This is a genomic window from Dickeya oryzae, assembly GCF_009372235.1.
Lineage (GTDB): Bacteria > Pseudomonadota > Gammaproteobacteria > Enterobacterales > Enterobacteriaceae > Dickeya > Dickeya oryzae.
This window is the reverse complement of the sequence record NZ_SULL01000013.1, coordinates 115344-230686: the sequence shown is the minus strand read 5'-3', so window position 1 is coordinate 230686 and position 115343 is coordinate 115344. Positions and strand designations below refer to the sequence as shown.

Below are 115343 nucleotides of genomic sequence, written 5' to 3'. Positions count from 1 at the left end.
ATAATGCGAATACAGCTGCCTTCAGGCCAGTCTGCGTCAAATGGCGCGCCAGCAAATGCTTTACCTGCTACGGGTAACGGCTGACCGGTGAGCTCATGACACCGCACGGCGTAGCCGTCCATCGCCGAATTGTCGAATGGCGGCACATTGATAGGCGAGGTCACCGCGGTGGCGGTAATACGACCGGCAGCCTGATAGATAGAAACGGTTTCTGTGGTGGTAAGTGCGGAAACTTGCGTCAGCATGGCATGCCGCGCCTGTTCCAGAGAGAGTAAACCCGAAGTATCCATGGCAGCTCCACACACCCGTTCGTTGCATGGCACAGCAGGCAAAACAGGCATGACATTGATGTATCGATAGCGTGCCATTATGGCAGAAATCGCCGGGGGGGAGAATGACGTGTATCAGAAGGGAAAGGGATAAAAAACGCGGCCGAGGCCGCGTCTGAAACCGTGATCGCCCTGCAATCCGGGCAATCGGCATGCACAATCAGAACGAGGTGCGTTTGTAGGTGCGGTACTGCGGATGCCAGAAGTTATGAGCAATCGCTTTGACCAGCGCCTCTTCAGTTGTCACTTCCGCCACACCCTGCAACTGGGCGGCTTTAGCCACTTCCAGCGCGATGTGTTTGGATACTTCCTGAATGGTGTCAACATCTGGCAGCAGTGCACCTTCACCCTGATTCGCCAACGGAGAGCAGTCAGCCAGCGCACGGCTGGAGGCCATCAGCATGCCATCAGTGATACGTTTCGCGCCACTGGCCAACACACCCAGACCAATGCCTGGGAAAATGTACGAGTTATTGCACTGTGCGATCGGGTAAACCTTGTCTTTGTGCTGTACCGGGGAGAACGGGCTACCGGTCGCGACCAGTGCGGCACCGTCGGTCCAACGGATGATATCTTCCGGACGCGCTTCCACACGGGATGTCGGGTTGGACAGCGGCATCACGATCGGGCGAGCGCAATTACGGTGCATTTCACGGATGATTTCTTCCGTGAACAAGCCCGGCTGACCTGATACACCGATCAGGATGGTCGGCTTGGCGTTACGCATCACATCCATCAACGAGATGGCGTCACGGGTGACATCCCACTGAGCCAGTTTGCCGCTTTTCTGCACCAGCTTGCTCTGGAAGTCGAGCAGGTTAGGCAGTTTGTCGGTCAACAAGCCAAAACGGTCTACCATGAATACGCGGGCGCGGGCTTCTTCGTCGCTCAGCCCTTCAGACTTCATCTGTGCGATGATCTGCTCGGCGATACCGCAACCAGCGGAACCTGCACCCAAAAACGCCACGGTCTGATCGCGCAACTGGCTGCCTGCTGCACGGCTGGCGGCGATCAGGCTGCCCAGTGCCACGGCGGCGGTGCCCTGAATGTCGTCGTTGAAGCTACAGATTTCATCACGGTAGCGGTTCAGCAACGGCATGGCGTTGTTCTGTGCGAAGTCTTCGAACTGCAGCAGGACGTTCGGCCAGCGGCGTTTCACAGCCTGAATGAATTCGTTCACGAACTCATAGTATTCGTCACCGGTAATACGCGGGTGACGCCAGCCCATGTACAGCGGGTCGTTGAGCAGTTGCGGGTTGTTGGTCCCAACATCCAGTACCACCGGCAGAGTATACGCCGGGCTGATGCCGCCGCACGCGGTGTACAAAGACAATTTACCGATCGGAATCCCCATACCGCCGATACCCTGGTCACCCAGACCCAGAATACGTTCACCGTCCGTCACCACGATGACTTTTACGTTCTGTTTGGTGGCGTTTTGCAGCATATCGTCGATATGCTCACGGTTAGGGTAGGAGATGAACAGACCACGAGCACGACGATAAATGTCGGAGAAGTGTTCACAAGCAGCACCAACCGTCGGCGTGTAAATGATCGGCATCATTTCGCTCAGGTGGTTTTCCAGCAGGCGGTAGAACAGGGTTTCGTTCGTGTCCTGGATATTACGCAGGTACACGTGTTTTTCCATATCGTTCTTGAATTCCTGATACTGCCGCCAGGCGCGTTCTGCTTGTTCTTCAATGGTTTCTACTGCTTCAGGCAGCAGACCGTGCAGGTTGAAATGATCGCGTTCTTCTTCGGTAAAGGCGCTGCCTTTGTTCAGAAGGGGGAACTCGAGCAGGAGGGGACCAGCATAAGGGATGTAGAGCGGACGTTTACTTTCGTATTCCAATTCCATGACTTTTTCGACTCTTTGGTAGCTGAAATCGGTTCGGAGAACCAGCGGGAAGCGATCGATACCGGCGATCTTAAAGTACCCAGCAAATATGTACAGGGATTGTTAATTAAAATAATTACAGATGACTTGCATATAAAAATTATGTGGGGGAAGTCACATAGTGGCGGCTTTTAGCGACAATGAAGGCCGCAGAAGGGGGGGATGCCGTCATCTCATCAATAAGATGACGGCGTGATGCTTCAATCGGCCAGTGCGTGGTGCAGTGCGGTGTACCCCAACGAGGCCAGCAACGGTTGGGCCAGGCTCCACTGACTGAGTGCGGCATGGCTTGACTCCACCAGAACCGCCCGCTGAATATCGCTAAATGCCTCGCCAGCCAGATTGACAAGATTCAGGGCCGCCTGCAAAGGAGGCAGGCTGGGGTTGAACGCAGCGTTTTCCGCATAACGTCCGGTGTAGCGATGGCCTTGCCGCGTCTCCAGCGCGATGCCGCTAAACGCCTTACTGTACGGTGCGTGGCTGCGGTTGGCGGCAGTCAGTGCTAACTGGCACAGCGCGTCGTCCGTTACCAGTGTTAATCCATTATCGATGGCATCCATCAACAGGGTGTTGATCGCTAAATCACGCGGGCCAAAGGCATCCGGCAGGTAATGGCTGAGCGCCGCCGCTTCCCGTCCCGGCAGACAAATACGCAAGTCAGGTGCACTGTTCAGTTCATTCATGAACTGGCGGCAGTGACCACAGGGCGTGTAATTGACGGTTACCGCGCGCAACGCAGGCTCATCGCGCAACCAGGCGTGGCTAATCGCGCTTTGTTCGGCATGGACAGTCTGCTGTAACGGCAGGCCGTCAAATTCCATATTAGCGCCCCAGTAGAATGCGCCGCTGACTCCTTGTGCGATAGCGCCAACGTGAAAATCAGAAACCGGCGTCAGTGCACAGGCGGCGGCCAGCGGCAGCAAGGCAAAGGCCAGTTCATCGGCGTCGAGCTGACAGTGGGCGCAAATCTGTCGAACGTCGTCGGCGGTTAGCATGGCGGCGAAATCGTCACGCGCCAGTATGGGAGCCAACGCGGTTTGTAGCGTCGCAGGCAGTTGCGTGAAGGCGTCATGAAAGCGTGCTTGCATGGTGGTTTCCCTTTCCCGGTTTACAAGGCGTACTGACCCAAGTGTGGACAGTGATACAGCTAATATTTGTGATTATTATCACTTTTAGAATGAAATGAATGAAAAAGAAATCACAAATGCGAGATATCTCGCAGGTTTTAGACGCAAACCCGGTTGGTATTGAGAAAGTGACTATGAACCACCGTCTGGTTGTGCGGCTTCATTTCCCTGCTGAATGAACGTGTCTATTTTTTGTGCGAGTCGTTTTGCCTGCTCAACTACCTCCGTTGCGCTCAATCCGTATTGATGGCTGAGTGTTTTCCAGTCATAAGATCTGGATTTTCTGCCGTCAGGAAAGTGTTGATAGAGCCAGTCGGTGAATGCGGAATGTGAAGAGGAGAAGGCTTCACTCAGGTAAGCCTCAGCGTAAAACGCCCGCAAGCCGAAGCGTGGATGGCGGCTGTTTTCGCTTTTTTCTCTGTAAATGTTCACGTAGAGAGGCCAGTATGTTTCCGCGCTGATCTCCAGCATAGTGTCGGTCACAAAATTAAACCAGGTGCGGCTGATTTGCAGATTATTGTTGTGCGAGCCGTCATCACCCTGCAAATCCGGCAGGGCTTTTTTCATGTTAACCAGCACACCGGCAATGCCTCGGGATTGGAACAGCTTGTCGCAAAGTGGGCGGTGCTGTTGCAGGAACAGCAGCATTTCGGCGTCGATGCCGGTAAATGTGCTGGCACGCCATTTGACCGGCGAGTGATTTCTTTGCTGATAAAAGTATTCCACCAGCGGTGCATAACGGATTGCCAGCGTGGCAGAAAGCTCGGAGATTCGTTGCTCGGCTGGGCTTTGCCAATCGGCTTGTTTCTGGCAGTACGACAACAGCAACTGCACCGCTGCATGATGATTTTCGGATTGCAGGCGGGCGCGATGCGCTGCTTTACCCAACCACTGGTAGTTCATAAATGCCCAGTGATTGGCCTGGCTGACAAAATCGTTATCGGCTGATTGATTAAACCATTTGTCGATGGTGACGAACAGGAAGAGATAGCTGTTGAAACAGGCGTTACGCGCCAGCGCTTTTTTCACTGCGGCGTGATAATCGTCAAGCTGGGTGACGTCGGGGGTTGAACCCGCTTTATTCTCTATCGTGACGATAAATTTGTTTTGCGGGTCGATCAAAAACAGGTCAAGGCGTCGGCGGCTTTCGTTACCGTCAAAAATGCTGAATTCCCGGCAGACAAACAGCGAACCAAAGCTGGTTTGATGAATTAAACCGGGGGTCCAGATATGGAAAAATTTTTTATTGTCGTATTTATGTTTGGTACTGCTGTAATAGGCGGCGGTCAGAAAATCTTTAATTATCGCGTCGCGCTGACCATGGCCTTCATTCGGATTCAGGCACCAGGCCAACATATGGGAGTGCTGATTTTCCGTTAGCGTAATCACATCAAGGATGTCATCCGATGTTTTGAGCAGCTCTTGTAACTCGATGAAATGTTTGTCTTCAAGAAAGGTATAAAATGTCTTTTCGTCCATGTGACCGTCTGAATGTTTTCTTACTCTGTAGTGGGAAGCAGGCCGACTGGCGTTTCGAGGTGCTGACCTGCCATGGGTTGGTTTTAGCGTGACCGGCAGCGTTAGTCCATCAGGCGGATGATCACCGGAAATAGGAATGGCGCGACCAACGAGGTAATGATGCCACAGATAACGAGCGCCAGCGAGCTGAAGGCACCTTCCTGAAAATCGACTTCCGCGCAACGAGCTGTACCCAGTGCGTGTGACGCGGTTCCCATCGCCAGCCCCCGGGCGGATTTGGCGCGAATATTCAGCCGATTAAGCAACGTGTGGCCCATCACCGCGCCGACAATACCAACAAGAATCACACACAGGGCGCTGATGGCTGGAATGCCGCCGATAGCGCTGGCAACGGCCATAGCGATTGGCGTGGTGACCGACTTTGGCAGCACGGAGGCAGCGATTTCCCGCGAGGCACCGAGCCACAAGGCAATCACGGTGCCAGAAATAATGGCGGTGACACTGCCGATAAAACAAACACTGATGATGGATTTCCAGCGCGCACGGATTTGGTGTAGCTGTTCATACAACGGGAAGGCCAGCGCCACCACCGCAGGTTGCAGCAGACTGTTGAGGATGGCGCTACCGCTAAAATAATGATTGTAAGGGATATCCAAAACCAGCAGCAGCGGGATGATCACCAGCATTGAGACCAGCAACGGGTTCAGTAACGGCATTTTCAACGTTAACGCCACTTTGCGGGCACCAAAGAAAACCACCAGTGTTAGCGGTAGTGACCACCACAGATAATTCAGCATTATTTCTCTTCCTTCGTGTCGGCGGTGTTGTGGTCTGGCGGTATCCGGTCACGGTGCATCATCTGGGTGGTGTAACCCACAACGGTCATGACTACAAATGTGCTGACCAGACAGGAGACGACGATGGGGCCGAACTGGTCGCGCACAACGTCATAATAGTTCATCACTCCCACCCCGATAGGCACGAACAGTAGTGCCATGTAGCGGATCAGCAACTGGCAACCCGGTTTGACCCAGCGCGACGGCAGAATTTGCGATGCCAGCAAGGCAAACAGCACCAACATGCCGAGAATGCTGCCGGGAATGGTAATCGGAAGTAACGCAGATATCGCATTGCCAATAAACAGACACAGATAAATCAATGCGAAAGCGCGTAAATACTGCCAGCACAGTGTGATGGTATTGCGCATAGGGGAAAATCCTGGAGAACCGTTAAGGTGATGATAACGCTAATGTCGGCAGTGTGCTACGAATCACAAAAATGAGGAGGGGAGTTTCACCTCTGTTGTACGGTTTTTCATGAATTGCCGCTGATTGAATGGACGATAAGGGTAGTCTGGGTAGGCGGAGGGGAGAACGTCGCCCCATAACACCGGGGCGACGTTTATGCCATTACGCCATTACGTCGGTTACGTTCGCTCTATCACAATTGTTTCTATTACAATTGTTTCTATCACATTGGTTCCATCATATTGCTTCCATGCCATTGGCCAAATGGCATGGATTACATGATATTGAACCGTGACGCAGGCTTAGTGGGGCAGGCCATAACCGAATGGGAACAGCGGTTTTGCGCTGTCATAAGGGAGATCGGGCTGCTGGTTGCGCACCGCTGACATAGAAGACGGCAGCTCAAACGGCAATTTTGCCGTATAAACCGCGCCTGACATCAGCCGGTTGAGCAATACACTATCGCTAACGCCAAAGTTGGCGACCAGTGCGCGGGTTTTATCCACCACATTGGTCAGAATGGCAGGCCGCTCCATATAGACGGTGACCAGCGTCGGCACCCTGGCGCTGGCACGCACGATAGCCTGATAGTCCGGGTTGTCGTTGCGAAATGCCAGCGACCCTTCATGATGGCGGCTGCCAAAGAAAAAGTTCTTGTGTGGCTGTTCGTATGGTGTGTGGGTGCGGATCAGCGCCACGTCTGCCTGCTCTGGCGTATTCACGACGATAAAACCAGCCTCCTGCGCGGCATTTGCCGCAATGCCATGCAGCCAGACCCGGCTGCCTTTACGCAGCGGTAACAGATTGTTGTTTTGCAACAAGACCAGCGAGCGAGCCTGGGTATCGTCTGCCAGTTGTTGCCAGTCTGCCTTGCCGACGATGTCGTTAGCTTGTGTGGCATTAACGTAGGGACGCTCGAATAATCCGGTCTGGAATTTCTGTTTCAGAATGCGGTTGACGGAGGTATCAAGGCGAGCCTCGCTCAGTTTGCCGTCCTGCACCGCTTGCACCAGCAGCGCTGAGTCGGTGACGCCGCCGAACTGATCGATTCCAGCATTCACGGCTTTGACGAAGCGTTCGGCGGGTGTCAGTTTCTCCACACCCCACGGCATACCTCGCGGCACCGGTTTTTCACCCGGCTTCACGCCGGTGAGGCAATCGCCTTTGCAGTCGTTGGTGATAAGCCAGTCACTGAGGATGACGCCGTCAAAACCATACTGGCCGCGCAGCAGGTCAGTAAGCAGGAAACGGTTGAACCCGGCACCGACCTGTTCGATGGGTTTGCCGTGCCAACTGGCGTTTCGCAAAATGGAGTAAGTCGGCATGATGCCCGCCGCATGGGCTTCAAACGCGCCGGTAAACGGGTCGATGTGCCATTGCAGGTTGTTTTGCCGGAATTGCGCGTATTTGCCGTAAACATTGTGGCTGTCCCAGCCGTCTTTTGCCGCACCATACCCGACCCAGTGTTTTACTATCGAGATGACGCTTTGTGCGTTAAGGCCATTTTTACCGTTCTGCATACCGGTGACATAACCGCGCACCATTTTTTTCGTCAGGTCGGGGTCTTCGCCAAAGGTGCCATCAATACGCGGCCAGCGTGGTTCGGTGGCGAGGTCTGCCTGCGGTGATAACGCTTCGGTGATGCCGACGGCGCGGTATTCCTGGCGCACAATATCAGCAAAGCGCCTGACCAGTTCTTCGTCGCCAATCGCCGCCAGTCCAAGCGTCTCCGGCCATTTACTGAATTTACCGACCGATACACTGACACCAACCAGCGACTGGAACGAACTGCGCGGGTCGGTGCTGATAGTGATAGGGATCCCCAGACGGGTGGCTTCCGCCAGTTGCTGTAATTTATTGTTTTCTTCGGCCATCTGTGCCGGGTTATCGCCAGAAAGCCGGGTAATAAAGCTGTTGACGTAGCGATCGGCAATCATGGTTTTTGCCGCATTGAGGTCATATTGCGTACCGGCACCGGTGACGCTGCCTGTCGTTGGCGCGGATCCGTGCATCATCACCCCGGCTTTTTCTGCCAGCGTCATGCGTGAGACCAGGTCCGCCGCCCGCTCTGCCGCAGGTAAACGCCAGTCTTCATACGGGTTGAGTTTTCCGTCGCGGTTCAGGTCCTTAAATGTCAGCCCGTTGACTTTGATCAACGGTGCGCCACGGGTATCGAGCACAGCCTGTTGTACTGCGCTTGCCAGAGGGGAAAACAGTAAGGGTAGCGCGATGAGAAGCGCCTTTTGTCGTATCGCACTTTTTTCCATGTGTAGATTTCTCGTTATTTGAGGTGGTACAGCGGTCGCGGACAACAACACCGCTTCACAGCGCATGTGGGAGGGTGCACGCCGTTGTCCTGCCAGAGAGGTCGTTCACATTAGCAATTCACATCAATAGTCCACATCAACACTAGTGCAGCCTTCAGGTGGCCTTCAAGTCAGCGGGGTAAAATTCTGGATAGAGTTCAAAGAAATAGTTCAAAGAAATAGTGGTGAACTGCGTGCTGCCACCGGTGCGGGTGGTAGCCGTCATTGTGCTGTGCGTAATAGTGCGTAATAAAGGTGGTGAATGAATCTGGTCAGGCTTAGTGGATAAATGCGGTGATGCTCAGCAGACTCATCGTCAACTGGTTATGCAATAGCATTGCCAGCAGAATCAGGCTGGTTGACCCCATTTGGGTTAACACCGCACGGTGCAGTTGGGAGGTGTGCAGCAACCAGCCAGGTTCACCGGGGCCAGTGGTGTCCAGTGCGGTCGTGGCCGGGTCACGCCATTTCTTTTCTGCGATAGAGTCGATGACGAAAAACGCCACGCTCAGGACAAACCACAATTGGAATAAGCGGTGCCAGTCATCCAGCCACAGCATGACAGCCCCGCTTATCATCAGCAGCCAACCTGCCACGTTGTAAAATCTGTCGGTAATGGTTAATCCACTGAGCAGTAGTTGCTTTTCGGGGTTATGCTGGCAGGATTGCAACCGCCATGAAAGCCAGGGGGCAAACAGTAACGGGCCTGTGGCAGCTACTGCAGCCAGCGCATGCAGCAATTTCATCAGGTTATATTCCAGCATGGGTCATTTCCTTTTTTATCGTGAATCGAGTTTTATCGTAAATCCTAGTGTGCTTACGGTAACGCAGTACGACCAAGCCGGGAATGCTCGATAAAGTCATAGTATCGAATGAAAGTGACAATTCACGTGAATAGGGCGATGACCGTCGCCGGGGAACCAGTGGACGTGGTTTGTAGACTCAGGCCGTGGGAGCGTTTTGTGTGTTGAGGTGTCGGCGTGCGTGGCTGGGGCTATTGCCGGTCATGCGGCGAAACCAGTGCCCAAAGGAGTCGCTGGATGAAAACCCTAGCTGGATGGCCAGCTCATCATTGGATTTATTGTCTGCCAGTCCGCGCCAGGCTTCGGATAATAACAGGCGATTATGCCATTCGGTAAAACGTAGCCCGGTATGACGCACAAACAGTCTGGCCAGCGTACGTTCCGTCGCCCCCACCAGTTTTCCCCAGTCAGCGAGGCTGCGGCGTAATGCCGGTGTGGCGATGAGACAATCGGTGATTTTTTTCAGGCGGTGATCGCCGGGTAAGGGCAGGGAGAGGTTGCTGGAGGGCATTTCCTCGATTTCTTCGAAGAGCAGTTGCAGGATGCGATCGCGACGTTCATCGCTCAGTGTGGTCTGTGCAAAGGCCAGACGTTCGCACAAGCCGACGATAAACGTGGACGCATCCAACAGTTTTATCTCACTCGACGAGCAGTGGCACAGCGAGGGGGCAACGTACAGCACGGTTAAATCAACCCGATGTAAGGCATGCCCCCAGTGCACGACATTCGGCGGGATCCATACCGCCATGCCCGGTTTAATCAGCCAGTTTCGAAATGCCGTATGACCGTACAGTATTCCTTGTCGCACCAGTACAAACTGTCCCTGAGTGTGCTGGTGCGGTACATTTTCAGATACGGAAACTGAATCAAGAATACGCTCGGTAAAAAAAGCGTCATGCTGGTGGATCACGTCGTCCATTATGCATCCGTCAGTGTTGCCCGTTACTGTCAGGATTTTTGATAGTAATTGGGGATAAGGAAACAAAAAATTACGCCTACCAGCATACTTCCCCCCAATAATGCGAAACAAGTCTGATATGTATTTCCTGTCTGAATATGCTGTTGCAGCGTCGCCAACAGGTTGACGCCAACGGCTGCGCCAATATTGCGTAAAAACTGGATGGTTGAGGTCCAGGCACCCAGACGCTCTGGCGGTGCGCTGTTTTGAGCCAGTACCAGCGTGGTGGTGGCGGTGAATCCCATCCCCAGACCAATCATGACCAGTGCCAACGCGATAACCAACGTGTTATTAAGCGTCAGCGCAGCATTCATTACCATACAGCCGATAGCCAGTAACGCCATTCCGGCACCCGCCATGGTTCGATATCCCCGTTTGGCGAGCAGGTTGCCGCATACGGCAGAGCCGACGACCCAGCCTAACGCGGCCAGCATAATCAGCAGCCCGCCCGATAACAGCGTACCGCCAGACTGACTGAGTGCCAGAGGCAGCAAGGTGACGGAGGCATAGAGACCCGCGCTGGAGAGCATGACCAGTACAATGACCGAGAACAGCGCGCCGCGGCGGAAAAATTCGACGGGAATCGGGCTGCTGAGCGGTTGTTTTTGCAGGCGCAAGGCCAGAAGTGCAGCGCTAATCAGCACCAGCGCGACAGGGGCAAACCAGGGCATCATCAGGCGCGATGAACTGGTCATCAGCCACATCAGCACGCTGGCCAGCACGATGAGCGCCAACTGTGCGGTCATATCGAGGCGAACCGTGTTTTGTCGCTTGCCCACCGTCGGCGTAAACACCAGCAACAGCAACGCACCCAGCCCGACGGGCAGGTTGAACCAGAAGATAGACCGCCATCCGAACCAATGGGTTAATACGCTACCGCACAGTGGGCCAATGATAGCGGCAAGCCCCCAGACAGCACTGAGCATGCCTTGCATTTTGCCTCGCTGGCTGGCGTCAAACAGACTGGCGAGTAACGCGTAGGTCAATACAATCAGGCCGCCAGCGCTACACCCCTGCAAGACGCGTGCGGCAATCAGCCAGCCCATCGTCGGGCTGACGGCAGCCAGAACCGAGGCGGCCAGAAAGATGATCAGGCTGGTTTTCAGCGTGATGGAAACACCGAGGCGGTCAGCGCAGGCACCAGCCAGCGGAGCAATCAATGCCACGGGCAGTAAGAAGCCGGACATGATCCAGGGCCAGAGTTCGGCGTGGCCCAACTCATCACGCATGGCTGGCAGTGCGGTGCTGACAATGGTGCTATCCACCGCGGCAAGAAACAGGGTGGCGACAATCGCCACCACACCTAAACGTGTTTTAGGTTGCGGCATTGCTGCCGCATTCAGAGCGTGTTCTTTCATGCGAAAGGACCCCAGCTATGTATATGAGAAGATTTGGAGAAATTAACGACCAGCGCCTGTGTCTGTTCGGTCATGGGGTTATTCATGAGTAATCCATGGTGGTATTCTGATTTATCTATAATTCCAATATGCTCTGAGATAAATATCGAAAATGTATTTTTGCTTCGCTAGCGACTCCATCAGCAGGATAAATAATATCAGGCTGTATATCAGCACTGCCAATAGCTCTACTTTTTTGCTTCAAATAGAACATGCTGATCCTTTGCTTGGAATTCCATATATGATAGGAATACTAGCAACGTTGATGCTTATGGAGAATGACCATTCAGGACAGAATGTCGAATAAAACGGACATTAATAGGAGCCAATTTTTTTAATAATGTTGGCCCCTGAAAATGAATTCAGGATTTTTTTAAGAAAATAAAAAGGTAAATATTTTACCAGCACGCTGATAATTATTCCGGAGGGGGATTGCCTGGCATTTAAATATCCAGGCAGGCAAGCAGAAAGTATGAATCAGTGGAAAAACGAAGGATGGGCACCACTCACGGCATCCGCGATAGCGTGAGTTAATTGTGCTAATGCCTGCGGTTCAATGATAAATGGTGGCATCAGATAAATCAGTTTGCCAAAGGGGCGAATCCATACTCCCCGTTCGACAAAGAACCGTTGCAGGTTCGCCATATTGACCGGCTGGTGGGTTTCCACCACGCCGATAGCACCCAACACCCGCACATCGGCAACCGCGGGTGCGTCCCTAAGTGGCAGCAACGCCTGACGCAGTTGCTCTTCGATGGCCGTCACCTGCGCCTGCCAGCGATTTTCTGCCAGCAGTGTCAGGCTGGCGTGGGCCACGGCGCACGCCAGTGGGTTTCCCATAAATGTCGGGCCGTGCATGAAGCATCCGGCCTCGCCATTGCTGATGGTCTCGGCGACCGCACGGGTAGTCAGTGTGGCGGACAGTGTCATGTAGCCACCGGTTAGCGCCTTGCCAAGACACAGTATATCCGGCGTGACGTCGGCGTGTTCGCAGGCAAACAGACGCCCGGTGCGGCCAAATCCGGTGGCGATTTCATCGGCGATCAACAAGATGCCGTGTTGATCGCATAACTGACGGACTTGTCGCAGGTACTCGGGATGATAAAAGCGCATACCGCCCGCACCCTGCACGATAGGCTCCAGAATGACGGCGGCGATTTCACGCTGATGCTGTTGCAGCAAGGCGCTGAACGCCGAGATATCTTCCTGTTGCCACGGCTGGTCAAACCCGCCGCGCGGCGCATCGGCAAACAGATGCGGTGGCAGATATCCCTGATAAAGACTGTGCATCGAGTTGTCCGGGTCGCACACCGACATCGCGCCGAAGGTATCGCCATGATAGCCGTGGCGCAGCGTCAGAAAACGCTGACGACGTTCCCCGCGTGCCTGCCAGTATTGCAACGCCATCTTCATCGCCACTTCTACTGCCACCGATCCAGAGTCGGCCAAAAACACACACTCGAGTGCCGCCGGGGTGATCGCTACTAACTGGCGACACAGCGCCACCGCCGCCGGATGGGTGATGCCGCCAAACATGACATGTGACATCTGTGCCAGTTGCGCTTGCAACGCCTGATTCAAGCGTGGGTGATTGTAGCCATGAATCGCCGCCCACCAGGACGACATGCCATCCACCAACTGGCGGCCATCAGCCAGTTGCAACCGGTAGCCGCTGGCAGCGGTGACCGGATAACAGGGCAGTGGGGACGTCATAGAAGTGTAAGGGTGCCAGATATGGCGCAGGTCGAAGTCCAGGTCATCCTGATTCATACTGTTGTCAACTAATCTGATCTCAATTTGGTTGACAGTATACCCACATAAATTACACTGGCGAGACTTTTTTACCCGGAGCAATGACGATGACCGAACGCGTAAACTGGACACTGGAACAGGCGCAAGCCCTGTTTGATAAGCCGTTTCTGGAACTGATGTTTGAGGCACAGCAGGTGCATCGCCAGCACTTTGATTCCCGTCAGGTGCAGGTCAGCACACTGTTATCCATCAAAACCGGCGCGTGTCCGGAAGATTGCAAATATTGTCCGCAAAGCGCCCGTTACCGCACCGGCATTGAAACCGAAAGGCTCATGCAGGTTGAGCAGGTACTGGAGTCCGCCCGTCAGGCAAAAGCTGCAGGCTCGACCCGATTCTGTATGGGCGCGGCGTGGAAAAATCCTCACGAGCGCGATATGCCGTATCTGGAATCGATGGTGCGCGGTGTGAAAGAGATGGGTATGGAAACCTGCATGACGCTGGGTACGCTGCATGGCGATCAGGCACAGCGACTGGCGGCGGCCGGGCTGGATTTCTATAACCACAACCTGGATACCTCGCCGGAGTTTTACGGCAACATCATTACCACCCGTACCTATCAGGAGCGGCTCGATACGCTGGATAAAGTCCGTGGTGCAGGTATCAAAGTCTGCTCCGGCGGGATTGTCGGGCTGGGGGAAACGGTGCGTGACCGTGCTGGCCTGTTGGTGCAACTGGCCAATCTGCCGACGCCGCCGGAGAGTGTCCCCATCAACATGCTGGTGAAAGTGAAGGGCACGCCGCTGGCGGAAAACGACGATGTGGACCCATTCGATTTTATCCGCACTATTGCGGTGGCACGCATCATGATGCCGACGTCTTATGTGCGGCTATCCGCCGGTCGTGAACAGATGAGCGAACAGACACAGGCGATGTGTTTTATGGCGGGTGCCAATTCCATTTTTTATGGTTGCAAGCTGCTGACGACGCCAAACCCGAAAGAAGATAAGGACCTGTTGCTGTTTCGCAAACTGGGGCTTAACCCGCAGCAAACCCAAACCGAATATGGCGACAACCAGCAACAGCAGCATCTGACCGAGCAATTGCTGCATACCGATACTGAGCAATATTACAACGCGGCGGTATAAATGAGCTGGCAGCAACGGATCGATCAGGCGCTGGCACAGCGGCAGGCGCAAGACGCCTACCGGGTGCGTCTGGCTAATGACGGTGGCAGCGGTCGCTGGCTGGTGCGCGAGCAACAACGTTATCTCAATTTTTCCTGTAATGATTATCTGGGGTTGAGCCAGCACCCGGCGATTGTGCGCGCCTGGCAGCAAGGGGCGCAGCAGTTCGGTGTGGGCAGTGGCGGCTCTGGTCACGTAACCGGTTATACCACCGCACACCAACAACTGGAGCAACAGTTGGCAGACTGGCTGGGATATGACCGGGCAGTGCTGATGATCTCCGGTTTTGCCGCGAATCAGGCGGTGATAGCTGCGCTGATGGCAGAGGGCGACCGTATTCTGGCGGATCGGCTCAGCCATGCCTCGCTACTGGAAGCCGCCAGCCTGTCACCCGCGACGCTACGCCGCTTTCACCATAACCAGCCGGAATCGTTGCAATCATTGTTGGAAAAACCGGCATTGCTGGAAAAACCGGTAGGTGGTCAGACGCTGGTGGTCACCGAAGGGGTATTCAGCATGGATGGTGATACGGCACCGTTGGCGGCATTGCACCAGTGTTGTCGCGAGCAGAGCGCCTGGCTGATGGTGGATGATGCCCACGGTATCGGCACGCTGGGGGAGCACGGTCGCGGCTGTTGCGCGCAACAAGGGGTGAAACCTGAATTGCTGATCGTCACCTTCGGCAAGGCCTTTGGTGTCAGCGGTGCGGCGGTGTTGTGTAGCCAGTCGATTGCGGAATACTTGCTACAGTTTGCCCGCCATCTGATATACAGCACCGCCATGCCACCGGCGCAAGCCTGTGCGCTGTCAGCGGCGCTGACGACTATTCGTGGCGATGATGGCGATGCCCGGCGTGATGCGCTGGCGCAGAATGTTCAGCGTTTTCGCAAGGGGGCTGCAGGCCTGCCGTTTCGCCTGTTGGCATCAGAAAGCGCCATTCAGCCGCTGATTGTCGGTGATAACGCCTGGTCGCTGGCGCTGTCGCAGCAATTGCGCTCGGCGGGGCTGTGGGTCAACGCCATACGGCCGCCCACCGTGCCACCGGGTACGGCACGCTTGCGCATTACCCTGACAGCCAGTCATCAGCCTGACGATATCGACAGACTGCTGGAGGTGTTGCATGACGCAGGTTGACGGGGTGTTGAACGCATCGCCCCCCCATAAACAGGCGATCGCCCGTGCTTTCGGCCGGGCGGCTTCGCAGTATGACCGCTTTGCCGCACTACAGCGTGAAAGCGGCGAACACCTGATGACTCTGGTTGGTGAACATCACGGCGGTGAACTGCTGGATGCCGGTTGTGGTACCGGCTATTTCAGTGCGCGCTGGCAGGCGTGCGGAAAACGGGTGACGGCGCTGGACCTGTCCGTGGATATGCTGACGATGGCGCGTCAGCGTCAGGCCGCGACACACTACCTGCAGGGGGATATCGAGCACTTGCCGCTGGCGGATGGCAGCGTGGATATCAGTTTTAGCAATATGGCGATGCAATGGTGTGATGACTTTGCCGCCGGTCTGGCCGAGCTTTATCGGGTCACCCGGCCTGGCGGGGTGATTGCCTTTTGTACGCTGGCGCAGGGGACGCTGGCCGAGCTGGATGACGCCTGGCAGCAACTGGATGGCTCCCGGCGTATTAATCGATTCTTGTCGCTGGAAGCCATTGTTTCAACCTGTCGTCGTTACCATGCGGATATCTCGCTGGCCCCCGCGACATGCTATTTTCCCGATGTACTGGCGCTGATGCGCTCCGTCAAAGGTGTGGGGGCGACCTGGTTGCGGGAAGGGCGGGAGCCGCGCGGCCTGAACCGTCAGAAACTGATGGCGCTGGCTACGCATTATAGCCGTCACCCACAAGGCTATCCGCTGACCTATCAACGCATTTTTGGAGTGATTTACCGTGACTGAGCGCTGGTTTGTAACCGGAACCGATACCGAAGTGGGGAAAACCGTTGCCAGTGTGGCGCTGTTGCAGGCTGCCCGTCGTGCCGGATACCGTACCGCAGGTTATAAGCCCGTGGCGTCCGGGTGTGAGCTAACCCCACACGGCATCCGCAATAGCGATGCATTGCAGCTACAGACTAACAGCACACTGGCGCTGCCATACGACGCGGTGAATCCGCTGGCCTTTATGGAACCGACATCGCCCCATATCGTCAGTGCAGAGGAAAATCGACCGATTGACTTTTCTACCCTCAGTGACGGTCTGCGCCAGCTTGAGCGTCAGGCAAACTGGGTCCTGGTTGAAGGGGCGGGCGGCTGGTTTACGCCGCTTTCCACACAGCAAACCTTTGCTGACTGGGTACAGGAAGAGGCGTTAGCGGTGATTTTGGTCGTCGGCGTCAAGCTGGGGTGCATCAATCACGCCATGCTCACCGCGCAGGCCGTGCAGCACGCGGGTGTCAGGCTGGCGGGATGGATTGCCAATGTCGTGCAGCCGCCAGGGCGTTATCACCGCGCCTATTTGCAGACGTTACAAGATAACCTTCCGGCGCCGTTGTTAGGGGAAATCCCGTATTTATCCAAGCCGTTTCAGCAGGATATCGGTGATTACTTAAACATCACTTTACTAACAGGTTAACGAAGTTGGGTGAATGTTGCGTAGGTGGTGGTTTTATCCCTGTTCCTAATTGAAATTGATAGAAAAAACCATCTTGAAAACTGCTGATCGAGCCACTGGGTCAGCAGTTTTTCTTTTTGCTAAGTCTGTGTCATTTAGCACTTTTTTTTATAATAAGCGGCACGTCAAACACGGAAATTTTGTTTAAAAGTCGTTTGCCGGTCTCTAACGGGCCAAGGTAACGAAAGACGCCAATACAGGAGGCGCGGGCGCTTGTGGGAGTTATCCACTATTTCTGTGGATAACTGTGTGTATTAGGGTTAGAAAAAACGCGCCAGCCAAGAGCTGGCGCGGGTTACACCGGGTTTGGTGCTAAACTCCGCTTTTTTGTGAAGTTCTTTTAAATCAATAAATTAATTAAAATCAAGTCACTTTTATGTCAGTGCGTCATCCCTGAATAAATTACCGACACTGGTCGTAGCAGATAATTTGAGAAACAGCATTTCTGGGGATAAATGCGTGATTTTTTGCTGGATAGCAACATCACTCTGTGCTAGTCAACGAGGGCACGTGCTGGTGTGTGGTCAATGGTTAAGAATTACTTGATGCTGTTTTTATATCCAGTAATATGAGGCTGGCAAATCTGGCTGGGGGTTTTCATACTAGACGTATCCCTTTCCTGTCGATGAGGCGGGTCATGCCGACTCGCGTCTGATGCGTGATTCCAACCGTTTTTTATCCGGGTGTCTTGTTCATGAGTAAAGCGTTCAAACTGCATTCTGCCTTTAAGCCCGCAGGCGACCAACCTGAAGCGATACGTCGTCTGAAAGAGGGGCTGGAAGACGGGCTGGCGCATCAGACATTATTGGGGGTAACAGGCTCCGGCAAGACGTTTACCATCGCTAACGTGATTGCGGATCTCAACCGGCCTACCATGGTGCTGGCACCGAATAAAACCCTGGCCGCGCAGTTGTATGGCGAAATGAAGGAGTTTTTTCCGGACAACGCGGTGGAGTATTTCGTGTCTTACTACGATTACTACCAGCCTGAAGCCTATGTGCCAAGCTCCGATACCTTTATCGAGAAGGATGCTTCGGTTAACGAACACATCGAGCAGATGCGCTTGTCTGCGACCAAGGCCCTGCTGGAGCGGCGTGACGTGGTAGTGGTGGCGTCGGTATCCGCCATTTACGGTCTGGGCGACCCGGACCTCTACCTGAAGATGATGCTGCACCTGACGCAAGGCATGCTGATTGATCAGCGCGCTATTTTGCGTCGGCTGGCGGAGTTGCAATATTCCCGCAACGATCAGGCCTTTAGCCGTGGCACCTTCCGGGTTCGCGGCGAGGTCATCGATATTTTCCCGGCGGAATCCGATGAGATAGCGCTGCGGGTCGAGTTGTTTGACGAAGAAGTGGAGCGGCTGTCGCTGTTTGACCCGCTCACCGGCCACATCGTGCAAACCGTACCGCGTTACACCATTTACCCGAAAACCCACTATGTGACGCCACGCGAACGCATTTTGCAGGCGATGGAAGAGATCAAAGTCGAACTGGCGGAACGCCGTCAGGTGTTGCTGGCTAACAATAAACTGCTGGAAGAGCAGCGGCTGGCGCAGCGCACCACCTTCGATCTGGAAATGATGAATGAGCTGGGGTATTGCTCCGGCATTGAAAACTACTCCCGCTTTCTGTCCGGACGCGGCCCCGGCGAACCGCCGCCAACCTTGTTTGATTACCTGCCCGCCGATGGGCTGCTGGTGATTGACGAATCCCATGTGACTATCCCGCAACTGGGGGGGATGTATCGTGGTGACCGGGCACGTAAAGAAACGCTGGTGGAATACGGGTTTCGCTTACCCTCGGCGTTGGATAACCGGCCGATGAAGTTTGAGGAATTCGAAGCGCTGGCACCTCAGACCATTTATGTTTCGGCGACGCCAGGTAATTACGAACTGGAAAAATCTGGCGGCGAGATAATCGATCAGGTAGTGCGGCCGACCGGCCTGCTGGACCCGGTGCTGGAAGTGCGCCCGGTTACGACGCAGGTGGACGATTTGCTGTCGGAAATCCGCAAACGTTCGGCCATTAACGAGCGTGTGCTGGTCACCACCCTGACCAAACGCATGGCGGAGGACCTGACCGAGTATCTGGAAGAGCACGGCGAGCGGGTACGTTACCTGCACTCGGATATCGATACCGTGGAGCGGGTAGAAATCATCCGTGATTTGCGACTGGGCGAGTTCGACGTATTGGTGGGTATCAACCTGCTGCGTGAAGGGCTGGATATGCCAGAAGTGTCGCTGGTGGCGATTCTGGACGCCGACAAAGAAGGCTTCCTGCGCTCGGAGCGGTCGCTGATTCAGACCATTGGCCGTGCGGCGCGTAACCTTAACGGCAAGGCGATTTTGTATGCCGACAGGATTACGCCGTCGATGGAGCGCGCCATCAATGAAACCCAACGCCGCCGTGAGAAACAGCAGGCCTACAACGAGCAGCATGGCATTGTGCCGCAGGGGCTGAACAAGAAGATTGGCGACATTTTGCAGATTGGTCAGCCTGTCAACGGCAAGGGCAAAGGCCGCGGCAAGAAAGCGGCGGAACCGGCGGCACGGTATCAGCAACTGTCGCCGAAAGCGTTGGATCAGAAAATCCGTGAGCTGGAAAGCCAGATGCTGACCCATGCACAGAATCTGGAATTCGAAGAGGCCGCCCGTCTGCGCGACGAAATCCACGCGCTGCGCGAGCAGTTTATTGCGGCATCCTGACTGCGTTGGTGCTGTTGGCATACTTTTGCCAGCGGCGTGACGCGATACCTCCGAATACAAGAGTGATGGTGTGATGAAAAATACGATCCCCGATGTGCCGCTTTCTGGTGTCGATGTGCTGTTCGTGGCAGGTTTTGGGCCGATAACGGTGTCGGTGCCGACCAGCCAGACGTTCTATCAGACCCTGTTGAATCTGCCGATAAAACCGATGGAAGGTAATGACGCCTACCTGACCTGCGATACGTTGGACGGTGTGAAGCACTTTGCATTATGGCCGCTGGCGCAGGCGAGCCAGTCCTGCTTCGGCACTGACAGCTGGCCGTCAACCTACCCGATTCCGCAAGGCTGGATGGAACTGGAAGTGGTGGATATCGGGGCGGCGACCGAGGCAATCAAACAACAGGGTTACCCATTGCTGGTGGATAACCGACTGGAACCCTGGGGTCAGACGGTAACCCGTTTCCTCAGCCCTGAGGGGCTATTAGTGGGGGTTACCCATACGCCGTGGCTGAGGGCGTGACCTTAAGCCGGACACAGCCCCAGCGCTTGCACGGCCTGCTCTAACGCGGCTTGCAGCAATTGGCGATCATGGTGGTGGGGCACATCTTGTGCCCCCAGCGGCTGTCGGATAATCAGGCGGTCGTTCACGCCATGAGTATCGGTTTGGGGAGCGACAACAACGGCATCGATGATGCGCCGGTTGATCTTGCTTTCGATGAGTTGCAGCTTTCGGACCAGTGTCAGACGGGTGGCTATCTGGCTTTGTTCAGTCCCCAGATTACCGATATAGACCACCGGCGCACGCGCGTCGTGCAGCGACTGAGCCAGATCGGTCAGCAGTAAAGGCGGCATCAGGCTGGTGAGGAAACTGCCTGGCCCTATCAGGATCAGGTCTGCTTCGGCTATCGCCGTCAACGCCTCTTGTGTGGCCGGTGCACTTGGATAGAGCATCAGGTCTTGCGGCAGTGCGGCGAGTTGATCGACCGCCACTTCGCCATACACCGGGTTGCCTTGCGTATCAATCGCCATCAGGTCGACGGGCTGCTCTGACATCGGGATCAAAAGCGCGTCGACGTTAAGCAGATTGCGTATCAGGTTGATGGCTTCCAGTGGACGCACACTGAGGTGGTCCATCGCTTTGAGCATCAAATTACCCAGGTTGTGGCCGGACAACTCGCCGTTGCCGTTGAAGCGGTATTCAAACATGGCGGAGGCGACACTGGGCGTGGTGATCAGCTGGTTAAGACAGTTACGGGTGTCGCCCCAGGCAATGCCGCCTTCCGAGCGGCGAATGCGCCCGGTAGAGCCGCCATTGTCGGTGGTGGTGACAATGCCTGTCAGCCGCGAGCCGAGAAAGGAGAGCGATGACATCACGCGCCCCAGTCCATGGCCGCCACCCAGTGCGACCACGCTACCCAGCTCCGCCAACGTGCGATTACCCATACCTGCCCTTATATTCCGGTTATCTACCCTAAAAAGTAGCGGTTATATACCACATCTTTGGTGAAAGCTGCATAAGTGCCAACTGAAAATTTCAGCGCCAGGTATCGATGGGGTTAATGATGTTCACCCGAGGGGCAGTAAACAGCACCGTGACGTCGGGAAGGCCTGGTGGTGAACAGGCTGGCTGGACATCAGACAGGCAACGATGCCGAGGGGACAACGACCGATATCAAGGGAGAGGGAATATATTCTTCCCAAATTTAATTTGTAATAAATTATTCTGTTATATTTCTATCAATATTTATCATTTATTTGTTTTTAAAGGTGTTTAAAAATCATCATTTGATTTTATTGCTGATTAATAATGAAATTATTAAATGATGTTCAAGCTGTTATAGTCTAAATAACGCAGACTGTTTATACCCATTCACTCCTGCCCATTTTAAGATCAGTGCCGGTGGTATCTCGCCTCGGCGCGATATTTCCCGCGCGTTATGTCATCGGCGCACGTCGGCGCTGTTTCCTGATTCTGGCCTGCGTGCCAGCCGACAAGTAAAACGATAGCAGGGCTGATAACAGTCCAGGGGTAAGGCATGTTTGGACTCGATGCATTTCATCTGGCAAGGATACAGTTTGCGTTCACGGTATCCTTCCATATCATTTTTCCCGCCATCACTATTGGGCTGGCCAGTTTTCTGGCTGTGCTGGAAGGGTTGTGGCTGAAAACCAGAAACCGCGACTACTGTGATCTCTACCATTTCTGGTCGAAAATCTTTGCCGTTAACTTTGGTATGGGTGTGGTGTCCGGTCTGGTGATGGCCTACCAGTTTGGTACCAACTGGAGCGGTTTTTCGCAGTTTGCTGGCAGTATTACCGGCCCACTGTTGACCTACGAGGTGCTGACCGCATTCTTTTTGGAAGCCGGTTTTCTCGGTGTCATGTTGTTTGGCTGGCAGCGGGTCGGGCCGGGGTTGCACTTTTTCGCGACCTGCATGGTGGCACTCGGTACGATCATGTCCACGTTCTGGATCCTCGCCTCCAACAGTTGGATGCAGACCCCGCAGGGGCACGAAATTCATAACGGTGTGGTGGTGCCGGTAGACTGGCTGGCGGTTATCTTCAATCCCTCTTTCCCGTACCGACTGATGCATATGGCGACGGCGGCATTTCTTGCCAGCGCCTTTTTTGTCGGCGCGTCTGCCGCCTGGCATTTGCTGCGGCGCAACGATACCCCGGCCATTCGCAAAATGTTGTCGATGGCACTCTGGATGGCGTTGATTGTCGCTCCCATTCAGGCGTTGCTGGGCGATATGCATGGTCTGAACACGCTGAAATACCAGCCCGCTAAAATTGCCGCGATTGAAGGCCACTGGGATAACCCACCCGGCGAACCGACGCCGCTGATTTTGGTGGGCTGGCCGGATATGGAACGTGAAACCACCCGCTATGCGCTGGAAATTCCTTATCTGGGTAGCCTGATCCTGACCCACAGTCTGGATAAACAGGTCCCGGCATTGAAGAGCTTCCCTAAAGACGAACGACCCAACTCGCCGGTGGTGTTTTGGTCGTTTCGCATCATGGTCGGTTTGGGAATGCTGATGATCCTGCTCGGGGCTCTGGGGTTGTGGCTGCGCTGGCGTCAGCGTTTGTATCAGTCGCGGCCATTTTTGTGGTTCACCCTGCTGATGGGGCCGTCGGGGTTGGTCGCCATTCTGGCCGGTTGGTTCACTACCGAAGTCGGCCGCCAACCGTGGGTGGTTTACGGTTTGCAACGCACCCGTGAGGCGGTATCGGCACACGGTGACCTGCAGATGAGTGTGAGTTTGCTGCTATTTATTGCGGTGTACCTGTCGGTATTTGGCGTGGGGTATGCCTATCTGGTGCGCTTGATTAAAAAAGGACCGCAACCGGGAGAGGGCGCGCCCAACGGTGAACCGGGACTGGCGCAGACACCCGCGCGACCGTTATCAGCGGCGCAGGATTTGTTGGGAGAGGGGAAATAACATGGGTATTGAGCTTTCTGTTGTCTGGTTCGCCATCATTATTTTCGCCACCCTGATGTATATCGTGATGGACGGTTTTGATCTGGGCATCGGCATTTTATTTCTGACTCACCGGAACCCAGCCGACCGGGATGTGATGGTGAATACCGTCGCACCGGTGTGGGATGGCAACGAAACCTGGCTGGTGCTCGGCGGGGCCGGGTTGTTTGGTGCCTTTCCACTGGCTTACGCGGTGATCGTCGATGCGCTGACCATCCCGCTGACGTTGATGCTAGTGGGGCTGATTTTTCGTGGTGTGGCCTTCGAGTTTCGCTTCAAAGCGACGCCGTCACACCGTCCGTTTTGGGACCGTGCCTTCCTGTGGGGATCGGTGGTGGCGACCTTTTTTCAGGGGGTGACCGTCGGGGCGGTGCTTAATGGGTTTGAGGTGACCGATCGCCATTTCTCCGGCCCGGTATTCGGCTGGCTGACACCGTTTTCGCTGTTTTGCGGCGTTGGGCTGGTGGTGGCGTATGCGCTGCTGGGCTGTACCTGGCTTATCATGAAAACCGGACAGTCGCTGCATAGCCGTATGTCGGCATTGGCACCGTCACTGGTGGCGTTGTTGCTGGTGGTTATTGGCGTCATCAGCGTGTGGACGCCGCTGGCTCACCCCGCCATTGCGAAGCGCTGGTTCTCGCTGCCCAATCTGTTTTGGTTCCTGCCGGTTCCGATTCTGGTGGTGCTGTGTGCGGCAGGTATTGTGCGTGGCGTTCGCCGCCAGGCACATTACGCGCCTTTCCTGTTGACGCTGGGGCTTATCTTCCTGGGCTTTACCGGACTGGGTATCAGCCTGTGGCCGATGATCATTCCACCGCGATTGACCCTGTGGGACGCGGCTGCGCCACCGCAGAGCCAGGGATTTATGCTATTCGGCGCATTGCTGATCATCCCGGTTATTCTGGGGTACACCTTCTGGAGTTACTACGTGTTCCGGGGAAAGGTACGGCCTGAGGAGGGATACCACTGATGGTGGGGACAAACGCGCCATCGCTATGGCGGCGGCTGTTATGGATGGTCATCTTATGGGGAGCCAGTGTGCTCGCACTCGGTGTGGTCGCAACGGTATTTCGCCTGCTGATGACGGCAGCCGGGCTGAAAACCCACTAACCATGAGTCACATCGCTTAATTGGCATCAATTGGTATTGGCCTCGGCATGAGCACAAACCGCCCGCGGTAGCATCGCGGGCGGTTTGTGTTAACTGTACAACCTGTCGCCATTGGGAAGCGGTTTACTCCGATGGGAGTAGAGGATATCGGTCATACCATGATACAGGTCAGAAAAATTGATCGGGTTTCCGCTATGCTGAGCATGAAAATAGTGAATGAAATCCGCTATATACAAGATTATATACCGCATTTTCAGTGACGGATGACTTGATTTGGCGATAGACTTCATGAAGTAATCACGGTTATCCGACATCGGTGTTCGATGCCGGGAAATCAAACTCCTAGCCTTGGAACCTACGTTCGAGAGTCAGCGCGAATAGGGTTTCCTGGCCGTGACCTGAGGGTCACCAGGGTGCAGGGTAGAAATGCCCGCATCTCCCGTATTTGGAAAGGTGTTTATGGTGAGTCAACTGACCGATGCGTTTGCGCGCAAGTTTTACTATTTGCGTCTGTCGATAACGGATGTCTGTAATTTCCGCTGCACTTATTGTCTGCCGGACGGCTATCAGCCCAATGGCGCGACCCCTCATCGTTTTTTGTCGTTGAATGAAATCCGCCGTGTTGGGCGGGCGTTTGCTGAATTGGGCACGGAAAAGGTGCGCCTGACCGGCGGCGAACCCTCTTTACGACGGGATTTTGTCGACATTATCGCTGCGATTCGTGAAAACCCGGCTATCCGTACGCTGGCGGTGACCACTAACGGCTACCGGCTGGCGCGGGATGTCGCGAGCTGGCGTGATGCCGGATTGACGGCGCTCAATGTCAGTGTCGACAGTCTGGATGCCAGGGCGTTTCACGCCATTACCGGGCAGGACAAATTCCGTCAGGTGATGGATGGCATCGATGCCGCTTTCGCTAACGGATTCCAGCGGGTGAAAGTCAACACCGTACTGATGCGTGATGTTAACGACAACAGCCTGCACACCTTTCTGGAATGGATCCGCACCCGGCCTATCCAACTGCGCTTTATCGAACTGATGGAAACCGGCGAAGGGCGGGAGATGTTCCGCCGCCATCATGTTTCCGGGCAGGTGATTCGCGAGCGTCTGTTACAGCAAGGCTGGCAACAGCAGGTTCGTTCGCGCAGTGACGGCCCGGCGCAGGTGTTTTCACACCCGGATTATCAGGGTGAGGTGGGGCTAATCATGCCGTATGAAAAAGACTTTTGTCAGAGCTGCAATCGCCTGCGGGTTTCAGCTATCGGTAATTTGCATCTGTGCCTGTTTGGTGAGCAAGGCATTCCACTGCGCGATTTGCTGATGGATGACGAGCAACTGGACGCGCTGAAATTGCGTATTTCCGGCGGCCTTGGCAGCAAACGAGAGTCGCATTTTCTGCATGACGGCGACAGCGGCATTACCCCGAATCTTTCCTTTATTGGCGGCTAAGCAGCCGCGCAATACGGTATCACGCATACCGTTACGGAGTGTTTATGAGCAAGGTCAGCAGTGAATTTGTTCCTCTGCGTGTGGCAGTGATGACGATATCCTCCCGCCGTACGGCCGACGACGACACGTCTGGCGATTATCTGCGCGAAGCATTGCAGCACGATGGGCATCATCTGGCGGGCAGCGCGATTGTCAGTGAAAACCTCTACCACATCCGTGCACAGGTGTCTGCCTGGATAGCCCGCGAGGATGTGCAGGTGATTCTGATTAACGGTGGTACCGGCTTTACCGCGGGCGATCTCGCACCGGAAGCTATCCGGGTGTTGTTTGATCGCGAAATCGAAGGATTTGGCGAACTGTTCCGCATGGTGTCCTATGAAGAGATAGGCACCGCCACTATCCAGTCGCGCGCCATTGCCGGTATGGCTAACCAGACGGCGATTTTTGCGATGCCGGGGTCGACCAAAGCCTGTCGTACCGCCTGGGAGCGGATTATTTGCGAGCAACTGGATGCGCGCCAGAAACCCTGTAACCTCTATCCTCACCTGAAAAAGTAAGCTGTTATGTCACAACTGACCCACATTAATGCCGCCGGTGAAGCGGCGATGGTGGATGTTTCCGACAAGGCAGAGACCGTGCGTGAAGCGCGTGCCGAAGCCTTTGTGGAAATGGCACCGCATACCCTGTCGATGATTATCGACGGCAAGCATCATAAAGGCGATGTGTTCGCCACCGCCCGTATCGCTGGCATTCAGGCTGCCAAGCGCACTTGGGAGTTAATCCCGCTGTGCCACCCGCTATTGCTCAGTAAAGTGGCCGTTGAATTGGAAGCGCAACCGGAACATAACCGGGTGCGCATCGAATCCCTGTGTCGGTTAACCGGCAAGACCGGGGTGGAAATGGAAGCATTGACTGCCGCCTCGGTCGCGGCGTTGACCATTTATGACATGTGCAAAGCGGTGCAGAAAGACATGGTGATAGGGCCGGTACGGCTGTTGGCGAAAAGCGGGGGTAAATCCGGTGACTTTAAGGCGGAGGCATCATGATTACGGTGTTATTTTTCGCGCAGGTGCGCGAGCTCACCGGTATTGACCGGTTATCCCTGCCTGCCGAGTATCAGGATGTGGCATCGCTGCGTCAGGCGCTGTGTGAACGGGGCGACCGCTGGGCGCTGGCGCTGGAAGACGGCAAACTGCTGGCGGCGGTTAACCAGTCGCTGGTGGCGATGACGCATCCGCTGACCGATGGCGACGAAGTGGCGTTTTTCCCGCCGGTGACCGGAGGCTGACATGGATACGCGTATTCGGGTAGGGCAGGAACCGTTCAGCGTAGGCGACGAGTACAGCTGGCTGGCAGCCAGCGATACGGACGGCGCCGTCGTCACGTTCACCGGCAAAGTGCGTAACCACAATCTGGGGGATAACGTCAGTGCGTTAACCCTGGAGCATTATCCGGGGATGACGGAAAAAGCGCTGGCGGAGATTATCGAGGCAGCACGTGAGCGCTGGCCGATTCAACGTGTCAGCCTGATCCACCGTGTCGGGGCGCTTTTTCCCGGCGACGAAATCGTGTTTGTTGGCGTTAGCGGAGCCCACCGCCAGGCCGCGTTTGATGCGGCGCAATTCATCATGGATTACCTCAAAACGCGTGCACCGTTCTGGAAGCGGGAAGCCACGCAGGATGGTGACCGTTGGGTCGATGCCCGTGATAGCGATCGACAGGCGGCAGAACGCTGGTTCTAAGCGGTGACGGCGGTGGATTGATTGCCGCCGCTACACCATTGCTGGCGATATGATTTCACTACTGGAATAAAAACGATAAAAAGCAGCCGCTTATAAAAGTTGCATCGCTATAGCGTTCGAATAATAATTAATAAGAATCATTTTTATTTCTATTTTTATGCAACGATAATGAGCCGCGGTGATTTTTTGCCGGATTCGCTTTTATTGTCATACAGTTAATTGCCATACAGTGAAAAAGGATAATGGTATGAAACGGCGTATAGCTTCCCTGTTCCCCGCCACATTGCTGGCGTCTTCCCTGATGATGGGGCTGTCCTTCGGCGCACAGGCGGAGGATGCAGGTATTGTGATTTATAACGCACAGCATGAAAACCTGGTGAAGTCCTGGGTGGACGGCTTCACTCAGGATACCGGTATTAAAGTGACGCTGCGTAACGGCGGCGATAGCGAGTTGGGTAACCAACTGGTTCAGGAAGGCAGTGCGTCACCGGCTGACGTATTTTTGACGGAAAACTCGCCATCGATGGTGCTGGTGGATAACGCCAACCTGCTCGCACCGCTGGATGCCGACACACTGGCGCAGGTTGCGCCGCAGTACCGTCCGTCCCACGGGCGCTGGATTGGTATCGCGGCCCGTTCGACGGTATTTGTTTACAACCCGGAAAAACTGACCGAAGCACAATTACCGAAATCATTGATGGATCTGGCGAAACCAGAATGGAAAGGGCGCTGGGCGGCGTCTCCGTCGGGTGCAGACTTTCAGGCGATTGTCAGCGCGATGCTGGAGCTGAAAGGCGAGAAAGCAACGCTGGACTGGTTGAAGGCGATGAAAACCAATTTCACGGCGTATAAAGGCAACAGCACAGTAATGAAAGCGGTGAACGCCGGTCAGGTCGACAGCGGTGTTATCTATCATTACTACCCGTTTGTCGACGGCGCGAAAACCGGTGAAAACAGTAAGAATATCCGGTTGTACTACTTCAAGCATCAGGATCCGGGCGCGTTCGTCAGCATCTCTGGCGGCGGTGTGCTGGCATCGAGCAAGCATAAAGAACAGGCTCAGGCATTCATGAAGTGGATCACCGGTAAGAAAGGCCAGGAAGTGCTGCGCACCAATACCGCGTTTGAATACGCCGTGGGCGTCAATGCGGCTTCCAACCCGAAACTGGTTCCGCTGAAAGACTTGCAGGCTCCCTCCGTGGATGCGGCCAAACTCAACGGCAAGAAAGTGGTTGAGCTGATGACCGAAGCCGGTCTGCTGTAATACGTCAGTATAGGGCGGGAGTCCAATAAGACCGATGGCCGATGTGGAATGGAAAGTCGCTGGTGTGGGGATGCCACAACCAGCGCGTTCGGGGGCGAAGCCGTACCGGATAGCGGGCGGCAGTATGGCGCTGATGGCTGTACTGCTGTCACTGCTGGCGTTATTGCCGCTGGGTTTCGTCGTGGGGGTGACCCTGACGACGGGCTGGGAAACGGTAAAGGCGCTGGTGTTCCGGCCCCGGGTTGGGGAACTGCTGCTCAATACCGTGTTGCTGGTGGCGGTCACGTTGCCGCTCTGCACGCTGTTCGGGGTGGCGCTAGCCTGGTTGACCGAACGTACCACCTTGCCGGGGCGCCGGGTGTGGTCGCTGTTACTGACCGCACCACTGGCGGTGCCCGCCTTCGTCCAGAGTTATGCCTGGATCAGTCTGCTGCCCGGCATGAATGGCCTGGCAGCTGGTGTATTCCTGTCGGTGCTCGCCTATTTCCCATTTATTTACCTGCCGGCGGCAGCGGTGCTGCGTCGGCTTGATCCCAGCCTGGAAGATGTGGCGACCTCATTGGGTGCCAGACCCTGGCGCATTTTTTTTCGTGTGGTGCTGCCGCAACTGCGGCTGGCGATATGGGGCGGCTCGCTGCTGATTGCGTTACATCTGTTGGCGGAATACGGCCTGTACGCCATGATCCGCTTTGATACCTTCACCACCGCAATATTCGAGCAGTTCCAGTCGACGTTTAACGGCCTGGCGGCGAACATGCTGGCGGGCGTGCTGGTGCTGTGTTGTCTGGGGCTGTTATCGCTGGAAGCCATGACGCGTGGGCGTGCGCGCTATGCTCGCGTGGGTTCCGGTAGCGCCCGCAGTCAGACCCCGTGGCGGCTGTCGTCCCCGGCGGCGTTGATGTACGGATTATTGCCGCTGGCGTTAACCACGCTGGCGCTGGGTGTCCCGTTGATGACGCTGGCCCGCTGGCTGTGGCTTGGCGGCATCGAGGTATGGCGTAATGACGAACTGTGGCCCGCGCTGCGTCAGACAGTGTGGCTGGGCATCAGCGGTGCTGTGCTGGTTACGCTGTGCGCATTCCCGATGGCCTGGTTGTCGGTACGTTATCCCTCACGACTGTATCGCCTGCTGGAAGGGTGTAATTACGTGACCAGCGCGTTGCCGGGCATTGTCGTCGCTCTGGCGCTGGTGACGGTCACCATCCATACGTTGCGGCCACTGTATCAGACCGAGTTTACCCTGCTGCTGGCCTATGTGTTGATGTTCATGCCACGGGCGTTGATCAACCTGCGCGCGGGTATTGCGCAAGCGCCGGTTGAGTTGGAAAACGTGGCACGTAGTCTGGGGTGCTCACCGGGACGGGCATTGTGGCGCATCACGCTCAGGCTGGCGGCACCGGGTGCGGCGGCTGGGGCGGCATTGGTGTTTCTGGCGGTGACCAACGAATTGACCGCCACGTTGCTACTGGCACCCAACGGCACCCGGACGCTGGCGACCGGTTTCTGGGCGTTGACCAGCGAAATTGATTATATGGCGGCGGCACCTTATGCGCTGATCATGGTGGTGCTGTCGCTCCCGCTGACCTGGTTACTTTATTCCCAATCGAAACGCACGGCAGGCTTATGAATACGCTCGAACTTTATGGCATCGGTAAATCGTTTAACGCTGTTACGGTGCTGGACGGCATCGATTTGCAGGTCGCGCCGGGCAGCCGTACCGCCATTGTCGGCCCTTCGGGTTCCGGTAAAACGACGTTGCTGCGTATCATCGCTGGTTTTGAAGCGCCGGATAAAGGCACCGTGCGTTTGCAAACACGCGTTGTGGCCGATGCGCATCAGTGGGTGCCTGCGCACCTGCGTGGTATCGGTTTTGTGCCGCAGGATGGTGCGTTGTTTCCGCATTTTACCGTGGCGCAGAATATTAGTTTCGGGCTTGAGGGCAGTAAACAGGACAAACAGCGGCGTATTGATGAGCTGATGGAGATGGTGTCGCTGGACTCCCGGCTGGCGGCGTTGTGGCCGCATGAACTGTCCGGCGGTCAACAACAACGGGTCGCGTTAGCGCGCGCCTTGTCGCAACGCCCGGCGTTGATGCTACTGGATGAGCCGTTTTCCGCGCTGGATACCGGCCTGCGTGCTGCTACCCGTCAGGCGGTGTCGGCGCTGTTAGCGCAGGCGGGTGTGGCGTCCATTCTGGTCACCCATGATCAGGCCGAAGCGTTGTCGTTTGCCGATCAGGTCGCGGTAATGCGCCAGGGACGCTTAGTACAGGTTGGGTCGCCGCAGTCACTGTACCTGCGGCCGGCGGATGAGGGTATCGCCGCGTTTCTGGGCGATACGCTGGTGTTGCCTGCACAGCTTACTGGGGGGCGTGCCGCCTGTGCGCTGGGGGATGTCGCGGTGGATGATAATCAATCTGCCGGGGTGGCGCGTATCATGTTGCGCCCGGAGCAGATTCAGGTCACGCTGGCCGAACCTCACGTGACGCCACAGGCGGTGGTGACCGGTATTGAGTTTGCCGGATTTGTCTCTACGCTACGTCTGCGCATGACGCAAGGTGAGCAGGTGATTGAGCTGAAAAGCGTGAGTCGGGAAGAGATTGTGGTGGGTTGTGGCGTCAATCTGACAGTGGCAGGGCGGGCGCATCGGCTTGACTAACCCGGTAGGCGGGAAACGGTTGTATGGGGCGGGGAGGTTGGTTGAGTGATACCTGTCGGGCCATGTCCCGCTTTGCAGGAATTACGATCCTTGTTGAGAAAGTGTTACCCGTTGTGCGCGTGGTTTTGTGTTAAGCTGAAAGTCAGGTGGGCGTAAGCCTGTTGTGTTTCACTTCTCATGCAAAGGTTGCATCATGGATCGATTTCCACGTTCTAACGGTTCCATCGTTCAACAAGCCAGCACGGGTCTGCAAACCTATATGGCGCAGGTCTATGGCTGGATGACCTGTGGTTTGCTGCTGACGGCGTTTGTCTCCTGGTATGCCGCCAATACCCCGGCGGTGTTGCAGCTGGTGTTTTCCAGCAAAATTACCTTTTATGGACTGGTGATCGCCCAACTTGGGCTGGTGTTTGTGCTGTCCGGCATGGTGCATCGCCTGAGTGGTAGTGTGGCGACCACGTTGTTCATGCTTTACTCTGCGCTGACAGGCCTGACGCTATCCAGTATTTTCATCGTGTATTCCGGTGAGTCTATCGCCAGTACGTTTGTGATAACAGCCGGGATGTTCGGTGCCATGAGTCTGTACGGGTATGTCACCAAGCGTGACCTGACTGGTCTGGGCAGCATGCTGTTTATGGCGCTGATTGGTATCCTGCTGGCGACCCTGGTGAATTTCTGGTTGAAGAGTGAAGGGCTGCAACTTGCCATCACTTACATCGGTGTACTGGTGTTTGTCGGCCTGACGGCGTATGACACACAGAAGCTGAAAAACATCGGTGAAGAGCTGTCAGTTGATGACAAGGATAACTTCCGTAAGTACTCGATCATGGGTGCGCTGACGTTGTATCTGGATTTCATCAACCTGTTCCTGATGCTGCTACGTTTGTTCGGTAGCCGGCGTTGAGGTTGTTAACAAACAACCGGATTGTTTTGTGAACGGTGAAGTTTGTCTGGTCAGTGAATGATTTCGTGCGGGATAAACGGAGTGGTTTCTTTGTCACTTCACCGCACGCACGACAATGAGAGGCTCAAGCGCTGCCTCTCCTTGACCACTGGCTGGTGGGCTAAACTATGAACCCTGACGGGTTCACCCTTGCGGGCCAGCGCAAGCGCTGTTCCATTTTGCGTTGCAAAATGGTGTGCCGCTACGCGGTTCCTTCGGCATTCGACTTCGCTGTTCGGACCGCCCGTGACGCGCTCCATACGCGGCACGGGCTTGCGCGGCTTCCCTGCCGCGCATCCGGCGAAGTCGCCCGCCTCAGCACAGTTTTTACGCCAGAAAAACCCTTGTCTGATATACAACTCTTGTCTGATATTTAAAAGGTATCAGTAGTCCAACGGGGCAAATTGCTCTGTTAGCGTTTTTCATTTCTTTTCACTGTCATCCGCCGATGTGTGCCCCACCTGCGTTAACTGTGGGCTATGCGCCGGTAACCAGCCGACCATCGATGGGAAGCGTTTCAAAAAATGGAACACCACCACGTTTTTCAGCACCTGCCAGGACGAGCGTGCCGGTAGTTGTGCCGGGTCAACCTGCACGCAGTCGTCCTGTATCAACTGGTGCAGATTATCGCGTAATTGCTGGTTGAACCCCCGATCGTTGATGAACAGATTCGCCTCCAGATTGAGCGCCAGACTGAGCGGGTCCAGATTGCTGGAGCCGATGGTTGCCCAATACTCGTCTTGCAACGCCACTTTGCTGTGCAATGGCTGGCGGCGGTATTCGTAAATATCTACTCCGGCTTTCACCAGCCAGGGGTAGAGCAAGCGCGCGCCGAACAGCACGATAGGCATGTCCGGTTGCCCCTGAATAATCAACCGTACCCGCACACGCCGCCGTGCGGCTTTGCGCATCGCCCGCAGTAACCGATAACCGGGGAAGAAGTAGGCATTGGCAATCACCACTTCGCGTTTGGCACGCCGCAGCATCAGCAAATACTGTCGTTCGACATCGCGGCGATGCAGGCCATTGTCGCGCCAGACGAACAGCGCTTGTGCGTTACCGGGATGTGGGTTACGCACCGGGCGGCGAAAACGTCGCCGCCACCAGAGATGTGGTTCTTCATCGTGGACCAGTGCCGCCAGCATAAAACGGTAGATGTCATCCACCACCGGGCCTCGTACTTTCACTGCGTAGTCTTGTTTAGCTTCCGGGCCGTAATCACTCAGGTGGTCGGCGGAATAATTGATGCCGCCTATCCAGGCAGTGTGTCCGTCGACCACCACCAGCTTGCGGTGCAGCCGTCGGAACAAATTGGTACGCATCAGGCCAAACAGGCGAGGGCGCGGGTCGTAAAAATGAAAACGCACCCCGGCTTCGATCATTGGTGCCAGAAAACCGGGTGACAGGTCGTGCGAGCCGTAGCCGTCAGCGGTGGCGTCAACACTGACACCGCGCCGCGCTGCGGCAATCAAGACCTCCCGTAATGCGTAGCCTACTTTGTCTTCAAACCAGATAAAGGTCTCCAGTACGACCCGATTGCGGGCCTGGCGGATAGCCTCAAACACGCTGGGGTAGTATTCGTCGCCATTTACCAGCAATTCAATGTGATTACCGTCGCGCCATTCGGTTCTCACAAATGGATCTCCACCGCCAGCGGCGCATGGTCGGATAAATGCGCCCAGGGTTTGGACGGCAGTAGCTTGGGTACACTGGTTTTGGCGTTACGCACGTAGATACGGTCAAGCCGCAGCAGTGGGAAACGTGCCGGGAAGGTGCGGGGCGGTTTGCCAAAATGTTGGCTGAATACCTCCTCCAGCCCGGCGCGGCGCTTAAGTATGGCGCTGGCTTTCATCTGCCAGTCATTGAAGTCCCCGGCAACAATCAACGGCGCGTCAGCGGGCAGGGTAGCGAGCAGGTCACACAGCAGCGAGAGTTGTTGTCGCCGGTGCGAGGCGGTCAGCCCCAGGTGAACGCAGACGACGTGGATATGCACATCCCGGTTGGGTACTTTCAGTACGCAATGCAGAATACCGCGCTTGGCCTTTTCTGATAGCGATACGTCCAGATTGCGGTAGCTAAAAATCGGGAAATGCGACAACACGGCGTTACCGTGATCGCCTTCCGGGTAGACAGCGTTGCGGCCATAGGCGTAATCGTTCCACATGGTTTCTGCCAGAAATTCGTAGTGTGGGGTATCCGGCCAATGCTCCACTTGTAGCGGATGGGTAGAGTGACGGCCTAACACCTCTTGCAAGCACACGATATCGGCGGACACCGAACGTACGGCATCACGCAGTTCAGGCAAAATAAAGCGGCGATTGAGTGCGCTGAACCCTTTATGGGTATTGATAGTGAGGACAGTGAAAGAAATCCCCAATGGCGATGGCGAAACGGTACCCATGGCTTCTCCTCGTTCCCAAGTAGCTGAAAATCAGTGTAGTCAGGATTTGGCAAGACGTCGCTGACACCGAAGGCAAACGATTCGCTCACCGCTATCCTATCTTGTGCCTGAAGAGTGCGTAAGCCGCGCTGCCCGTGGTCGCGGTAATGGTCAGTAACGGCCATAGACCATGCCAGATGATGCTCATACTGGCGTTTTTCAGATAGATCTGTTTGGTGATATCAGTGAAATGGCGCACCGGGTTAACCCAGGTAAGTTGTTGCAACCACATCGGCATGTTCTCAACCGGAGAAACATAGCCGGAGAGCAGGATAGCTGGCATCACGAAAACAAATACGCCAATGAAGGCCTGCTGTTGGGTCGAGCAGAGCGCGGAAATTAATAACCCAAACCCTACCAGTGATAACCCATAGACCAGCATGCTGAGGTAGAACAGCAATAGTGAGCCGGAAAACGGAATGCGATAAGCCAGGATACCGGCTGCCAGCACGATACTGGCCTGTACGGTGGCGACAATCAGCGCTGGCACGGCTTTACCGACGAAAATTTGCCCGGTAGAGAGCGGTGACACCAGCAACTGCTCCAGCGTTCCTTGTTCCCGCTCACGAGCCACCGACAGCGCGGTGACGATCAGAACACCAATCGTGGTAATCAGCGCCACCAGCGACGGCACCACAAACCACTTGTAGTCCAGATTCGGGTTATACCAGTGGCGGATCACCAGGTTACTTTGGTGCGTCAGCGTCGAAGAGGTGATTCGCTCCTGCTGATAGTCCTGTACGATTTGTTGAATATAGCGGGCAGCAATTTGAGCACTGTTGGAGTGGCGTCCGTCAAGCAACAGTTGGAGGCTGGTCGGTGAATTGTTTGCCAGTTGGCGGGAGAAATCAGCGGGAAAGCGCACCAGCAGCAGTGCACGCTGGTCATCAAGCGTGGGGGCGATTGCCTGTGGGCTGTGCAACAGGATGACCCGCGAAAATGCACTGGCGCTGGCGAAACGCTGGGTCAGTTCGACGGATGCCGCGCCGTTATCTTCGCTGTAAATGGCGATGGTGGCGTCGGTGACGTCCAGCGTAGCGGCGAACGGGAATAACAGCACCTGCAACAGTACCGGTAATACCAGGATGGCGCGAGTTTGTGGCTCGCGCAGCAATGACTGAAGCTCTTTGCGGATCAGCGTCCACAGGCGATGCAACATACGCTTTTTCCCTCTGTGCCGCTCAGGGCGTTACTGTCCATGGTCGTGCTTCGGATCTAATCGAGCCGCCGTCGGGTTTTCCAGGCGGTCAGGCCAATGAAAAACACCGCTGATGTCATCAAAAACAACAGATTCATCATCAACACGCTGCCGATGTTCCCGGCTAAAAACAGGGTTTGCAGTGTGCTGACGAAATAGCGTGCGGGGATCAGGTACGATACCGCCTGTACCAACACCGGCATGCTGTGAATTTCAAAGATAAACCCGGACAGCATCACCGCAGGCAGAAATGCCGCATTCAGCGCTACCATCGCGGCGTTGAATTGGTTACGGGTCAGGGTGGAAATCAGCAACCCCATACCTAGCGTGCTGGCGAGAAACAGACTGCTCATGCCAAACAGTAGCCACAGCGAACCACGATACGGTACGCCGAGTACAAATACCGCCACCACCACGCACAGCACCATGGCAATCATGCCCAGCACGTAGTAGGGGAGTAATTTGGTGAGCAGCAATTCGGCGCGGGTGACCTGGGTTGATAATAATGCCTCCATGGTGCCCCGTTCCCACTCGCGGGCGATCACCAGTGAGGTCAGAATCGCGCCGATCACCGTCATGATGATGGTGATGGCACCGGGAATGATGAAATGGCGGCTGATGGCGGCGGCGTTGAACCAATAGCGTGTCTGTATGTCAATCAGCGGTTGGTAATGGCTGCCGTTGTCTTGTGCGTATTGCTGCTGCCAAAGTTGCCATACCCCTTGAGCATAGCCCTGTACGAACTGCGCCGTATTTGGCTCGCTGCCATCGGTGATCACCTGAAGCGGTGCTGAGTCTTGTGGGCGCGCCAGGCGGGTAGCGAAGTCTTCGGGGATCACGACTAAGCCGCGAATTTGCCCGGCTTGCATCTTCTCTATCAGCGCCGGGCGGTTGTCGCTCAGGGTGACGGACAAAAAGGGTGAACCAGTAAAGGCGCGGGCCAGACTATTGGCTTCGGCGCTGTGCTGCTCCATCAACACGCCGACGTTCAAACGGCTGGAGTCGAGGTTGATGCCATAACCGAAAATAAACAGCAGCAACAGTGGAATGACGAAGGCAATCAGTGCGCTGCTGGGGTCGCGCAGGATCTGGCGGGTTTCCTTCAGACACAGCGCGCGCAGCCGTCGCCAGGAAAAACGTTGATCGTTAAGGCGTTTTTTATCCCGGTGCTGGTTGTTAAGGTCTTGCGGCATGCGTCACCTCCCGGTCGTAAGCCTGTACCAGCGTGATAAACGCCTGTTCCATGGTCGGCTCCGGTGTGTCGTCGCAGGCCGCCTGCCGCTTGAGGTCGTCCGGCGTGCCGCTGGCAATCAGCCGTCCCCGGTATACCAACCCGATACGGTCGCAGTATTCGGCTTCATCCATAAAATGGGTAGTGACCATGACGGTCACGCCTTTGTCCACCATGCCGTTGATATGCTGCCAGAACTCCCGTCGGGTGAATGGGTCGACGCCGGAGGTGGGTTCGTCAAGAAACAGGATATCCGGTTCGTGCATTAACGCGCAGGCCAGTGCCAGCCGCTGGCGAAAGCCCAGCGGCAGCGAATCCGGTGTTTGCTGGAAAATGGGATGGAAATTGAACGCCTGCGCCATGCTGTTCACCTTTTCCTGCTGACGCTGGCCGCTCAGGCCGTAGACGCCGGAGAAAAAGCGCAGGTTCTGTTCTACCGTCAGGTTGCCGTAGAGCGAAAATTTTTGCGCCATATAACCGAGGTGCTGACGCGCTCGCCCGGAGCCGGTTTTGAGGTCCATACCCAGCACCAGCGCCTGACCCTCGGTGGGGGTTAGCAGGCCGCACATCATACGAAAGGTGGTGGATTTACCGGCACCGTTTGGCCCCAGCAAACCGAAGATTTCACCACGACGAACCTGAAAACTCACCTGGTCGGTGGCGGCAAAATCACCGAATTTTTTTGTCAGGTTGCGTGCTTCGATCACCGTTTCCCGTCGATGGGTATCCAGTTGCGGCAAAATCGCCGCCAGTGACGAGGTGGCGCTGGGGCCGCCCCCCAGCAGGTCAATAAACGCATCCTCGAAACGTGGCGCGGTATTTTGCACCCGATCCGGTGGCAGGTTGAGGGCATGCAGTAAGGCGTCGCGGTCTGCCTGCGGTTTTAGAATCAACCGCACGTAGCGCCCTTGAATAACCCCGTCGCTCACCTGTGGCTGGCGCAGCGCCTGTTGTAGCAGGCGGCGGTGATTACTGTCCGGCTGGTCGAGCAGAATGCAGCGGCCCGCCATCTGTTGCGTCAGGTCGGCGGGCGCGCCCCGGTAGAGCAGTTCGCCGTCGTTGAGTAGCAGTACATCGCGGCACTGTTCCGCCTCATCCAGATAAGAGGTGCTCCACAGAATCAGCATGCCATCATCTGCCAGCTCGTGCACCATGCGCCACAGCTCACGCCGGGAGATGGGGTCGACACCGACGCCAGGTTCATCCAGCAACAATACGTTGGGTTGCCCCAGCAGCGTACAGGCCAACCCGAGCTTTTGCTTCATACCACCAGAGAGTTTGCCTGCCAGCCGGGTGGTAAAACGGGTGAGATCGGTAAACTGCAACAGCCGCTCAAACGTGGCACGCCGGGTATCACCGGTAATGCCCCGCAGGTCGGCGTAGAGCGTCAGGTTTTCCATCACCGTGAGGTCTTCGTACAGGCCAAATTTCTGCGGCATGTAGCCCAGTCGGGCGTGTAGCTGGCGGTCATTGGCTATCGGGTCGAGCCCCATCACCCGAATGGTGCCAGCGCTGGGGGTGAGCAACCCGGCTAGCATGCGCAATAGCGTGGTTTTGCCCGCCCCGTCTGGCCCCACCAGCCCGGTGACTGCCCCGGCACGAATATCCGCACTCAGTTGCGCCAGTGCTGGTTTTTCCCGGCCAGCAAAGCGTTTTTCCAGCGCATCAAGGTGGATAAGCGGTACATCACTGGTCATGTGAGGCCTTATCCTGTTCCAGCGTGAGTGTGACCGGCATTCCCTGACGCAAACCGTCGTCTGCGTCGTCCACAATGATACGCAGCCGGTACACCAGGTCGGTGCGAAGCGCCGTGGTTTCCACACTCTTGGGCGTAAATTCAGCACTGGGTGAGACGAAGCCGATACGGCCATGATAAGGGCGTCCCGGACGGCTATCGGTGTCAATCAGTACCTTTGTCCCCGGTGCGGCACGCCCTAACTGCGGTTCACTGACGTAAGCGCGAATCCACACCGGATGGGTTAGCGACAGGGTAAAGACGGTGCTGCCCGCATTCAGCATACTGCCGACTTCAGCCGCACGGGTGAGGATCACACCGGGGGAGGGCGCATACAGATGGGTGTCCTGCACATTGAGTTGCGCCTGCGCTTCGACGGCTTGTGCTTGCGCCAGCGCAGCCTCGGCGGCAGCGATTTCTTGCGGCCGGTTACCGCGTTGATACTGGCTGAGTTTTTCCCGTGCGGCCTGCAATGTTGCCTGAGCCTGATTACGTGTCGAGCGGGCATCTTCCAGTGCGTTGGCGGCGAGGGTGTGTTGCTTCCACAATCCCTGCTGTCGTTGGTAGAAACTGTTGGCGTAGTCGTAGGCGGCTTGCGCCTGCTCCACCTGAGAGCGTACCTGCGCAATTTCTTCGCTGCGGTAGCCTGCCTGTAATAGCGCCAGTTGTGCTTGTGCGTTGGCGACGCTGGCTTTCGCCTGTTGCTGCGCGTTTTGCAACGGCGCGCTGTCCAGCCGGGCTAGCTGTTGGCCGGGCTGAACGACATCGCCCTCATCTACATAGAGTGCCGCCAGACGTCCACTTACCCTGAAACCCAGATTAACACTGCGGATATCCACATTGCCGTACAGTGTCAACGGCGTATTTTGCTGATGACGGTGCTGCACCAGACCGTAACCGACAGCTGCGATAATCACGACCGCCAGTGCCAGCCACAGCCCTGTTTTCTTATTCATAGCGCTCCCGACGTGCTCTTGCGTCCTGGTTGTGCCCATCGAGCGCGGGATGGCCTCTCCCACTGGACGATGGCATCACTGTAAGAATAATCGCTCATTCAACAGTTTGCCGCATGCTGACTGCTGACGGGGCGGTTTCACCCCCTCTTCACAGGCGCTGCGGTGGAGGAATGGGCTTTATAATCAGTAACTAATTGATATCCATAAAGAGCAAAACTATTTTGCGCACAATGCAGAGGATAAAATGTGATCGACAGATAAAAATTCCTCAAACAAGCGATTTCCTGTTACAATCGCAGGCAGTCATGCACCGTAGTTTGTGCCCATTCATCTGGACTCGGCGTTGTGCGGCATACAAGCCGACGCGACGCGGAACCCATCTGTCATCACCCTAAAAACTGCACCGGTAGATACCGGGTAGGGTGACTCTGGAGTTGTTCTCGTTATGTCTTTTCAATCCCTCGGTCTGAGTGCCGATATTTTGCGCGCTGTGGAAGAGCAGGGCTACCGTGAGCCGACGCCGGTTCAGAGTCAGGCGATTCCGGTTGTGCTGGAAGGGCGCGATCTGATGGCTAGCGCCCAGACCGGTACCGGCAAAACCGCCGGTTTCACCCTGCCACTGCTGCAACTGCTGAACGAACGCCCGGTACTGGCGAAAGGTCGTCGCCCGGTGCGAGCGTTGATCCTGACGCCAACCCGTGAGCTGGCGGCACAGATCGGCGAAAACGTTCAGGCGTACAGCAAATATCTGCGCTTGCGCTCGCTGGTGGTATTCGGCGGCGTCAGCATTAATCCGCAGATGATGAAGCTGCGTGGCGGCGTCGATATTCTGATTGCCACCCCGGGGCGTCTGTTGGATTTGGAGCACCAGAACGCGGTTGACCTGTCGCAGGTAGAGATTCTGGTACTGGATGAAGCCGACCGTATGCTGGATATGGGCTTTATCCATGATATTCGCCGGGTGCTGGCGAAATTACCACCAAAACGGCAGAATCTGCTGTTTTCGGCCACCTTTTCCGACGAGATTAAAGAGCTGGCTGGCAAGCTGCTTACCAATCCGGCCTCGGTGGAAGTGGTGCGCCGCAATACCCCGTCCGAGCTGGTGACGCAACACGTGCATTTTGTCGATAAGAAACGCAAACGTGAGCTGTTGTCGCACCTGATCGGCAAGCACAACTGGCAGCAGGTACTGGTGTTTACCCGTACCAAGCACGGCGCTAACCATCTGGCGGAACTGCTGAATAAAGACGGCATCACCGCTGCCGCTATCCACGGCAACAAGAGTCAGGGCGCGCGTACCCGTGCACTGGCGAATTTCAAAGACGGCGATATCCGTGTGTTGGTGGCGACCGATATCGCCGCGCGTGGGCTGGATATCGATCAGTTACCGCACGTGGTGAACTACGAACTGCCGAATGTACCGGAAGATTACGTGCACCGCATTGGCCGTACCGGGCGGGCTGCATCAACAGGTGAAGCGTTGTCGCTGGTGTGCGTGGATGAGCACAAGCTGCTGCGCGATATCGAACGTCTGCTGAAGCGGGAGATCCCGCGCATCGCCATCCCAGGTTACGAGCCGGACCCGACCATCAAGGCCGAACCGATCCAAAACGGCCGTCAGGGTGGACGCGGCGGGCGGGGCGGCGCACCACGTCAGGGGGATCGCCCACAAGGTGAAAGATCCTCTGCACGTCCGCAAGGCGATCGCCCACTTCAGCCACGTCGTGACGGCGGCGCTCGCCCGGCAGGCCGTCCAGAAGGGCAACCTGCTGCCCGCCGTCGCCCGCCGCGTAATAAGCCTGCTAACGCGCAATAATCGACTAGATGGCGGTTTTCGCCTCCGGCTGTGGCCGGGGGCGATAAAACATCACCGCATTGCCCGCCAGAATCAGCAATAATCCCAGCACCGCATTACTGCGCCACACGTACCCTTCATACAATGTGGAGACTGAAAGCGCCACTAACGGAAACAGCAAGGTTGCATAGGCCGCCTGACTGGCACCGATCCGCCCGACCAGCGCGAAGTAAGCGCCAAACCCAATCACCGAACCAAACAGCGACAGATAAAACAGCGAGCCGAGGTATTGCAGCGAGAATTCCGGCGTGAAGCGGTAACCCAGCATCAACGCTATCAGCCCCATCGCCAGCGCCCCGTACAGCATGCCCCATGCGTTGGTCGTCATAATGTCCCGACCACTGTGTTGATGACGGGCGCTTATCATATTGCCGAGTGAGAAACCGTAGGTTCCCAGCAGGCTCAAACCGACGCCCCACAGCAGTTGCGGGCTGCTATTAAGACGCAACAGGTCGTGCCAGAACAGCAAGAGAATACCGGCCAGCCCCAGCGGGGCGGCGATCATCACATTACGGCTGAGGCGGGTGCCGAAAAACAGCCGACTATTGAAGGCGTTAAACAGCACCGCCATCGAAAAAATCACCGACTCCAACCCGCTCGGGATCCAGGCGACGGCATGATAAAAACAGAAGAAATTAAGACCGAAGACGGTGGCCCCCTGTGCCATGCACAATACATGCGCACGTCCACTCAACGGACGCAGGCGACGCGTCAGGATCAAAAACGCCATCAGCAGCGTCGAAGCACTGGCAAAACGCCAGAAAATCGACACTTCCGGTGGTACGTTACCATGCTGCAAACTGATGGCTATCCAGGTCGTCCCCCAAATCAGCACGACGGCGCTATAAAGCAGGCTATTCATTGTTATACTCCAGACCTTACACAGGCGCTCATTATCCGGCATTGCCGACAGGCTGACTGTCAGCAGGTTGCGGTGAGTAACAGAATCCTGCGGTTTTTTCTGTCGTGCGGTGACAACTTCCTAATAACGAGCGCTTGTTTTACTCTGTTGGTCAGAGGGGATATTTCGCAGGGTGATCAATGAGTCAGTACGACGCTTTCGACGTGTTACAGCATTATAAAACCCGGTTGCAGCAAACCGTGACGCTGGATAATCAGGTGCAACTGGCAGTCTGGCAGAATAGCCACGATCGGGTCACGCTGGAAAATACCCGTCATCATACCTTCAGTATGTACGTGCAGGATGGATACGAAAGCTACCACAAGCGCCCGGATGGGTGGTTTAACGGTGGTGCGCCGGGACGTTTTTGCCTGATGCCGCAGCAGAGCCAGTCCACCTGGGATATTCGCGGTAGCCTGCGTTTTGCCCACTTTTACTGTACCGATCAACACTTGCGTCAACTGGCGGAACAAACCTGGGATCGCAGCCCGGCGTCTATCCGGCTGGATGAGCGCATTTTTGTCGCCGATCCGGCACTGGAAGCACTGTATCGCCATTTTTTGCTGACCGGTAACTGGGACGACCCCGCCAGCCAGATGATGCTGAGTTCTGCATCAACGATGGTGATGCTACACATGCTGCGTCAATACAGCCAGTTACAGTGGCAGACGCCGGGCAGTCGCGGTGGGCTGGCACCGGCGGTGCTGCGGCGGGTAAAAGCGCGAGTTGACGCCCAACTGGGGGAACCGCTGACCCTGGCGGATTTGGCGATGGAAGCCGGGCTGAGTGAGTTTCACTTTTCACGCATGTTCCGCCAGAGTGAGGGGATGGCACCGCATCAGTATGTGATGAAGCGACGGCTGGCGCAGGCGGAACAGTGGTTACGCCATAGTAGTCGTTCCATTACTGATATCGCGCTGGCCTGCGGGTTTAGCTCCGCCAGTCATTTCAGCCAGCGCTTTCGCGCTGAATACGGCATCACACCGTCGGCGCTACGCCAGCACAGCTCAGACTGATGGCTGTTGTGCCGCGAGCTGGCATAGCGTCAATGCCACCTGATACGATTTAACGAACGACGGCACCGGCAGAAACTCGAAGCGTGAGTGAAAGTTGTGCGCGCCGGTAAAAAAGTTTGGCGTCAGAATGCCTTTGGCCGACAGTGCCGCGCCGTCGGTGCCGCCGCGCATCGGAATCACGTTCGGGGTAATCGACAGTGTGCTCATGGCGGCAAACAGCAGGTCAAGCGCGCGCCGGTCATCCCCCAACGCGTTGCTGATGTTGCTGTAAATATCAGCGATGGTGCAACTGACCTGACCCGCAGGATAGCGGTCGGCAATCTGTGCGGCGACGTCGCGTATCTGTTGTTTTCGCTGTGCAAACCCGGCCAGATCGAAATCACGGATCGAGGCTTTCAGCACCGCTTCATTGGCGTTGGCGTGGATGTCGTTAAACCAGATATATCCCTCCCGCCCCTCGGTGTGTTCCGGGGTCTGCTGGCGATCAAACTGGCTGATGAAATCGTGCGCCATCAGAATGGGGTTAACCAGCACGCCTTTGGCTGACATTGGGTGGGCGGTCACACCGGTAAAGCGGATTTCCGCCGATGCCGCATTAAAATTCTCGTACACCACTTCACCTAATTCACAGCAATCGATGGTGTAGGCGAAATCGACGTTGAAGCGCGTCAGGTCCAGCGCTTTCGCGCCCCGCAAGCCAATTTCTTCGTCCGGCACGAACGCGACGACAATGTCGCCATGTGGCTGGTCATCAGGCAGGTTTTCCAACAGCGTCATCACCACGGTGACGGCGGCTTTGTTGTCGGCCCCCAGCACGCTGGTGCCGTCGCTGAAAATGATGTCCTGATTGCGATAGGGCAGAATCTCCGGGTGCTCACTGATGCGCAACCAAATATCCTGTTCCGGGTTCAGGCACAGGTCTTCGCCAGTAAAACGTAAGGTTTGCGGGTGAATATCCGGTGACAGGCCGACATCTACGGTATCAATATGGGTAATAAAACCAATGCGTGGCGCAGACGGAGTATTGCCTGGTTTCACCGCGGTGACGGTGGCATGTTCGTCGCACATTATCTGGCTCAGTCCCAGAGTGCGCAGCTCCTTTGCCAGCAACTGGGCCATCGCCATCTGACCTGGCGTGCTCGGTAGCGTGGTCGCCGCAGCGTTGCTCTGGCTGGTGACCGCCAGATAGCGGTAGAAACGGTCGGTCAACTGGCGCGTCAGGTTATCGCTCATAACGGATCCTTATTGGTAAACCCCATGGAAAGTTCGGTATTGTTTTCAACCATAATCAAAGGCTTCGTTGTACTCAGCGAGCTACCTGGAAGTCAATAAAAAGCGAGGGTGGGGATGAAAAACAGGTTAACACGTATTGCGCTGGCGGCGATGACGCTGGCGGTTACCCAGATGGCATGTGCCAAAACGCTGGTGTACTGCTCTGAAGGTTCACCGGAGAACTTTAACCCGCAGTTGTATACTTCTGGGACCAGCGTGGATGCCAGTGCCGTGCCGATTTATAACCGGCTGGTGGACTTCAAGGTCGGTACCACCGAGCTGATACCGAGTCTGGCAGAAAGCTGGGAGATAAGCCCGGATGGCACGCAATACACCTTTCATCTGCGTAAAGGGGTGAAATTCCATCACAACGCTCAGTTTACCCCGAGTCGTGATTTCAACGCCGACGACGTGATTTTCTCTTTTCAACGCCAGCGTGATCCCAATAACCCTTATCACAAGGTGTCCGGTGGCACCTATGCCAACTTCGAAAGCCTGTCGTTTCGTAGCCTGATTACCGCTATCGACAAGCTGGATGACCATACGGTGCGTTTCACCTTAAGTCATGCGGAGGCCCCGTTTTTGGCCGACCTGGCGTGGTATTTTGCTTCGATCCTGTCTGCTGAATACGCCGACCAGATGCTGAAAGCCGGTACACCAGAAAAAGTGGATCTGGAGCCTATCGGCACCGGTCCGTTCCAACTGGTGCAGTATCAGAAAGATTCCCGCATTTTGTATCAGGCGTTTGCGGATTACTGGCAGGGTAAAGCCAAACTGGACCGGCTGGTTTTTAGCATCACACCGGATGCCTCGGTGCGTTACGCCAAGCTGCGCAAGAATGAATGTCAGGTGATGCCGTTTCCCAATCCGGCGGAGCTGGCAGACATGAAGAGCAATAAAGACATTACCCTGATGCAAAAAGCTGGGCTGAACATCGGTTTTCTGGCATTTAATACCCAAAAACCGCCGCTGGATAACCTCAAGGTGCGTCAGGCATTGACGATGGCTATCAACAAACCGGCGATTATCGAAGCCGTATTTCAGGGCACCGGGACGGCGGCTAAAAATCTGCTGCCGCCTGGCGTATGGAGCGCGGCGTCTGATCTTGAGGATTACCCATACAACCCGGAAAAAGCGCGAGCGCTGCTAAAAGAAGCCGGTATAGCGCAGGGCACCACTATCGATCTGTGGGCGATGCCGGTACAGCGGCCGTATAACCCGAACGCGCGTCGTATGGCGGAAATGATTCAGGCTGACTGGGCGAAGGTGGGGGTGAAAGCCACTATCGTCAGTTACGAGTGGGGTGAATACCTCAAACGGGTGAAAAGCGGTGAACATCAGGCGGCGCTAATGGGCTGGACTACCGCGACCGGCGACCCGGATAACTTCTTCGGCCCGCTATTTACCTGTCCTTCCGCCAATGGCGGGTCTAATTCATCCAGGTGGTGCTACCCGCCGTTTGATACGTTGATTACCGAAGCGCGTGCCGAGCAGGATCACCAGAAACGTGTGGCGCTATACCGTCAGGCGCAGTTCATGATGCATGAGCAGGCTCCTGCGGTGATGATTGCGCACTCGACGATCTTTGAGCCGGTGCGCAACACGGTGAGCGGATACGAAATCGACCCGTTTGGTAAACACATTTTTTATCAGGTCGATATCCGACAGTAATATCCACACCACGGTGATACCAGCACCACAGCAATATCAACGCCACAGCGGGAGAGTTTCGGCTTTCCCGCTCGTTTAAGCACCCCGCTGTGACACCGTTTTTCCTGCCGATGCTTTCTCCCCGTCGACAGTTTCTCCCGCCGACAGTACCATGACCTGCCTTTTTTATGATGAGTTGAGTTATGCGCGTTTTACTGGCCCCGATGGAAGGGGTGCTGGATTCCCTGGTACGGGAATTACTCACCGAAGTGAATGATTACGATCTGTGCATCACCGAATTTTTGCGGGTGGTGGATAGCCGTCTGCCGGTAAAAGCGTTTTATCGCCTGTGCCCGGAATTGCGCCACGGTAGCCGTACCCCGTCCGGTACCCGGGTCCGGGTACAGTTACTCGGTCAGTACCCGCAGTGGCTGGCAGAAAATGCCGCCAGGGCGGTAGAACTCGGCTCCTGGGGGGTTGATCTCAACTGTGGTTGCCCATCGAAACTGGTCAACGGTAGTGGCGGCGGTGCCACCTTGCTCAAAGACCCCGAGTTGATCTATCAGGCCGCCAAAGCGATGCGTGACGCGGTACCGCTATCGTTGCCGGTGACGGTAAAAGTGCGCTTAGGCTGGGATTCTGGCGATCGCCAGTTTGAAATTGCCGATGCGGTAGCGCAGGCGGGAGCCAGTGAACTGGTGGTGCATGGTCGCACGAAAGAGGATGGGTATCGGGCCGAGCGCATCAATTGGGCGGCGATAGGGGAAATTCGCCAACGCCTGAATATTCCTGTTATCGCCAACGGAGAAATCTGGGACTGGCAAAGCGCACAGGATTGTATGGCCGTGACCGGTTGTGACGCGGTGATGATTGGCCGGGGCGCGCTCAATGTGCCTAACCTGAGTCGGGTCATCAAGTATCGTGAGGCGCGTATGCCGTGGGCGGAAGTGGTGCAATTGCTACAGAAATACGTGCGGCTGGAGAAGCAAGGCGACACCGGTTTGTATCATGTTGCGCGTATCAAACAGTGGCTGGGCTATCTGCGTAAAGAGTATGACGACGCCAGTGAGCTGTTCAGCCAGATTCGTGCGCTGACGACCTCGGCTGATATTGCGCGGGTTATCAACGGTATCCGGTAACAGTATCCGCTAAGCGATACCTTGCTGTGCCATCCTGAGCGTCGTAACCTGAGCGTTGTATCTGTTCCGTTACACCATCGACTTGAAAGGCGCGAGGTTGTGCATGTTATCCGGATTCAATCATCTGACATTATCGGTGTGCGATTTACCGCGCAGCCTGACGTTCTACCATCATCTGCTGGGGTTGCGGCTGGAGGCGGAGTGGGCGACAGGGGCGTATCTGTCATTGCCGGGATTATGGCTGTGCTTGTCACTGGAACCGGCACGTGGCGATATCGCCGCGGGCTATACCCACTACGCATTCAGCGTTTCTGCCGATAATTTTCCGTTGTTTTGTCAGCATCTGCGTGATGCGGGCGTTACAGAGTGGAAAGATAACCGTAGCGAAGGCGACTCGCTCTATTTTCTCGACCCGGACGGTCATCAACTGGAGGCACATGTCGGTGATTTGGCGTCACGGCTGGCGCGTTGCCGTCAGGCCCCTTATCACGCGATGACGTTTTATTCGTGAAGTTGGGCTGTGAAAAGAAAATTTACAACAATATCTCTTCCTGATCGGCAAAATGCGTGATGGCAGATTGAATTATTATGCTTTCGTATCTATACATGAGTATCGAAAAGCAAGATTTGTAATAATGACGCGGTGAAATAGAGGAAATAGTGATGAAAAATACGACGTTCCACATTCCACATGGGGGGTGTTAAGCCGGATTTATGGTTACGTGGGGAAAGTGAAAACAGCGATTGGTTTTTATCGTTATGATAACCGGTAACGATAGATCGTCTGACGTAATGAGATTCATTTTGCCAGCCAGCCATGATGGAAAATGGAAGACTGGTTTTTCTGGTAAGGAATAGATGGCGTTTCTGTTTAATCCGTTCTCTTTTTTCAGCATGGTGAACGCACACTGTGCTTTTTGCTTGTGGTGCTTATTTCAGCACATCATGCCAATGACGGCTGGCGCAACTCACGCGTCGTTACCCGGAGCAATATCCGGGTGATACGATTCCAGATAGGTAGAGTGCAGGGCGGTTGGCGGCGTGATAAGTGAGAACCATGAGCTATACCGCTGATAGCCTGGATAAAAGTTAGCATAATAATCTATCTGATGATTAATATTACATAAGCTGATCGTCTGTTGTCCTGCTTGTAGGTATTTGCCAAATAAAGCGACGGTCAGAGAGAACCGATAAGCGGAGAAAAAAAGTGCACGAGCATTTCAGAGGGAAATATGAAGTTGAATTGAAATTTCGTATTCAGGATATTATCGCTTTTCGTGAAAAATTATTCAGCCATCATCCTGAATCGTTCGTATTCGAAAATAAGGAACATGATATTTATTATGATTCAGCGGAAAAGAAGCTGGGGCAACAAAATATCAGTATGTTGTTACGCCGCATGGCACCATCCGGGATTAAGCTGTGGATTGTGAAAGGTCCGCGAACCGGTCGTTGTGAGGCCGTCAACGTGGAGTCATTCGATATGACAGACAGCATGCTGAGAACGTTGGGGTTTTTGCCTATCTTTGAAGTGAATAAAACCCGCAGCATCTATTTTCTCGACCGGTTTCACATCACGCTGGATTATATTGAGTCGTTGGGGCATTTCGTCGAGATATCCTGTATGACAGAGGACGAGACGGAACTGGATATTTTGGGTGAGCATTGTCAGGATTGCGCGATACGGCTGGGGCTGCAGATGGATAGCATCGAAACCCGTTCTTACCGTCAACTGCTGGGGTATTAAGTGGCGTCACCCAATCGCGCGTGACACCACCTGTTCCACGAGCCGGGGCTATCAGCCCCTATCGCCCTTGTCTTTTTCGACGATGGCAGTGTTGCCGGAGACGTCGTTGTCGCCGTAATACAGCGTACCGATGCGGATGATATCGCGGCCCTGCGCCTTGCGGTGTTTATTGGTATCACGCAGTGAATAGATACACCCGCAGTATTCTTGCTGGTAGAAACGCTCGCGTTTGCTGATGTCAATCATGCGCGCTGAGCCACCGCCTTTACGCCAGTTGTAGTCCCAGTAGGTCATGCCCGGATAGCGGCTGGCGGCGGTGACACCACACTGGGTTATCTGTTGCATGTTCTTCCAGCGGGAAATACCCAGTGAACTGGAGATAACCGAAAAACCGTGCTCGTGCGCGTACAACGCGGTGCGCTCAAAACGCATGTCGAAACACATAGTGCAGCGAATACCGCGTTCCGGCTCCCATTCCATGCCTTTGGCGCGTTCAAACCAGTTATCGCTGTCGTAATCCGCATCGACGAAAGGAATGCCTTGTTTTTCGGCAAAACGCATGTTCTCTTCTTTACGGATCAGGTATTCGCGCTGTGGGTGAATATTCGGGTTATAAAAGAAAATGGTGTACTGAATGCCAGACGCGGTGATAGCTTCCATCACTTCGCCTGAACACGGTGCACAGCAGGAATGCAGCAACAGCTTGTCAGCCTGATTAGGCAGTGTCAGCACAGGGCGTTGAAAGCCGGTGCGCGGTTCATTGCCGGTGGAATGTTCCTTTTGGGGTAAGTGTTCCTTGTCGGACACGGCGTCATCCTTATTTTCATGGGTACATCAGCAGTGGGCAGTATCGGTTATCCACTTATCGATGACAACCTGGCTCCAGTTGGGATAGGGCTGTCAAACTTTGTCACAAAGCTTTTAAGACAGGCGGAGTGCGTGCGATCCGTCGGCGCATTATAATGCGTCGTTCTTTTTTTCAGTTAACAGTACACTGTTTAAGCTATTGAATAATGAATAAAAAATTTCGGCTTTCCGTTGTAAGCCTGCTGTTGCTTTCCGCCCCTGTGTGTTTCGCCGCACAGGCCGTGGCTAAAACACCTGTGACACAGCATGCCCCATCCCGTCAGGAGATTGCCTCCGGCAGTGCGATGGTGGTGGATATGCGTAATAACGAGGTGCTCTATTCCAGTAATCCGGATGTGGTCGTACCGATTGCCTCTGTGACGAAACTGATGACCGCCATGGTGGTTCTGGATGCCAATCAACCGCTGGACGAGCTGATTTCCGTTGATATCAGCCATACCAAAGAGATGCAAGGGGTGTATTCCCGCGTGCGTCTGGGCAGTGAAATCAGCCGCCACGATATGCTGTTGCTGGCGTTGATGTCGTCGGAAAACCGTGCTGCCGCTAGCCTGGCGCATCACTACCGTGGCGGGTATCAGGCGTTTATCACCGCGATGAATGCTAAAGCGCGTTCGCTTGGCATGATGCATACCTACTATGTGGAACCGACCGGGCTCTCAACCAGTAATGTGTCTACCGCACGCGATTTGACGAAGTTGCTGATTGCGTCCAAACAGTATCCGCTGTTAAGCCAACTCAGCACCACGCATGAAAAAACCGCCGTGTTTACGCACCCGTCGTACACGTTGCCGTTTCGTAACACCAACCATCTGATTTATCGCCCGGACTGGAATATTCAGTTGACCAAGACCGGTTTTACCAATCAGGCAGGCCACTGTCTGGTGATGCGTACGGTGATCGGTGGTCGTCCGGTGTCGCTGGTGGTATTGGATGCGTTTGGCAAATTCACCCATTTTGCCGATGCCAATCGCCTGCGTAACTGGCTGGAAACGGGTAAAGTCAGCCCGGTACCGGAAGCGGCGCTGAGCTACAAGAAGCAGAAGTCACTGGCGTCACGCCAGCCGCATGGCAGCGGAGCTGGCGTTACTGCTGAGGTGGATGAATAACCGTCAGATTAGGGCGGTGTTACGATACCGCCCGTTGGTCCTGCACTATCCGGCCTGATGCCGCAATGTCCTCTTCATGGCCGGGTTCGCGCCAGGTTTCCGTGAGTGCCTGCTGGTACCATAACTGCATCGCCGGTTGTGCCAGCATGTGGCTGGCATACTGTGCCGCTGCGCCCGTTAATGGCAGTGCGTAGGTTTGTGCCCGGAAGACTACCGGGGCGAAAAACGCGTCAACGGCACTGAACTGTGCGCCTGCCAGAAACGGCCCGCCAAATCGTGCTATCCCTTCCTGCCACAATTGATTGAGCCGGTCGATATCGCGTTGCAATTCTGGGGTGATGGCATGAAGTTCCACCCGCACGCCGCAACTCATCGAGCACTGGTTACGCAAGGCGTTAAAACCGGAATGCATTTCCGCCGCCGCGCTGCGAGCCCAGGCACGGGCCGTCTTGTCTTGCGGCCATACCGCAGGAACGTCCTCCGCCAGATATTCGGTAATAGACAGCGAATCCCAAACGGTGATGCCATCGTCAACCAGACAAGGAACTTTGCCGGTCGGTGAGAATGTTTTGAATGCCGTCTGGACGGGGGTGGGGGCAAACGGGGTGAGGATCTCGTCAAACGGGATATCCAGCGTTTTCAGCAGGATCCACGGGCGCAGCGACCAGGACGAATAGTTTTTATTGGCGATGTGCAACTGATACATCTCTTCCTCCGTGGGATAAAGCGATGGGCCGAGTTATCACTCCAACACAGGTACAACCTGAGGTGTGATGGGTATAGATGTACCACGGAATCAGTGACATGGCACTGACCGATTAGCCGATTACTCGGTTCAGGCTAACAGCACCTGAGCGCACACCGCCTGCAATGCCGGGAAGTCGGCATTACTGCTGCTGCCACTGTCGGTAATCAGCAGGTCGATATCCGTGGGGGCGGCGTAGATAACGCGGCTGGTTACGCCAATCTTGCTGTGATCCGCCAGCATGATGCGTTGTCTGGCATTGCGAGACATCGCGCCGGCAATTGCTGCTTCATGGTGGGAAAAGCTGCTGGCACCCGACTGGCTGGCAATACCGACCGGTGAGAGCAGCGCGATATCAGCCCGATAACGCTGGATTTCCGTCACCGTCAGAGCACCGCTGGTGGCCTGTGCGGCTGCGCCCATGTGGCCGCCGAGCAGAATGACCTCATGTGGCGCATACTCGTCGGTTTCTGCGGCGGTGAGTGTCAGCGCGACGTTTAAGCTGTTGGTAATAATGGTCATGCCGGGAAGCACCAGCAATTCCGCAGCCAGCAAGGTGGTGGTGCTGCCTGCATCAATAAATAATGTCTGGCCTGCTTTTACCTGTTGCGCCGCCAGTTGGGCAATCGCCCGTTTTTCCTGCTCCCTTACCGTATTGCGAACGGATAGCGGCGGCTCGGGTTCGACATCCGTCGCGACGATACCGCCATGAACCCGACGCAACACCCCCTGAGCTTCCAGCTTGAGTACATCACGCCGCACGGTTTCCCGCGACACACCAAGATGCTGAATGATGTGGTCGGTACTGACCCGGTTGAGGGACGACAGCAGCAGGCGGATACGGTGCAGGCGGGTTTCTTCAAGCATGAGCAGGCATTCTCTCGGTCAGGATGACAATCGCCGTCATTATAACGATAAGGCAGCAGACTGGCAGGAACAACATAGGGTTGGTCTGTTTGTGTAATTTTGTGCATTTAAGCATAACAGGTGTCACCGTATTGGCAATGGTCTTCTGGAAAATTGAGGTGGTTGTATTTATCAATTTGTTTTTAATTGAGTAAATTGCTTTTCTTGCAAAGAGAGCGATCGCGTAATAACACGCTAAATCACGGGTTTTTTAGGCGGCAAGCCTGCATTTTCAGTATGCGTATTTTTGTATTTGTGCATTTTGTTGCTTTTGGTGTAGGGTAGTGTTCATCAGGCGGCACCGGGGAGCCGGTAGCCATCACGCGTTGGCACATTACTTTTAATCGGGAGTCATCATGGCGACACGTTCAACCATCATGGATACCAACAGCTTCCGGGCTGAACACGCAGCAGCATTGAGCGACGATATCCGCACACTGACCGAAAAACGCAGCAGGGTGCTGGGGGAGTCTTACCGGCTGTTCTACCGTAACCCGGTGCATCTGGTGCGTGGCGAGAAGCAATACCTGTGGGATGCGGCGGGTAACCAGTATCTGGATGTATACAACAACGTCGCCAGTATCGGCCATTGCCATCCGGCGGTGATTGAGGCGGTACACGCACAGATGTGCCAGCTCAACACGCACACCCGCTACCTGCATGACCGTATTCTGGATTACACCGAAGAGTTGCTGACGCTGGTGCCAGCGGCTATCACCAAGGCGATGTACATGTGTACCGGCTCGGAAGCCAACGATCTGGCGATTCGCGTTGCGCGCGCTTACAGCGGTGGCACCGGGATTATCGTGACTCGCGAGGCGTATCACGGCACCAGTGAACTCACGTCCGGTGCGTCGCCAGCGCTGGGCAGCGGCCAGCCGATTGCAGCAACGACACGTCTGGTCCCCGCGCCGGATCGCTATCGTGTCGAGGCACCGGATTTGGGGGCCTGGTTTGCGAATGAAATTCAGAAGCAGATCGATGACATGGCCGCGCACGGCATCAAGTTTGCCGGTTTCCTCGCCGATTCGATTTTCTCCTCTGACGGCGTGCTGCCGGGGCCAGCCGGTTACCTGCAAGCCGCTATCGATGTGGTCCATGCCAACGGCGGCATCTTTATCGCCGACGAAGTACAACCCGGGTTTGCCCGTACCGGTGACGCATTCTGGGGTTTTGCCCGCCACGGTATCGTGCCGGATATCATCACGATGGGGAAACCGATGGGAAATGGTATTCCGGTCTCGGCGTTGCTGGCGAAACCCGATGTGCTGGCCGCGTTTAGCGATGAAATTCCCTATTTCAATACCTTTGGCGGTAACCCGGTATCGATGGCGGCGGCACAAGCCGTCCTGACGGTGATCCGTGAAGAGAAATTGCAGGAGCACAGCAAGGTCGTCGGTGCCCAGTTACTGAAAGAGCTGGCCGGACTGGCGGATCGTCATGCCTGTGTGGGTGATGTTCGCGGTGCCGGGTTGTTTATCGGTTTTGAGCTGGTGAGCGATCGTGATAGCAAAACGCCGGACAAAACACGCGCGTTGAACGTGATAGAACAGTTGCGTGAACAGCGCGTGCTGACCTCGGTCGCCGGTCCGCACGGGAACGTGCTGAAATTGCGTCCGACGCTGGCATTTCAGGCGCATGATATCGACTGGCTGGTCGGTGCGCTGGATAAGGCGCTGAGCGCCACCAACTCCTGATTGTTGTGCTGTCTGATGCCGATGACCTGACTATACATTGCCTGACCGGGTGCCAGTGCGTCTGCATAGTGTGCGATTCCTCCCCAGCCCTTGTGTTATGTCACACCGTTGGCGGGAAAATGCGTGATAGCCATTTTTCCGCTGGCGGTTTTGTGGCACATTAGCCGCCTTGTTAACCACACACTCATCAGGCAGCGTGTCGCACCCTGACTGGCAACTGCACAAGGAATTCGCAATAACAATGAAATGGTTTACTCCACTGGCGCTGGCGGTTGGTTTGGCCTGTAGCCCACTGTGGGCGCAAACGCCCCAGTCACAGACAACTGCACCACAGGCAACGCCCGCTCACCAGCAACAGCGCGATGCTTTCGTTAACGACTTAATGAAAAAAATGACGCTGGATGAAAAGATTGGCCAGCTTCGTTTGATCAGTGTCGGTCCGGATAACCCGAAACAGGCCATCCGCGAAATGATCCACAACGGTCAGGTCGGTGGGATTTTCAACACGGTTACCCGGCAGGATATTCGCGTGATGCAGGATCAGGTGATGCAGCTAAGCCGCCTGAAAATTCCGCTGTTTTTCGCTTATGACGTGGTGCACGGTCAGCGTACCGTTTTCCCCATCGGGTTGGGGCTGGCTTCCAGTTGGGACATGAATGCCGTCGAACTGTCGGCAAAGATAGCGGCGTATGAAGCCACCGAAGACGGCCTGAACATGACCTGGGCACCGATGGTGGATATCACCCGCGATCCGCGTTGGGGCCGTGTTTCCGAAGGGTTTGGTGAAGATACCTACCTGACCAGTGAAATTGCGCGCATGATGGTACAAGGTTTTCAGGGAGATGACTTGTATGGCCGTCACTCGCTGATGACCAGCGTCAAACATTATGCGTTGTATGGCGCGGCAGAAGGCGGGCGTGATTACAACACCGTCGATATGAGCCCGCAGCGCATGTTCCAGGAGTATATGCCGCCGTATAAAGCCGCGATTGATGCAGGCAGCTACGGTGTGATGGCATCTCTCAACTCCATCAACGGTGTACCGGCGACCGCCAACCGCTGGTTGCTCAAAGATGTGCTACGTGACCAGTGGCATTTCAAAGGCATTACCATCAGCGACCACGGCGCTATCAAAGAGCTGATCAAGCATGGTGTGGCGGCAGACCCGAGTGATGCTTCGCGCATTGCGGTGCAATCCGGTATCGGTATGAGTATGAGCGACGAGTATTTCGCGCGTTACCTGCCGGATTTGGTGAAGCGCGGCGTGGTCAGCATGAAAGATATCGATGATGCCTGCCGTCAGGTGCTGAACATGAAATACGACATGGGCTTGTTCGAAGACCCGTATCGTCACCTTGGCCCGGTCGGTTCCGACCCGGTGGATACCAATGCCGAAAGCCGGTTACACCGTGAAGAAGCGCGTGATGTGGCGCGTCGTAGTCTGGTGCTGCTGAAAAACCGTCTGGGTATTCTGCCGCTGAAAAAATCCGGCACCATCGCGGTTGTCGGTCCGCTGGCTGACAGTAAGCGCGACATCATCGGCAGTTGGTCTGCTGCCGGACGTCCGGCACAGGCGGTGACCGTGTATGAAGGTATTCGTAAAGCTGTCGGGTATAACGCCCGGGTTTATTACGCCAAAGGCTCGAACATCACCAATCATCCGGGGTTGATCAAATTCCTCAATGAATACGATGAATCCGTGGTGGTGGACCCGCGCTCGCCGCAGGCAATGATTGATGAAGCGGTCGACGTGGCGAAGAAATCTGACGTGGTGATCGCGGTCGTGGGGGAATCCCAGGGGATGGCGCATGAAGCCTCCAGCCGCGCCAAAATCACCATTCCGCCAGAGCAGAAAGCGCTGATTGCCGCGTTGAAAGCAACCGGTAAACCGTTGGTGCTGGTGCTGATGAATGGCCGTCCGCTGGATCTGAGCCGTGAAGATCAGCAGGCGAACGCGATACTGGAAACCTGGTTTAGTGGTACCGAAGGGGGTAATGCTATCGCCGATGTGCTGTTTGGTGATTACAACCCATCAGGGAAATTGCCGATGACCTTCCCGCGCTCCGTGGGACAGATCCCGATGTACTACAGCCATTTGCCAACCGGTCGTCCGTACTCAGCCGACGCGCCCAACAAATACACCTCGCACTATTTTGACGAGGCCAACGGGCCGCTGTATGCGTTCGGTTATGGCTTGAGTTACACCACCTTTGCGGTATCTGACGTGAAACTCTCCAGCCCGACGATGAAGCGTAACGGCAGTATTACCGCGTCGGTGACGGTAACCAATACCGGTAAACGGGCTGGCGAAACCGTGGCACAGCTGTATCTGCATGATGTGGTGGCGTCGGTTAGCCGTCCGGTGAAAGAACTGCGTGGTTTCCAGAAGGTGATGTTGATGCCGGGTGAAAGCCGCACCGTGACATTTACCCTGTCACCGAAAGATCTGATGTTCTACAACGCACAGATGCAGCAGGTAGCGGAGCCGGGCAAGTTTGACGTGATGATTGGGCTGGATTCCCAGCGTGTGAAAACCAACAGCTTTACCTTGCTGTAAAGACTGTGGGTTGAGTCCGTTAAGGGTGACAGACGACGGCCCCTGCGATGTAGGCAGGGGCCTGACAGGAAAACCGGCTGCACGGCAACAGGCGGCCGGGACTGACCGGTTCGGCGTTAGCCACCGTGCACGATAATAATATACCCCACCAGCATCACACCGCCGATGCCGCCTAACGCGCACAACGCAAACAGGCTGACGACCCCCAGTTTTTTGATATTCATCCGGTTATCCTTTTGTTACGCCCCGGTAATGGTAACGTTCCGGCGATTATAGAGACTCCACCATCGGATACAAGCCAGCCGCGTGTGTTGATACCCAGCCGTTACCGGGTTGATAAATGTGACAACGTCACAATATCACGGTGGCAAAACTGTGCTTGCTGACGTTGCCGTTGGTCTGTGGGACAATACCCGCCAGATTGAACGACAGTGAGATGGCATGACCCTGACCCCCGCGTTAAAGCAGCAGATTGGCGAATGGTATAAAGCGCTGCAACAGCAAATTCCTGATTTTGTCTCCCGTGCGCCGCAGCGTCAGATGATAGCCGAGGTAGCCAAAGCGCTGGCAGGGGACTACCCACGTCATCTGGTGATTGAAGCGCCGACGGGTGTGGGTAAAACCCTGTCGTATCTGATCCCCGGCATTGCCGTTGGCCGCGCTGAGCTGAAAACGCTGGTGGTCAGCACCGCCAACGTGGCGTTGCAGGATCAGATCTTCAACAAAGATTTGCCGCTGTTGCGCCAGTTCATTCCTGAGCTGACATTCACGGCGGCGTTTGGTCGTGGGCGCTATGTGTGCCCGCGCAATCTGGCGGCGATGGCGACCGAGGCGTCAGCACAGGGCGATTTGATGCTGTTTATGGATGACCACTTGCCATCCAGCCGTGAAGAGCAAACCACCAGCGCTCGGTTGCAACAGGCATTGCAAAGCTACGCCTGGGATGGGTTGCGCGACCACTGTCAGGAGTCTATCGGCGATGCGCTGTGGCAGCGCATCAGTACTGATAAAGCCAACTGTCTGGGGCGTAATTGCCATTATTACCGCGAGTGCCCGTTCTTTCTCGCCCGCCGGGAAATTGAAGACGCCGATGTGGTGGTGACGAACCATGCGCTGGTGATGGCGGCGATGGAGAGCGATTCCGTATTACCGCAAGCAAAGAACATGTTACTGGTGCTGGATGAAGGTCATCATGTGCCGGATGTGGCACGCGATGCGCTGGAAATGTCTGGCGAGGTGACGGTCAGCGCGGTGCAACATCAGATGGACCAATTGATTCAGCAGGTAGGGATGTGTCTGGCGCAGTTTCCGCCCAAGTCGTCACCCCGACTGATGCAACCGGATAGGCTGGGTGAGCATTGCGGTGAAATCCGTGAACAGTTGCAATTGTTCGATCGCCTGAGCAGCCTGTTTCTGCCTGCAGCCCAACCCGATGCCGACTACCGTTTCCCGATGGGGGAATTGCCAGACGAGATGCGCGAGTGCTGCAATCGGTTATTCAAACTGACGGATAGCCTGCGCGGTCTGGCGGAGTATCTGTTAAACGACCTGGCGGAAAAAACCGGTAAGCATGACGTCGTGAAGTTACACCAGGCAATGCTGCGTATCAGCCGACTCAACGGCTATTGGGAGGCACAAAGCAAGCTATGGCGACTGGCGGCGCTGGAGAAATCCTCTAACGCGCCGGTGTCGAAATGGTTGCAGCGGGAACGGCGTGACAACCAGTTACACCTCTATTTCCACTGCGCGGGCATTCGCGTGTGCGACCAGTTGGACCGATTACTGTGGCGTAATTTGTCGCATGTGGTGATCACCTCGGCGACATTGCGCTCGCTCAACAGCTTTTCTCGCCTGAAAGAGCTATCCGGGTTGGATGAAGACGAGGGCGATACCTTTATTGCGCTGGATTCACCGTTCAATCACCGAGAGCAGGGGAAGCTGGTGATCCCGCAGATGCGTCATGAACCGTTGATTGCGCAGGAAGCGGAACATATCGCCGAGATGGCGCGCTTTTTTCGCGCAGAACTGCAGCGCGACGCGCATAAAGGCATGCTGATGTTGTTTGCCAGCCAGCGTGCCATGCAGCAATTTCTGACCGAGGTGCCGGACTTGCGGCTGATGTTGCTGGTGCAGGGCGACCAACCGCGTTACCGGCTGGTGGAATTGCACCGCCAGCGGGTACAGCAAGGGCAGACCAGCGTATTGATTGGCTTGCAGTCCTTCGCCGAAGGGTTAGATCTCAAGGGCGAATTGCTCTCACAGGTACACATCCACAAGATTGCCTTTCCGCCGATCGACAGCCCGCTCATCCTGACGGAAGGCGAGTGGCTGAAAAGTCTCAAACGTCACCCCTTTGTGGTGCAAAGCCTGCCCAGTGCGTCCTTTAGCCTGATCCAACAAGTCGGACGATTGATCCGTAGCCATGATTGTTTTGGTGAAATCGTCATCTACGACCGTCGCCTGTTGACCAAAGGCTACGGTGCTCAGTTACTGGCGGCGCTACCCGTCTTTCCTATCGAACAGCGTGCGATGCCTGATGAGATGCCTGATGATAAGTAGCTCGCGGTTTCAAGGTGGGCTATCAACCGCATCAACAGTAAACGATAACCGCTGATCTGCTTTCCTTGCTGCTCCCGTCGGGGGCAGCAACGGTGATTTCACGCTTCCCCTAAGACTCATTCATGCTATGTTTCCAGTGTGTTATCCCACATAACCGGGGCTACCTACTCGCCCGTTTGAGGGCACCGTTTAACCATCGCCTTACCAGTGAGAGCAGATCATGGATTACACCCACATCATTAAAGAGGTTGGTCGCGGCAAAAATCATGCGCGCGATCTGAACCAGGACACGGCGTATCAGCTGTATGGTCATATACTCAATGATCAAGTACCGGAGCTGGAGTTGGGTGGGCTGCTGATTGCATTTCGCATTAAAGGCGAGTCTGAAGCCGAAATGCGGGGCTTTTATCAGGCGATGCGCGAACAGACGCTACGTCTGTCCGTACCGGCTAACAGGCCGATGCCGGTGGTGATCCCCAGCTATAACGGCGCACGCAAACAAGCTAATTTGACACCATTACTGGCGTTGTTGCTGCACCGCCTGGGGCTGCCGGTGGTGGTGCACGGTGTGAGCCACGACCCAACCCGCGTGACCAGCGAGGCGATTTTTCGTGAGCTGGGCCTGATGCCGGTGAGTGATGCGCCGTCGGCACAGCAACGGCTTGATGAAGGTGAGCCGGTGTTTATGCCGGTGTCGCTGCTGTGTCCTGCCATCGAGCGTCAGTTGGATTTGCGCTGGCGCATGGGGGTGCGTAATAGCGCGCATACGCTGGCCAAGCTGGCTACGCCGTTTGATGAAGGCGCGGCGTTGCGTCTGGCAAGCGTGTCGCACCCGGAATACGTCGGCCGGGTGGGTACCTTTTTTCAGGACATCAATGGCCGTGCGTTATTGATGCACGGCACGGAAGGCGAGGTGTACGCTAACCCACAGCGCTGCCCGGAAATGTATTTTATCCGTGAACAGCGCAACGATCTTTTGCAGGTCCGTCAGGATATCGCCGTCGATCGCTCAGCACTGCCTGCTGATAAAGACGCGGTGACGACGGCTCGCTGGACGCAAGCCTGTCTGGCGGGGGAACAACCGATACCGCAAGCGATTCGGCTGCAACTGGCGTGCTGTCTGGTAGGAACCGGCGAAGCCGCGTCGATGGAGCAGGCGGTGTCGACAGTACGAAAACGACTGGGTTGAACATAACGATTAACGATAAGGAACAACCACATGCAACAGGCTAAGGCGTATTTTGACGCCCTGAACCGCGATTATCTGGTGGTACATCAAACGAAAGAAGATCTTTTCTGGCAGTGTTACATGGGGACCGGTGACGAGACCGTGGCTACCCGCTTTTCCGAAGCGGAGAGTGCCTGGAAACGCTTTATTGCACAATCCTCACGGCTGGCCGAATTGCGCCAACACATGGCGACGGTTGAAGCTGAGGCTGCCAGTGAAGCGCGTGACGCGCTGCTGCACGGTTTACGCGGCTGGTATCGCTTTTTTGACTGCAATGTGATTGAAGACCCGAAGGCGCAGGCGCTGATGGATGAGTTGATTGCCGCTGAGCATGCGTTGTTCGCTCGTCGCAAAACCTATCAGCCTATGCATATCGACGAGCAAGGAGAGCTGGTTGCCGCGTCGCTTGGCGAGTTGCTGACCAACCAGGCTACCAATGATAACGAGGCGCATCGCCGTAGCTCACAACAGGCGCTGCGTGATTTGGAACAGTGGCTGGTCAACCACGGGTTTCCGGAACTGGTCAGCCTGCGTAACCGCTTTGCTCGTCAGATGGGGTATCGCAACTACTTTGACTACAAGGTCAACAAGACCGAGCGCATGACGCCGGAGCAGTTATTCGCCATTCTTGACCGCTTCGAAGAACAGACTCGTGAGGCCAACCTGCGTAGTCTGCGTCAACTGGCGGCGGAAAAAGGCGAGGACGCATTAACACCGTGGAACGTGCGCTATGCCAGTACCGGCGACGTGACCCGGCAGATGGACCCGTACTTTCCATTTTCAGCATCGTTGTCCCGCTGGGTCGATAGCTTCAAACGTCTGCATATTGGCTTTCGTGGGGCACAACTGCAGCTCGATTTGCTGGTACGCAAAGGGAAATATGAAAACGGTTTTATGCACCAGCCCGTGCCACCGTTTGTCGACGAAGGCCGGTGGTTGCCTGCGCGCATCAACTTCACCAGTCTGGCGCAGCCCGATCAGGTAGGCAGTGGTGCCAACGGTATCAACACGTTGTTCCATGAAGGGGGCCATGCGGCGCATTTCGCCAATATCTGCCAGAATGCGCCGTGTTTTGCCCAGGAGTTTCCGCCGACGTCGATGGCCTACGCCGAAACGCAGTCGATGTTTTGTGACAGCCTGTTGCAGGATGCCGACTGGCTCAAGCGCTATGCCTGTAACGCGCAAGGCGAGGTGATCCCCGATGCGTTGATTCAGGCCGATATCCGCGCCCGCCAGCCGATGCGGGCGTTCAACGAACGCCACATTTTGCTGGTGCCGTATTTCGAATGGCAGTTGTACTGCATGGATGACGAGGCGCGCACGCCCGAGGCGATTTTGCAGCTGGCCCGCGAGACTGAACAACGCATTCTCGGCATCAGCGGCAGTCCGCGCCCGACGATGGCGATCCCCCATTTGTTGTCGATGGAGTCAGCCTGCTCCTATCAAGGCTACCTGCTGGCGACGATGGCGGTAGAGCAAACGCGGCATTTCTTCCGTCAGCGTGATGGCTATTTGACAGATAACCCGGCGATTGGTCCGGATTTGACGCGCCATTATTGGCAACCCGGCAATAGCCTGAGCCACGATGAAACACTACGCAGCCTGACGGGCGAAGGATTCAATCCAGACTATCTGGCTCATGAGTGCAACCTGACGGTTGAGCAGGTGTGGCAGCAGGCACAGGCCACCATCGCCGCGGCGATGGCGCGCCCGCAACCCGCGGCAGATTTCCCCCTCAACGCCCATATCCAGGTAGTGGATGGTGATACGGTGCTGGCAGACAATCAGGATGGCGATGACGTCATGTGCCAGGCATTCGCCCGTGTGATTGAGGAAACCTATCTGCTTCATGCCTGAGTACGTACAAGCGCTGTGGCGAACCACAGCGCCTGTCTCACTCACTGTCTCTTGTGTTCCCATAACCCTTTTATATCGCTAAACCGGTGCGGCTCTCTCGCGCCATCACAAACCCCTGCCTATACTGGTCTGGTGGTTATTTGCAATCAATTTGCAATGAAAGTGCCTGTTATTAAAAAAGTTTCACTGAACTGTCATCAGCAGCGCTTAGGCTGATGCTGTTTCTGTCTTTGACGATAATCCGTGACAATAAAAAAGGACATATCATGCGCTATTCTTACGTGTTTATGGCGGTAGTTTGCTCACTGGCGACAGCCCAGGCGCAAGCCGCTTCCCGTAGTGACACCCAGTTGCCGCAGATAAGCCTGCTGCAAACGACCACCGAGGCCAGCAATAGTGCGCCGGTGATTGAAATGCAGCAACGGGTGCAGCAGTACCTGCAAAAAGCCTTACAGGGAACCGCGCCAAAGCTGACTCGCGCCGTGCTGGATAAAGCGCCGGATCAGGGGGAACCGCAGGGTGATATGAAATGGCTGAAAGCCACCGGTTACGCGTTCAACCCGAAGGACCAGCAGCAGGCCAGCGTGAAATTGCTGGAAGGGTTCAGAACCCTGCCAGCCGAGGTGTTAGCGAAAAACCTGGCGACCGTTGAGCGCATTAATCTGGAAGCGACGCTGCCATTGCGGCAGAAAGCGCTGATTGACGCTGAAAATACCCGCTATCTGTATGCGCTGGCAGAAGCGCTGGGGCCGAAATTGGGCAAGGCGTTTCTTGCTGTCTACCAGAAAGGTGAAATCGGCAAAGCGGCTGCGTTGATTAAAGCCACTAACGTCAGTACCTCTGCGGCGAAAAACGCGTTTAACTACCCGCGTCCGTTCAAACACGAGGGTAACAGCATCCATCTGGTGCCGGATACCGCTGTCGTGGCGGACAATGCGCTTTACACGGCGTCGGGTGGTTCATTCCCGAGCGGGCATACCAATGGCGGCTATAACGATGCACTGCTATTGGCGCAGATGCTGCCAGAGCGTTTTGTACCGCTCCTCGACCGTGCCGCCACCTACGGATATTCCCGTCTGGTGTTGGGGGTACATTACCCGCTGGATGTCATCGGTGGACGCATGACCGCCGAGCGTAGCGTGGCGCATTTCCTCAATGATCCGAAATACCGCGTGTTGTTCAACGAGGCGAAAGCCCAGTTGCGGGCCGCGCTGGAAAAGGCCTGTGGCACGACAGTAGCGGAATGTGCCAAACCGCAGGGTAAAAACGACCCTTACACCGACCCGGCAATGAAGTCATTCTACCGTTACACCATGACGTACAACCTGCCGATGGCGAAGGTGAAAGCCCAGTCGGTCAAGGTGCCGGAAGGCGCTGAGGTGTTGCTGGAAGGGCCATTGCCTCAATTGAGCGCGGCACAACGTCGTGCCTTGATGGTAAAAACCGCCATTGCTGACGGTTATCCGTTGTCCGCCGGTGGGCCGGATGCCAATTTCTGGCAGCGCCTGAACCTGCATGATGCAGTGGAAGCCGCGAAGAAATAAAGAATTCCCTCTTCACTGAGGGAAATCATGGTGAGCGATGAAGAGAGGCGAGATTCACGCCTCTCTTTTTTGTGGCTATACCCAACTGCAATGGTATAACCAACTGCAACGGGGGCGACTAGCGCGCAATACTCACGTTATCAAAACTGACTTTCCCATTATTGTGGCGTGACGAGAGTGCCAGCCCGACGTACAGCGTATCGTTCATGTTTTGATTGATGACTTTATTGAGCGTAGTCCAGCTCTGCCCATCGCTGGATACCTCAGAGATAAAGGCGTTGCCATCACGGGTTAATCGTAACCAGGTCGGCTGACTGCCATTCTCGGATTTGGCAAACCGTCCCCGACTGCCCGTGGCACTGGCCTCTTTACTGCGCCATTGCGACATCGCGCCGGATGAGGCGATATAGCCAGTCAGCATGTAAGCACTGCTGTCGGATAGGGTATTACGCATCATCACACCGGCTTTGGCGTAAGGGTCGCTATAGCGCAGGTCTATCAATCGTGCGGTAATGCTGCCGTCGCCTTTCAGTTTTTGATACACAAAATGGACACTGTCAGACTCTGCCCACATATCGCCGTTATGCGCTTGTAGCGCAATCACGTCGTGATCTTCGCTGGCGGAGCCGGGCGTGTCGGTTTTCCCGATATCCTGCTGCGTCCAGTTGCTGCTGAGTGGGGCGGCGGGCGGTGTGGTGACCGTGACCACGTTGGAGTAGGCAGAATCTCCGGCTTGATTGTAGGCTTTGACCCGAAAGGCGTAAGTCGTGTTGGGCTCCAGCGTCCCGACTTCGATGGAGGTGGCGTTCGGCCCCAGCGATTTGGCACTGGTATAGACTGCACCAGCATCATAGTGATGGGGCGTAGTGTCGTAGGATCCTTCGCCGAAAGTACCCGCATACGAATATTCAACGACGAAGCCACGCTCGTTGTCCGAGCTATCATTCCAGTCCAATTGCACCACCGAGCTGGAAATAACGCCTGCTGTCAGGCTATCGGGCGAGGCGGGGGGCTTATCTGCGCCGGTATAGGGATCCAACGAGATACCGTCGCGTAGCGTGGTGGCGTTAATGCGATAGCGCGTTGCCGCCAGCCGGTTATTCACGTCGGCTAGCGTCAGTGGCGTGATGCTGATGTCATAATCCACCGGGCCTTCGCGCTGAGTGAGTGTCGCTGTGCCGTCCAGATAGAAAATCTCGTTGAGCCACAGGCTGGGCATGATTTCACCGTTACCAGCCGGTGCACCAACGGAGAAAGGCACCAGCGGGTTGCCAGTGCTGGTCTGGATACCGGCGTTCCACACCGCAGAGCGACCGGGTGCGCCGTCAAGGGGGTAATCCGGCGCGTAACGGCCGGTTAACGCCACTTTTTTGATGAAACCCTGCGAGGTCGTCACCAATGGCGCATTGTCTGCCAGTAAAGTGCCGCCATGATTGAAATAGTTCAGTTCCCAGTGCATCAGAAAATACCCCTGGCCGGTCAAAGTCAGGTGCTCTCCAGCGTGTAATAACAGGTACTTTCCTTCTTTTGAGCCTTTAACCGGTTCAACGTACTTATTAGCTTCACCGTCGTTGTCGCCGACCAGCGTGACGCCACTGCTTGCTGGTCGCTGGTACAGGCCGTTGATCTTCGGATAGGACAGATCCTGATCGCCTTTATCGAATGCGGAATGATTGAGCGTGGAAGTACTGAGAGCGGAAGTACTGGATGAGGCGACGGTGTCAGCACTGCGTTGCGTATCGACCGTGGGCGGCGTGTCGTCCGCGAACCCATATGCGCTGAAAAACAATCCGCCCAGCAGGGCGCTGAATCGGCGTCGGGAAAGGCGAGAACGGGGAGTTTTCATGCGTACATCCTGGTGAACTGATAACGTATTGATTTAAAAGTGATATGAATAATGCGTGAGAAACGTTTCGTGCAGCGTATCGGAATCAGGAAAAAATGCCAAATCCGGTAGCATCAATCTCGGAATAGTCGGACATCGAGTGGTGATAATAACAGCAACGGGGAAGGGCAATCAGAAGGAGCCAGAAGCCAGTACTGACGGCAGCCTGGTCAAGGCCGCCGTCACTGTGCTATCAGGATACGTGTTGCAGGAACTCACGCAGACGATCGCTGGGCGGATTGGAAATCAACTCATCCGGGTGACCATCTTCAGCGATGCGGCCTTTATCGATGAAGATCAGGCGGGAGGCGACTTTCTGGGCGAATCCCACTTCATGGGTCACGATCACCATGGTCATGCCTTCTTCAGCCAGATCCTTCATTACGTTCAGGACTTCGTGACGCAGTTCTGGGTCCAGCGCCGAGGTGGGCTCATCAAACAGCATCAGTTTCGGTTTAACCGCCAATGCACGGGCGATAGCCACACGCTGCTGTTGACCGCCAGAGAGCTCGGAAGGGTAGTGGTGCGCACGTTCTGCCAGACCCACTTTACCCAATAGCTCGCGTGCCAGTTTTTCCGCGTCGGCTTTGCTGGCGCCACGTACCCGAATCGGACCAAAGGCCACGTTTTCGAGCGCGGTCAGGTGTGGAAACAGATAGAACTGCTGGAACACCATCCCCGCTTCCTGACGAATCAGTCGCTCGTCCACTTTCGGGCTGTTGACGGTCAGACCATCCACCACCAGCTCACCGCTGGTAATCTCTTCGAGCTTGTTGATGCAGCGCAGCAGGGTGGATTTGCCAGACCCTGACGGCCCGATAATCACCACGACTTCGCCCTGTTTAATTTGCAGGTTGATATCGTGCAGCACCTGCGTCTGGCCGTAGTGTTTCGATACGTTTTTAAATTCAATCATATAATTTTCAGTCTTGTTTCCAGCCAGCGTAAAACGGCACTCAACACCAGCGTTATCACCAGATAGATAATGGCGACTGCGCTCCAGATTTCCAGTGCGCGGAAGTTACCGGCAATGATTTCCTGTCCCTGGCGGGTCAGTTCTGCAACGCCGATGACGATAAATAACGAGGTGTCTTTAATGCTGATGATCCATTGGTTGCCCAGTGGCGGCAGCATGCGACGCAACGCCAGCGGCGCGATAACATGACGCAGTGTGTCACGACGGGACAACCCCAGCGCCAGACCCGCTTCAGTAAAGCCTTTGTGGATAGACAACACAGAGCCACGGGTGATTTCCGCGATATAAGCGCCCGAGTTGATCATAATGGTGACCACAGCCGCGCTAAACGGGTCGATACGTATCGACGTCAGCAGCATCGGCAGTGCGAAATAGATAAACATCACCTGTACGACAATCGGCGTACCGCGGATGATTTCGATAAATACCAGCGCGATACGGTTGGACAGCCAGCCGCCGTAAACACGGGCAAACCCTGCCAGTACGCCAATTATCAGCCCCCCCAGCAGACCCAGCACCGAAATCAGCAGGGTCATTTTCGCCCCTTCCAGCAGAAGCGGGATGGACGGCCAGATGGCACTCCAGTCAAACTGCATGAACATTCTCCAGCAATAATCATTCTGTAATAGCAAGGTGCCGAACGGTCTGGCCGACGGCACCCTAAATGCTATTAAGCGGATACGTTACTCAACCTGGTACGTCGTTAACCAGGTAACACGCCTGCTCAGCACGCGTGTTGTGTTCCCGCTTCTTATTTTGGGTCAGTACCGAACCATTTCTTGTAGATAGTGGCGTAGGTGCCGTTGTCACGCAGGGTTTTCAGCGCCGCGTTCACCTTGGTGCGCAGGTCGTCGCTGCCTTTCGGGAACGCGACACCATACTGCTGTGCTTTGATGGAATCGCCTACCGCTTTAAACTTGCCATTGCCTGCGGTTTTGATGAAGTAAAGGATATTCGGCGTGTCGTGCAGCACAGCATCGGCGCGGTTAGTGCCGAGTTCCAGATAGGCGTTGTCGATGTTCGGGAACTGACGCAGCTCTTTGGTTTTGATGTTGGCTTTCGCATAGTCGACAGAACCGGTGCCGCTCTTCACTGCCACGACTTTACCGGCCAGATCCTGCTCGCCTTTGATGTCCTGATTGTCGGCACGCACCATCACCAGCAGGCCGCTGTTGTAGTAACCGTCCGAGAAATCGATTGCGTGCTTACGCTCTTCAGTAATAGTGATGCCAGCCAACGCCAGATCCACATTGCGGGTTTGCAGTGCCGGGATGATCCCGCTGAAATCCATCGGTTTCAGGGTATAGGTCAGGTTCAGCTGTTTAGCGATGGCATCCCACAGGTCGATATCAAAACCGACATATTTGTCGCCTTGCTTGAATTCAAACGGTACGAATGCTGTATCAGTTGCTACGATGAGCGGCTTTTCGGCGGCCTGACCGGACAGGCTGAAGGCCAGCGCTAATGCGGCCAGTGAAGATTTAAATAACGATTTCATCAAAACGTCCTTCCTCTCGTTGGTTATATATTCCACTGTCTCACCGCACCTCACAGGTGTGTTGCACCCGCTCCGGCATGTCGGTATGACGCTGATGGCACGGCATCGGCTAGGGTCGCCCGCCGTGCTGCCGTTGACGGTGCGGCGGAGAAAACAGGGGGAGTCGTTGCCAAAACAGGACGGGTAGACCCGCTAATAATTATGGTGCTTCCATCAGAAACGCCTATGGAACGCGCTGCTATGAATAACTGAATTGTGCAGGGGACACAACCGTTGATTACGTTCAAAAGGTAATATTGCTAACAAGCGCTAATTTTTTGTACATTTTTTGGCTGCCATACATGCGCTTTGAGTAGTGATGCAAAAAAAATGCATATTATTTCATGGTGTCTGAGGGTGCCAGAATCGTGAAAAATGGGTAGAGAGAACAACGGTCAAGGGGAAGTGCTGATAACAATCGGGGAAACCCGGCGGCAGAGCCGCCGGCAGTGATTGATGAATTATTCGATGTTAGCTTCGATAAACCACAGGTACTGATCCAGATCGCGGGAGGCGGCGGTGAGCATGTCGGCGGTATCTTCGTCCTGCGCCTGGCCGATGGCTTTACGCACCGTATTGGCAACAATAGCATAGCGATCCGCCAATGCTTTCAGATGGTCTTGCACACTGTGGAGCGTTAGTGGGTAACTGGCTAACGCCGTATTCTGATGGATGACCTGCACTGTGCCGGTCGCCACGCCGCCCAATTGCACTACGCGTTCGGCGAAGGTATCCAGATGGGTCACCAGCGATGTGCGGAAGGTATCCAGCATTTCATGTACGGCAATGAAATTGGCTCCACGCATATTCCAGTGCGCCTGTTTGGTAATAAGCGACAGATCGGTAAAGTCCACGACCAGCTGGTTGAGCAGGGCGATGGTCGAGGCTTTAACGTTATCGTCCAGATCGTTACGGGTGAAAATAAGGTCAGCAGAGGCTGCTTTTACCAGTTTGGCTGTACGCATAGTGTTATCCTCTTTATTTCTTCTGTTGCTGATAATGAGTCTGGCTTTCAACGAAAAGAATTATAACAGTCGATATCAGTCGGGGATGCTCAGTTCGGTCTATTACAGGAATAGCTTCAGTCAGTGAGAAATAACGCGCTGTTGGCATGTTATTTATCGCTCACATCACTCGCTAAAAAAGCGAAAGAAGATCGGAGAAGGAGGGGGAATGATTTACGTTGCCAGCCTGATTGCGAAAACAAGAAGATTAACTTCACATTTAGTGCTATTGGAATAATCCACTGATTTTCTGAATGCGGTGGTTAATAACGCATCAGTGAAGAATGACACTTTCGATTGGAGGCAGTAAAGGCAATCAACGCACTATTTCCCAGCCGGATGACCGGTGGGAAATTATTTTTTAGCCAGAGTGATACCCAATGGTGAGTCAGTATTGCAGGGCAATACTGACAGCCGGTGTTTTAGGATGTGGCAGAGGCGCTACGTGTTTTTACGCTGAGCGTGGTGCCCAGAGACGCAATAATAATGAATGCCAGCGCCAGCCACTGAGTGAGGGTCAGGTGCTCATTCAAAAACAGTATGCCGGATAAGGCTGCTACCGCGGGCTCCATACTCATCAATGTGCTGAAGGTACGTGTCGGCAACCGGGTCAACGCCATCATTTCTAATGTGTAGGGTAAGGCGGTAGAGAGTACCGCCACGGCAATGCCGATGGGTAAGATGCTCATCGACAATAGGCTGTTGATATCGGAGAACAGCAACCCTATCGGACAATATACCAGCGCGGCGATAAGCGAGCCCATCGCGACAGTACCGGCACCGTGGCTGGCACCCGCTTTTTGGCCAAACAGGATGTAGCCTGCCCAACAGGCTCCTGCGCCCACGGCGAAAGCCGCACCGGTGAGATCGACATTATTGACGTGCTGACCGAGTGGCAACAGCAGCCACAGCCCGGCGGCGGCCAGCGCTATCCACACGAAATCTAACACCCGACGCGAGACCAGTATCGCTACCGCCAGCGGCCCGGTGAATTCCAGCGCTACCGCAATACCCAATGGCACGGTGCGCACCGCCAGATAAAACAGATAGTTCATGCCGCCCAGCGTGATGCCATAAATCAACAATGGCAACCGGTTAGAACCCGCGCGTCGCCGCCAGGGTTTGAACGCTATCAGTAAAATCAGCGAGCCTATCGCCAGACGCAGCACCGTCATGCCGGATGCGCCGATCAGTGGAAAGACCGTTTTGGCCAGCGCGGCCCCCGTCTGGATGGACAGCATGGCGATGATTAGCAGTAATACGGGCAACAGAACGGAGTTTTTTAATGCGGAAATCAAGGTCATTGCAGGGCCTTAACATTCAGTGGGGCAATCGGGGAAAAGCAGGCAATAAATGAACAAATTATTCTCGCGTAGTTTACTCTTGTTGACCTTAATTTACTCTCACTTTGAAAATCTTTTTTTTGATATAAAATCAGCCTGAAAATTAATCAAAAAATTAAGAAAACTCTGCATCAAAGAACGGCCCATTATTATTTTTTTTATGCCAAAATGAACTTTGTTTTTTGTTTTAAAACAGTTGATTAGCTTTGTTTTGAAAAATTTTGTTACATGATTGCCCTAATTGAAAAATAATAACCAGGCAGCATGTGCCCTAATTTTTTGTTATATTTACCTCGCTTAAATCTTCTTTGGTAAGATAAATTCGAGGCATATTATGAAAAAAATCGCGTGTCTTTCCGCTTTAGCTTGTGTTCTGGCTGTAAGCGCTGGTTCTGCTGTCGCTGGTGAAAGTACTGTTACTCTGGGTTATGCTCAGGGCGACGCTCAAGGTGAAATGAACAAATTGCCGGGCTTCAACCTGAAGTACCGTTACGAGTTCGATAATAGCCAACTGGGCGTGGTAGGTTCTTTCACCTACCTGCAGGATAGCCAGACCACCAACGGTGTTTACGATAAAGCACAGTACTATGGTTTCAGTGCCGGTCCGTCTTTCCGCTTCAATGACTGGGCAAGCATCTACGGTCTGGTGGGTGTGAGCGCAGGTAAGTTCACCGCTAATGCAACCAATGGCACTTCTAACAATAGCTATAGCGATGCTGGCTTTGTGTATGGTGCTGGGCTGCAGTTCAACCCGGTTCAGAACGTTGCCTTTGATGTTGGCTACGAACAGAGCCGCATCCGCAGCGTTGACGTAGGCAGCTGGAACGTTGGCGTAGGCTACCGTTTCTAATCGCACCCAGTGCGACAGGTGCGGTGTAACCACCGTACGCTTAACAATCCGCCCAACCGGGCGGATTTTTTATTGCTGTGGCAAACCGGCCAGTAATTTCTTGAGCAACACATTCAGCTGTTGCTGTTCTTCTGCATCCAGTGATGCCAGTAGTTGCCGTTCGTTATCAATATGCTGCGTCAGCAGTGCTTCGACCTGTTCCCGTCCTTTTTCTGTCAACCTCACCAGGGTGCCGCGTCGGTCTTGCGGGTTACTTTGACGCACGACCCATTGTGCCTGCTCCAGCCGATCGATACGGTTGGTCATACCGCCTGATGACATCATCAGCGCTTCGTACAGTTGCGTGGGCGTCAGTGCGTAAGGTGCACCGCTACGCCGCAAGGTGGCCAGTACATCAAATTCACCGGGACGCAGGCCAAACTGTGCAAACAGCGGGTTAAGATGATCCCGCTCCAGCCGCAACGAGGCTTCAAACAGCCGCCCTACCAGTTGCATCGGAAACGGATCAATATCCGGTCTTTCTCGTTGCCATTGCTTATATGCGTTATCTGCTCGATCAGTCATACGTATAATTTATCTTGACGTTAAGATTCTTTTTGTGAAGATATTCTATGGGTAAAATGTATCATTGCTCAAGTATCAGGAGCCACAGGGAGCGCTATGTCACACGCAATTCGTGCCAAATCACTATTTTTTGTCGTTATTACCGTCATGTTACTGGGACTTAACCTCCGGCCGGTGCTGGCCGGTATTGGGCCGTTGTTGTCACGGATTCAGGCGGATACCGGCATGGGGGATACGCAGGCGGGCTTGCTGACAACGCTACCGGTGTTCGCGATGGGGATTTGCGCCTTGTATGGCGGGTGGTTGCAGGCCCGGGTGGGTGAATACCGGGGGATCGGTGTCGGCATTGTCGGCATTGCGGTTGCCAGCCTGCTGCGTTGTTGGTTAACCGGTACCGCTGGGTTACTGCTGACCGCGGCGCTAGCGGGTATCGGTATTGCGTTGATTCAGGCATTGATGCCGTCGTTTTTGCGTCGTAGCTTCAGTCAACAAAGCAGTCGCATGATGGGGTTGTACACCACGGCGATTATGGCGGGTGCCGCACTGGCCGCAGCCAGTGTCTCTCCGCTGGCGGATGTGATGGATTGGGACGGTGCGCTGGCAATCTGGGGCGGTCTGGCGACGCTGGCTGCCGTGGCCTGGATGATCACTGTATCGATCAACCCAATGCCAAATAAAGCACCGCACACGAAAGCCGTTACCACATTGTCGCGTAGCCGGGCGTGGGCGTTGATGATCTTTTTTGGTATCGGCACTGCCGCTTACACGCTGGTGCTGGCCTGGTTGCCGCCTTACTACACCCAGCTTGGCTGGAGTTCGGCCCATAGTGGCCTGCTCCTGGGCGGGCTGACGCTGACAGAAGTGGTGGCCGGGTTGCTGGTGTCGTGGCTCATCAACCATGTTCCTGACCGGCGCTATCTGTTGCTGCCGGTATTGCTGTTGCTGTTGCTGGGCATGGCTGGCCTGATACTGGCACCGCTGACGCTGGTGCTACCGATTATGGTGGCGCTGGGGTTGGGGATTGGCGCGTTGTTTCCACTGTCGCTGATTATCGCGCTGGATCAGGTAGACGACCCGCGTCAGGCCGGGGCGCTGATGGGCTTTGTGCAAGGCGGAGGTTATCTGATAGCCAGCCTGATGCCGCTGCTGGCAGGATTTATCCGGCAACACACCAGCGGGCTGAATCAAGCCTGGCTTATCATGGCGGCGGGTGTTGTCGTCTTGATCCTGATGGCACTGCGTTTTGGCCCACGTCATCCGGTTCCGGCATCAGCCTAACGGCGTGAAAACGCCAACTGCGGTGTCAGGAACAGATTACGGAAATATTCCCGTACTGCCTGCATGGCCGGGGTAAACTCGGCGTCACGATACCAGGCCAGCCCAACGCTCATGGGGTGAACTTTATCTTTTAGTGAACGGGTTTCGATACGCCGCCCCTCAAGTGACCAGGGGCGGTACACCAGATCAGACAGTATCGCCACACCTAACCCATTCGCCACCATACTGCGCACCGCTTCCACCGAGCTGGTGCGTAGCATCACCTTCGGGCGATGTCCGCTTGATTCCCAGTAACGCATCGCACTGTGGTCCGCCTCATCGACGGTCAGCATGATAAAAGGCTCGTCAGCGACATCCGCCAGGCTCACTTCCGCTTTATCACACAAAGGATGTCGACTGGGCAGCCATAAACGTCGTTCGGAATTAAACAGGGTTTCTGAGGTAATTTCCGGGTGCGTGAGGTTAGCCGTCAGCACTAACGACAGATCCAACGAACGGTCCAGTAACCCCAGTTCGATATCCTGCCGCTCACGTTCATTGAGGTGCAGGGTGACATGAGGGAAACCGTCAGACAGCCGTTGCAGGTGAAAGGGCAGGAAGTAGCCCATGACCGTGTAGCTGGCGGCGATATTCAGTGAACCACTGATCCGGTTGTCCGTTAATGGGATGTTCATGGCGTCGTTCACACTGCGCAGCACTGCATAAGCGTGATTCAGGAAGTAACTGCCGTTTTCCGTCAGCGTCATACCGTGTACCGAGCGCAGGAACAGCGGCTTACCCAGCAGGTTTTCCAGCTCCTGAATCGCGGTCGTAACCGCCGACTGCGAAATGTTGAGATGAATCGCCGCCTGTGAGATTTGGCCCATCTCGGCGGTGGCGATGAAGTAGCGGATCTGACGCAATGTGACCATGACCGTTTCCTTATCGATGAGCGTTCTGTTTTTCAGATAGTGAGTGTTCTGAAAATACGTCTTTCCGAATGGAAAATTGTAGTTCTATATTATTTTTAAACAAAACCATCACAAATAAGAAATAACTATGAAATATGAAATCGATCTGAATTCCGATATGGGCGAAAACTTCGGTCCCTGGAAAATAGGCGATAACGTTGACCAGGAGATTATGCCTTATATCAGTTCGGCCAATATTGCCGCTGGATTTCACGCAGGCGATCCTTCAACGATATGTCAGACCATCGAATGGGCTAAAGCGTGTGGTGTGGCGGTGGGTGCCCATCCCGGATTTCGCGATCTGGTTGGTTTTGGTCGTCGGCATATTCATAGCCAGCCGCAGGAAGTGGTCAATGACATTCTGTATCAGCTTGGGGCGGTGCGGGAATTTACCCGACTGCATCAATTACCGTTACAGCATGTGAAACCACACGGCGCGTTGTATATGCATCTGGCCCGCGATCAGGTTGCCGCGCAACAGTTTGTGGAAGCGTTACACCGGCTGGACCCGGAATTGCGGTTATTTTGCCTGCACGGTTCGTTGGTATGGCAGGAAGCGAAAAAGCTGCAACATCCTGTTATTTGTGAGTTTTATGGTGACAGGGAATACGACATCAGCGGTTCTATCGTGTTTACTCGCCGGGTCGGTACGCTAGACCCAACGGCAGTGGCAGCGAAGGTCGTGCGCGCGTGTGTTGAGGGCAAGGTCACGACGGTTGACGGTGAGGATATCGCTGTCGAGTTTGATTCTATCTGTATTCATAGTGATACCCCCGGTGCGTTGTCATTAATTAAGGCCACGCGAGAAGCATTGAATGACGCCAATATCCACGTGCGCTCGCCATTGAAAAATAGTTTCAATCATCGGTAATCAATCAATAAATATAAGGGTTAAAGATAATGAAAACATATGAAGTGTGTTCCCCTTTGCCGGGTATTTTCTATCGGCAGCCTGCCCCGGACACCCCGGTGTTTATTGAAGAGAATACCCCAGTGACGGCGAATAGCGTTATTGGCCTGGTCGAAGTAATGAAGCAGTTCAGTGAAATTTATGCGGAGCAGGCCGGGGTAGTAGTCTCGTTTTGTGTGAATAACGGTGATGCGCTGGAACCGGGGCAGGTTATAGCCATCATAAAAATCGATGAATAACGGTAAATCTACCCTATAACCTCATTATTACGTCATCAGGAGGACCACAACGATGCGTCAGCCGATCAAAAAATTGCTTATCGCTAACCGTGGGGAGATTGCCGTACGCATTATTCATGCCGCACGCAGTCTGGGGATCACCTCGGTCGCTGCCTGCAGCGAAGCCGACATCGATTCATTGCCCGCGCGTCTGGCGGATGAAACGGTATTGTTGGGGCCGGCGCGCGCTGATCAAAGTTACCTGAATCAGGCTGCGTTGCTCAAGGCCGCTCAGGATTGCGGTGCCGATGCAGTCCACCCGGGATACGGTTTTCTGTCGGAGAATGCGGCATTTGCCGACGCGGTGGAAAAAGCGGGGCTGGTGTTCGTTGGCCCGACGGCGGACACCATTCGCCTGATGGGGGACAAGGCTGCCGCACGGCGCACAGCACAGGCTGCTGGGGTACCGGTCGTTCCCGGTTCCGGGGTGCTGTCATCATTGGAGGCGGCGTTGCAGGCGGCGACGGAGATTGGCTATCCATTGTTGATTAAGGCTGCCGCCGGTGGCGGTGGGCGCGGCATTCGGGTGGTAAATAACGAGGATGACCTGAAACGGGAATTACCGATCGCCCAAAGTGAAGCGAAAGCGGCATTTGGATGTGGCGATGTCTATCTGGAGCTGTTTATTCGTCATGCCCGCCACATTGAAGTGCAAATTCTGGGGGATGGCGAACGGGCGGTGCATTTGTATGAGCGTGAATGCTCGCTGCAACGCCGACGTCAGAAAGTTTTTGAGGAAGCGCCTTCATCGGCGTTATCACCAGAACAGCGTGACGCGCTGTGCCGTAGCGCATTGCAGCTGGCACAGCAGTTGCGCTATCGCAGCGCCGGTACGCTGGAATACCTGTTCGATACCGAGCGAGAGCAGTTCTATTTTATCGAAATGAATACCCGCATTCAGGTCGAACACCCGGTTACCGAGCGGGTAACCGGCGTTGATCTGGTGCAGTGGATGTTGCGTATCGCCAGTGGTGAACCCCTTGCGCTGCGTCAGGAAGAGATTGCCTTACGCGGGCATGCCTGCGAAATGCGAATTAACGCGGAAGACCCAGCGCGCAATTTCTTTCCTTGCCCCGGCGTGGTGACCTCGCTGACCTGGCCGCAAGGCCCCGGTATTCGTATCGACAGCCATGTGTTCAGTGGTTACCGGATTCCACCGTATTACGACTCACTGCTGGCGAAAGTGGTGGTATCAGGGGCGGATCGCTCACAAGCGCTGGCCCGTGCTGAACAGGCGCTGCGCCAGCTACGGATCGATGGGATAACGACCACGCAATCGTTACACCAGTGGCTGCTGGCTGACCCCCGCGTGCGGGCTGGGCGCTTTGATACCACTTCGCTGGAAAACTGGCTACAGGCGCGGGAAGCCGACGCGCTACCGCTGAGCAGGGAGGCCTGAGATGACGTTCCCTGAAATCAGGTACACCTTTGGTGGCGATGAGCACTTGTTTGCTGAAATTGACGAAGCGATGTCGTTGGGGGCGTTCTTCCGTGGGCTGGCGATGACCCGGGCGCTCGAACAGCAGGCGTTGCCCGGCGTATTGGATATTTGCCTTGCTAACGCATCGTTTCAGGTACGTTTTAACCCGGACCTCATCGCACCGCAGGCGCTGCTGGAACAGGTGCGACAAACCGAGAGTCAGGCGCAAACGATGACGGTGCTCGACACACGCATCATCGAAATTCCAGTGCTGTACAACGACCCCTGGACACACGAGACCCTGATGCGGTTTCGCGATCGCCATCAGGACCCCAGCGCTACTGATCTGGAGTACGCCGCTCGTATCAACGGTTATCAGGATGTGGCGGCGTTTATTGCCGCGCACAGCGGTACACCGTGGTTTGTATCGATGGTGGGGTTCGTGGCGGGATTACCGTTCATGTTCCAAATGGCAGAGCAGGCACAACAGCTTCAGGTACCGAAGTACCTGCGTCCGCGTACTGATACCCCCAAACTGTCGCTGGGGCATGGTGGCTGTTTCGGCTGCATCTACTCGGTACGTGGGGCTGGTGGCTACCAGTTATTTGGCGTGACGCCAGCACCGATTTACGACCCGGAGCAGCGGCTGGACTATTTACAATCGTCGATGGTGTTTTTCCGTGCGGGCGACATCGTGCAGTTCAAGCCCATTGATCTGGCTCGTTACGAACAAGACGTGCAGGCGGTGGAAGCGGGCAGCTTCAGCCTGCGTATTCGCCCGGTCACGTTTGAGCTGGATAAATTCCTCGCCGACCCGGTGGGTTATAAACACTATCTTCAGGGGGTGCTGTATGCAGCGCAATAGTGGTCCACTATCGGGTGGGCGAGTCAACGTTATCCGGCCAGGGCTTGCCACCTCGGTACAGGATACCGGGCGCGAAGGGTATTACCATCTCGGTATCCCGCCGTCCGGTGGGTTAGACCAGTATTCACTGCGGTTGGCAAACCTGCTGGTGGGAAATCCGGCACAGGCAGCCGTGCTGGAAATGACGTTGCTGGGGCCGGAATTACAGTTTGAAGACGATGCGGTGGTGGCGGTGTGTGGCGCGCGCATGTCGCCGTTGCTGGATGGCGACGCGATGCCGATGAATACCTCGTTTGCAGTGCGGGCCGGTCAGGTGTTGCGATTTGCACCGACGACGGCAGGCTGTCGTGCCTATCTGGCGGTAGCCGGGGGAATTGCGGTACCTGAGGTGTTGGACAGCCGTTCGACCTATGCGCTGGGTGCACTGGGCGGTTATCAGGGGCGGCGGCTGGCGGCCAACGATGTCTTACCGATAGGGGTACCGACCCGTCAGGTGAACCCCGGTGTGACGGTGCCTGCAGATTGCCTTCAGCCGCTGGATAAGCAGGTGACGCTGCGCATGGTCACTGGCTTGTATATTCATCGGCTGACACCCGCTGCCGTCGAGCAGTTCTTCGCTGATAACTGGCGGGTTGGCACCGAGGCGGATCGTATTGGTTATCGCCTGAAAGGTGGCGCACCGCTAGCGTTTGAGCCGCGCACACCGCCCTTTGGTGCCGGATCAGACCCATCTAATATCGTTGATGCTTGTTACCCCATCGGTTCGGTACAAGTACCGGGCGGGCTGGAGCCGATTATTTTGTTGCGAGACGCGGTATCCGGCGGAGGGTACATGACGTTGGGCACGGTGATCAGCAGTGATCTGGACCTCATCGGGCAGTTACAACCCCATTACGGCGTTCGCTTTACGCCGGTATCGCTGGAGGAGGCGTTGCTTGCCCGCCAGCACTATCGCCACCGCCTTGAGCGGCTGGAACATCTGTTAGCGCACTGATTTCAGACAGCCCCGCCAACTCTCACCCCCGCGCCAACGCCAGGGCAACGGTGGCGGCGGGGCATGTCTGATTATACCGAATGCATCATTGACCGCGCGGTATTCCTGCCACGGCGGGTGCGTTCGGCCTGAAAACCTGCGACAGCAGGTTCATTAACGTTAACTTTATTAACGTCAACAACGATACATCAATGACAGGTCTGTGGAGGGTGTATGGCTGAAATATCCGGAGTACAAGGGGAGGTGGTGACGCCTGCCGATACGGTGTCTGGCGCAGAGCGCATGGGCAAACTCTCGCTGACCATGGCCTGGTGGGCGGTGTGCAGCGCTATTTTTTACATTGTGGTCGGTGCATCGCTGGCGCTGAATTACGGTGCGCGCAATGCCATCATCGGCATGGTGCTCTCCGTGGTGTGTTACGGTGTGATCAACGCGGTGATTAGCCGTTTTGCCATTCGCAGCGGCCTGTCGGTGGCGGCGTTTTCCGGCCAGTTGTTCGGTCAGGCGGGGTCAGCATTGGCGACGCTGATTTTTTTCTCTACCGCGATTTATTACGCCGTGTTTGAAGGCTCGGTGATCGCGTTTGCTATCAATCACCTGTTTCCCGCGCTGGATTATCGCTGGGCGGCGTTACTGGTGGTGCTCTACAGCGTACCGTTGATCTTCGGTAGTGTGCAGCACTGGCTGGATAAATTCAATGGCGTACTGTTGCCGTTTTATCTGTTAGGTCTGGCGCTGACGGTCGCGGTGTCTATCCAGCATTATGGCTATCAGCCGCAATGGTTGTCGTTTGGCCCGGTGTCACCGCCTGCCAATGGTTGGTGGAACTGTTTTACCTACTATATGGGGGTGTGGATCCTGATGATGTACACCTTTGATTACGCCCGGTTCGGCCGTCAGGAAGACAGTCAGTATCATGCGCGCATTAACTTCGGTATGCCGTTCTATCTGATCACCTTCCTGCTCAATGGTGCGGTGGGTATCTATCTGGTCAGTAGTTTTGCCCAGCAAAATGGCGTCAGTGAAACCGCCGTCGTGGTTAATATCCTTAATCTGCTCGGTTTCTGGGGATTACTGTTTGTGTGGGTGACACAAACACGTATCAATACCGCCAACTATTATTTGGCTACCGTCAACATGCAGGTGTTTTTTGACCGACTGTTTCGATTGCGCCATCGCAAGATTGTCTGGGCCTGTGTGGTAGGCGCGGTGGTATATGGCCTGATGCTGGCAGATGTTTTTGCCTATATTTTGCAGGCGCTGGCCTATCAAGGGGTGTTTGTGGTGGCGTGGGTTGGTGTGGCGCTGGCGCATATTCTTGGTCACCGCACGCTACCGGCCGCGACGGCGATACGTGCATTTAATCCGACCGGCCTTATCGCCTGGCTGCTGAGCGTGATTGCCGGGGTCGCGTTGATGCATGGCAGCGCGCTGTTACAGTCATTTTCCGCGCCAGTGACCTTTGTGGTGGCGCTGGCGCTCTATCGGGTATTGCCGGATAGCCATCGCGTTCGGGGATAGTCGCCGCGCTTAAGCATAGCTGTAACGCCTCAATCGCGTAAGCCAGGAAATCGAGTAAACCAAGTGTACCGGGGCAGGGATGCCCACACCTTTCTATTGGTCGATTTCCTATTGGTCGATTTCTTGAGTAATCCCCTTGAAAAAATCGGATACGGATCTATATGAAGGAGTGAAAGCAAGACAATGCTGTTGCCTTGCGGTTTGCACTTTTGAATGTGTATCACGATATATTCAGGAGGTTAACCATGGCATTCAAAACGGTGTCTTTATTTCCGGCGTTTACCGACTCACTGTTCTCTGATCGTTTCAACCGTATCGACAGGCTTTTCAGCCAGTTGACGGGGGATACGCCGCTTAGCGCGACACCATCCTACGATATCCGTCGTCTTGACGACACCCATTACGGCATTACGGTGAGTGTACCGGGCTGGCGCGAAGAGGAATTGGAGATCAATACACAGGGTGGTCAGCTCACCATTAGCGGCAAACGCAGTGAAGACGTACCGGAAACGTCGCAACATCAGGAAGGCTGGCTCTACCGCGGGATCAATCGCACGGATTTCAGCATCAGTTATTCGCTACCGGAGCATGTCAAGGTAGAAGGCGCCCACCTGGAAAACGGGTTGCTGACCGTTAACCTTCGGCAGGATATTCCTGAAAGCGAAAAACCGAAGAAGATCGCCATTGAAAACCGTAATCCTCAAGCGTCTAAGGCGCTTGAGCACGCCCATTAAGCGGTGTGTGTCACCATCGTTACACTGTGTAGCCCCGAGAATATCGGGGCTTTTTATTTTTCAATCATTCGTGATGTTGCCGTGTGTTTTGCGGGCGGTTTTGAGAAAAACAGCGCGCCTCCTGTTTTTGCGTGGATTTTCTGTTAGATATAGCAATAGCCGCCGGATGAAGATGGCGGAAAGGGCGGACGTGTGACGTGCCGAATAGCAAACCGATAACCGAACATCATCAATATGGCCTTACTGATAAAAGCGGCGCTGGGCGCACTCGTGGTGGTTTTGATTGGCCTGCTGGCCAAAACCCGTAATTACTATATTGCCGGGCTGGTGCCACTGTTTCCGACCTTTGCGTTGATTGCGCATTACATCGTGGGAACGGAGCGTGGTGTGGAAGCACTGCGCGCCACAATTCTGTTCGGTATTTGGGCGGTGATCCCTTATCTGGTGTACCTGATATCGCTCTATTACTTTACCGGTGTGATGCGCCTGCCCCCTGCGCTGTTACTGGCGGTGGTGTGCTGGGGTTTTTCGGCGGCGGTATTGGTCAAAGTCTGGAGTGTCTATCATGCTGGATAACCCCACATGTTGGACAAACCCACATGTTGGACAAACCCACATGTTGGACAAACCCACATGTTGGACAAACCCACATGTTGGATAAACCCACATGTTGGATAAACCCGCGTGATAGCGGTGATGCTGAGAGAAGAAGAGCCCGGTGCCCGGCACCGGGAGCGCGATATTACAGGTCGTCTTTGGTGATGCCCCGGCTGGCTGGTGCCGCCGTCGGACCGGTGCTAACACTGTTTTCAGCGTTATACACCAGGTAGATATTCTTCTGACTATCGATGCCGTTATCGAACACCAGCGTAATCGTGTTCTTGTCGAACCGGGCGGTGACGCGGGTATTAGGCTTGTTCATGAAGGTATCCACATCGTTGGCGGACAGTGGTGCCGTCATACCGTATTTGCTTTTTAACCCTTCGATGACGCTTGGTAGCTCGGCCATTGTGATAGAGATAGCCATACGGTTGAATTTGTCATTGTTGAAACTGAAAATCGCCTGGGTTTTCTTATCGGCAAAACTGAAATCAGGGCAGATGTACACCGTCTGGCCCATGATCGTCTCCGGGCCGCGCAATGAACAATTCGCCTGTTGCCGGATAGTGGCGGCGGAAGACCCAAATTTCAGGTTTTTGTAGCCATCGGCGGCGGACGCCGTCAACGACAGCAGCGACAAGGCAATCGCCAGCAAAGGGGTATGTGGCTTGTTCATGTGAACCCTCGTGATTGTGTTGCTATGGTGTTGTATTGCTATAGTTATTGCATTGCTATAGTAATGAGCCTTGCACCTGATGAACCGTATGGGCCCGGCGGTAATAATGATACCTATCTTACGTAGACTGACGGATTCTCTGAACGATTTATTTGCTTATGGCTTGATGCCGGTGGCATGACTCAAGGGTGATCCCAGGGGATCAACAATAACAGCAGTTCAATCACCACGACAACAATCAGCAATGCAATCAGTTTATTGCGCCATAACCAGTCATCAAACCTCATGGTGTTTCCCGTGTTATACCTCGTTGGCTTAATCTAGCGCTTTTTGCCCCATGATACGACAGCTTGTGGTGCGCCTTTCCCGTGCTTCATTGCTACTACGGTATTGGGCAGGGGAGGGATGTGGGGCAACCGATGGTGGTAACCATGTCGCACAGAAAGCCGAATAAATGGTGGGTGGGGGAATACGCGGTGTTTGGCGATAACAGCCGTCAGGGGCGAGGCTGGTAAATCAAGTAGGCGGGCCCCTGACGGCAAACGTACCTTACTTCACGGTCACCTTAATAACTGCTTCCTTATCATCCGGTTGAGGTTGTTTTTCCCACGGGCGCGAGTAAGAGAGGTCAATATCGCCAACACCGGCTTTCACTGCTTTGAAGTGGAACATTTCATGACCACCACAGCCGACTTTATCGTGGCACTCCGCACCGGGCTTGTAAGACTTGCCCGTCAACACCACCACGTCGGGCAGTTTCTTGATAGCCCAGGTATAGCCCGTGCTAGGGTTCGCTGGCAGCGTCACCTCAAACTGCTCGCCAACTTTCACGTCTTTGTGCTGATTCTCTACGGCGGTAGCGGCCATAGCACTCAGCGGGAACAATAAACCAACTGCAAACATAAATTTTTTCATGAATCTCTCCAGAGATAAGCGTGAATACAAAATATGGCTTGAATAGGGCAATTACGGCCCGTGTTTTCGCATTAGCAGGCAGTCATATCCGCCATGAAAACCGGTATGATGAAAGAAAGGAACAGTAGGTTTCAATAACATAGATGTCAGAAAATTAAGCAGGTGATAATTCATCATAGATGGCATGGCAGATACCTCTTTTATAGTGATTTCATTGTGTTTTATAAAAGATGGCACAGGATCTAAAAATAGCAATAAAGCATTTCTGGGATATAGTGATCAGGCTATGAATATTAGTGGGTGAACATCTAATTTTAATTAATTGTATGGTTTAATTATATTTTTGTAGTAATTATTTAGTGGCATGGATTTTCCATGACACTATTCTAAATTTTATTGAAGTATGCTGTTTATGGTATTTTAAAATAATAATTTTACTGTACCATTGTTATTGATCTGACTCCCGCCCTAATTATTTATATGTTTTTTCATCATGTTCAGGAAAATTAGTTGTATATTTACCCCAGTTGCGAAATTCGTAGTATTTGGTCATTGTTTCAAAATAACAGTCTGCCTCACACGTCCAGATTAATTTATAGTCGGGTTCAAGAAGGCTACGGGCATCATCGCCCATTTTACCTGCCAGGCAAAATAAATCCAGACCTTCTTCATTCGTCCACAGTTCATGTTTCACAGTTCTATCCTATTAATTTTAAATGATATCCATTCATCCCAGACGTGTTCGGGGGATATATCATGATATCCTCTTTCGGCGGCCATACTGATTGCAACGTCGTCAGGTAAATTTATTGCGGTAGCGTTATCCCGAATGGTTTCTACTTCTTCTCTTGTTAGCGGCCTTCCTGCCTCATCTTCTCGCATCATTAGTAGTGAAATTAATGCGGGTATAAAAACAATTGTCATCTTTCCACCATCATCTAACACGCTCATTTTTTCATTTCACTGACAAGGATATCAACGAAATCTCTTTGCTTTTTTTCTGCCCATGCCAGGTTTACTGATTTAAGCAATTCATACTGTTTTTTAAAATATAGTCGTCTGATTCACCGTTAGGGAGGCATTCGCTAGCAGCCATGCTGGAGGCGATGGCACTGACGCTTGACTCGACAAACCAATAAAGGATTTCATCTTCACTTGAGGTGATTTTTCGAGAAAACTCCACACCTCTTTCACAGACAACATAATGGTATTTATCATCATGAATTTCGAGATGGGGCGTTGCCATACCATCAGGTGCATCAGGAATAATAAAATACCCATTTGGGCGGACCCCGCCACCTAATTTTTCGCCAATACCGATAAGTTGCTGACGTAATTCTTCAAGCGTCTTCATGATGTCATCTGAAAGAGTTGAAATAATGTTCAATCTTACTATTGATACTACTTGATTCTATCATAAAAAGAAGCTTGGATTTGCTATGGACACGTAGTGTCGACCCAACTTCGTATAAAGGTGATTGACTGCCAAACCACATATTGCCATAACAAACACATCTGCTTTAACCTATATAAAGATGCTTTGGGGAGGATATCATGGCTACGTTGATCCCGCTGGAGTTGTTTAAGGCGCTGTCTGATGAAACCCGCCTTTCGATAGTGTTATTGCTGCGAGAAGCGGGTGAGTTATGTGTGTGCGATTTGTGTGAAGGCTTACAGGAGCCTCAACCCAAGATTTCCCGCCACCTTGCACTATTACGGGATGCCGGGCTGTTAGTGGATCGCCGTCAGGGGAAATGGATTCATTATCGCCTTTCACCGCATGTCCCCGCTTGGTGTGCCGCGATTATTGAGCAGGCCTGGCTAAGCCAGCGGCATGCTGTGACAAGTGTGGTAAGCCGACTCGGGCATCAGCGGGTTTGCGGATAAAAATTTATCTCTATATATTCGTTATTTCATATGTGTTTATGGGGGCATGGCATGGTACTGGCTGGAGCCGTTTTTATACTGACGCTGATTCTGGTCATCTGGCAACCTCGCGGGTTGGGGATTGGCTGGAGCGCGTCGTTCGGGGCTGTGTTGGCCTGGGCCACCGGGGTGATTCACATAGACGATATTCCCGTGGTATGGCACATCGTCTGGAATGCGACTATCACGTTTATTGCGATCATTATTATCAGCTTACTGCTCGATAAGTCTGGCTTTTTTGAGTGGGCCGCGCTGCACATGGCTCGCAAAGGACACGGGCGGGGCAAGCGTCTGTTCTCCTTGATGATTGTGCTGGGGGCGCTGGTGGCTGCGCTGTTCGCGAATGATGGTGCTGCCCTGATCCTGACGCCGATTGTGGTGGCGATGTTGACTGCATTGGGCTTTAGTCGCGGTGCAACACTGGCCTTTGTGATGGCTGCCGGATTTATCGCCGATACCTCCAGCCTGCCGCTGGTGGTATCCAATCTGGTTAATATCGTCACGGCGGATTACTTCCGTATCGGTTTCAATACCTATGCGCGGGTCATGATTCCAGTCAATATCGCCGCTGTTGTTGCCACATTAGGCGTCTTGCACCTGTTTTTCCGCCGGGAAATTCCGGCCGATTACGATTTGGACAAACTGAAAGAGCCCGCGGCGGCTATTCGTGACAGGCAAACGTTCAAGGCAGGATGGTGGGTATTAGCACTGTTGTTAAGCGGCTTTTTTGTGCTGGAGCCACATGGGGTGCCTGTTAGCGTAGTCGCGACGATCGCTGCCGTGATCCTCTGGCTGGTCGCCCGGCGAGGGAAGGTGATTGATACCACCAGTGTACTGCGCGGCGCGCCCTGGCAGATTGTGGTGTTTTCACTGGGCATGTATCTGGTGGTATATGGTCTGCGTAATGCCGGGCTGACTAATTACCTGTCCCATGTGCTGAATTATTTTGCCACACAAGGGTTGTGGGTGGCGACGATAGGCACCGGTTTCCTCACGGCGGTGTTGTCATCAGTGATGAACAATATGCCGACGGTACTTATCGGCGCATTGTCGATTGATGCTTCTGCGGCTAATGGTGTCATCCGTGAGGCCATGACGTACGCCAATATTATTGGCTGTGATTTAGGCCCCAAACTGACCCCTATCGGCAGTCTTGCCACATTGTTGTGGCTGCACGTACTGGCGCAAAAAGACATCCGCATCAGTTGGGGATATTACTTCCGTGTTGGTGTGGTGATGACGTTGCCGGTGCTATTCGTGACGCTGGCCGCACTGGCGATACATCTTTCTATTTAACCGATGCGGTTTTCAGCATCGGCTTTTCAAAGAGAATAGGGCAATGACAGAGATTACTATTTACCACAACCCGGCATGCGGCACATCGCGCAATACGCTGGCGCTGATTCGCAATAGCGGTGTTGAACCTACCGTTATTCACTACCTTGAAACACCGCCCTCTAAAGCGGAGCTTGAAGGGCTGATTCGTGCGATGGGTATCACCCCGCGTATGTTGCTGCGTCAAAACGTTGAACCTTACAAAGAGTTAGGTCTGGCTGACGATAGCTTCAGCGATGAACAGTTGATCGCCTTTATGCTGGCTCACCCCATATTGATTAACCGCCCGATTGTGGTCACGCCCCTTGGCACCCGGCTATGTCGCCCGTCAGAAGTAGTGCTGGATATTTTGCCTGACCCACAACAAGGCGAATTCACTAAAGAGGATGGCGAGCGAGTAATTGATGCGTCGGGAAAGAGAATTAAATAACCTGGGGCGAGATCTTTCTTCACTTCTCCCGATAATGATGCCGCAGTGTCGTGCGCCGATAAACGACACTGAGACACTACCTGCCAGTACGAAGTGACTGCGGGGGAATACCGTAACCGCGAATAAACACTTCCCGCATATGTCGTCTGTCGCGAAAACCCGATTCGCGGGCAATGGCATCGAGAGACAGGCGGCTTTGCTCAATCATTAATCGTGCCGCCTCAAGCCGCAGTCCTTCGATGGCTTTCGCCGGGGATTTCCCCGTTTCCTGACGAAACAGACGGCTGAGCTGGCGGGCACTGACATGAACTGCATCAGCCAGCAGTTCTACCGTCAGTGTTTTGCTCAGATTATTGCGGGCATATTCGAGCGCACTTTGCAGGCGATCTGAGCGCGGGGCCAGCGCCAGCATTTCTGAATGCTGTGTCTGACCGCCAGAGCGGCGCTGGTTCATCACCAGACGATGGGCGACAATACGGGCAATGTCCGGGCCCAGATCTTTTTCCACCATACCGAGCGCCATATCCAGCCCGGCGGTCATCCCTGCGGATGTCCAGATAGTGTCATCAATAATAAAAATACGATCATCTTCCAGCTGAATATCCGGGTACAACGTAGAAAGGCTACGGGAGTGCGACCAGTGCGTGGTGGCGCGTTTTTGCTGCAACAGACCGGCCTGCGCCAGCACAAAGGCACCGGTACAGATACCTGCAATGCGGCGCGCCTGGCGGGCGCTGGTTTGCAGAAAGTGAACCACGCCAGGGCTGGCTGGCTCGTTCACGGGCGACAGCACACCAGCTACCAGCCAGGTATCTACCCGCGTTTCGTCGCTAAGCCGTTCAGAGTCAACCCCAATCCCCGATGAGGAACGTACCGTGCCGCCCGATTCGGAATAGACCATCGGCTGATAAAATGGTTTTTCAGCCACAAGGTTGGCAAACTCAAACACAGTCAGCGTGGACAGTGCCAGCATCTGAAAATGGTCGGAAATGATTAATCCTATTCGGTGCATCGCAACTCCTTAATGGCAGACTGACGGTCTGGCAGTGCGCGTAGCCGCTCCGAGGCCCACAGGCTCGTCAATGCCAGCAGCAGGAACAGCACTGCGCTTATCATCACCCCGTAAAAACCATACAAGGGATACAACCAGGAGGCCACCGCAGAGCCAAAACCGATGCCACAAAACATAAAGGCACTGGTTAACGCCAGCGAAATCCCCCGTGTTTGTGCTGACGATATCTCCACAATACGCCGCTGCTGGGTTGGCCATAGCAGGTCGGTTGAAAACGCCCACACTACCAGCAGGATGTACAGTAATGCCAGCGTCGCAGGCAGCAACATGATCACCAGTATATCCGCCACCAGCATCGCCATACCGATAATCAGTAAGCGCTCTGCGCGGTAAAGGCGAGCGGCACGACTGACAAACAGATTCCCCAGAATACCCGCCACACCAATGACCGTTAAGGCAATAGAGACAGCAGACGCATCGCCCTGCCAGCGGTCACGGATCATCGGTGAGATAAACGCGTACATATCGTAGACCCCAGAGGTGATAAAAAAGACCACCAGAAAGGCGGTAAGCGATTTGCCTTCCATTAGCACCTGACCCACCTGTTGTATACGAATATCGATGCCTTTCACCACGTCTGGCACCAGCAGCCACACACCTGCCGCGGTCAGCACGCTAACCAGCGCGACAAGTGTAAATAACAACCGTGCGCCCCAGACATTGGCTATCCATGCCGCCAGCGGAATACCGACCATGCTGGCCATCGAGACACCCAGCAGGATCATGGCGATGGCGCTACCTCGCTCTTTGGGGGAGACTAACTCAGAGCCGAGCGCTACCAGCACAGGGCCTATCAGCGACGCCCCTAACCCCATCACGATGCGCGATATGACCAGTACGGTGTAGTTTGGGGCACTGGCAAAAATAAACGCACCCAACCCGAACACCAGCATCCCGGCCAGTACCTGCGAACGGCGCATGAACTTGCCGAATAGCACCTGGGCCAGCGGTGCGGCCAGTGCAAACGTCAGACCAAAAATAGACAGCAGGCGGGCGCTTTGCGCGTCACTCAACCCCCATACCTGCGCAATGGGGGTAAGGCTACCGGCAACAGAAAGTGCCCCTGTTGCCTGAATAAAGTAGGCCAGGCTCAGTGCCCATAGTGCGCGTCTTTGCGACGCTGAAATGTGATTTTGCATCATAGACTCCAGAGAGCAGGCCGTGGCCTGCTCTACAGCACATCACTCAACCGGGATGGGATTTTCCACGATGGACTGGTTAAACGCGTTCACCATTGCATGCTCATTTGCCCCCGGATTGTCGCGGGCTGGCAGTACGCTGTCGACGATTGCTTCGATGGTATCCGTCCCCAGTTTTTCAAACGTCTGCTGTATAAAGTCAGCGAGCGGCATCGCACGGGCATCTCCACTTTTGTAGATCAGATCCGTGTCCACCCACGGTGGCGAAATTTCGATAACGCTCACGCCTGCATCACGCAGCACAAAGCGCTGCGATAAGGTATAGGAGTGAATGGCCGCTTTGGTGGCGGAGTAGAGCGCGTTGGTCGCCAGCGGTAAAAAAGCCAGAATCGAGCTGTTATTGATCAGTACGGCATCCGGCTGCTGTTTCAGGTGTTCAACAAATGCGGCGCTGACCCGCACAGTACCCAGCAGATTGGTGTTCAGCAACGTGGTGGCCATTTCGTCATCCAGTTCACCTGCCGGATTATCAAACGGCATAATGCCTGCGTTGTTGATCACCACGTTCAGTGCCGGATAGCGTGACAGTACTTCCTGCGCCGCCGCTTTAATACTTGAAGCACTGGTTACGTCCAGCACCACGGAATCCATCCCCGGCCAGGCAGCGGTAACCTTGTCCAGCAAGGCTTTGCGACGACCAGAGATGATCACTTGATTGCCAAGCTGGTGGAATTTTTCTGCCATGGCACGGCCGATACCTGAAGTGCCACCTGTAATAAAAATTGTATTGCCGGTCAGTTTCATCATCATATTCCTGTTGGATAAGTAACACGTTAGTGCGTGATGCTGGCACGATAGCGCTCAGCCGGTACGTTGCTTGATAGGTGCTGCATCATGGCCTGGCGGCTGTTTTCCATTGCCAGCCACTCAGCTTCGTTGTGCAGAGAAGGGATCGTCACCCGTTCCCCCTGAAGGAAACCCACCAGTGCGGCATCAACCAGGTCATCTGCACTCATGACGATCGCTTTATCGAGTTGTTCCAGTGGTAAACCGCCGTTATCCCAGAATGGGGTTGCCGTGGCACCCGGCAGTACGGCCTGGATCTGAATCCCTTTGTCGGCCAGTTCGTGGTGCAATGACTGGCTGAAAGCCAGCACGAAGGCTTTTGTTCCACCGTAAACGCCGTTCAGCAGTTCCGGCGCGAGGCTGACGATGGAGGAGATATTGATAACAGCACCGGTACCACGTGCGACAAACCCCGGTACGACGGCATAGGTCAGACGGGTCAGCGCAGTGACATTGCGGTTGATCATTGCCTGCATATGATCCACATCACTGGATAACAGCGGCGTATGCGTACCCATTCCGGCATTGTTGACCAGCAATGTAATGCTGGCATCTTCACGCAGTTTTCTCTCCAGCAGGGCGAGTTGTTGAGCATCGCCGAGATCCGCCGCGACCACTTCCACATTGCGGGCGGTATCGGCGGTAATACGGCTTGCCATCTGGTTCAGGCGGTTGTGATTACGGGCCACAATAATCAGGTCATAGCCCATGTGTGCCAGGCGGTTGGCGTAAACAGACCCGATACCGGTTGATGCACCGGTGATCACGGCTGTGCCTTTACTGGGTTGTGTTGCGAAGGTCATGGCAGGCTCCTTTCAGTCACTATTGATTTGATGGAGGAATCATAATCAAGAAAGGGGTGTCTTAAATGACGATTATGGTAGTTATTTAAGACATTCGGCATTTCACGTTGGACGACCGACAGGCGGGGTATGAAATAGCGGGTTGTGTTTGGTTAACGGTATGGTGGTTATCGCTCGCAGGGCTGTATGCCTGCTGTGTGTCTCACTGACTGGTTGCCATGATTGCAACGTGAGTGATGGATTAGCAGTGCGACCAACCGGCTGATTCATCAACCAGCCGTGGACGAAGAAACTATCTTTTCTTTTTCAAAAACCTTCCGATCAAGGACGCCAGGGCACAAGCGAAAACAGACGATACGATGATCCTGATAATCAAGACTGAAAAGTAGAAATCATCCATCGCCTCTTCACCGTCACCGCTGATAGCCAGGTGATTCATAACGACATCCCCAACTACATGCTCAGGCAGAAGACATATTGTTAAGAAGGAAAAAAACAATATTACTCTGGCTATTTTTTAGACCTCAGACCGCAATAACCTTACTCATGTTGATACCCGTAACACCAAATCCACTGTTCTCGTAGATATGTCGGGCGCGAGCATTATCACCAGCAACACGTAGTCTGATTTCTTTAAAACCGTTCTCCCGTAGATTTTCTTCAAAAGCACGAAGAGTTCGTTTACCAAGCCCTATTCCCTGGCAGGAGTTGAAGATATGAAAATCGTAGATAAAAGCACTACCCATAACTGTATCTGGTTTATACCAGATATAGCCGATATGCCTGTCGGTTTGATCTGACCGTTCAAAAAGACACCATAGTACGTGCCCATGAGTATTCACTCCCCCAGTTAGTGTTTCCGATATTTCCTTAGTCGCTCTTGCAAGAGAATCAGTTGGGGAAAGTCTATAGTTTGACCGTATCTCATCAGCATAATCAGGAATAAAATATTCAAGAAAAGCTGGATACTCTTCTTCAGTCATCGAACGGAACGAGATCATCCCTTACTCCTTAGCGATAGTTCCTACAGCAAATCGGACAATATTAGTAACGTTGGTGGTTCCAGTGCGTCAATATAATTCGTTTTTTATACTTGGTTCCTACTGATGGTGCCTTGATATCTGATTGGGCAGCAGAGGCGGATATAGAATACCGGGGCATGCCTATACCAATTCTTACAAATATTTTGCAGAGATTTGTTGGAATAATAATGCCGTCGTCGTAACGACCGCTATTCTTGCCTAAGTCAGCATTTGCGAGTGCAGGCAAAAGAGATTCGTTCATTTCTAACGTTTCTCCGCTCGTAACCTTCTAGAATTGCTCTAATTTTTCTATATCAACGGAGGGAATATGTTCAAGTGCAAACTCTGGCTCTAAGCTGCCCGGTAAATCGGACTATCTCATGGAATGAAGATAACGACCGTTCTGGCATAGGGCAGTATAGGTCAAGTCACCCCACACTTTTGCAGATAGTCCCAGCGCGGTTCCGCTTTGCGCTTTGTTGACCCAATAACAAACAGAACCTCTACACCGGACGAGACAGAAAATACGCAGGCAGAAGCTAACGGCCCTGTGGGGGAGGGATAGTGGCGTCATTGCTTAATTTCCTTACTGCTCTGTTTCTCCTAATTTTTGAAACAGTTTATCCATTTCATCTGCCGCAACAAAATCGCCTGCATGGGCTTCTTTGATTGCCTGTTCAATTTCGGCAATTTGCCGGTATTCCCGCGCGAGATTCTCTTCAATAGACCCCTGTTCTGCCAGAAAGGTGTGTACCCGTTCGGTCGTCGTTACTGGCGCGACTAATTGGGCAGAAGAATGGTCATTCAGTTGAACTGGCATAGCATCCATGATGAAACCTCACAGAAATGGTTATCTTGCATCTATTGTGGTTTCTGTAGCGGAAGAGGGCAAGGCGACGAGAAAATAATGGGTAGTGGCGTATGTTTTCGGCTCTGCTTACGTGGCTGAATCTTCCGGCTGTAAACGGGGTATCCCGGCAGATAACAGGCAACAAAAAACCCGCAAACTCAGAGAGGATGCGGGTTTCTGTGGGGTTTCCGTCAGTAACCGGTACTTACGGAAGTAGTATTTGGTCGGCACGAGAGGATTTGAACCTCCGACCCCCGACACCCCATGACGGTGCGCTACCAGGCTGCGCTACGTGCCGATGCTATGGGCCGCTATACTACCGTTTCCTGACCCGATTGCAATAGCCACCCTAAACGACTGCTTTAGATTTAGGCAGTTAGTTAGCAATAAATCGCCGTTCAGTTGTCAGCACCTGCAAGAGCAACCCTAACTGCGGTTTTTCATCCGGTAATAAGCGCCCATTGGCGTCGTAAGCCCGGTAACTGCCGTTGCGACCTAACTGAATGACCTGCTGCGGTGTGATGATGGTCAGCGAATTACTGTCGCCGTTGAGTAACCAGTTGGCCCGCCGTTCAGCGCTGAACAAGTCCTCTCCTTGCGAGTAATCTTCCGTCGCGGTTTTCACATGCAGCAGGCGTTGCATCAGCGTGGTCATCACGTCTTTCGGGTCAGTCATTTTGCTGATGGTCTGTGCCGGGGTTTCCGGCCAGTGAACGACCAGTGGCACCTGTCGGTGTTCACGGTTCATTGGCGACGGGTCGTCGTCTTTGAGGCGTTCGGCACTGCTTCGCTCAGCGGTAATCACCACCACCGTCTTGTCGAGCAGGTTTTTCTCCCGCAGCGTGGTGATGATGCGGTCGATTTGCTCATCAATACTGGCAGTATCCTGACGGTAACGACGCTGCTGTTCGCCAGCGGCAAGCGGGCGGCCATTGCTGCCTGTGGTCGCGTGGTTAAACTCGATGAACGAGAACCAGGGCGAACGGGTACCGGTATTGTTGTCCAGCCACGTGACCCATTGCGTGGTGATAGCGTCATCGCTTTGCGGTTGGGGCGGTGGCAGCGAGAAGTCGGATAGCAGAGCCTGACGGTACAATGGACTGCTAAACCCGCTGGCAGAGAACAGACCAAACTGGTAACCCTGCTGACTCAGGGCATCGATCAGCGCAGACGGTTTGCTGCTGCCGAGTATGCCGTCCATGTAGGTGGTGGAGATGCCATAAAACAGATTAAACAGACCGCCATCTTGCTGAGTACCGGCGCTGAAATAGTTGCTGAAGCGGACGTTTTCTTCAGCGAAGCGCGCCAGGTTGGGCATGGAATGCGGTGTGTCCTGATCCGGCACGCTATCCATTACCACCAGCAACAGGTTATAACCGCTGCCTGCATCGCGGAAACTGATGTCGCTGAGCGGGTATTCTACCGAGACCGCGTCCGGGTTGCCCTGCAATGCCAGACGGCGCTCATATTCTTGCGCATTGAGCAGGCCATGTTTCTCCAGAAAACGGCGGGCCGTCATCGGGTAGGAGAGGGGCAGGTTGGCGCGCTGCATGGTGATCGGGCGGTAGAAATTGGCGTCTGCCCAGATGTACATCAGGTGAGACAGGCAGAATGCCACGATGAAGGCGGCCGCCATGGGTCTGGCGAAATGGCGCCGGTTAAGGCTGCGCAGCTTTTGCCAGCACCAGGTGCCGAATAACATCTCCACCATGAAGATAACCGGCACACTGATGAACAGTAGCTGCCAGTCACGCACCATTTCGCTTTGGTCCGGGTTCGTCACCAAATCCCAGACCGTCATATTCAGGTGGAGATGGAAACGGCTGAATACGGCCGCATCAACAATCAACAGCGTTTGACCAGCGGTGGCGAGTGCCGCCGACAGGAAGCGCAGCAATCGCTGCGACATCACAATAAATGTCAGCGGGAAAATGATCAGCAGATAGGTGGAAAAACCGATAAAGCTGAAGTGCCCCAGCCAGCTCACCAACGAATACAGCCGGCCAGGCAGTGACGATGGCCAGTCGGCAACGAACAGATAACGGCTACCCAGCCCCAGTGCGAGTAGAATATTGAACAGGGCGAACCAGTGCCCCCAGCTTATCATCTGGGAGACTTTTTCACGGTAGCGCGGACGGTTGGTTACCATAAACGGGCCGGTATCAATGGATGTCGTTAGTTTTTATAGACGCCTGCAACGCGTCGGCAAAAGAACCCGCCAACGCTTCACGCTGTTTCGGATTCGCGATGCTGGTATTGAGCAGATTGGTGACCATGTTGCCGAGCACCATCAGTGCAAGATCGGTCGGAGTGTGGTGCTTTTCCAGTACATTGACCAGATCAGTCAGCAATTGTTCGATTTGTTCGTCACTATAACGGGATGATTGCGGCATAAAATCGTGTATCTCTGGTGGTGAAAGGCAAATATATTACCGTATAGGGGCGTGGTTTTCCGCACTTTTATCAATGCCGACCGTCAGAATCGCGGTGCTTTTGAGTTGCATGCTGGAACACCAGGTGCTTGAATACGCGCCTTACTAGAAGGAGAGTTTACCATGAGTCTGGATATCGACCAGATTGCCCTGCACCAGTTGGTCAAACGTGACGAGCAGTCGCTGGATATGGTGTTGCGCGATTCGTTGCTGACCGTGAACGGCGCGGTCAGCGATATGATGGCGGAGCTGCATCGCGTCTACAGCGCTAAAAGCAAGGCGTACGGCCTGTTTAACGAAGAGAGCGAACTGGCGGCGGCATTGCGCTCCTGCCGTAAAGGCGATGATGACTTTCTGGCTTTCTCGCGTGCGGCGACGGGCCGGTTACGTGATGAACTGGCGAAATACCCCTTCGCGGAAGGTGGCGTGGTGCTGTTTTGTCAGTACCGTTATCTGGCCGTTGAGTACCTGCTGATTGCGGTGCTGAACAGCTGCAATAGCCTGCGGGTCAATGAACAGTTGGATATCAGCAGTACCCACTATTTGGATATCCACCATGCGGATATCGTGGCGCGCATCGATCTGACCGAATGGGAAACCAGCCCGGAATCCACCCGTTACCTGACGTTTCTTAAAGGTCGCGTTGGCCGTAAGGTGTCTGATTTCTTTATGGATTTCCTGGCTGCTGCTGAAGGGCTGGATACCAAGGCGCAAAATAAAGGCCTGCTGAAGGCAGTAGATGATTACTGCACTGATGCACAACTGGATAAAAACGAGCGTCAGCAATACCGTCAGCAGGTATACAGCTACTGCAATGAACAGTTGCAGGCCGGGGAGGAAATCGAACTGGAGGCGCTGTCAAATGAACTGCCGCCACTGGGCGAGAAAACCTTCCAGGCGTTTACCGCCGAGCAAGGGTATGAGCTGGAAGAGAGCTTCCCGGCCGATCGCAGCACGTTGCGCCAGTTGACCAAATTTGCCGGTAGTGGTGGCGGGCTTAGCATTAATTTCGATGCGCTGCTGTTAGGCGAACGTATTTTCTGGGATCCGGCTACGGATACGTTGACCATCAAAGGCACGCCACCTAATCTGCGCGACCAGTTGCAGCGTCGGTTCGGCGGTGGCGATCGCTGATTTTCCCCTTTCCTTCGCCTGCGTCGAGGCCTCCTGTGATGGGGGCCTCGACGCAGGCCCCGCGCTATCACGCAGTGTTTTATTGCTGTATTCAATTCACGTAGCGCACTATTCATACAACAATTCATACAGCAATAGTTCAGGCAGAAATAGTCTCTGACTGCAAACGGGTTTGGCAGTGCTTGCCCCTTGTTTTATGATGGATATTCGGCTGTATAGGTGGTGAGATTCCCGTGCGTTCTATCTTTGACATGGTGCTGGCGGTTTATGACCGTGCGGCGCTGATGCTTATTTGCCTGTTTTTCCTGACCCGAACACGACATTTCCGTCAGCTGCTTCAGCAGGATGAGCATTCACGCTTTGACCTGGCGGTGGTTACTGCCATCTTTTCGCTGTTTGCGTTGTTCAGTACCTGGTCCGGCATCAACGTGGAAGGGTCACTGGTCAATGTGCGGGTGGTCGCGGTGATGTCCGGCGGTATCCTGTTTGGGCCGTGGGTGGGCATTACCACGGGGGTGATCGCCGGGGTGCATCGTTACCTGATCGATATGCACGGTATTACCTCGGTCCCTTGCCTTATTACCAGCATTGTCGCCGGGTTTATGTCTGCCTGGATTCACCACCGCATCCCGCGTGATCGCCACTGGAGTGTGGGCATTGTCGGCGGCATGTTGTGCGAGTCACTGACCATGTTGTTGGTTGTACTGTGGGCCCGGCCGTTTTCGCTGGGGCTGGACATTGTCGCGCATATCGCAATTCCGATGATTCTGGGGGCGGTCAGCATCGGGTTGATCGTGCTGCTGGTGCGTAGCGTGGAAGGGGAAAAAGAGGCGGTTGCTGCGCGGCAGGCCAAGCTGGCGCTGGATATCGCCAATAAAACGCTGCCGTTGTTTCGCCATATCAATAGCCAGTCGCTCAGTACGATCTGCGATATTATCCGTCGCGATATCGATGCCGACGCGGTGGCGATCACTAACACCTCTCAGGTGCTGGCCTACGTGGGGGTAGGGGAAGAGAACTACCACAGCGGCGATCGCGACCTGAGCCCGACGACGCAACTGGCGCTCAAGAGCGGAAAGATTATCATCAAAAATAATGATGAGGCCTACCGCACGCCGGAAATCCATTCGATGATCGTCATCCCGTTGTGGGAAAAAGGCGAAGTGACCGGTACGCTAAAAATCTATTACCAGCGGGCGCACCGTATCACCTGGTCGCTCAAAGAGATGGCTGTCGGGTTGTCGCAAATCATCTCCACCCAGCTTGAGGTGTCACGCGCTGAGCAACTGCGTGATATGGCAAACCGTGCGGAACTGCGGGCGCTGCAAAGCAAGATCAATCCACATTTCTTGTTTAACGCGCTGAATGCCATTTCCACGTCTATCCGGCTCAACCCGGATACCGCGCGCCAGCTTATTATCAATTTATCGCGTTATCTGCGCTACAACCTGGAGCGCAATGACGAGGAACTGATTGATATAAAAAGCGAGCTTTATCAGATAAAAGATTACATCGCCATTGAGCAGGCACGCTTTGGCGATAAGCTGACGGTGATTTACGAGATTGATGAGGACGTCAGTTGTCTGATTCCCGGTCTGCTGATTCAACCGTTGGTTGAAAATGCGATTGTTCACGGTATCCGCTCTTGCAAAGGCAAAGGGGTGGTGACGTTGAGTATCCGGGAGCAGGGGGGCCGCATCCGGGTGGCGGTGCGTGATACCGGTATTGGCATCAGCGATGAGGTGATTGCCCGCGTGGAGCGCAATGAATTACCGGGTAATAAGATTGGTCTGCTCAATGTACATCATCGGATCAGACTGCTGTATGGGGAAGGGCTGCATATTAGTCGCCTCAACCCTGGGACGGAAATCGAATTTTTTATTACCCGTGACAACACTGAGCGTGTGGATAACGCGGTGGCGTTTCCCTCAGAGCAGGGTCGGTGACAGGAGAATAACGTGAAGGCGATCATTGTCGAAGATGAATTTCTGGCACAGCAGGAGTTGAGCTGGCTTATCAAACAACACAGCCAGATAGACGTGGATGCGGTGTTTGATGATGGTCTCGATGTGCTGAAGTACCTGCAGGATAATCGAGTGGATGTCATCTTCCTTGATATCAACATCCCTTCGCTGGATGGGGTGATGCTGGCGAAAAACATCAGCCAGTTTGCGCATAAACCGCTGATTGTCTTCATTACCGCTTATAAGAATCATGCGGTAGAGGCGTTTGAGCTGGAAGCGTTCGATTATATTCTCAAGCCCTATCATGAAACCCGCATAGTTGGCATGCTGCAAAAACTTGAAGCGGCGTGGCAGCAACAGCAATTACCTGCGCATCCCAGCAGCGACAGCACCCGTCCGGCACCGATGACCATCAACCTGGTCAAAGATAAGCGGATTATCGTCACCAACATCCACGATATCTATTACGCCGAATCCCACGAAAAACTGACCTTTGTGTACACCCGGCGTGATGAGTTCGTCATGTCGATGAACATTACCGAGTTTTGCAGCCGCTTGCCGGAGGCCTACTTCTTTCGCTGCCACCGTTCGTATTGCGTAAATTTGAGCAAGATCCGTGAGATAGAACCCTGGTTCAACAATACCTATATCCTCAAACTGAGCGATCTGGATTTTCAGGTGCCGGTGAGCCGCAGTAAAGTGCGGGAATTCCGTCAACTGATGCGTCTGTAGTGGTTAGGAGGTCAGACGTCAGACATGAGAAGATAGATTTACTGTCATTAATACCGCTCTGGATGCATTTCATTCCCTGATTCATGCCGTTCATGCCGTTCTTTACTCCGTGGTGGTGACCCCTCCTTATACTGGTGCCATTCGCAGGCCGTTTTGCCCGCATTGTCTTAACACCAGAAAAATCGAGGCTACCGTTATGAACGGAAAACCAGTAAATCGCGGCGTTATTGTTGCCGGAACCATCCTGGCTCAAATGGGGCTGGGAACCATCTATACCTGGAGTCTTTACAACCAACCGCTGGTGGATAAATTTCACTGGCCGCTCAGTTCGGTTGCCACCACGTTTTCCCTTACCAGTTTTTTCCTGGCTTTCGCCACTTTATTTGCTGGCCGCATTCAGGAGCGTATCGGTATCCGCAAGCTGACATTGATTGCCGGTCTGGTGCTCGGTGTAGCGTTGATGGCGACATCCATGGTGTCATCACTGCCGATGCTGTGGTTACTGGTCGGGCTCGTGGTCGGGTTTGCCGACGGTACGGCATACATCACCACGTTATCCAATCTGATCAAGTGGTTCCCGAATCGCAAAGGTGTGATTGCCGGGGTGTCCGTCGGCGCGTATGGCACCGGGAGTCTGGTGTTTAAATACGTCAATAGCGCGCTGCTGATGCACGTTGGTGTGTCCCAGACGTTTTTCTGGTGGGGAGCAATGGCGTTAGTGATGATCACCAGCGGCGCGATGCTGCTGAAAGACGCACCGGTTCAGCCGGTCCAGACGGCAGCTCAGGGCGGCAACGTTAACTTCACGGTCAGTGAAATGCTGCGTCGCAAAGAAGCCTGGTTGCTGTTTGTGGTGTTCTTCACCTCCTGCATGAGTGGGTTGTACCTGATCGGTATCGTGAAGGATATCGGCGTCAAAATGGCTGGACTGGATGTGGTCACGGCTGCCAGCGCCGTATCAGCGATTGCCATTTGCAACACCGCCGGTCGCCTGATCCTGGGGTATCTGTCTGATAAAGTCGGTCGCTTGCGGGTGCTGAACTTCACGCTGCTGGTCACTGCACTGGCGGTCACAGTGATGGCGTTCCTGAAGCTCAATGCGATGACGTTCTTCCTGTGCACCGGGGCGGTAGCCTTCTGCTTCGGCGGAAATATCACGGTCTACCCGGCGATTGTGGCTGATTTCTTCGGCCTCAAGCACCACAGTAAAAACTATGGGCTGATTTATCAGGGGTTTGGCTTAGGCCCGTTGGCCGGTTCCTTTATCGCTGCTGCACTGGGCGGGTTCCACAGCACCTTTATCGCTATTGCGCTGCTGTCGGTGGTTTCACTGGTGATTACCCTGTTTATCCAGCCGCCGAAAGCACCGCGTGAGCAGGACATCCCACTGGTTGCTCACGGCAGCCACGCCTGATAATCACACGCTTGCATGTAGCTAACGCCATCGCCACCCGCGGTGGCGTTTTTTTATCTGGGGCCGGTGATTGTGTGGGGATGGCAGAGAGCAACATGGCAGACAGAAACATGACAGACAGAAACATGGCGGGGATAAGTCGTGGCAGCAGACACAAACAAAAACGCCGCACAGTTGTGCGGCGTTTTTGCTGGCTCGTCGAAACGTTGTCGTGTAATTACACGCGAACGAAATCGATGTGAGTCAGTTTCGGCTTGAACACGTGACGCTGAACAGCCTGGATTTTTACTTTGGTTTCTTTGCCATCGATAACCAGGACGATTTCACCGTACAGGCCTTCGCTGTTACGATCTTCCAGGTTTTTAACGATATCGTGGTCCAGTTCGATGGAAACCGGTGCTTCGCTACCACCGTAAACGATAGCGGGGAATTTACCGGTAGTGCGCAGGCGGCGGCTCGCACCCTTACCCTGCTCTTTACGTACTTCTGCGTTGATAGTAATCATTGCGTTCTCTACTTAATAAAATGACCCTGTTACAGGCGACCCAGCAACAGGCAGGATAATCCGCTTTGTTCAAATAACTATACCCGTCATACTTCAAGTTGCAGGTGTGTTGGCTGCGCTCGTTCACCCGAATCACTTACCTGAGTAAGCTCATCGGGATTCACTCTCTTGCCGCATTACAAGGCTCTAATGAGCCTTGCCCTAAAGGGCCAACGCGTTGCGTTGTTCAACACGCCAGCGTGTTGTCCTGCAACTCGAATTATTTTGGGTATATGTTGATATTCGAAATAAAAGCGGGCGAGATTCTAGCGGAATATGGCCGTGCGGGCAAATAAAACCGCCTAAGGCTAGCCGCGCAGTTCGTTTGCCCGGCGATAGCGGCCCTGATAATCGAAGATTTTTTCCCGCACCTGCCAGTATTTTCCCTGCAGGCGCGCCACCACGAAGTCCGGTGCCCGCAGTAACGCCTGCTGAGCCACCACGTCGTCGGCGCGTTGCCAATGGAACGGGACGCCGGGTGCCCGCTGATGCACCCGCAGAAACACATGGTTAAATGCGTTACGCTGGGCTGATGTATGCAGGCGAAAGCGCTCGCTGACATCGGCACCGTCTTCGTCGTGATAGGTGATACGCAGCCATTCGCCTTTAGCATCGGTACCGTGTTGCAGTTGCATCCCGCTACAGCGTAGCACCAGCGCATCTTTGAGCTTCAACGCGGCTTTTAGCATGTCATCCGGGTCAACCAACAGCGCATCGCAGGTCTGGCAGCGTCGGGCGGCGATATCGTTTTCCGCGCCGCAATGCGGGCAGCTCTTGAAGCGAAAACGGTAGTCGCACTGTTGTCGTTTGCCGTGCTCGTCATCCTGCCAGCCCTGACAGCGGCGGCCGTAATGCTCTATTACGCTGCCGTCATCGGTGCATTTACCCCAGAACAGGTTGGCGAAACCGCATTGCGGGCAGAATACCTGCACGGGTTGGCTGTCGCTGTGCGGTTTGCTGTTGCCGACCTCTGGCGTGTAGAGGTCAAAGGGATTACCGGCATAATCGAGTATCAGACAGTCGGTTTTCCCAGGAAACAGGCGCAAGCCACGCCCGATGATTTGCTGATAGAGGCTGACGGATTCCGTCGGGCGTAGAATCGCGATAGCGTCGACATGCGGTGCATCAAAACCGGTCGTCAATACCGACACGTTCACCAGATAGCGCAACTGCTGCTGTTTGAAGGCGCTGATGAGCGCGTCACGCTGTGGGGTAGGGGTTTCTCCGCTGATAAGCGCTGCTTCGCCGGGCGGTAACAATCCTTCGATTTCCCGGGCATGCTCCACTGTGGCAGCGAAAATCATCACGCCGCGCCGATCTGTTGTGTACTCGATAATTTGCCGGACTATCTGTGGCGTGACCCGCTGCTGACGTTTTAATTCCCGGTTTAAGTCCACCTCGCTGAACAAGCCATGACTGCGGGCGGCCAACTGGCTGAAATCGTACTGCACCACTGGCATATCGAGCCGCTCCGGCGGCACCAGAAAACCATGGCGGATCATGTAACGCAGCGGCAATTCGTAGATACAGTCGCGGAACAAGCAGCTCTCGTCGCCACGGATCATGCCGTGGTAATGGTACTGATAGATCCACCCCCGCCCCAGGCGATAAGGCGTTGCCGTTAACCCCAGTAGCCGTAACCGGGGATTTGCCCGCTGTAAGTGCTGAATAATTTGCTGATACTGACTGTTTTCATCGTCGCTAATGCGGTGACACTCATCGATAATCAGCAGCGAAAACGCATCGTCGAATTTGTCAGGATGGCGTGCGACCGACTGCACACTGCCAAAAACCACTTTGCCCGTGCTATCACGCTGGTTGAGCCCGGCGGCGAAAATGTCCGCCGGTAAACCTAATGCGCAATATTTCGCGTGATTCTGCTCAACCAGTTCTTTGACGTGCGCCAGTACCAATACCCGCCCGCGCGCCAGCCGCGCCAATTCGGCAATCACCAGGCTTTTGCCTGCGCCGGTGGGTAAGACGATCACCGCCGGAGCGGTGTGCTGGCGAAAATAGGCAAGGGTAGCGTCAACCGCTTCTTGCTGGTACGGGCGCAGTGTAAATGACATCAGTGGCGGCAGATTTTGCTTTCGTGGGTCGTAAAGCCGTTATCTTGCGCAATGAATTTGCCTTTGTCAGCCAGAAATTGCACCAGCCCGGCGGCGGTCATGTCGCTGGCAGAGCAGGTATGAAAGCGGGCATCGTGGCCAAAGCGTGCCTCGATGGCGGCAATCAGTTCATCAGTGGTAAAGGATCTGTTGGCGGTCACCATCATATGTAATACTTCATGACCGTGAATCGATGACATAATAGGTCTCCTGATAATTATCGGACGATTTATCGCCGTATGACGGCGAAGCATCGCTATAGACTTTACATGCAGTGCCGGCCGATAGCGGCAGGATGGCAACGTGGTAAAGTTGCTTTTATTATGCTTTTTAAAACGATACAGGGAGGCGGTCTACATCAATATCTTTTCTGAAAGAGGATATTCGGTGTGAAGGACAACGCCTTATTCCTGTCAGGTGACGTTACGTCCGCACCTGACCGGCAATTCGTGATCACCATAGGCAGTCATTCATTAATGCGATTGGATAAATTTCTTTCCCAGCAGTTGGGAATCAGCCGTTCTCTGATAGCACGCGAACTGCGTGCACAGCGTGTGACAGTAAACGGTGAGGTAGTAAAAAGCGGGGCATTCAAACTGTTGCCAGAGCATGAAGTGGCGTTCGACGGCAATGTGCTCGAGCAGCAGAATGGGCCGCGGTATTTCATGCTCAATAAACCGCAGGGTTATGTGTGCTCAACCGACGATCCTGACCACCCGACGATTTTGTATTTCATTGACGAACCCGTCGCGCACAAGTTGCATGCTGCCGGGCGGCTGGATATCGACACCAGCGGTTTAGTGCTGTTGACCGATGATGGACAGTGGTCACACCGCATTACCTCGCCAAAGCATCATTGTGAAAAAACCTATCTGGTGACGCTGGAGCAGCCACTGGCGGCAGATACGGCGGAAAAATTTCAGGCAGGTGTTCAACTGCATAATGAGAAGAACCTGACCCGACCGGCCACCCTGGAGGCCCTGTCTGAACATCAGGTCCGTCTGACTATCAGTGAAGGGCGTTACCATCAGGTGAAACGTATGTTTGCGGCGGTCGGCAATCACGTGGTGGCGCTGCATCGTGAACGTATTGGTGCCATTACATTGGATGACACGCTGGAGCCGGGTGAATACCGGCCGTTGACACAGGAAGAAGTCGACAGTTTCGGGCAGTAACCAACGCGTTATCGTTGGTCTGTCCTCATCAGGCTTGATGTGTGTGATCAGGCCTGACGTTTTTGCCCCGCTGCTGTGGCGGCGGGAACTGTTCTTCTGTCTGGAGAAATGTTTGTCGTGCAGCCACCCTCATCTTCGCGCGTCGGTCTGATTTTTATCCTGGGGTTGATATCGATGCTGATGCCTATCGCCATCGATATGTATCTGCCTGCCTTGCCCGTGATTGCAAAAGAATTTTCTGTTGATCCCGGCCGGGTGCAGATGACCCTCAGTTCGTATGTGCTCGGCTTTGCGATAGGGCAGGTGTTTTACGGCCCGATGTCGGACAGCATCGGTCGTAAACCGGTGCTTCTGGGTGGCGTACTGATTTTTACGTTGGCTGCCGCGGCTTGCGCACTGTCGCAAACGGTCGAACAACTGATTCATATGCGTTTTCTGCACGGTTTGTCCGCTGCTTCGGCCAGTGTGGTGATCAACGCGTTGCTGCGTGACCGATTCTCGAAAGATGAATTTTCGCGCATGATGTCATTTGTGATTCTGGTCATGACGGTCGCGCCACTGCTGGCACCGATTATCGGCGGCGCGTTGCTATTCTGGCTGAGCTGGCATGCCATTTTCTGGACGATTGCGGTGGCCTCGCTGGTGGCGACAGTCCTGGTATGGTTATGTGTGCATGAAACTTTGCCGGTAGAGCGGCGGCAGCGTTTTCGCCTGCGTACCACGCTGATGAATTTTTTCCAGTTGGTTCGCCATCGTCGCGTTTTCAGCTATATGTTCGCCAGTGGGTTGTCGTTTTCCGGCATGTTCGCTTTTCTCAGTGCCGGGCCGTTTGTCTACATCGACCTGAACGGGGTGTCACCTCAACATTTTGGCTACTACTTTGCGCTGAATATCGTGTTCCTGTTTCTGATGACATTGCTCAACAGCCGTATCGTGTCGCGCATGGGGGCGATGTTCATGTTCCGGCTGGGGTTGATCATCCAGTTTGTGATGGGAATATGGCTGGTAGCGGTTTGCAGTTTCCATCTGGGTTTTTTCCCGTTGGTACTGGGCGTGTCGGTGTTCGTGGGCTGTGTTGCTACCGTGGCGTCTAACGCCATGGCGGTGATCCTCGATGACTTCCCGCACATGGCCGGTACGGCGTCGTCACTGGCCGGGACGCTGCGTTTCGGGCTGGGGTCGCTGATGGGTACGGTGTTGTCACTGGCAACCGCTCAAAGCGCTTGGCCGATGGTGAGCGCCATGGCCGTGTGCTCTGTTGCTGCCCTCGGTTTATTTCTGTACGCCAGTCGGCGTTAATGCCACCTTTCTGTCTTTTTTCTGATAAGACTGCCAGCGCATGGCCGGCAGTTCACCCGCCTGTCGTTCCTGAATTGTGAAAATTTTGAACCAAAAGTGAACAACTAGAAGAAATGGGTTGAGATATTGGGAATAAAAGGTTACATATAGCGCAAAATCGATCAGGAACGTGATCTTGTTAACGTTTTGACCAGTGACCACATTGAGCGCTATGCGTCTGGGTTGGCCTCATTATGAAGATATGTTGATTTTTTGTATCTAAATCGTGGTAAAAGAAAGATGTCTGGCAAAAAAACCTATGAGTTTATGTTATAATTTTGTGAATTTATGGCTGCTTAGCTGAGGAAGACGCTGTGAATACTCTCCAACTTTCGGTAGTCCATCGCTTGCCGCAAAGTTATCGATGGTCATCGGGTTTTACTGGTGTCAAAGTTGAACCGATTCCGCTTTGCGGTCTGGATGACGACAGTTATCTGATTGGTTTTAAACTGCTCAGCCATGACGGCGACGAAGCCCGTCAGATCATGCGGCATCTCAACCAGTCGTTGGATGAGATCCAACTGCAATGTGCCGTGGTGGAGTGGGAAGGTGAGCCCTGCCTGTTTTTGTATCGTCAGGACGAGAGTGCGGCGATGTGTCGTTTGAAAGATGTGGGTGTGGCGATCGCCGAATCGGTCTGCGCACAATACCCGTTCTGAACTTGCAGCATCGGTATCGATGCTGCCTGATTTCTGTTTTCATGCCCGTCTGACCTGTACTTCTGAATCGTTGTCAGGCTGACAGCTGTAATAGCGCTCGGGTGTAATCCTGCTGCGGATGTTCAAAGATTTGTCGGCAGTCGCCTTGCTCGACCACCTCACCATGACGCAGCACGATGACCTGATGGCAAAGTGCGCGTACGACGTGCAAGTCATGGCTGATGAACAGGTAAGCGAGTTGGTGGGTCTGTTGCAGGGTTTTCAGCAGCGCCAGAATCTGTGCCTGAACCGTGCGATCGAGCGATGAGGTCGGCTCGTCGAGAATCAGCAATTCCGGTTGCAGTATCAAGGCCCGGGCGATAGCAATACGCTGACGCTGACCGCCGGAAAACTCTGATGGGTAGCGGTGACGGCTATCCGGATCCAACCCGACTTCCTGCATGGCCTGAATAACCCGCTGCGTCTGTTCTGTCGCGCTCAGTCGGTGATGGACCCGCAACCCTTCCGCGATAATTTGCTCCACATTCAACCGAGGGTTCAATGAGCCGTTGGGATCCTGAAAAACGACCTGAATGCGGCGACGAAACGGCAGCATTTGCTTGCGGTTAAATTGATGCAACGGCTGGCCATCAAACCAGATCTCGCCCTGACTGCGCAGTAACCGCAGCAATGCCAGCCCGGTCGTGCTTTTCCCTGACCCCGACTCACCCACCAGCCCGAGGCTTTCGCCACGGCGCAGACAGAAGCTAAGCGCCTGTAGTACCGACTTTTCCCCCACCGTGCGGCGTAGCAAACCGCGTCTGATAGGGAAGTTGACACCCAGCCCCCGGACATCCAGCAAGGCCGACGTATCTGAGGTGAGCGGTAAGGCTTCCCCGGTTGGCTCGGCATCCAGCAATTGTCGGGTATAAGGATGTTGTGGCGTACTGAACAGCGCAGGAGTTCGGTTCTGCTCGACGCAGCGCCCTGCCTGCATGACAGCAACCCGGTCAGCCAGCCGACGCACAATATTCAGGTTGTGGGTAATAAACAGCAGGCTCATGTTCAGTTCCTGCTTGAGTTCATTGAGCAGGTCCAGAATTTGCGCCTGTACGGTGACATCCAGCGCAGTGGTCGGTTCATCCGCAATCAACAGGCGGGGTTGTGTCAGTAATGCCATGGCAATCATCACCCGCTGGCGCTCACCACCGGAAAGCTGGTGAGGGAAATCTGCCAGCCGTCGCGCCGCCTGGCGAATGCCAACACGTTCAAGACAACGGATGATTTCGTCACGGGCGGCGTCACGACGCATGCCCCGGTGCAGTGAGAGCACCTCCGCCAGCTGTTTTTCAATGGTGTGTAGCGGGTTAAGCGACACCATCGGTTCCTGAAAGATCATGGCAATCTGGTTACCGCGTACCTGGCGCAGTTGCTGTTCACTGGCGTGTAGCAACGATTCACCGGCAAACAGAATATCGCCCTGAGGGTAGACCACAGGCGGCGACGGTAACAGGCGCAACACCGATAACGCGGTGATGCTTTTGCCGGAGCCGGATTCCCCCACCAGCGCCAGCGTTTCTCCGGCAGCAATACTCAGTGAGACATTTTCGACCACACACCGTTGCTGATCGCCGCTGCGAAACGCGATACTCAGGTCACGAATGTCAAGTAAAGGTTGTTCGGACATATCAATGCGCCTTGCTCGGGTCAAAGGCGTCGCGAACGGCTTCGCCGATAAAAATAAGCAGTGACAGCACTACCGCCAGCACGATGAAGACGGTGATGCCAAGCCACGGTGCCTGTAGGTTGTTTTTCCCTTCCAGCAATAAACCGCCGAGTGACGCCGAGCCCATCGGTAAACCGAACCCCAGAAAATCGAGTGAGGTCAGGGTGGTGATAGAACCACACAAAATAAACGGCAGGTAGGTGAGGGTAGCGACCATCGCGTTGGGCAGCATGCAGCGGAACATAATGGAGCGATCGCTAACGCCCATGGCCTGTGCGGCGCGGATATAGTCGAAATTGCGGGTGCGCAGAAATTCTGCTCGCACCACACCGACCAGCGCCATCCAGCCAAACAGCACCGTGATGCCCAGCAGCCACCAGAAGTTTGGCTGAATCACGCTGGAGAGCAGGATAATCAGGAATAGCGTCGGCATACCGGACCAGACCTCGATAACGCGCTGCCCCCACAAGTCGATACGCCCGCCGTAATACCCCTGGCAGGCACCGACCACGATGCCAATCAGGCTGGACAGCAGCGTCAACGCCAGCCCAAACAGAATGGAAATACGAAAGCCATACAGGATCTGCGACAGCACATCACGCCCCTGACTGTCCGTACCGAGCCAATTCTGGCCCGAGGGCGGCGAGGGGAACGCATGCTGGGTAGCATAATTGATGGTGTCGTAATGATAGTGAATCGGTGGCCACACCACCCAACCGCCTTGTTCCAGTCGCTTCGCCAACCAAGGGTCGCGGTAATCGGCCGCTGTCGCCAGTTGGCCACCGAACGTGGTTTCACTGTAATCCACGATAAACGGCGTGTACCACTGTCCGTTGTAATGCACCAATAACGGCTTATCGTTAGCGATTAACTCCGAACAGAGCGTCACCAAAAACAGCACCAGAAAAACCCATAACGACCAGTAACCACGGCGATTAGCGCGAAAACGCGCCCAGCGCGCCTGATTAATCGGGCTTAGACGACTCATTGGCGCTCCTCGAAGTCGATACGCGGGTCAACCAGCGTATAGGTCATGTCGCTGAGAATATTCAGCAACAGGCCGATGAGAGTAAAAATGTACAAGGTGCCGAACATCACCGGGTAATCGCGCTGCAAGGTGGCGTCGTACCCCAATAGACCGAGGCCATTAAGGGAAAACATCACCTCGATCAGCAGGGAACCGGTAAAGAACATGCTGATGAACGTGGCGGGAAAACCGGCTATGACCAGCAGCATGGCGTTACGAAATACGTGACGGTAGAGGATCTGTTTCTCTTCCAGGCCTTTGGCGCGTGCGGTGATCACGTACTGTTTGCGGATTTCGTCCAGAAATGAGTTCTTGGTTAGCATGGTCAGCGTAGCGAAGCCGCCGATCACGGTCGCCAGCACCGGTAACGTAATGTGCCACAGGTAATCGATGACCTTGTCGAACGCGGAGAGGCTATCAAAATGCGGGGATACCAGACCGCGTAGCGGGAACCAGTCGAGATAACTGCCACCCGCAAACACGACAATCAGCAAAATAGCGAACAGAAACGCGGGAATGGCGTAACCGATAATAATCAGCGTACTACTCCAGACGTCAAACGCCGAGCCATTACGCACCGCCTTGTTAATACCCAGAGGAATCGATACCAGATAGATAATCAGCGTGCTCCATAACCCAAGGGATATCGAAACCGGCATGCTCTCTTTAATCAATGCAATTACGGACGAACCGCGAAACAGGCTGTTGCCGAAGTCAAAACGGACATAATCCCACAACAGTTTGAGGTAACGTTCATGCAGCGGTTTATCAAACCCATAGCGTTTGGTGATTTCAGCGATCACTTCCGGGTCCAGACCACGGGCACCCCGATAGGTGTTTTCCACCGAGGGTTTGCCCCCCGGGCCACGAGCCAGCCCACCGCCGTCGCTGCTACCCATGCTAAAACCCGTGCCCTGACCCATTTCAATGGACGCAATGGCCTGATCAACCGGGCCGCCCGGCGCGATTTGCACAATAAAAAAGTTGATGGTGATGATGGCCCACAGCGTGGGGATCACCAGCAGTAATCGGCGTAACAGGTAAGTTCCCACATCGGCTCCTTATCGACGCGCTGCCGGCAGGGTGGCGGCTTTACTGGCGTCATACCACCAACTGTCGATACCCAGCGAATAGGCCGGGCGGGTTGCCGGCATGGCGAATTTGTTCCAGTAGGCGAAACGGTCGTGGTTGGAATACCACATCGGGATAGCAAACTGATTCCAGGTGAGTACCCGGTCCAACGCCGGGCCCAATGACAGCAGCGCGGCTTTATCACCTTGATGACTGACAATGTTATCAATCAACTGATCGATAGCCGTATCTTGTACACCCGGCGAATTGTAGGAAGAGTTGATGTAGGCGGAGCTCCAACTGATCGCCAGATCGGAGCTGGGGTAGGGCATCGCCGGATACAGTTTCGGGATCATGTCGAAGTCGCGCTTGCGAAACCGATTATTGAATTGTGGGCTGTCGACGCTGCGTACTTCCATACGGATGCCGAGCCGAGCCAGATTATGTTGGAACGGCAACACATAGATAGCGTTTGAGGCACTCGGTAGCAATAATTCGAAACGAAAAGGCTGGCCGGTGTTCTTATTGACCAGCACCTGATTTTTCAATTCCCAACCCGCTTGCTGCAACAGGTGTAATGCCTTGAGCAGACCCGCGCGATCATAGCCACTGCCATCGGATTCCTCCGGGCGGTATGCCGGGCCGAAAACCTCGGCGGGAAGACGGTCTTTCAGCGGTGTCAGCCAGGCCAGCTCGGCAGCGGATGGCATGCCCTGCGCGGCGTACTCGGTGTTCTGGAAAAAGCTGTAAGGGCGTTGGTAGCTACTAAAAAACAGAGCCTTGTTCATCCAGTTAAAGTCAAAGGCGAGGGCCAGTGCCTGACGTACCCGGCGATCGCTAAACTGTGGGCGTTGGATGTTAAACACCAGCCAGCGGGTATCTTGCGCCGCCTGATTAGTTTCATCTTTCTTCAGAATATAACCCCGTGCGAAGTTACCGCCTTCGTACTGGGTTGCCCAGTGCTTCGGTGAGCCTTCGATGCGTAGATCGAAGGCACCCGCCTTGAAGGCTTCCAACGCGACGCTGTCATCCAGGTAGTAGTCGTAACGCAGCTGGTTAAAGTTGTAGCGACCCCGGTTGACCGGCAGGTCAGAAGCCCAGTAGTCGGTTACGCGTGAATAAATCACGTATTGCCCCATGCGGTAATCGGTGATGCGATAAGGACCACTGGCTAACGGTGGGGTGCTTAATGGGTCGCTGAGTTTGTGATCGCGCCAGAATTTTTCCGGCATAACCGGTAGCGTTAGCATCCCCAGCATTTTCTCTTTGTCAGGCTCTGGGAAGGTAAAACGCACCCGGTGTGGGTTAATCACACTGGCTTCGGCACCTTTGTAGTAAAGACGAAACTGCGGCACACCCTGCGTCATAAACATCGTGAACGTGAATGCCACATCAGAGGCGGTAATCGGCGAGCCGTCATGAAAACGGGCGGCCGGGTTCATGTCTATTTCTATCCAGCTGTAGTCGCTGGCATAGCGGGCGTTAAGCGCAATCAGCGGGTAATAACTGCCCGGCTCGTCTTCCGAACTGACGTAGAGCGAATCGTAAAGGCTTTCAGTACGAGCCGCAGCCAGGCCACGCAACGCAAAACGGTTAAAATTATCGAAGGTACCCAGCGCGCTGTACGTTACATTGCCGCCTTTGGGGGCCGCCGGGTTGGTATAATCGTAGTGGGTGAACCCCTGTGAGTACTTAGGCTCGCCCAGGGTGGCGAACGCGTAGGTCTGCAATGTCGTGGGAGCGGCATAGGCCAGCCAGGTGCAGGTGGACAGTAAGGCGACGATAATCGCACGTGTAAACATCGAAAGGGCTGACTCCTGATAACCTCATGTTTCTTCCGTATGAAAGTAGACCAAACGGAGAAAAAGCCTGAAATTCCTGGCAATCGCGATGCCGGACGCTATGGCGTTCTGTTTTACCACGAAATAACACGTCGAACCTACTGTTAATCAACCCGGATGATGATCGGGAGGCAACAGACAGGTAATAAAAAAAACGCCGCTGTTTGGCAGGCGGCGTTTTCTGGTTGTCTGGACGACATCAAAGGAAAAGTAAATCAGCTGTGTGACGCTTGTGCCAGTACCCGGCGAGCTTCACGGTAGCGAGGCTTCCAGTAGCTGTCATCCATGCTGGATATCGTCACACCAATACTGGTGGAAGCATGAACGAACTGCTGGTTACCAAGGTAGATACCCATGTGACGGCCGGTTGAGCCCGCATGAAATACAACCAAATCACCGGGACGCAGCTTACTGCGCTGAATTTGAACACCGATGTCTTGTTGCTCATAGCTAGAGCGCGGCAAGTCTATACCAAACTGTTCGCGGAAAGTGCGCTGAACGAAACTGGAGCAATCGATGCCTTTACGGCTGTCGCCCCCGAGACGATAGCGTACGCCTTTCCAACTGGCGTATTGTTCAAGCAACTTGGATTTGACTTCCACGTTGCGAACCATCGCTTCGAATTCATCCTGAGAGGCTTGTAGTGAAGGGTCACCACCGTTAACCACACGCCTATCAGTTTGATTATTAACATTTGCATTGTTGCTGGTACAGGCAGAAAGCGCTATCGCTACTGCCACGGCAGGTAACACCCGCCAGATATATCTCAGAGTCGGTTGAGATTTGACCATTGTTGTTATGTTCCCTTGATGTCCTTAACGATTAAATCGCTATGCTGTGTTTATAAACACTGTTATCTATGCCAAACAAAACGAGTGTCAGACTAAAGCACTACTTTTCATGGGACAATTATTCGTCTGTTAATTTGTGCAACACCGCACACTATTATTGGTGTTGCAACATCTATTTAACTGGCCGGATGTCTGCCCATGAATCCTGGACCTCGACGACCATACCTTAACGAAAAACAGATTGCGAGTTTTTTTGTCTTTTTTGTTTATATGATTTCGTGATGAAATATCCCACGTCAGCCCGATAAAACACTGCGATAGGCGTACAGAACGAGAAATAAAAGAGAGTATGGTGTTCTGACAGATATCCCTACTGCCATTTCATGTCGGCCCACTTAACGTTGGCACGACGCGCTACCGGTTGTGCTTACCTCTCTGCTTACCTCTCGCGGCAATCTAACAGCTGTTTTTGCAGCGTGTTCCATTCCGCTTCTGAGTCATTAATGATTTCGATACGGCTGTCTGGCGGTGACGCTGGCTGTGTTTCAATGCGCAGGTCGAATCCCTGACGATTGACCACCAACGTACCTTCCGCAATACGCATCACACCTTTAACACGGCTTACCGGTGCCAACCGCACCCAGTCGAGCAGGCGAGCGGTGTTGAATTGGGTCTCGCCATCAAAAATCCAGCCGCAGGCGTAATACCCCTGGCCCTGATTCAGCGCACGACGCCAGCGTTCATGACCCGTCAGTTTGAGTGCCGCCAGCCCGGTTTTCGCCGGTGCATCGTGATGGTGGTGGCGGGCATCCGGCAGTGCGGTGTGATTGTCCCGCGGTAGATCTAATGCGGCGGTATCGACCTGACCCTGAGACGCTGTTAGCAGTCGACGCCCCTGGCCCTGCTGTTGATGCCAGTGTTGTAGCGCATCGCGGTCGCTCTGTTGCCAGGTGTCTTCTTTATTAGCGATGATGACATCCGCAGCGGCAAGCTGATCGCGAAAGTTTTCATTGTCGGTATAACGGCTGTCGCCGAGCTGGCGTGGATCCAGTAAACACAAGGTGGCCTGTAGCTGGAGCCATGACTGGTAGGCTTCAGAGGTCAGCAGTGTCAGAATTTGCTTCGGGTGACCCAGGCCGGTAGGTTCAATCAGTAACCGATGTGGTTTTTTCTGCAACAGCATGTTGAGCCCGACCTGCATCGGCAGGCCGTTGACACAGCACATGCAACCGCCAGGGATCTCTTTGAGCAGTGCGCCCGTGTCGCTTAACAGCGCGCCATCGATACCGATTTCACCAAACTCATTTACCAGCACCGCCCAGGTTTCGCCTTCGGGTTTATGAGAGAGCAGATGCCTGATGGTGGTGGTTTTGCCGCTACCGAGGAAGCCGGTAATCAGGTTTACTTTCGTCAACACAGGAGTCTCCTTGCGTGTGCGGGAAGCGTCTGACATGGCCTGTCAGACGCGGGGAAGGGCTTGGTTTGGCTAACTCATTCAGTCCGCACGACCCATATAGCGGCGCTCAGGGATGTGAATACGGATTTTTTCACCTGCACTCAGGTATTCCGGTACCTGAATCACCAGACCAGTAGTCAGTGTGGCCGGTTTGTTGCGGGCGCTGGCTGAAGCCCCTTTGATGCCCGGTGCGGTTTCGACAATTTCCAGATCGACAGTCTGCGGCAGTTCCAGCGCCAGCAACTGACCCTCCATCGTCAATACCTGAATACCTGGCATACCGCCTTCCGGGATAAACAGCAGTTCGTCTTCGATCTGCTCTTTTTTGAAGGTATACGGCGTGTAATCTTCCTCGTCCATAAAGATGTATTCGTCGCCATCAATATAAGAGAAGGTGACAGAGCGACGGGTCAGGGTGATGGTGTCCAGAATGTCATCACCTTTGAAGCGCTCTTCTACTTTCAGTCCGGTGCGAACGTCAGCGAAACGCATTTTGTACAGTGTGCTGGCACCACGGGCGCTGGGGCTTTGGATATCAATGTCTTTTACCAGCAGCAGTTTACCGTTGTAG

Annotated in this window: 108 protein-coding genes, 1 tRNA gene and 1 riboswitch (2 of these 110 cut by a window edge); of the genes, 52 read left to right on the top strand and 57 right to left on the bottom strand. The window is 54.4% G+C overall.

Annotated elements, in window-relative coordinates; all coding sequences use genetic code 11:
- The 11 genes from moeA to bioA form a co-directional block, all read right to left on the bottom strand.
- Nucleotides 1-290, bottom strand: the 5' portion of a protein-coding gene (gene moeA, locus FAZ14_RS14715; RefSeq protein ID WP_153508774.1) for a molybdopterin molybdotransferase MoeA. 946 nt of this gene lie to the left of the window's left edge; the window shows 290 of its 1236 coding nt (coding positions 1-290); its start codon is at nt 288-290; its stop codon lies off the left edge, out of view.
- 199 nt (nt 291-489) lie between these two features.
- Nucleotides 490-2187, bottom strand: a complete 1698-nt coding sequence (locus tag FAZ14_RS14710) for an NAD-dependent malic enzyme (RefSeq protein ID WP_016942640.1) — start codon at nt 2185-2187, stop codon at nt 490-492.
- Between the two features lie 239 nt (nt 2188-2426).
- Nucleotides 2427-3314, bottom strand: coding sequence for a cytidine deaminase (gene cdd, locus FAZ14_RS14705; RefSeq protein WP_016942639.1), 888 nt, complete (start codon nt 3312-3314; stop codon nt 2427-2429).
- Between the two features lie 171 nt (nt 3315-3485).
- Nucleotides 3486-4832, bottom strand: coding sequence for a PDDEXK-like family protein (locus FAZ14_RS14700; protein ID WP_038926379.1), 1347 nt, complete (start codon nt 4830-4832; stop codon nt 3486-3488).
- Nucleotides 4833-4933: 101 nt separating this feature from the next.
- Complete coding sequence (locus FAZ14_RS14695) at nt 4934-5629, bottom strand: CidB/LrgB family autolysis modulator (RefSeq protein WP_016942637.1); 696 nt, start codon at nt 5627-5629, stop codon at nt 4934-4936.
- On the bottom strand, nt 5629-6039 hold the full coding sequence (locus FAZ14_RS14690) for a CidA/LrgA family protein (RefSeq protein WP_038926378.1): 411 nt from the start codon (nt 6037-6039) through the stop codon (nt 5629-5631). The genes FAZ14_RS14695 and FAZ14_RS14690 overlap by 1 nt, the downstream gene beginning before the upstream one ends.
- 342 nt (nt 6040-6381) lie before the next feature.
- Nucleotides 6382-8346 carry a glycoside hydrolase family 3 protein gene (locus tag FAZ14_RS14685; RefSeq protein ID WP_153508773.1) on the bottom strand — a complete coding sequence of 655 codons (1965 nt, stop codon included), beginning with the start codon at nt 8344-8346 and terminating at the stop codon, nt 6382-6384.
- A gap of 317 nt (nt 8347-8663) precedes the next feature.
- Nucleotides 8664-9149 (bottom strand): hypothetical protein, encoded by a 486-nt coding sequence (locus tag FAZ14_RS14680; protein ID WP_038926376.1) that lies wholly within the window; start codon nt 9147-9149, stop codon nt 8664-8666.
- Between the two features lie 178 nt (nt 9150-9327).
- Nucleotides 9328-10107: a helix-turn-helix domain-containing protein gene (locus tag FAZ14_RS14675; protein ID WP_038926375.1), complete on the bottom strand. Its 780-nt coding sequence runs from the start codon at nt 10105-10107 to the stop codon at nt 9328-9330.
- 29 nt (nt 10108-10136) lie between these two features.
- Nucleotides 10137-11504, bottom strand: a complete 1368-nt coding sequence (locus FAZ14_RS14670; protein WP_016942632.1) for an MFS transporter — start codon at nt 11502-11504, stop codon at nt 10137-10139.
- A gap of 516 nt (nt 11505-12020) precedes the next feature.
- Entirely contained in the window at nt 12021-13313 is a 1293-nt protein-coding gene (gene bioA, locus FAZ14_RS14665; RefSeq protein ID WP_153508772.1) for an adenosylmethionine--8-amino-7-oxononanoate transaminase, read from the bottom strand.
- A gap of 89 nt (nt 13314-13402) precedes the next feature.
- Here bioA and bioB point away from each other — a divergent pair, with 89 nt between their 5' ends.
- The 6 genes from bioB to FAZ14_RS14635 all read left to right on the top strand — a co-directional run bounded on the left by bioB (nt 13403) and on the right by FAZ14_RS14635 (nt 20321).
- Nucleotides 13403-14440: a biotin synthase BioB gene (gene bioB / locus FAZ14_RS14660; RefSeq protein WP_038904732.1), complete on the top strand. Its 1038-nt coding sequence runs from the start codon at nt 13403-13405 to the stop codon at nt 14438-14440.
- Complete coding sequence (gene bioF, locus FAZ14_RS14655) at nt 14441-15613, top strand: 8-amino-7-oxononanoate synthase (protein ID WP_153508771.1); 1173 nt, start codon at nt 14441-14443, stop codon at nt 15611-15613.
- The gene (gene bioC / locus FAZ14_RS14650; RefSeq protein WP_153508770.1) at nt 15600-16382 is read left to right on the top strand and encodes a malonyl-ACP O-methyltransferase BioC; all 783 of its coding nucleotides are present in this window, start codon (nt 15600-15602) and stop codon (nt 16380-16382) included. Before bioF ends, bioC begins: the two co-directional genes overlap by 14 nt.
- Nucleotides 16375-17055, top strand: a complete 681-nt coding sequence (bioD, locus tag FAZ14_RS14645; protein ID WP_038926372.1) for a dethiobiotin synthase — start codon at nt 16375-16377, stop codon at nt 17053-17055. The genes bioC and bioD overlap by 8 nt, the downstream gene beginning before the upstream one ends.
- Before the next feature lie 733 nt (nt 17056-17788).
- Nucleotides 17789-19801, top strand: a complete 2013-nt coding sequence (uvrB, locus tag FAZ14_RS14640; protein ID WP_038926371.1) for an excinuclease ABC subunit UvrB — start codon at nt 17789-17791, stop codon at nt 19799-19801.
- Nucleotides 19802-19874: 73 nt separating this feature from the next.
- On the top strand, nt 19875-20321 hold the full coding sequence (locus FAZ14_RS14635; RefSeq protein WP_153508769.1) for a VOC family protein: 447 nt from the start codon (nt 19875-19877) through the stop codon (nt 20319-20321).
- Between the two features lie 2 nt (nt 20322-20323).
- On the opposite strand, the gene FAZ14_RS14630 is transcribed toward FAZ14_RS14635, so the two are convergent.
- Nucleotides 20324-21244, bottom strand: a complete 921-nt coding sequence (locus FAZ14_RS14630) for a gluconeogenesis factor YvcK family protein (protein WP_153508768.1) — start codon at nt 21242-21244, stop codon at nt 20324-20326.
- Between the two features lie 593 nt (nt 21245-21837).
- Between FAZ14_RS14630 and FAZ14_RS14625 the strand changes: the two genes are divergently transcribed.
- From FAZ14_RS14625 to FAZ14_RS14570, 12 genes are all read left to right on the top strand, one after another.
- A complete protein-coding gene (locus FAZ14_RS14625) occupies nt 21838-23247 on the top strand; it encodes a cytochrome ubiquinol oxidase subunit I (RefSeq protein ID WP_153508767.1) in 1410 nt (469 codons plus the stop codon).
- Nucleotide 23248: 1 nt separating this feature from the next.
- The gene (gene cydB, locus FAZ14_RS14620; protein ID WP_016942622.1) at nt 23249-24256 is read left to right on the top strand and encodes a cytochrome d ubiquinol oxidase subunit II; all 1008 of its coding nucleotides are present in this window, start codon (nt 23249-23251) and stop codon (nt 24254-24256) included.
- A complete protein-coding gene (locus tag FAZ14_RS14615) occupies nt 24256-24396 on the top strand; it encodes a DUF2474 domain-containing protein (RefSeq protein ID WP_016942621.1) in 141 nt (46 codons plus the stop codon). Before cydB ends, FAZ14_RS14615 begins: the two co-directional genes overlap by 1 nt.
- 327 nt (nt 24397-24723) lie before the next feature.
- Nucleotides 24724-24868, top strand: a riboswitch (molybdenum cofactor riboswitch).
- Nucleotides 24856-25845 (top strand): GTP 3',8-cyclase MoaA, encoded by a 990-nt coding sequence (gene moaA / locus FAZ14_RS14610; protein WP_038916375.1) that lies wholly within the window; start codon nt 24856-24858, stop codon nt 25843-25845. It overlaps the preceding riboswitch by 13 nt.
- A 44-nt stretch (nt 25846-25889) precedes the next feature.
- Nucleotides 25890-26402, top strand: coding sequence for a molybdenum cofactor biosynthesis protein B (moaB, locus tag FAZ14_RS14605; protein WP_038926364.1), 513 nt, complete (start codon nt 25890-25892; stop codon nt 26400-26402).
- Nucleotides 26403-26408: 6 nt separating this feature from the next.
- Nucleotides 26409-26891 carry a cyclic pyranopterin monophosphate synthase MoaC gene (moaC, locus tag FAZ14_RS14600; RefSeq protein WP_012885132.1) on the top strand — a complete coding sequence of 161 codons (483 nt, stop codon included), beginning with the start codon at nt 26409-26411 and terminating at the stop codon, nt 26889-26891.
- Nucleotides 26888-27133, top strand: a complete 246-nt coding sequence (gene moaD, locus FAZ14_RS14595) for a molybdopterin synthase sulfur carrier subunit (RefSeq protein ID WP_016942617.1) — start codon at nt 26888-26890, stop codon at nt 27131-27133. The genes moaC and moaD overlap by 4 nt, the downstream gene beginning before the upstream one ends.
- 1 nt (nt 27134) lies before the next feature.
- On the top strand, nt 27135-27587 hold the full coding sequence (gene moaE, locus FAZ14_RS14590; protein ID WP_016942616.1) for a molybdopterin synthase catalytic subunit MoaE: 453 nt from the start codon (nt 27135-27137) through the stop codon (nt 27585-27587).
- Between the two features lie 247 nt (nt 27588-27834).
- Nucleotides 27835-28851 (top strand): iron ABC transporter substrate-binding protein, encoded by a 1017-nt coding sequence (locus tag FAZ14_RS14585; protein WP_016942615.1) that lies wholly within the window; start codon nt 27835-27837, stop codon nt 28849-28851.
- A 124-nt stretch (nt 28852-28975) separates the two neighbouring features.
- Entirely contained in the window at nt 28976-30478 is a 1503-nt protein-coding gene (locus FAZ14_RS14580) for an ABC transporter permease (protein ID WP_235914573.1), read from the top strand.
- Nucleotides 30475-31509 (top strand): ABC transporter ATP-binding protein, encoded by a 1035-nt coding sequence (locus tag FAZ14_RS14575; protein ID WP_038926362.1) that lies wholly within the window; start codon nt 30475-30477, stop codon nt 31507-31509. Before FAZ14_RS14580 ends, FAZ14_RS14575 begins: the two co-directional genes overlap by 4 nt.
- Nucleotides 31510-31702: 193 nt before the next feature.
- Nucleotides 31703-32413, top strand: a complete 711-nt coding sequence (locus FAZ14_RS14570) for a Bax inhibitor-1/YccA family protein (protein WP_016942612.1) — start codon at nt 31703-31705, stop codon at nt 32411-32413.
- A 461-nt stretch (nt 32414-32874) separates the two neighbouring features.
- Here the strand turns inward: FAZ14_RS14570 and clsB are convergent, their stop codons facing one another.
- The 6 genes from clsB to hlyD all read right to left on the bottom strand — a co-directional run bounded on the left by clsB (nt 32875) and on the right by hlyD (nt 40012).
- Nucleotides 32875-34086: a cardiolipin synthase ClsB gene (clsB, locus tag FAZ14_RS14565; protein ID WP_153508766.1), complete on the bottom strand. Its 1212-nt coding sequence runs from the start codon at nt 34084-34086 to the stop codon at nt 32875-32877.
- Nucleotides 34083-34853: an endonuclease/exonuclease/phosphatase family protein gene (locus tag FAZ14_RS14560; protein WP_016942610.1), complete on the bottom strand. Its 771-nt coding sequence runs from the start codon at nt 34851-34853 to the stop codon at nt 34083-34085. The genes clsB and FAZ14_RS14560 overlap by 4 nt, the downstream gene beginning before the upstream one ends.
- 91 nt (nt 34854-34944) lie before the next feature.
- Nucleotides 34945-36051 (bottom strand): ABC transporter permease, encoded by a 1107-nt coding sequence (locus FAZ14_RS14555; RefSeq protein WP_153508765.1) that lies wholly within the window; start codon nt 36049-36051, stop codon nt 34945-34947.
- Between the two features lie 56 nt (nt 36052-36107).
- Nucleotides 36108-37283, bottom strand: coding sequence for an ABC transporter permease (locus FAZ14_RS14550; protein WP_153508764.1), 1176 nt, complete (start codon nt 37281-37283; stop codon nt 36108-36110).
- Entirely contained in the window at nt 37267-39018 is a 1752-nt protein-coding gene (locus FAZ14_RS14545) for an ATP-binding cassette domain-containing protein (RefSeq protein WP_153508763.1), read from the bottom strand. Before FAZ14_RS14545 ends, FAZ14_RS14550 begins: the two co-directional genes overlap by 17 nt.
- Nucleotides 39008-40012, bottom strand: a complete 1005-nt coding sequence (gene hlyD / locus FAZ14_RS14540; protein WP_153508762.1) for a secretion protein HlyD — start codon at nt 40010-40012, stop codon at nt 39008-39010. The genes FAZ14_RS14545 and hlyD overlap by 11 nt, the downstream gene beginning before the upstream one ends.
- A 445-nt stretch (nt 40013-40457) precedes the next feature.
- Between hlyD and rhlE the strand changes: the two genes are divergently transcribed.
- On the top strand, nt 40458-41828 hold the full coding sequence (gene rhlE, locus FAZ14_RS14535; protein WP_153508761.1) for an ATP-dependent RNA helicase RhlE: 1371 nt from the start codon (nt 40458-40460) through the stop codon (nt 41826-41828).
- Between the two features lie 4 nt (nt 41829-41832).
- Here the strand turns inward: rhlE and FAZ14_RS14530 are convergent, their stop codons facing one another.
- Nucleotides 41833-42729 (bottom strand): DMT family transporter, encoded by an 897-nt coding sequence (locus FAZ14_RS14530; protein WP_016942604.1) that lies wholly within the window; start codon nt 42727-42729, stop codon nt 41833-41835.
- A gap of 179 nt (nt 42730-42908) precedes the next feature.
- Between FAZ14_RS14530 and FAZ14_RS14525 the strand changes: the two genes are divergently transcribed.
- Nucleotides 42909-43784 (top strand): AraC family transcriptional regulator, encoded by an 876-nt coding sequence (locus FAZ14_RS14525; RefSeq protein WP_016942603.1) that lies wholly within the window; start codon nt 42909-42911, stop codon nt 43782-43784.
- Here FAZ14_RS14525 and pepT read toward each other — a convergent pair.
- Nucleotides 43776-45017, bottom strand: a complete 1242-nt coding sequence (gene pepT, locus FAZ14_RS14520; protein ID WP_153508760.1) for a peptidase T — start codon at nt 45015-45017, stop codon at nt 43776-43778. The genes FAZ14_RS14525 and pepT overlap by 9 nt on opposite strands.
- A gap of 114 nt (nt 45018-45131) precedes the next feature.
- Here pepT and FAZ14_RS14515 point away from each other — a divergent pair, with 114 nt between their 5' ends.
- From FAZ14_RS14515 to cyaB, 4 genes are all read left to right on the top strand, one after another.
- A complete protein-coding gene (locus FAZ14_RS14515) occupies nt 45132-46727 on the top strand; it encodes an ABC transporter substrate-binding protein (protein WP_153508759.1) in 1596 nt (531 codons plus the stop codon).
- A gap of 182 nt (nt 46728-46909) precedes the next feature.
- Nucleotides 46910-47845, top strand: a complete 936-nt coding sequence (gene dusC, locus FAZ14_RS14510) for a tRNA dihydrouridine(16) synthase DusC (protein ID WP_153508758.1) — start codon at nt 46910-46912, stop codon at nt 47843-47845.
- Nucleotides 47846-47948: 103 nt separating this feature from the next.
- Nucleotides 47949-48356, top strand: coding sequence for a VOC family protein (locus tag FAZ14_RS14505; protein WP_038926353.1), 408 nt, complete (start codon nt 47949-47951; stop codon nt 48354-48356).
- A 696-nt stretch (nt 48357-49052) separates the two neighbouring features.
- On the top strand, nt 49053-49592 hold the full coding sequence (gene cyaB / locus FAZ14_RS14500) for a class IV adenylate cyclase (protein WP_038926352.1): 540 nt from the start codon (nt 49053-49055) through the stop codon (nt 49590-49592).
- 51 nt (nt 49593-49643) lie between these two features.
- Here the strand turns inward: cyaB and FAZ14_RS14495 are convergent, their stop codons facing one another.
- Nucleotides 49644-50399 (bottom strand): epoxyqueuosine reductase QueH, encoded by a 756-nt coding sequence (locus tag FAZ14_RS14495; protein WP_038926351.1) that lies wholly within the window; start codon nt 50397-50399, stop codon nt 49644-49646.
- Nucleotides 50400-50605: 206 nt separating this feature from the next.
- Between FAZ14_RS14495 and pbpG the strand changes: the two genes are divergently transcribed.
- Nucleotides 50606-51565 carry a D-alanyl-D-alanine endopeptidase gene (gene pbpG, locus FAZ14_RS14490; RefSeq protein WP_016942597.1) on the top strand — a complete coding sequence of 320 codons (960 nt, stop codon included), beginning with the start codon at nt 50606-50608 and terminating at the stop codon, nt 51563-51565.
- Between the two features lie 19 nt (nt 51566-51584).
- Here the strand turns inward: pbpG and FAZ14_RS14485 are convergent, their stop codons facing one another.
- Together FAZ14_RS14485 and FAZ14_RS14480 are read right to left on the bottom strand one after the other, a co-directional pair.
- Nucleotides 51585-52271 (bottom strand): glutathione S-transferase family protein, encoded by a 687-nt coding sequence (locus tag FAZ14_RS14485; protein ID WP_153508757.1) that lies wholly within the window; start codon nt 52269-52271, stop codon nt 51585-51587.
- Between the two features lie 129 nt (nt 52272-52400).
- Complete coding sequence (locus FAZ14_RS14480) at nt 52401-53177, bottom strand: DeoR/GlpR family DNA-binding transcription regulator (RefSeq protein WP_153508756.1); 777 nt, start codon at nt 53175-53177, stop codon at nt 52401-52403.
- A 395-nt stretch (nt 53178-53572) separates the two neighbouring features.
- Here FAZ14_RS14480 and FAZ14_RS14475 point away from each other — a divergent pair, with 395 nt between their 5' ends.
- Together FAZ14_RS14475 and bglX are read left to right on the top strand one after the other, a co-directional pair.
- Nucleotides 53573-54913, top strand: coding sequence for an aspartate aminotransferase family protein (locus FAZ14_RS14475; RefSeq protein WP_153508755.1), 1341 nt, complete (start codon nt 53573-53575; stop codon nt 54911-54913).
- A gap of 241 nt (nt 54914-55154) precedes the next feature.
- Complete coding sequence (gene bglX / locus FAZ14_RS14470) at nt 55155-57470, top strand: beta-glucosidase BglX (protein WP_153508754.1); 2316 nt, start codon at nt 55155-55157, stop codon at nt 57468-57470.
- 116 nt (nt 57471-57586) lie between these two features.
- Here the strand turns inward: bglX and FAZ14_RS20325 are convergent, their stop codons facing one another.
- A complete protein-coding gene (locus tag FAZ14_RS20325; protein ID WP_012770198.1) occupies nt 57587-57694 on the bottom strand; it encodes a membrane protein in 108 nt (35 codons plus the stop codon).
- 217 nt (nt 57695-57911) lie between these two features.
- Between FAZ14_RS20325 and dinG the strand changes: the two genes are divergently transcribed.
- From dinG to FAZ14_RS14450, 4 genes are all read left to right on the top strand, one after another.
- On the top strand, nt 57912-60029 hold the full coding sequence (dinG, locus tag FAZ14_RS14465; RefSeq protein WP_153508753.1) for an ATP-dependent DNA helicase DinG: 2118 nt from the start codon (nt 57912-57914) through the stop codon (nt 60027-60029).
- Nucleotides 60030-60249: 220 nt separating this feature from the next.
- Nucleotides 60250-61218, top strand: a complete 969-nt coding sequence (gene ybiB, locus FAZ14_RS14460; protein ID WP_153508752.1) for a DNA-binding protein YbiB — start codon at nt 60250-60252, stop codon at nt 61216-61218.
- Between the two features lie 30 nt (nt 61219-61248).
- Nucleotides 61249-63114, top strand: coding sequence for a M3 family metallopeptidase (locus tag FAZ14_RS14455; RefSeq protein WP_153508751.1), 1866 nt, complete (start codon nt 61249-61251; stop codon nt 63112-63114).
- 266 nt (nt 63115-63380) lie between these two features.
- The gene (locus FAZ14_RS14450) at nt 63381-64658 is read left to right on the top strand and encodes an acid phosphatase (protein WP_153508750.1); all 1278 of its coding nucleotides are present in this window, start codon (nt 63381-63383) and stop codon (nt 64656-64658) included.
- A 118-nt stretch (nt 64659-64776) separates the two neighbouring features.
- Here FAZ14_RS14450 and FAZ14_RS14445 read toward each other — a convergent pair whose 3' ends face one another.
- From FAZ14_RS14445 to rhtA, 6 genes are all read right to left on the bottom strand, one after another.
- The gene (locus tag FAZ14_RS14445; protein ID WP_153508749.1) at nt 64777-66504 is read right to left on the bottom strand and encodes a fibronectin type III domain-containing protein; all 1728 of its coding nucleotides are present in this window, start codon (nt 66502-66504) and stop codon (nt 64777-64779) included.
- A gap of 232 nt (nt 66505-66736) precedes the next feature.
- A complete protein-coding gene (gene glnQ, locus FAZ14_RS14440) occupies nt 66737-67459 on the bottom strand; it encodes a glutamine ABC transporter ATP-binding protein GlnQ (protein WP_012885098.1) in 723 nt (240 codons plus the stop codon).
- Nucleotides 67456-68115, bottom strand: coding sequence for a glutamine ABC transporter permease GlnP (gene glnP / locus FAZ14_RS14435; RefSeq protein WP_012885097.1), 660 nt, complete (start codon nt 68113-68115; stop codon nt 67456-67458). The genes glnQ and glnP overlap by 4 nt, the downstream gene beginning before the upstream one ends.
- 155 nt (nt 68116-68270) lie before the next feature.
- Complete coding sequence (gene glnH / locus FAZ14_RS14430; RefSeq protein ID WP_038926342.1) at nt 68271-69017, bottom strand: glutamine ABC transporter substrate-binding protein GlnH; 747 nt, start codon at nt 69015-69017, stop codon at nt 68271-68273.
- A gap of 500 nt (nt 69018-69517) precedes the next feature.
- Nucleotides 69518-70021 (bottom strand): DNA starvation/stationary phase protection protein Dps, encoded by a 504-nt coding sequence (gene dps / locus FAZ14_RS14425; protein WP_016942586.1) that lies wholly within the window; start codon nt 70019-70021, stop codon nt 69518-69520.
- A gap of 461 nt (nt 70022-70482) precedes the next feature.
- Nucleotides 70483-71364, bottom strand: a complete 882-nt coding sequence (rhtA, locus tag FAZ14_RS14420) for a threonine/homoserine exporter RhtA (protein ID WP_038926341.1) — start codon at nt 71362-71364, stop codon at nt 70483-70485.
- A gap of 373 nt (nt 71365-71737) precedes the next feature.
- Here rhtA and ompX point away from each other — a divergent pair, with 373 nt between their 5' ends.
- Nucleotides 71738-72253, top strand: a complete 516-nt coding sequence (gene ompX, locus FAZ14_RS14415; protein ID WP_016942584.1) for an outer membrane protein OmpX — start codon at nt 71738-71740, stop codon at nt 72251-72253.
- Between the two features lie 69 nt (nt 72254-72322).
- Here ompX and FAZ14_RS14410 read toward each other — a convergent pair whose 3' ends face one another.
- Complete coding sequence (locus FAZ14_RS14410; RefSeq protein WP_016942583.1) at nt 72323-72817, bottom strand: MarR family winged helix-turn-helix transcriptional regulator; 495 nt, start codon at nt 72815-72817, stop codon at nt 72323-72325.
- Between the two features lie 96 nt (nt 72818-72913).
- Between FAZ14_RS14410 and FAZ14_RS14405 the strand changes: the two genes are divergently transcribed.
- Nucleotides 72914-74095: an MFS transporter gene (locus FAZ14_RS14405; RefSeq protein ID WP_153508748.1), complete on the top strand. Its 1182-nt coding sequence runs from the start codon at nt 72914-72916 to the stop codon at nt 74093-74095.
- Here FAZ14_RS14405 and FAZ14_RS14400 read toward each other — a convergent pair.
- Nucleotides 74092-75006 carry a LysR family transcriptional regulator gene (locus FAZ14_RS14400; RefSeq protein ID WP_016942582.1) on the bottom strand — a complete coding sequence of 305 codons (915 nt, stop codon included), beginning with the start codon at nt 75004-75006 and terminating at the stop codon, nt 74092-74094. The genes FAZ14_RS14405 and FAZ14_RS14400 overlap by 4 nt on opposite strands.
- A 127-nt stretch (nt 75007-75133) precedes the next feature.
- On the opposite strand from FAZ14_RS14400, the gene FAZ14_RS14395 reads away from it, so the two are divergent.
- The 8 genes from FAZ14_RS14395 (at nt 75134) to FAZ14_RS14360 (ending at nt 82343) form a co-directional block, all read left to right on the top strand.
- On the top strand, nt 75134-75916 hold the full coding sequence (locus FAZ14_RS14395; RefSeq protein WP_153508747.1) for a 5-oxoprolinase subunit PxpA: 783 nt from the start codon (nt 75134-75136) through the stop codon (nt 75914-75916).
- Nucleotides 75917-75945: 29 nt separating this feature from the next.
- Entirely contained in the window at nt 75946-76194 is a 249-nt protein-coding gene (locus tag FAZ14_RS14390) for an acetyl-CoA carboxylase (protein WP_038908287.1), read from the top strand.
- A 52-nt stretch (nt 76195-76246) separates the two neighbouring features.
- Complete coding sequence (locus FAZ14_RS14385) at nt 76247-77632, top strand: acetyl-CoA carboxylase biotin carboxylase subunit (protein ID WP_153508746.1); 1386 nt, start codon at nt 76247-76249, stop codon at nt 77630-77632.
- Between the two features lies 1 nt (nt 77633).
- Nucleotides 77634-78518, top strand: coding sequence for a 5-oxoprolinase subunit B family protein (locus FAZ14_RS14380; protein WP_019845610.1), 885 nt, complete (start codon nt 77634-77636; stop codon nt 78516-78518).
- Entirely contained in the window at nt 78505-79512 is a 1008-nt protein-coding gene (locus FAZ14_RS14375) for a 5-oxoprolinase subunit C family protein (RefSeq protein ID WP_016942576.1), read from the top strand. The genes FAZ14_RS14380 and FAZ14_RS14375 overlap by 14 nt, the downstream gene beginning before the upstream one ends.
- Nucleotides 79513-79725: 213 nt before the next feature.
- Complete coding sequence (locus FAZ14_RS14370) at nt 79726-81033, top strand: purine-cytosine permease family protein (RefSeq protein WP_153508745.1); 1308 nt, start codon at nt 79726-79728, stop codon at nt 81031-81033.
- 245 nt (nt 81034-81278) lie between these two features.
- A complete protein-coding gene (locus FAZ14_RS14365) occupies nt 81279-81767 on the top strand; it encodes an Hsp20 family protein (RefSeq protein WP_153508744.1) in 489 nt (162 codons plus the stop codon).
- Nucleotides 81768-82001: 234 nt separating this feature from the next.
- Nucleotides 82002-82343, top strand: a complete 342-nt coding sequence (locus FAZ14_RS14360; RefSeq protein WP_016942573.1) for a GlpM family protein — start codon at nt 82002-82004, stop codon at nt 82341-82343.
- 166 nt (nt 82344-82509) lie between these two features.
- On the opposite strand, the gene FAZ14_RS14355 is transcribed toward FAZ14_RS14360, so the two are convergent.
- Nucleotides 82510-83043: a hypothetical protein gene (locus tag FAZ14_RS14355; RefSeq protein WP_016942572.1), complete on the bottom strand. Its 534-nt coding sequence runs from the start codon at nt 83041-83043 to the stop codon at nt 82510-82512.
- Nucleotides 83044-83411: 368 nt separating this feature from the next.
- Here FAZ14_RS14355 and FAZ14_RS14350 point away from each other — a divergent pair, with 368 nt between their 5' ends.
- The gene (locus FAZ14_RS14350) at nt 83412-83558 is read left to right on the top strand and encodes a hypothetical protein (protein WP_153508743.1); all 147 of its coding nucleotides are present in this window, start codon (nt 83412-83414) and stop codon (nt 83556-83558) included.
- A 34-nt stretch (nt 83559-83592) separates the two neighbouring features.
- Here the strand turns inward: FAZ14_RS14350 and FAZ14_RS14345 are convergent, their stop codons facing one another.
- From FAZ14_RS14345 to FAZ14_RS14330, 4 genes are all read right to left on the bottom strand, one after another.
- Nucleotides 83593-83958, bottom strand: coding sequence for a protease inhibitor I42 family protein (locus FAZ14_RS14345; protein WP_038926336.1), 366 nt, complete (start codon nt 83956-83958; stop codon nt 83593-83595).
- A gap of 472 nt (nt 83959-84430) precedes the next feature.
- A complete protein-coding gene (locus tag FAZ14_RS14340) occupies nt 84431-84652 on the bottom strand; it encodes a hypothetical protein (protein ID WP_153508742.1) in 222 nt (73 codons plus the stop codon).
- Nucleotides 84649-84909: a hypothetical protein gene (locus FAZ14_RS14335; RefSeq protein ID WP_153508741.1), complete on the bottom strand. Its 261-nt coding sequence runs from the start codon at nt 84907-84909 to the stop codon at nt 84649-84651. The genes FAZ14_RS14340 and FAZ14_RS14335 overlap by 4 nt, the downstream gene beginning before the upstream one ends.
- 64 nt (nt 84910-84973) lie before the next feature.
- Nucleotides 84974-85312 carry an Imm63 family immunity protein gene (locus FAZ14_RS14330; protein ID WP_235914558.1) on the bottom strand — a complete coding sequence of 113 codons (339 nt, stop codon included), beginning with the start codon at nt 85310-85312 and terminating at the stop codon, nt 84974-84976.
- Between the two features lie 200 nt (nt 85313-85512).
- Here FAZ14_RS14330 and FAZ14_RS14325 point away from each other — a divergent pair, with 200 nt between their 5' ends.
- Genes FAZ14_RS14325 through arsC form a run of 3 tightly spaced genes read left to right on the top strand, consistent with a single transcriptional unit; the run spans nt 85513 to nt 87649 of the window.
- Complete coding sequence (locus FAZ14_RS14325) at nt 85513-85845, top strand: metalloregulator ArsR/SmtB family transcription factor (protein WP_038904667.1); 333 nt, start codon at nt 85513-85515, stop codon at nt 85843-85845.
- Between the two features lie 51 nt (nt 85846-85896).
- Nucleotides 85897-87180 carry an arsenic transporter gene (locus FAZ14_RS14320; RefSeq protein WP_153508740.1) on the top strand — a complete coding sequence of 428 codons (1284 nt, stop codon included), beginning with the start codon at nt 85897-85899 and terminating at the stop codon, nt 87178-87180.
- Between the two features lie 43 nt (nt 87181-87223).
- Nucleotides 87224-87649 carry a glutaredoxin-dependent arsenate reductase gene (gene arsC / locus FAZ14_RS14315; RefSeq protein ID WP_153508739.1) on the top strand — a complete coding sequence of 142 codons (426 nt, stop codon included), beginning with the start codon at nt 87224-87226 and terminating at the stop codon, nt 87647-87649.
- Nucleotides 87650-87725: 76 nt separating this feature from the next.
- On the opposite strand, the gene FAZ14_RS14310 is transcribed toward arsC, so the two are convergent.
- The 10 genes from FAZ14_RS14310 to FAZ14_RS14265 all read right to left on the bottom strand — a co-directional run bounded on the left by FAZ14_RS14310 (nt 87726) and on the right by FAZ14_RS14265 (nt 95774).
- Nucleotides 87726-88661: a GlxA family transcriptional regulator gene (locus FAZ14_RS14310; RefSeq protein WP_016942563.1), complete on the bottom strand. Its 936-nt coding sequence runs from the start codon at nt 88659-88661 to the stop codon at nt 87726-87728.
- Complete coding sequence (locus FAZ14_RS14305; RefSeq protein WP_153508738.1) at nt 88649-89860, bottom strand: MFS transporter; 1212 nt, start codon at nt 89858-89860, stop codon at nt 88649-88651. Before FAZ14_RS14305 ends, FAZ14_RS14310 begins: the two co-directional genes overlap by 13 nt.
- 42 nt (nt 89861-89902) lie before the next feature.
- Nucleotides 89903-90664 carry an SDR family oxidoreductase gene (locus FAZ14_RS14300; RefSeq protein WP_016942561.1) on the bottom strand — a complete coding sequence of 254 codons (762 nt, stop codon included), beginning with the start codon at nt 90662-90664 and terminating at the stop codon, nt 89903-89905.
- Between the two features lie 29 nt (nt 90665-90693).
- Entirely contained in the window at nt 90694-91509 is an 816-nt protein-coding gene (locus FAZ14_RS14295; RefSeq protein ID WP_153508737.1) for an SDR family NAD(P)-dependent oxidoreductase, read from the bottom strand.
- 524 nt (nt 91510-92033) lie between these two features.
- Entirely contained in the window at nt 92034-92510 is a 477-nt protein-coding gene (locus tag FAZ14_RS14290; protein ID WP_016942558.1) for a GNAT family N-acetyltransferase, read from the bottom strand.
- Nucleotides 92511-92553: 43 nt separating this feature from the next.
- A complete protein-coding gene (locus FAZ14_RS14285; protein WP_152446780.1) occupies nt 92554-92793 on the bottom strand; it encodes a hypothetical protein in 240 nt (79 codons plus the stop codon).
- A gap of 324 nt (nt 92794-93117) precedes the next feature.
- Nucleotides 93118-93360 carry an ABC transporter ATP-binding protein/permease gene (locus FAZ14_RS14280; RefSeq protein WP_038926330.1) on the bottom strand — a complete coding sequence of 81 codons (243 nt, stop codon included), beginning with the start codon at nt 93358-93360 and terminating at the stop codon, nt 93118-93120.
- Nucleotides 93361-93602: 242 nt separating this feature from the next.
- Nucleotides 93603-93679 (bottom strand) — tRNA-Pro (locus FAZ14_RS14275).
- 78 nt (nt 93680-93757) lie between these two features.
- Nucleotides 93758-95530 carry an LPS biosynthesis-modulating metalloenzyme YejM gene (gene yejM / locus FAZ14_RS14270; protein WP_016942550.1) on the bottom strand — a complete coding sequence of 591 codons (1773 nt, stop codon included), beginning with the start codon at nt 95528-95530 and terminating at the stop codon, nt 93758-93760.
- Nucleotides 95531-95543: 13 nt separating this feature from the next.
- Nucleotides 95544-95774, bottom strand: a complete 231-nt coding sequence (locus FAZ14_RS14265) for a YejL family protein (protein WP_012885051.1) — start codon at nt 95772-95774, stop codon at nt 95544-95546.
- Between the two features lie 162 nt (nt 95775-95936).
- Here FAZ14_RS14265 and yejK point away from each other — a divergent pair, with 162 nt between their 5' ends.
- The 4 genes from yejK to FAZ14_RS14245 all read left to right on the top strand — a co-directional run bounded on the left by yejK (nt 95937) and on the right by FAZ14_RS14245 (nt 101057).
- Nucleotides 95937-96947 (top strand): nucleoid-associated protein YejK, encoded by a 1011-nt coding sequence (gene yejK, locus FAZ14_RS14260; RefSeq protein ID WP_016942549.1) that lies wholly within the window; start codon nt 95937-95939, stop codon nt 96945-96947.
- A 233-nt stretch (nt 96948-97180) separates the two neighbouring features.
- Nucleotides 97181-98893: a sensor histidine kinase gene (locus tag FAZ14_RS14255; RefSeq protein ID WP_153508736.1), complete on the top strand. Its 1713-nt coding sequence runs from the start codon at nt 97181-97183 to the stop codon at nt 98891-98893.
- 12 nt (nt 98894-98905) lie between these two features.
- On the top strand, nt 98906-99643 hold the full coding sequence (locus FAZ14_RS14250) for a LytR/AlgR family response regulator transcription factor (protein ID WP_012885048.1): 738 nt from the start codon (nt 98906-98908) through the stop codon (nt 99641-99643).
- A 196-nt stretch (nt 99644-99839) separates the two neighbouring features.
- The gene (locus tag FAZ14_RS14245) at nt 99840-101057 is read left to right on the top strand and encodes an L-lactate MFS transporter (RefSeq protein ID WP_153508735.1); all 1218 of its coding nucleotides are present in this window, start codon (nt 99840-99842) and stop codon (nt 101055-101057) included.
- A 217-nt stretch (nt 101058-101274) separates the two neighbouring features.
- Here FAZ14_RS14245 and rplY read toward each other — a convergent pair whose 3' ends face one another.
- From rplY to FAZ14_RS14230, 3 genes are all read right to left on the bottom strand, one after another.
- A complete protein-coding gene (gene rplY, locus FAZ14_RS14240; RefSeq protein WP_012770144.1) occupies nt 101275-101562 on the bottom strand; it encodes a 50S ribosomal protein L25 in 288 nt (95 codons plus the stop codon).
- A 347-nt stretch (nt 101563-101909) separates the two neighbouring features.
- Complete coding sequence (gene radD / locus FAZ14_RS14235; protein ID WP_016942543.1) at nt 101910-103670, bottom strand: DNA repair helicase RadD; 1761 nt, start codon at nt 103668-103670, stop codon at nt 101910-101912.
- Nucleotides 103670-103909, bottom strand: a complete 240-nt coding sequence (locus tag FAZ14_RS14230; RefSeq protein WP_016942542.1) for a YecH family metal-binding protein — start codon at nt 103907-103909, stop codon at nt 103670-103672. The genes radD and FAZ14_RS14230 overlap by 1 nt, the downstream gene beginning before the upstream one ends.
- A gap of 276 nt (nt 103910-104185) precedes the next feature.
- On the opposite strand from FAZ14_RS14230, the gene rsuA reads away from it, so the two are divergent.
- The 3 genes from rsuA to FAZ14_RS14215 all read left to right on the top strand — a co-directional run bounded on the left by rsuA (nt 104186) and on the right by FAZ14_RS14215 (nt 106881).
- Nucleotides 104186-104884, top strand: coding sequence for a 16S rRNA pseudouridine(516) synthase RsuA (rsuA, locus tag FAZ14_RS14225; RefSeq protein ID WP_029456483.1), 699 nt, complete (start codon nt 104186-104188; stop codon nt 104882-104884).
- Between the two features lie 108 nt (nt 104885-104992).
- Nucleotides 104993-106183 carry a Bcr/CflA family multidrug efflux MFS transporter gene (locus FAZ14_RS14220; RefSeq protein WP_153508734.1) on the top strand — a complete coding sequence of 397 codons (1191 nt, stop codon included), beginning with the start codon at nt 104993-104995 and terminating at the stop codon, nt 106181-106183.
- A gap of 353 nt (nt 106184-106536) precedes the next feature.
- A complete protein-coding gene (locus FAZ14_RS14215) occupies nt 106537-106881 on the top strand; it encodes a YejG family protein (RefSeq protein ID WP_012885040.1) in 345 nt (114 codons plus the stop codon).
- 73 nt (nt 106882-106954) lie between these two features.
- On the opposite strand, the gene yejF is transcribed toward FAZ14_RS14215, so the two are convergent.
- The 7 genes from yejF to yeiP all read right to left on the bottom strand — a co-directional run.
- A complete protein-coding gene (gene yejF, locus FAZ14_RS14210; protein ID WP_016942538.1) occupies nt 106955-108547 on the bottom strand; it encodes a microcin C ABC transporter ATP-binding protein YejF in 1593 nt (530 codons plus the stop codon).
- 1 nt (nt 108548) lies between these two features.
- Nucleotides 108549-109574, bottom strand: coding sequence for an ABC transporter permease (locus FAZ14_RS14205; protein WP_016942537.1), 1026 nt, complete (start codon nt 109572-109574; stop codon nt 108549-108551).
- The gene (locus tag FAZ14_RS14200) at nt 109571-110665 is read right to left on the bottom strand and encodes a microcin C ABC transporter permease YejB (RefSeq protein WP_016942536.1); all 1095 of its coding nucleotides are present in this window, start codon (nt 110663-110665) and stop codon (nt 109571-109573) included. The genes FAZ14_RS14205 and FAZ14_RS14200 overlap by 4 nt, the downstream gene beginning before the upstream one ends.
- A 9-nt stretch (nt 110666-110674) precedes the next feature.
- Nucleotides 110675-112486 (bottom strand): extracellular solute-binding protein, encoded by a 1812-nt coding sequence (locus tag FAZ14_RS14195; protein WP_153508733.1) that lies wholly within the window; start codon nt 112484-112486, stop codon nt 110675-110677.
- 254 nt (nt 112487-112740) lie between these two features.
- Nucleotides 112741-113316 carry a bifunctional murein DD-endopeptidase/murein LD-carboxypeptidase gene (mepS, locus tag FAZ14_RS14190; RefSeq protein WP_016942534.1) on the bottom strand — a complete coding sequence of 192 codons (576 nt, stop codon included), beginning with the start codon at nt 113314-113316 and terminating at the stop codon, nt 112741-112743.
- Nucleotides 113317-113755: 439 nt separating this feature from the next.
- A complete protein-coding gene (locus tag FAZ14_RS14185; RefSeq protein ID WP_153508732.1) occupies nt 113756-114733 on the bottom strand; it encodes a CobW family GTP-binding protein in 978 nt (325 codons plus the stop codon).
- A gap of 78 nt (nt 114734-114811) precedes the next feature.
- Nucleotides 114812-115343, bottom strand: the 3' portion of a protein-coding gene (yeiP, locus tag FAZ14_RS14180; RefSeq protein WP_016942532.1) for an elongation factor P-like protein YeiP. Its footprint extends 41 nt past the window's final position; only the last 532 of its 573 coding nucleotides appear in the window; the start codon falls outside the window, past its right edge — the gene reads right to left on this strand; the stop codon is at nt 114812-114814.

What these genes read in the sequence shown, in the direction of transcription:
- pepT (WP_153508760.1), bottom strand. Translation starts at nt 45,017, where the DNA reads ATGAGCGATAACCTGACGCGCCAGTTGACCGACCGTTTCTACCGCTAT.
- FAZ14_RS14635 (WP_153508769.1), top strand. Translation starts at nt 19,875, where the DNA reads ATGAAAAATACGATCCCCGATGTGCCGCTTTCTGGTGTCGATGTGCTG.
- yejK (WP_016942549.1), top strand. Translation starts at nt 95,937, where the DNA reads ATGAGTCTGGATATCGACCAGATTGCCCTGCACCAGTTGGTCAAACGT.
- FAZ14_RS14375 (WP_016942576.1), top strand. Translation starts at nt 78,505, where the DNA reads ATGCAGCGCAATAGTGGTCCACTATCGGGTGGGCGAGTCAACGTTATC.
- rsuA (WP_029456483.1), top strand. Translation starts at nt 104,186, where the DNA reads ATGCGATTGGATAAATTTCTTTCCCAGCAGTTGGGAATCAGCCGTTCT.
- FAZ14_RS14395 (WP_153508747.1), top strand. Translation starts at nt 75,134, where the DNA reads ATGAAATATGAAATCGATCTGAATTCCGATATGGGCGAAAACTTCGGT.
- dinG (WP_153508753.1), top strand. Translation starts at nt 57,912, where the DNA reads ATGACCCTGACCCCCGCGTTAAAGCAGCAGATTGGCGAATGGTATAAA.
- FAZ14_RS14480 (WP_153508756.1), bottom strand. Translation starts at nt 53,177, where the DNA reads ATGCTTGAAGAAACCCGCCTGCACCGTATCCGCCTGCTGCTGTCGTCC.
- FAZ14_RS14690 (WP_038926378.1), bottom strand. Translation starts at nt 6,039, where the DNA reads ATGCGCAATACCATCACACTGTGCTGGCAGTATTTACGCGCTTTCGCA.
- bioF (WP_153508771.1), top strand. Translation starts at nt 14,441, where the DNA reads ATGAGCTGGCAGCAACGGATCGATCAGGCGCTGGCACAGCGGCAGGCG.
- FAZ14_RS14625 (WP_153508767.1), top strand. Translation starts at nt 21,838, where the DNA reads ATGTTTGGACTCGATGCATTTCATCTGGCAAGGATACAGTTTGCGTTC.
- FAZ14_RS14310 (WP_016942563.1), bottom strand. Translation starts at nt 88,661, where the DNA reads ATGCACCGAATAGGATTAATCATTTCCGACCATTTTCAGATGCTGGCA.
- FAZ14_RS14505 (WP_038926353.1), top strand. Translation starts at nt 47,949, where the DNA reads ATGTTATCCGGATTCAATCATCTGACATTATCGGTGTGCGATTTACCG.
- FAZ14_RS14295 (WP_153508737.1), bottom strand. Translation starts at nt 91,509, where the DNA reads ATGACCTTCGCAACACAACCCAGTAAAGGCACAGCCGTGATCACCGGT.
- FAZ14_RS14370 (WP_153508745.1), top strand. Translation starts at nt 79,726, where the DNA reads ATGGCTGAAATATCCGGAGTACAAGGGGAGGTGGTGACGCCTGCCGAT.
- rplY (WP_012770144.1), bottom strand. Translation starts at nt 101,562, where the DNA reads ATGATTACTATCAACGCAGAAGTACGTAAAGAGCAGGGTAAGGGTGCG.
- cdd (WP_016942639.1), bottom strand. Translation starts at nt 3,314, where the DNA reads ATGCAAGCACGCTTTCATGACGCCTTCACGCAACTGCCTGCGACGCTA.
- FAZ14_RS14475 (WP_153508755.1), top strand. Translation starts at nt 53,573, where the DNA reads ATGGCGACACGTTCAACCATCATGGATACCAACAGCTTCCGGGCTGAA.
- FAZ14_RS14700 (WP_038926379.1), bottom strand. Translation starts at nt 4,832, where the DNA reads ATGGACGAAAAGACATTTTATACCTTTCTTGAAGACAAACATTTCATC.
- uvrB (WP_038926371.1), top strand. Translation starts at nt 17,789, where the DNA reads ATGAGTAAAGCGTTCAAACTGCATTCTGCCTTTAAGCCCGCAGGCGAC.
- FAZ14_RS14230 (WP_016942542.1), bottom strand. Translation starts at nt 103,909, where the DNA reads ATGTCATCGATTCACGGTCATGAAGTATTACATATGATGGTGACCGCC.
- glnQ (WP_012885098.1), bottom strand. Translation starts at nt 67,459, where the DNA reads ATGATTGAATTTAAAAACGTATCGAAACACTACGGCCAGACGCAGGTG.
- FAZ14_RS14305 (WP_153508738.1), bottom strand. Translation starts at nt 89,860, where the DNA reads ATGCAAAATCACATTTCAGCGTCGCAAAGACGCGCACTATGGGCACTG.
- FAZ14_RS14365 (WP_153508744.1), top strand. Translation starts at nt 81,279, where the DNA reads ATGGCATTCAAAACGGTGTCTTTATTTCCGGCGTTTACCGACTCACTG.
- FAZ14_RS14320 (WP_153508740.1), top strand. Translation starts at nt 85,897, where the DNA reads ATGGTACTGGCTGGAGCCGTTTTTATACTGACGCTGATTCTGGTCATC.
- ompX (WP_016942584.1), top strand. Translation starts at nt 71,738, where the DNA reads ATGAAAAAAATCGCGTGTCTTTCCGCTTTAGCTTGTGTTCTGGCTGTA.
- glnP (WP_012885097.1), bottom strand. Translation starts at nt 68,115, where the DNA reads ATGCAGTTTGACTGGAGTGCCATCTGGCCGTCCATCCCGCTTCTGCTG.
- yejM (WP_016942550.1), bottom strand. Translation starts at nt 95,530, where the DNA reads ATGGTAACCAACCGTCCGCGCTACCGTGAAAAAGTCTCCCAGATGATA.
- FAZ14_RS14685 (WP_153508773.1), bottom strand. Translation starts at nt 8,346, where the DNA reads ATGGAAAAAAGTGCGATACGACAAAAGGCGCTTCTCATCGCGCTACCC.
- FAZ14_RS14280 (WP_038926330.1), bottom strand. Translation starts at nt 93,360, where the DNA reads ATGGATGCTATGCCAGTTCAACTGAATGACCATTCTTCTGCCCAATTA.
- FAZ14_RS14485 (WP_153508757.1), bottom strand. Translation starts at nt 52,271, where the DNA reads ATGTATCAGTTGCACATCGCCAATAAAAACTATTCGTCCTGGTCGCTG.
- FAZ14_RS14710 (WP_016942640.1), bottom strand. Translation starts at nt 2,187, where the DNA reads ATGGAATTGGAATACGAAAGTAAACGTCCGCTCTACATCCCTTATGCT.
- FAZ14_RS14355 (WP_016942572.1), bottom strand. Translation starts at nt 83,043, where the DNA reads ATGAACAAGCCACATACCCCTTTGCTGGCGATTGCCTTGTCGCTGCTG.
- bglX (WP_153508754.1), top strand. Translation starts at nt 55,155, where the DNA reads ATGAAATGGTTTACTCCACTGGCGCTGGCGGTTGGTTTGGCCTGTAGC.
- FAZ14_RS14515 (WP_153508759.1), top strand. Translation starts at nt 45,132, where the DNA reads ATGAAAAACAGGTTAACACGTATTGCGCTGGCGGCGATGACGCTGGCG.
- rhlE (WP_153508761.1), top strand. Translation starts at nt 40,458, where the DNA reads ATGTCTTTTCAATCCCTCGGTCTGAGTGCCGATATTTTGCGCGCTGTG.
- FAZ14_RS14555 (WP_153508765.1), bottom strand. Translation starts at nt 36,051, where the DNA reads ATGTTGCATCGCCTGTGGACGCTGATCCGCAAAGAGCTTCAGTCATTG.
- FAZ14_RS14570 (WP_016942612.1), top strand. Translation starts at nt 31,703, where the DNA reads ATGGATCGATTTCCACGTTCTAACGGTTCCATCGTTCAACAAGCCAGC.
- FAZ14_RS14285 (WP_152446780.1), bottom strand. Translation starts at nt 92,793, where the DNA reads ATGAACGAATCTCTTTTGCCTGCACTCGCAAATGCTGACTTAGGCAAG.
- mepS (WP_016942534.1), bottom strand. Translation starts at nt 113,316, where the DNA reads ATGGTCAAATCTCAACCGACTCTGAGATATATCTGGCGGGTGTTACCT.
- FAZ14_RS14330 (WP_235914558.1), bottom strand. Translation starts at nt 85,312, where the DNA reads ATGAAGACGCTTGAAGAATTACGTCAGCAACTTATCGGTATTGGCGAA.
- FAZ14_RS14400 (WP_016942582.1), bottom strand. Translation starts at nt 75,006, where the DNA reads ATGGTCACATTGCGTCAGATCCGCTACTTCATCGCCACCGCCGAGATG.
- dps (WP_016942586.1), bottom strand. Translation starts at nt 70,021, where the DNA reads ATGCGTACAGCCAAACTGGTAAAAGCAGCCTCTGCTGACCTTATTTTC.
- FAZ14_RS14205 (WP_016942537.1), bottom strand. Translation starts at nt 109,574, where the DNA reads ATGAGTCGTCTAAGCCCGATTAATCAGGCGCGCTGGGCGCGTTTTCGC.
- FAZ14_RS20325 (WP_012770198.1), bottom strand. Translation starts at nt 57,694, where the DNA reads ATGAATATCAAAAAACTGGGGGTCGTCAGCCTGTTTGCGTTGTGCGCG.
- moaC (WP_012885132.1), top strand. Translation starts at nt 26,409, where the DNA reads ATGTCACAACTGACCCACATTAATGCCGCCGGTGAAGCGGCGATGGTG.
- FAZ14_RS14585 (WP_016942615.1), top strand. Translation starts at nt 27,835, where the DNA reads ATGAAACGGCGTATAGCTTCCCTGTTCCCCGCCACATTGCTGGCGTCT.
- moaE (WP_016942616.1), top strand. Translation starts at nt 27,135, where the DNA reads ATGGATACGCGTATTCGGGTAGGGCAGGAACCGTTCAGCGTAGGCGAC.
- arsC (WP_153508739.1), top strand. Translation starts at nt 87,224, where the DNA reads ATGACAGAGATTACTATTTACCACAACCCGGCATGCGGCACATCGCGC.
- FAZ14_RS14345 (WP_038926336.1), bottom strand. Translation starts at nt 83,958, where the DNA reads ATGAAAAAATTTATGTTTGCAGTTGGTTTATTGTTCCCGCTGAGTGCT.
- FAZ14_RS14300 (WP_016942561.1), bottom strand. Translation starts at nt 90,664, where the DNA reads ATGAAACTGACCGGCAATACAATTTTTATTACAGGTGGCACTTCAGGT.
- bioB (WP_038904732.1), top strand. Translation starts at nt 13,403, where the DNA reads ATGACCGAACGCGTAAACTGGACACTGGAACAGGCGCAAGCCCTGTTT.
- pbpG (WP_016942597.1), top strand. Translation starts at nt 50,606, where the DNA reads ATGAATAAAAAATTTCGGCTTTCCGTTGTAAGCCTGCTGTTGCTTTCC.
- FAZ14_RS14335 (WP_153508741.1), bottom strand. Translation starts at nt 84,909, where the DNA reads ATGAGCGTGTTAGATGATGGTGGAAAGATGACAATTGTTTTTATACCC.
- FAZ14_RS14675 (WP_038926375.1), bottom strand. Translation starts at nt 10,107, where the DNA reads ATGGACGACGTGATCCACCAGCATGACGCTTTTTTTACCGAGCGTATT.
- FAZ14_RS14530 (WP_016942604.1), bottom strand. Translation starts at nt 42,729, where the DNA reads ATGAATAGCCTGCTTTATAGCGCCGTCGTGCTGATTTGGGGGACGACC.
- FAZ14_RS14575 (WP_038926362.1), top strand. Translation starts at nt 30,475, where the DNA reads ATGAATACGCTCGAACTTTATGGCATCGGTAAATCGTTTAACGCTGTT.
- FAZ14_RS14670 (WP_016942632.1), bottom strand. Translation starts at nt 11,504, where the DNA reads ATGAAAGAACACGCTCTGAATGCGGCAGCAATGCCGCAACCTAAAACA.
- radD (WP_016942543.1), bottom strand. Translation starts at nt 103,670, where the DNA reads ATGTCATTTACACTGCGCCCGTACCAGCAAGAAGCGGTTGACGCTACC.
- FAZ14_RS14265 (WP_012885051.1), bottom strand. Translation starts at nt 95,774, where the DNA reads ATGCCGCAATCATCCCGTTATAGTGACGAACAAATCGAACAATTGCTG.
- FAZ14_RS14390 (WP_038908287.1), top strand. Translation starts at nt 75,946, where the DNA reads ATGAAAACATATGAAGTGTGTTCCCCTTTGCCGGGTATTTTCTATCGG.
- FAZ14_RS14580 (WP_235914573.1), top strand. Translation starts at nt 28,976, where the DNA reads ATGGCGCTGATGGCTGTACTGCTGTCACTGCTGGCGTTATTGCCGCTG.
- FAZ14_RS14290 (WP_016942558.1), bottom strand. Translation starts at nt 92,510, where the DNA reads ATGATCTCGTTCCGTTCGATGACTGAAGAAGAGTATCCAGCTTTTCTT.
- FAZ14_RS14410 (WP_016942583.1), bottom strand. Translation starts at nt 72,817, where the DNA reads ATGACTGATCGAGCAGATAACGCATATAAGCAATGGCAACGAGAAAGA.
- FAZ14_RS14450 (WP_153508750.1), top strand. Translation starts at nt 63,381, where the DNA reads ATGCGCTATTCTTACGTGTTTATGGCGGTAGTTTGCTCACTGGCGACA.
- FAZ14_RS14695 (WP_016942637.1), bottom strand. Translation starts at nt 5,629, where the DNA reads ATGCTGAATTATCTGTGGTGGTCACTACCGCTAACACTGGTGGTTTTC.
- FAZ14_RS14445 (WP_153508749.1), bottom strand. Translation starts at nt 66,504, where the DNA reads ATGAAAACTCCCCGTTCTCGCCTTTCCCGACGCCGATTCAGCGCCCTG.
- FAZ14_RS14545 (WP_153508763.1), bottom strand. Translation starts at nt 39,018, where the DNA reads ATGACCAGTGATGTACCGCTTATCCACCTTGATGCGCTGGAAAAACGC.
- FAZ14_RS14560 (WP_016942610.1), bottom strand. Translation starts at nt 34,853, where the DNA reads ATGGGTACCGTTTCGCCATCGCCATTGGGGATTTCTTTCACTGTCCTC.
- hlyD (WP_153508762.1), bottom strand. Translation starts at nt 40,012, where the DNA reads ATGAATAAGAAAACAGGGCTGTGGCTGGCACTGGCGGTCGTGATTATC.
- cydB (WP_016942622.1), top strand. Translation starts at nt 23,249, where the DNA reads ATGGGTATTGAGCTTTCTGTTGTCTGGTTCGCCATCATTATTTTCGCC.
- moaA (WP_038916375.1), top strand. Translation starts at nt 24,856, where the DNA reads ATGGTGAGTCAACTGACCGATGCGTTTGCGCGCAAGTTTTACTATTTG.
- ybiB (WP_153508752.1), top strand. Translation starts at nt 60,250, where the DNA reads ATGGATTACACCCACATCATTAAAGAGGTTGGTCGCGGCAAAAATCAT.
- glnH (WP_038926342.1), bottom strand. Translation starts at nt 69,017, where the DNA reads ATGAAATCGTTATTTAAATCTTCACTGGCCGCATTAGCGCTGGCCTTC.
- FAZ14_RS14550 (WP_153508764.1), bottom strand. Translation starts at nt 37,283, where the DNA reads ATGCCGCAAGACCTTAACAACCAGCACCGGGATAAAAAACGCCTTAAC.
- rhtA (WP_038926341.1), bottom strand. Translation starts at nt 71,364, where the DNA reads ATGACCTTGATTTCCGCATTAAAAAACTCCGTTCTGTTGCCCGTATTA.
- FAZ14_RS14360 (WP_016942573.1), top strand. Translation starts at nt 82,002, where the DNA reads ATGGCCTTACTGATAAAAGCGGCGCTGGGCGCACTCGTGGTGGTTTTG.
- FAZ14_RS14525 (WP_016942603.1), top strand. Translation starts at nt 42,909, where the DNA reads ATGAGTCAGTACGACGCTTTCGACGTGTTACAGCATTATAAAACCCGG.
- FAZ14_RS14220 (WP_153508734.1), top strand. Translation starts at nt 104,993, where the DNA reads ATGTTTGTCGTGCAGCCACCCTCATCTTCGCGCGTCGGTCTGATTTTT.
- FAZ14_RS14325 (WP_038904667.1), top strand. Translation starts at nt 85,513, where the DNA reads ATGGCTACGTTGATCCCGCTGGAGTTGTTTAAGGCGCTGTCTGATGAA.
- FAZ14_RS14195 (WP_153508733.1), bottom strand. Translation starts at nt 112,486, where the DNA reads ATGTTTACACGTGCGATTATCGTCGCCTTACTGTCCACCTGCACCTGG.
- moaB (WP_038926364.1), top strand. Translation starts at nt 25,890, where the DNA reads ATGAGCAAGGTCAGCAGTGAATTTGTTCCTCTGCGTGTGGCAGTGATG.
- FAZ14_RS14380 (WP_019845610.1), top strand. Translation starts at nt 77,634, where the DNA reads ATGACGTTCCCTGAAATCAGGTACACCTTTGGTGGCGATGAGCACTTG.
- FAZ14_RS14385 (WP_153508746.1), top strand. Translation starts at nt 76,247, where the DNA reads ATGCGTCAGCCGATCAAAAAATTGCTTATCGCTAACCGTGGGGAGATT.
- FAZ14_RS14245 (WP_153508735.1), top strand. Translation starts at nt 99,840, where the DNA reads ATGAACGGAAAACCAGTAAATCGCGGCGTTATTGTTGCCGGAACCATC.
- FAZ14_RS14680 (WP_038926376.1), bottom strand. Translation starts at nt 9,149, where the DNA reads ATGCTGGAATATAACCTGATGAAATTGCTGCATGCGCTGGCTGCAGTA.
- FAZ14_RS14405 (WP_153508748.1), top strand. Translation starts at nt 72,914, where the DNA reads ATGTCACACGCAATTCGTGCCAAATCACTATTTTTTGTCGTTATTACC.
- FAZ14_RS14630 (WP_153508768.1), bottom strand. Translation starts at nt 21,244, where the DNA reads ATGGGTAATCGCACGTTGGCGGAGCTGGGTAGCGTGGTCGCACTGGGT.
- FAZ14_RS14455 (WP_153508751.1), top strand. Translation starts at nt 61,249, where the DNA reads ATGCAACAGGCTAAGGCGTATTTTGACGCCCTGAACCGCGATTATCTG.
- dusC (WP_153508758.1), top strand. Translation starts at nt 46,910, where the DNA reads ATGCGCGTTTTACTGGCCCCGATGGAAGGGGTGCTGGATTCCCTGGTA.
- bioC (WP_153508770.1), top strand. Translation starts at nt 15,600, where the DNA reads ATGACGCAGGTTGACGGGGTGTTGAACGCATCGCCCCCCCATAAACAG.
- yejF (WP_016942538.1), bottom strand. Translation starts at nt 108,547, where the DNA reads ATGTCCGAACAACCTTTACTTGACATTCGTGACCTGAGTATCGCGTTT.
- FAZ14_RS14615 (WP_016942621.1), top strand. Translation starts at nt 24,256, where the DNA reads ATGGTGGGGACAAACGCGCCATCGCTATGGCGGCGGCTGTTATGGATG.
- bioA (WP_153508772.1), bottom strand. Translation starts at nt 13,313, where the DNA reads ATGAATCAGGATGACCTGGACTTCGACCTGCGCCATATCTGGCACCCT.
- moaD (WP_016942617.1), top strand. Translation starts at nt 26,888, where the DNA reads ATGATTACGGTGTTATTTTTCGCGCAGGTGCGCGAGCTCACCGGTATT.